Source organism: Pseudomonas sp. GL_103 (genome assembly GCF_057835175.1).
This window is the reverse complement of sequence record NZ_CM174420.1, coordinates 5,931,746-6,043,920: the sequence shown is the minus strand read 5'-3', so window position 1 is coordinate 6,043,920 and position 112,175 is coordinate 5,931,746. Positions and strand designations below refer to the sequence as shown.

At 60.4% G+C, this 112,175-nt stretch carries 103 protein-coding genes, 1 other RNA gene and 1 pseudogene (1 of these 105 cut by a window edge); 64 read left to right on the top strand and 41 right to left on the bottom strand.

Annotated elements, in window-relative coordinates; translation table 11 throughout:
- Positions 1-73: 73 nt before the first annotated feature.
- From ubiD to AC3IP0_RS27315, 3 genes are all read left to right on the top strand, one after another.
- Positions 74-1,540, top strand: a complete 1,467-nt coding sequence (ubiD, locus tag AC3IP0_RS27325; protein WP_489317636.1) for a 4-hydroxy-3-polyprenylbenzoate decarboxylase — start codon at positions 74-76, stop codon at positions 1,538-1,540.
- A complete protein-coding gene (locus AC3IP0_RS27320; protein ID WP_223443894.1) occupies positions 1,540-2,508 on the top strand; it encodes a CDP-6-deoxy-delta-3,4-glucoseen reductase in 969 nt (322 codons plus the stop codon). The genes ubiD and AC3IP0_RS27320 overlap by 1 nt, the downstream gene beginning before the upstream one ends.
- Before the next feature lie 206 nt (positions 2,509-2,714).
- Positions 2,715-3,383: a gamma-glutamylcyclotransferase gene (locus AC3IP0_RS27315; protein WP_489317635.1), complete on the top strand. Its 669-nt coding sequence runs from the start codon at positions 2,715-2,717 to the stop codon at positions 3,381-3,383.
- Here the strand turns inward: AC3IP0_RS27315 and glpT are convergent.
- A complete protein-coding gene (gene glpT, locus AC3IP0_RS27310; RefSeq protein WP_489317634.1) occupies positions 3,359-4,708 on the bottom strand; it encodes a glycerol-3-phosphate transporter in 1,350 nt (449 codons plus the stop codon). The genes AC3IP0_RS27315 and glpT overlap by 25 nt on opposite strands.
- Before the next feature lie 326 nt (positions 4,709-5,034).
- On the opposite strand from glpT, the gene AC3IP0_RS27305 reads away from it, so the two are divergent.
- Complete coding sequence (locus AC3IP0_RS27305; RefSeq protein WP_489317633.1) at positions 5,035-5,451, top strand: energy transducer TonB; 417 nt, start codon at positions 5,035-5,037, stop codon at positions 5,449-5,451.
- Positions 5,452-5,694: 243 nt separating this feature from the next.
- Here the strand turns inward: AC3IP0_RS27305 and AC3IP0_RS27300 are convergent, their stop codons facing one another.
- A complete protein-coding gene (locus tag AC3IP0_RS27300) occupies positions 5,695-6,672 on the bottom strand; it encodes an NADPH:quinone oxidoreductase family protein (RefSeq protein ID WP_489317632.1) in 978 nt (325 codons plus the stop codon).
- A gap of 150 nt (positions 6,673-6,822) precedes the next feature.
- Here AC3IP0_RS27300 and AC3IP0_RS27295 point away from each other — a divergent pair, with 150 nt between their 5' ends.
- A complete protein-coding gene (locus AC3IP0_RS27295; RefSeq protein ID WP_032829534.1) occupies positions 6,823-7,230 on the top strand; it encodes a flagellar basal body-associated protein FliL in 408 nt (135 codons plus the stop codon).
- A gap of 142 nt (positions 7,231-7,372) precedes the next feature.
- On the opposite strand, the gene AC3IP0_RS27290 is transcribed toward AC3IP0_RS27295, so the two are convergent.
- Positions 7,373-7,825: an EVE domain-containing protein gene (locus tag AC3IP0_RS27290; protein ID WP_489317631.1), complete on the bottom strand. Its 453-nt coding sequence runs from the start codon at positions 7,823-7,825 to the stop codon at positions 7,373-7,375.
- Positions 7,826-8,020: 195 nt separating this feature from the next.
- Between AC3IP0_RS27290 and AC3IP0_RS27285 the strand changes: the two genes are divergently transcribed.
- A complete protein-coding gene (locus AC3IP0_RS27285) occupies positions 8,021-8,176 on the top strand; it encodes a hypothetical protein (protein ID WP_007982896.1) in 156 nt (51 codons plus the stop codon).
- A 35-nt stretch (positions 8,177-8,211) separates the two neighbouring features.
- On the opposite strand, the gene AC3IP0_RS27280 is transcribed toward AC3IP0_RS27285, so the two are convergent.
- From AC3IP0_RS27280 to AC3IP0_RS27265, 4 genes are all read right to left on the bottom strand, one after another.
- Positions 8,212-8,817: a 5-formyltetrahydrofolate cyclo-ligase gene (locus AC3IP0_RS27280; protein ID WP_008048703.1), complete on the bottom strand. Its 606-nt coding sequence runs from the start codon at positions 8,815-8,817 to the stop codon at positions 8,212-8,214.
- Between the two features lie 86 nt (positions 8,818-8,903).
- A non-coding RNA gene (ssrS, locus tag AC3IP0_RS27275) (6S RNA) lies at positions 8,904-9,082 on the bottom strand.
- Between the two features lie 30 nt (positions 9,083-9,112).
- Positions 9,113-9,430: a cell division protein ZapA gene (locus AC3IP0_RS27270; protein WP_007982900.1), complete on the bottom strand. Its 318-nt coding sequence runs from the start codon at positions 9,428-9,430 to the stop codon at positions 9,113-9,115.
- The gene (locus AC3IP0_RS27265) at positions 9,427-9,636 is read right to left on the bottom strand and encodes a TIGR02449 family protein (protein WP_007982902.1); all 210 of its coding nucleotides are present in this window, start codon (positions 9,634-9,636) and stop codon (positions 9,427-9,429) included. Before AC3IP0_RS27265 ends, AC3IP0_RS27270 begins: the two co-directional genes overlap by 4 nt.
- A 120-nt stretch (positions 9,637-9,756) precedes the next feature.
- On the opposite strand from AC3IP0_RS27265, the gene AC3IP0_RS27260 reads away from it, so the two are divergent.
- The 10 genes and pseudogenes from AC3IP0_RS27260 (at position 9,757) to gcvP (ending at position 22,046) form a co-directional block, all read left to right on the top strand.
- Entirely contained in the window at positions 9,757-10,314 is a 558-nt protein-coding gene (locus AC3IP0_RS27260; RefSeq protein WP_489317630.1) for a YecA/YgfB family protein, read from the top strand.
- Between the two features lie 27 nt (positions 10,315-10,341).
- Positions 10,342-11,676 (top strand): Xaa-Pro aminopeptidase, encoded by a 1,335-nt coding sequence (gene pepP, locus AC3IP0_RS27255; RefSeq protein WP_489326323.1) that lies wholly within the window; start codon positions 10,342-10,344, stop codon positions 11,674-11,676.
- A complete protein-coding gene (ubiH, locus tag AC3IP0_RS27250) occupies positions 11,673-12,860 on the top strand; it encodes a 2-octaprenyl-6-methoxyphenyl hydroxylase (protein ID WP_489326321.1) in 1,188 nt (395 codons plus the stop codon). Before pepP ends, ubiH begins: the two co-directional genes overlap by 4 nt.
- A 38-nt stretch (positions 12,861-12,898) precedes the next feature.
- A pseudogene (locus tag AC3IP0_RS27245) lies at positions 12,899-13,010 on the top strand (tetrameric acyl-CoA thioesterase); the annotation flags it as partial.
- A gap of 9 nt (positions 13,011-13,019) precedes the next feature.
- On the top strand, positions 13,020-14,237 hold the full coding sequence (locus AC3IP0_RS27240) for a 2-octaprenyl-3-methyl-6-methoxy-1,4-benzoquinol hydroxylase (RefSeq protein ID WP_489327838.1): 1,218 nt from the start codon (positions 13,020-13,022) through the stop codon (positions 14,235-14,237).
- Positions 14,238-14,487: 250 nt separating this feature from the next.
- The gene (locus AC3IP0_RS27235) at positions 14,488-15,492 is read left to right on the top strand and encodes an extracellular solute-binding protein (RefSeq protein WP_489317627.1); all 1,005 of its coding nucleotides are present in this window, start codon (positions 14,488-14,490) and stop codon (positions 15,490-15,492) included.
- 138 nt (positions 15,493-15,630) lie between these two features.
- Positions 15,631-17,247, top strand: a complete 1,617-nt coding sequence (locus AC3IP0_RS27230; protein ID WP_489326320.1) for an ABC transporter permease — start codon at positions 15,631-15,633, stop codon at positions 17,245-17,247.
- Between the two features lie 156 nt (positions 17,248-17,403).
- Positions 17,404-18,486: a glycine cleavage system aminomethyltransferase GcvT gene (gene gcvT, locus AC3IP0_RS27225; RefSeq protein ID WP_489326317.1), complete on the top strand. Its 1,083-nt coding sequence runs from the start codon at positions 17,404-17,406 to the stop codon at positions 18,484-18,486.
- 48 nt (positions 18,487-18,534) lie between these two features.
- A complete protein-coding gene (gene gcvH / locus AC3IP0_RS27220) occupies positions 18,535-18,918 on the top strand; it encodes a glycine cleavage system protein GcvH (protein ID WP_008048715.1) in 384 nt (127 codons plus the stop codon).
- A 254-nt stretch (positions 18,919-19,172) separates the two neighbouring features.
- Positions 19,173-22,046 carry an aminomethyl-transferring glycine dehydrogenase gene (gene gcvP, locus AC3IP0_RS27215; protein WP_489326315.1) on the top strand — a complete coding sequence of 958 codons (2,874 nt, stop codon included), beginning with the start codon at positions 19,173-19,175 and terminating at the stop codon, positions 22,044-22,046.
- 194 nt (positions 22,047-22,240) lie between these two features.
- On the opposite strand, the gene AC3IP0_RS27210 is transcribed toward gcvP, so the two are convergent.
- From AC3IP0_RS27210 to AC3IP0_RS27190, 5 genes are all read right to left on the bottom strand, one after another.
- Complete coding sequence (locus AC3IP0_RS27210; protein ID WP_056726402.1) at positions 22,241-22,558, bottom strand: DUF2388 domain-containing protein; 318 nt, start codon at positions 22,556-22,558, stop codon at positions 22,241-22,243.
- A gap of 68 nt (positions 22,559-22,626) precedes the next feature.
- Positions 22,627-23,076, bottom strand: coding sequence for an NfeD family protein (locus AC3IP0_RS27205; protein ID WP_489317622.1), 450 nt, complete (start codon positions 23,074-23,076; stop codon positions 22,627-22,629).
- 8 nt (positions 23,077-23,084) lie between these two features.
- Positions 23,085-24,005: an SPFH domain-containing protein gene (locus AC3IP0_RS27200; RefSeq protein WP_056726404.1), complete on the bottom strand. Its 921-nt coding sequence runs from the start codon at positions 24,003-24,005 to the stop codon at positions 23,085-23,087.
- An 84-nt stretch (positions 24,006-24,089) separates the two neighbouring features.
- Entirely contained in the window at positions 24,090-25,874 is a 1,785-nt protein-coding gene (gene tfpB / locus AC3IP0_RS27195; RefSeq protein ID WP_489317621.1) for a type IV pilus assembly ATPase TfpB, read from the bottom strand.
- Between the two features lie 90 nt (positions 25,875-25,964).
- Positions 25,965-26,303 carry a hypothetical protein gene (locus AC3IP0_RS27190; protein WP_489317620.1) on the bottom strand — a complete coding sequence of 113 codons (339 nt, stop codon included), beginning with the start codon at positions 26,301-26,303 and terminating at the stop codon, positions 25,965-25,967.
- Positions 26,304-26,429: 126 nt separating this feature from the next.
- Between AC3IP0_RS27190 and AC3IP0_RS27185 the strand changes: the two genes are divergently transcribed.
- Complete coding sequence (locus AC3IP0_RS27185; protein WP_056726407.1) at positions 26,430-26,900, top strand: Lrp/AsnC family transcriptional regulator; 471 nt, start codon at positions 26,430-26,432, stop codon at positions 26,898-26,900.
- A gap of 87 nt (positions 26,901-26,987) precedes the next feature.
- On the opposite strand, the gene AC3IP0_RS27180 is transcribed toward AC3IP0_RS27185, so the two are convergent.
- Positions 26,988-28,355 (bottom strand): CYTH domain-containing protein, encoded by a 1,368-nt coding sequence (locus AC3IP0_RS27180; RefSeq protein WP_223455477.1) that lies wholly within the window; start codon positions 28,353-28,355, stop codon positions 26,988-26,990.
- Between the two features lie 157 nt (positions 28,356-28,512).
- Between AC3IP0_RS27180 and argE the strand changes: the two genes are divergently transcribed.
- Positions 28,513-29,661: an acetylornithine deacetylase gene (gene argE / locus AC3IP0_RS27175; RefSeq protein ID WP_056726409.1), complete on the top strand. Its 1,149-nt coding sequence runs from the start codon at positions 28,513-28,515 to the stop codon at positions 29,659-29,661.
- 144 nt (positions 29,662-29,805) lie between these two features.
- Positions 29,806-31,104: an amino-acid N-acetyltransferase gene (gene argA, locus AC3IP0_RS27170; RefSeq protein WP_489317619.1), complete on the top strand. Its 1,299-nt coding sequence runs from the start codon at positions 29,806-29,808 to the stop codon at positions 31,102-31,104.
- Between the two features lie 105 nt (positions 31,105-31,209).
- On the opposite strand, the gene tauA is transcribed toward argA, so the two are convergent.
- Positions 31,210-32,199: a taurine ABC transporter substrate-binding protein gene (tauA, locus tag AC3IP0_RS27165; RefSeq protein WP_489317618.1), complete on the bottom strand. Its 990-nt coding sequence runs from the start codon at positions 32,197-32,199 to the stop codon at positions 31,210-31,212.
- Positions 32,200-32,560: 361 nt separating this feature from the next.
- Between tauA and AC3IP0_RS27160 the strand changes: the two genes are divergently transcribed.
- From AC3IP0_RS27160 to AC3IP0_RS27120, 9 genes are all read left to right on the top strand, one after another.
- Positions 32,561-33,892, top strand: coding sequence for an OprD family porin (locus AC3IP0_RS27160; protein WP_489317617.1), 1,332 nt, complete (start codon positions 32,561-32,563; stop codon positions 33,890-33,892).
- Positions 33,893-34,304: 412 nt separating this feature from the next.
- Complete coding sequence (locus AC3IP0_RS27155; RefSeq protein WP_489317616.1) at positions 34,305-35,648, top strand: OprD family porin; 1,344 nt, start codon at positions 34,305-34,307, stop codon at positions 35,646-35,648.
- Positions 35,649-35,940: 292 nt separating this feature from the next.
- Positions 35,941-36,579, top strand: coding sequence for a peroxiredoxin (locus tag AC3IP0_RS27150; protein WP_489317615.1), 639 nt, complete (start codon positions 35,941-35,943; stop codon positions 36,577-36,579).
- 290 nt (positions 36,580-36,869) lie between these two features.
- Positions 36,870-37,463: an NADPH-dependent FMN reductase gene (gene ssuE / locus AC3IP0_RS27145; protein ID WP_489317614.1), complete on the top strand. Its 594-nt coding sequence runs from the start codon at positions 36,870-36,872 to the stop codon at positions 37,461-37,463.
- 90 nt (positions 37,464-37,553) lie between these two features.
- Entirely contained in the window at positions 37,554-38,534 is a 981-nt protein-coding gene (locus AC3IP0_RS27140; protein WP_489317613.1) for a sulfonate ABC transporter substrate-binding protein, read from the top strand.
- A gap of 25 nt (positions 38,535-38,559) precedes the next feature.
- Entirely contained in the window at positions 38,560-39,708 is a 1,149-nt protein-coding gene (ssuD, locus tag AC3IP0_RS27135) for an FMNH2-dependent alkanesulfonate monooxygenase (RefSeq protein ID WP_489326314.1), read from the top strand.
- 9 nt (positions 39,709-39,717) lie between these two features.
- The gene (gene ssuC / locus AC3IP0_RS27130; RefSeq protein ID WP_057712846.1) at positions 39,718-40,500 is read left to right on the top strand and encodes an aliphatic sulfonate ABC transporter permease SsuC; all 783 of its coding nucleotides are present in this window, start codon (positions 39,718-39,720) and stop codon (positions 40,498-40,500) included.
- On the top strand, positions 40,497-41,303 hold the full coding sequence (ssuB, locus tag AC3IP0_RS27125; RefSeq protein WP_090452038.1) for an aliphatic sulfonates ABC transporter ATP-binding protein: 807 nt from the start codon (positions 40,497-40,499) through the stop codon (positions 41,301-41,303). The genes ssuC and ssuB overlap by 4 nt, the downstream gene beginning before the upstream one ends.
- 33 nt (positions 41,304-41,336) lie before the next feature.
- On the top strand, positions 41,337-41,552 hold the full coding sequence (locus AC3IP0_RS27120) for a TOBE domain-containing protein (RefSeq protein ID WP_007967989.1): 216 nt from the start codon (positions 41,337-41,339) through the stop codon (positions 41,550-41,552).
- 193 nt (positions 41,553-41,745) lie between these two features.
- On the opposite strand, the gene AC3IP0_RS27115 is transcribed toward AC3IP0_RS27120, so the two are convergent.
- On the bottom strand, positions 41,746-42,378 hold the full coding sequence (locus tag AC3IP0_RS27115) for a TetR/AcrR family transcriptional regulator (RefSeq protein WP_489317612.1): 633 nt from the start codon (positions 42,376-42,378) through the stop codon (positions 41,746-41,748).
- 238 nt (positions 42,379-42,616) lie between these two features.
- Positions 42,617-43,993, bottom strand: a complete 1,377-nt coding sequence (locus AC3IP0_RS27110) for a glutamine synthetase family protein (RefSeq protein WP_095081821.1) — start codon at positions 43,991-43,993, stop codon at positions 42,617-42,619.
- Positions 43,994-44,660: 667 nt separating this feature from the next.
- Here AC3IP0_RS27110 and AC3IP0_RS27105 point away from each other — a divergent pair.
- From AC3IP0_RS27105 to AC3IP0_RS27075, 7 genes are all read left to right on the top strand, one after another.
- Positions 44,661-46,019, top strand: a complete 1,359-nt coding sequence (locus AC3IP0_RS27105) for a glutamine synthetase family protein (protein ID WP_489317611.1) — start codon at positions 44,661-44,663, stop codon at positions 46,017-46,019.
- Positions 46,020-46,078: 59 nt separating this feature from the next.
- Positions 46,079-47,443 carry an aspartate aminotransferase family protein gene (locus tag AC3IP0_RS27100; protein WP_489317610.1) on the top strand — a complete coding sequence of 455 codons (1,365 nt, stop codon included), beginning with the start codon at positions 46,079-46,081 and terminating at the stop codon, positions 47,441-47,443.
- A gap of 188 nt (positions 47,444-47,631) precedes the next feature.
- Positions 47,632-48,744 (top strand): polyamine ABC transporter substrate-binding protein, encoded by a 1,113-nt coding sequence (locus AC3IP0_RS27095; protein WP_489317609.1) that lies wholly within the window; start codon positions 47,632-47,634, stop codon positions 48,742-48,744.
- Between the two features lie 188 nt (positions 48,745-48,932).
- Positions 48,933-50,030 (top strand): polyamine ABC transporter substrate-binding protein, encoded by a 1,098-nt coding sequence (locus AC3IP0_RS27090; protein WP_489317608.1) that lies wholly within the window; start codon positions 48,933-48,935, stop codon positions 50,028-50,030.
- Positions 50,031-50,103: 73 nt separating this feature from the next.
- Positions 50,104-51,246: an ABC transporter ATP-binding protein gene (locus AC3IP0_RS27085; RefSeq protein ID WP_008048747.1), complete on the top strand. Its 1,143-nt coding sequence runs from the start codon at positions 50,104-50,106 to the stop codon at positions 51,244-51,246.
- Positions 51,243-52,163: an ABC transporter permease subunit gene (locus tag AC3IP0_RS27080; RefSeq protein WP_489317607.1), complete on the top strand. Its 921-nt coding sequence runs from the start codon at positions 51,243-51,245 to the stop codon at positions 52,161-52,163. The genes AC3IP0_RS27085 and AC3IP0_RS27080 overlap by 4 nt, the downstream gene beginning before the upstream one ends.
- The gene (locus AC3IP0_RS27075; RefSeq protein WP_489317606.1) at positions 52,160-53,050 is read left to right on the top strand and encodes an ABC transporter permease subunit; all 891 of its coding nucleotides are present in this window, start codon (positions 52,160-52,162) and stop codon (positions 53,048-53,050) included. Before AC3IP0_RS27080 ends, AC3IP0_RS27075 begins: the two co-directional genes overlap by 4 nt.
- A gap of 141 nt (positions 53,051-53,191) precedes the next feature.
- Here AC3IP0_RS27075 and AC3IP0_RS27070 read toward each other — a convergent pair whose 3' ends face one another.
- A complete protein-coding gene (locus AC3IP0_RS27070; protein ID WP_489326312.1) occupies positions 53,192-53,833 on the bottom strand; it encodes an HD domain-containing protein in 642 nt (213 codons plus the stop codon).
- Positions 53,834-54,089: 256 nt separating this feature from the next.
- On the opposite strand from AC3IP0_RS27070, the gene AC3IP0_RS27065 reads away from it, so the two are divergent.
- Complete coding sequence (locus AC3IP0_RS27065) at positions 54,090-55,055, top strand: GlxA family transcriptional regulator (RefSeq protein ID WP_489317604.1); 966 nt, start codon at positions 54,090-54,092, stop codon at positions 55,053-55,055.
- 119 nt (positions 55,056-55,174) lie between these two features.
- Here the strand turns inward: AC3IP0_RS27065 and AC3IP0_RS27060 are convergent, their stop codons facing one another.
- Together AC3IP0_RS27060 and AC3IP0_RS27055 are read right to left on the bottom strand one after the other, a co-directional pair.
- Positions 55,175-57,574, bottom strand: a complete 2,400-nt coding sequence (locus AC3IP0_RS27060) for a penicillin acylase family protein (RefSeq protein ID WP_489326311.1) — start codon at positions 57,572-57,574, stop codon at positions 55,175-55,177.
- A 102-nt stretch (positions 57,575-57,676) separates the two neighbouring features.
- Complete coding sequence (locus tag AC3IP0_RS27055) at positions 57,677-58,258, bottom strand: DUF6436 domain-containing protein (RefSeq protein WP_489317602.1); 582 nt, start codon at positions 58,256-58,258, stop codon at positions 57,677-57,679.
- A 96-nt stretch (positions 58,259-58,354) separates the two neighbouring features.
- Between AC3IP0_RS27055 and bipL the strand changes: the two genes are divergently transcribed.
- Entirely contained in the window at positions 58,355-59,302 is a 948-nt protein-coding gene (gene bipL, locus AC3IP0_RS27050) for a phospholipase BipL (protein ID WP_489317601.1), read from the top strand.
- Positions 59,303-59,406: 104 nt separating this feature from the next.
- Here bipL and AC3IP0_RS27045 read toward each other — a convergent pair whose 3' ends face one another.
- Positions 59,407-60,159, bottom strand: coding sequence for a DUF2059 domain-containing protein (locus AC3IP0_RS27045; RefSeq protein WP_489326309.1), 753 nt, complete (start codon positions 60,157-60,159; stop codon positions 59,407-59,409).
- Positions 60,160-60,267: 108 nt separating this feature from the next.
- On the opposite strand from AC3IP0_RS27045, the gene AC3IP0_RS27040 reads away from it, so the two are divergent.
- Both AC3IP0_RS27040 and AC3IP0_RS27035 read left to right on the top strand, forming a co-directional pair.
- Complete coding sequence (locus AC3IP0_RS27040; protein ID WP_489326308.1) at positions 60,268-60,900, top strand: 2OG-Fe(II) oxygenase; 633 nt, start codon at positions 60,268-60,270, stop codon at positions 60,898-60,900.
- Positions 60,901-60,902: 2 nt separating this feature from the next.
- Positions 60,903-61,388, top strand: coding sequence for a 2-thiouracil desulfurase family protein (locus tag AC3IP0_RS27035; RefSeq protein ID WP_489326306.1), 486 nt, complete (start codon positions 60,903-60,905; stop codon positions 61,386-61,388).
- Between the two features lie 141 nt (positions 61,389-61,529).
- Here AC3IP0_RS27035 and AC3IP0_RS27030 read toward each other — a convergent pair whose 3' ends face one another.
- Positions 61,530-62,114, bottom strand: coding sequence for a transporter substrate-binding domain-containing protein (locus AC3IP0_RS27030; protein WP_489326304.1), 585 nt, complete (start codon positions 62,112-62,114; stop codon positions 61,530-61,532).
- 135 nt (positions 62,115-62,249) lie between these two features.
- On the opposite strand from AC3IP0_RS27030, the gene AC3IP0_RS27025 reads away from it, so the two are divergent.
- The gene (locus AC3IP0_RS27025) at positions 62,250-62,672 is read left to right on the top strand and encodes a DUF4399 domain-containing protein (protein WP_489317596.1); all 423 of its coding nucleotides are present in this window, start codon (positions 62,250-62,252) and stop codon (positions 62,670-62,672) included.
- Positions 62,673-62,733: 61 nt separating this feature from the next.
- On the opposite strand, the gene serA is transcribed toward AC3IP0_RS27025, so the two are convergent.
- Complete coding sequence (gene serA / locus AC3IP0_RS27020) at positions 62,734-63,963, bottom strand: phosphoglycerate dehydrogenase (RefSeq protein ID WP_095945603.1); 1,230 nt, start codon at positions 63,961-63,963, stop codon at positions 62,734-62,736.
- Positions 63,964-64,167: 204 nt separating this feature from the next.
- Here serA and AC3IP0_RS27015 point away from each other — a divergent pair, with 204 nt between their 5' ends.
- The 4 genes from AC3IP0_RS27015 to AC3IP0_RS27000 all read left to right on the top strand — a co-directional run bounded on the left by AC3IP0_RS27015 (position 64,168) and on the right by AC3IP0_RS27000 (position 68,436).
- Entirely contained in the window at positions 64,168-65,562 is a 1,395-nt protein-coding gene (locus AC3IP0_RS27015; RefSeq protein ID WP_489317595.1) for an FAD-binding oxidoreductase, read from the top strand.
- Positions 65,563-65,600: 38 nt separating this feature from the next.
- Positions 65,601-66,266, top strand: a complete 666-nt coding sequence (locus AC3IP0_RS27010; RefSeq protein ID WP_046039147.1) for a fumarylacetoacetate hydrolase family protein — start codon at positions 65,601-65,603, stop codon at positions 66,264-66,266.
- Between the two features lie 145 nt (positions 66,267-66,411).
- Positions 66,412-67,338, top strand: a complete 927-nt coding sequence (locus AC3IP0_RS27005) for an SdiA-regulated domain-containing protein (protein ID WP_489317594.1) — start codon at positions 66,412-66,414, stop codon at positions 67,336-67,338.
- 180 nt (positions 67,339-67,518) lie between these two features.
- The gene (locus AC3IP0_RS27000; protein WP_489317593.1) at positions 67,519-68,436 is read left to right on the top strand and encodes an SdiA-regulated domain-containing protein; all 918 of its coding nucleotides are present in this window, start codon (positions 67,519-67,521) and stop codon (positions 68,434-68,436) included.
- A 146-nt stretch (positions 68,437-68,582) separates the two neighbouring features.
- On the opposite strand, the gene rpiA is transcribed toward AC3IP0_RS27000, so the two are convergent.
- Positions 68,583-69,257, bottom strand: coding sequence for a ribose-5-phosphate isomerase RpiA (gene rpiA / locus AC3IP0_RS26995; RefSeq protein ID WP_046039153.1), 675 nt, complete (start codon positions 69,255-69,257; stop codon positions 68,583-68,585).
- 222 nt (positions 69,258-69,479) lie between these two features.
- On the opposite strand from rpiA, the gene ilvA reads away from it, so the two are divergent.
- The gene (ilvA, locus tag AC3IP0_RS26990; RefSeq protein WP_008015353.1) at positions 69,480-70,994 is read left to right on the top strand and encodes a threonine ammonia-lyase, biosynthetic; all 1,515 of its coding nucleotides are present in this window, start codon (positions 69,480-69,482) and stop codon (positions 70,992-70,994) included.
- A gap of 40 nt (positions 70,995-71,034) precedes the next feature.
- Complete coding sequence (locus tag AC3IP0_RS26985) at positions 71,035-71,460, top strand: DUF2269 domain-containing protein (protein WP_489317592.1); 426 nt, start codon at positions 71,035-71,037, stop codon at positions 71,458-71,460.
- A gap of 86 nt (positions 71,461-71,546) precedes the next feature.
- On the opposite strand, the gene AC3IP0_RS26980 is transcribed toward AC3IP0_RS26985, so the two are convergent.
- Entirely contained in the window at positions 71,547-72,203 is a 657-nt protein-coding gene (locus AC3IP0_RS26980) for a histidinol-phosphatase (RefSeq protein WP_489317591.1), read from the bottom strand.
- Positions 72,204-72,346: 143 nt separating this feature from the next.
- On the opposite strand from AC3IP0_RS26980, the gene AC3IP0_RS26975 reads away from it, so the two are divergent.
- Positions 72,347-72,826: an RNA pyrophosphohydrolase gene (locus AC3IP0_RS26975; RefSeq protein ID WP_003229203.1), complete on the top strand. Its 480-nt coding sequence runs from the start codon at positions 72,347-72,349 to the stop codon at positions 72,824-72,826.
- A 22-nt stretch (positions 72,827-72,848) separates the two neighbouring features.
- On the top strand, positions 72,849-75,128 hold the full coding sequence (gene ptsP, locus AC3IP0_RS26970; protein WP_489317590.1) for a phosphoenolpyruvate--protein phosphotransferase: 2,280 nt from the start codon (positions 72,849-72,851) through the stop codon (positions 75,126-75,128).
- A gap of 131 nt (positions 75,129-75,259) precedes the next feature.
- On the opposite strand, the gene AC3IP0_RS26965 is transcribed toward ptsP, so the two are convergent.
- On the bottom strand, positions 75,260-76,006 hold the full coding sequence (locus tag AC3IP0_RS26965; protein ID WP_489326301.1) for an NRDE family protein: 747 nt from the start codon (positions 76,004-76,006) through the stop codon (positions 75,260-75,262).
- A gap of 134 nt (positions 76,007-76,140) precedes the next feature.
- Here AC3IP0_RS26965 and AC3IP0_RS26960 point away from each other — a divergent pair, with 134 nt between their 5' ends.
- The 3 genes from AC3IP0_RS26960 (at position 76,141) to AC3IP0_RS26950 (ending at position 78,834) form a co-directional block, all read left to right on the top strand.
- Complete coding sequence (locus AC3IP0_RS26960; RefSeq protein WP_489317588.1) at positions 76,141-76,923, top strand: sulfite exporter TauE/SafE family protein; 783 nt, start codon at positions 76,141-76,143, stop codon at positions 76,921-76,923.
- 83 nt (positions 76,924-77,006) lie between these two features.
- Complete coding sequence (lgt, locus tag AC3IP0_RS26955; protein ID WP_489317587.1) at positions 77,007-77,813, top strand: prolipoprotein diacylglyceryl transferase; 807 nt, start codon at positions 77,007-77,009, stop codon at positions 77,811-77,813.
- Between the two features lie 49 nt (positions 77,814-77,862).
- Positions 77,863-78,834, top strand: a complete 972-nt coding sequence (locus tag AC3IP0_RS26950; protein ID WP_489326299.1) for a thymidylate synthase — start codon at positions 77,863-77,865, stop codon at positions 78,832-78,834.
- A 114-nt stretch (positions 78,835-78,948) separates the two neighbouring features.
- On the opposite strand, the gene cadR is transcribed toward AC3IP0_RS26950, so the two are convergent.
- Positions 78,949-79,398, bottom strand: coding sequence for a Cd(II)/Pb(II)-responsive transcriptional regulator (cadR, locus tag AC3IP0_RS26945; protein WP_310056009.1), 450 nt, complete (start codon positions 79,396-79,398; stop codon positions 78,949-78,951).
- Positions 79,399-79,491: 93 nt separating this feature from the next.
- Between cadR and AC3IP0_RS26940 the strand changes: the two genes are divergently transcribed.
- The 7 genes from AC3IP0_RS26940 (at position 79,492) to AC3IP0_RS26910 (ending at position 88,568) form a co-directional block, all read left to right on the top strand.
- A complete protein-coding gene (locus tag AC3IP0_RS26940) occupies positions 79,492-81,753 on the top strand; it encodes a heavy metal translocating P-type ATPase (RefSeq protein WP_489326296.1) in 2,262 nt (753 codons plus the stop codon).
- 16 nt (positions 81,754-81,769) lie between these two features.
- Entirely contained in the window at positions 81,770-82,633 is an 864-nt protein-coding gene (locus tag AC3IP0_RS26935) for a LysR family transcriptional regulator (RefSeq protein ID WP_489326294.1), read from the top strand.
- A gap of 250 nt (positions 82,634-82,883) precedes the next feature.
- On the top strand, positions 82,884-83,960 hold the full coding sequence (locus tag AC3IP0_RS26930; protein WP_489326292.1) for a putative 2-aminoethylphosphonate ABC transporter ATP-binding protein: 1,077 nt from the start codon (positions 82,884-82,886) through the stop codon (positions 83,958-83,960).
- Entirely contained in the window at positions 83,960-85,684 is a 1,725-nt protein-coding gene (locus tag AC3IP0_RS26925; protein WP_489326290.1) for a putative 2-aminoethylphosphonate ABC transporter permease subunit, read from the top strand. Before AC3IP0_RS26930 ends, AC3IP0_RS26925 begins: the two co-directional genes overlap by 1 nt.
- 39 nt (positions 85,685-85,723) lie before the next feature.
- Positions 85,724-86,749 (top strand): putative 2-aminoethylphosphonate ABC transporter substrate-binding protein, encoded by a 1,026-nt coding sequence (locus AC3IP0_RS26920; protein WP_489326288.1) that lies wholly within the window; start codon positions 85,724-85,726, stop codon positions 86,747-86,749.
- Positions 86,750-86,877: 128 nt separating this feature from the next.
- A complete protein-coding gene (locus AC3IP0_RS26915) occupies positions 86,878-88,011 on the top strand; it encodes a TIGR03364 family FAD-dependent oxidoreductase (protein WP_489326287.1) in 1,134 nt (377 codons plus the stop codon).
- Entirely contained in the window at positions 88,011-88,568 is a 558-nt protein-coding gene (locus tag AC3IP0_RS26910) for a phosphonate degradation HD-domain oxygenase (protein ID WP_489317579.1), read from the top strand. The genes AC3IP0_RS26915 and AC3IP0_RS26910 overlap by 1 nt, the downstream gene beginning before the upstream one ends.
- Positions 88,569-88,721: 153 nt before the next feature.
- On the opposite strand, the gene AC3IP0_RS26905 is transcribed toward AC3IP0_RS26910, so the two are convergent.
- Entirely contained in the window at positions 88,722-90,098 is a 1,377-nt protein-coding gene (locus AC3IP0_RS26905) for a GTPase/DUF3482 domain-containing protein (RefSeq protein WP_489317578.1), read from the bottom strand.
- Positions 90,091-91,461 carry a DUF2868 domain-containing protein gene (locus tag AC3IP0_RS26900; protein ID WP_489317577.1) on the bottom strand — a complete coding sequence of 457 codons (1,371 nt, stop codon included), beginning with the start codon at positions 91,459-91,461 and terminating at the stop codon, positions 90,091-90,093. The genes AC3IP0_RS26905 and AC3IP0_RS26900 overlap by 8 nt, the downstream gene beginning before the upstream one ends.
- 85 nt (positions 91,462-91,546) lie before the next feature.
- On the opposite strand from AC3IP0_RS26900, the gene AC3IP0_RS26895 reads away from it, so the two are divergent.
- Positions 91,547-92,059, top strand: coding sequence for a dihydrofolate reductase (locus AC3IP0_RS26895; RefSeq protein ID WP_489326286.1), 513 nt, complete (start codon positions 91,547-91,549; stop codon positions 92,057-92,059).
- A 22-nt stretch (positions 92,060-92,081) separates the two neighbouring features.
- On the opposite strand, the gene AC3IP0_RS26890 is transcribed toward AC3IP0_RS26895, so the two are convergent.
- Positions 92,082-93,473, bottom strand: a complete 1,392-nt coding sequence (locus AC3IP0_RS26890) for an L-cystine transporter (protein WP_489326285.1) — start codon at positions 93,471-93,473, stop codon at positions 92,082-92,084.
- Positions 93,474-93,715: 242 nt separating this feature from the next.
- Here AC3IP0_RS26890 and AC3IP0_RS26885 point away from each other — a divergent pair, with 242 nt between their 5' ends.
- Positions 93,716-94,771: an HAD family hydrolase gene (locus AC3IP0_RS26885; RefSeq protein WP_489326283.1), complete on the top strand. Its 1,056-nt coding sequence runs from the start codon at positions 93,716-93,718 to the stop codon at positions 94,769-94,771.
- 160 nt (positions 94,772-94,931) lie between these two features.
- On the opposite strand, the gene ilvD is transcribed toward AC3IP0_RS26885, so the two are convergent.
- From ilvD to AC3IP0_RS26860, 5 genes are all read right to left on the bottom strand, one after another.
- Positions 94,932-96,773 carry a dihydroxy-acid dehydratase gene (gene ilvD / locus AC3IP0_RS26880; protein WP_489326281.1) on the bottom strand — a complete coding sequence of 614 codons (1,842 nt, stop codon included), beginning with the start codon at positions 96,771-96,773 and terminating at the stop codon, positions 94,932-94,934.
- A 307-nt stretch (positions 96,774-97,080) separates the two neighbouring features.
- Positions 97,081-98,307: a multidrug effflux MFS transporter gene (locus AC3IP0_RS26875; RefSeq protein WP_489317572.1), complete on the bottom strand. Its 1,227-nt coding sequence runs from the start codon at positions 98,305-98,307 to the stop codon at positions 97,081-97,083.
- On the bottom strand, positions 98,300-99,265 hold the full coding sequence (locus tag AC3IP0_RS26870; protein ID WP_489317571.1) for a diiron oxygenase: 966 nt from the start codon (positions 99,263-99,265) through the stop codon (positions 98,300-98,302). The genes AC3IP0_RS26875 and AC3IP0_RS26870 overlap by 8 nt, the downstream gene beginning before the upstream one ends.
- Positions 99,262-100,341, bottom strand: a complete 1,080-nt coding sequence (locus AC3IP0_RS26865; RefSeq protein ID WP_489317570.1) for a SagB family peptide dehydrogenase — start codon at positions 100,339-100,341, stop codon at positions 99,262-99,264. The genes AC3IP0_RS26870 and AC3IP0_RS26865 overlap by 4 nt, the downstream gene beginning before the upstream one ends.
- Positions 100,342-100,732: 391 nt before the next feature.
- The gene (locus AC3IP0_RS26860) at positions 100,733-101,929 is read right to left on the bottom strand and encodes a class I SAM-dependent rRNA methyltransferase (protein WP_046039197.1); all 1,197 of its coding nucleotides are present in this window, start codon (positions 101,927-101,929) and stop codon (positions 100,733-100,735) included.
- A gap of 153 nt (positions 101,930-102,082) precedes the next feature.
- Here AC3IP0_RS26860 and AC3IP0_RS26855 point away from each other — a divergent pair, with 153 nt between their 5' ends.
- Together AC3IP0_RS26855 and mutM are read left to right on the top strand one after the other, a co-directional pair.
- Positions 102,083-102,952: an HDOD domain-containing protein gene (locus tag AC3IP0_RS26855; RefSeq protein ID WP_489317569.1), complete on the top strand. Its 870-nt coding sequence runs from the start codon at positions 102,083-102,085 to the stop codon at positions 102,950-102,952.
- A 42-nt stretch (positions 102,953-102,994) separates the two neighbouring features.
- Positions 102,995-103,807 carry a bifunctional DNA-formamidopyrimidine glycosylase/DNA-(apurinic or apyrimidinic site) lyase gene (gene mutM, locus AC3IP0_RS26850; protein WP_007995486.1) on the top strand — a complete coding sequence of 271 codons (813 nt, stop codon included), beginning with the start codon at positions 102,995-102,997 and terminating at the stop codon, positions 103,805-103,807.
- 100 nt (positions 103,808-103,907) lie between these two features.
- Here the strand turns inward: mutM and AC3IP0_RS26845 are convergent, their stop codons facing one another.
- The 5 genes from AC3IP0_RS26845 to AC3IP0_RS26825 all read right to left on the bottom strand — a co-directional run bounded on the left by AC3IP0_RS26845 (position 103,908) and on the right by AC3IP0_RS26825 (position 108,643).
- Positions 103,908-104,159 carry a YfhL family 4Fe-4S dicluster ferredoxin gene (locus tag AC3IP0_RS26845; RefSeq protein ID WP_095057374.1) on the bottom strand — a complete coding sequence of 84 codons (252 nt, stop codon included), beginning with the start codon at positions 104,157-104,159 and terminating at the stop codon, positions 103,908-103,910.
- A 148-nt stretch (positions 104,160-104,307) separates the two neighbouring features.
- The gene (gene coaD / locus AC3IP0_RS26840; protein WP_046039203.1) at positions 104,308-104,787 is read right to left on the bottom strand and encodes a pantetheine-phosphate adenylyltransferase; all 480 of its coding nucleotides are present in this window, start codon (positions 104,785-104,787) and stop codon (positions 104,308-104,310) included.
- Positions 104,788-104,902: 115 nt separating this feature from the next.
- Positions 104,903-106,498, bottom strand: a complete 1,596-nt coding sequence (locus tag AC3IP0_RS26835; protein ID WP_489317568.1) for a GMC family oxidoreductase — start codon at positions 106,496-106,498, stop codon at positions 104,903-104,905.
- A 140-nt stretch (positions 106,499-106,638) separates the two neighbouring features.
- Positions 106,639-107,184, bottom strand: a complete 546-nt coding sequence (locus AC3IP0_RS26830; protein WP_489317567.1) for a twin-arginine translocation pathway signal protein — start codon at positions 107,182-107,184, stop codon at positions 106,639-106,641.
- Between the two features lie 28 nt (positions 107,185-107,212).
- A complete protein-coding gene (locus tag AC3IP0_RS26825) occupies positions 107,213-108,643 on the bottom strand; it encodes a coniferyl aldehyde dehydrogenase (protein ID WP_489317566.1) in 1,431 nt (476 codons plus the stop codon).
- 145 nt (positions 108,644-108,788) lie between these two features.
- On the opposite strand from AC3IP0_RS26825, the gene AC3IP0_RS26820 reads away from it, so the two are divergent.
- Positions 108,789-109,460 carry a TetR/AcrR family transcriptional regulator gene (locus tag AC3IP0_RS26820; RefSeq protein ID WP_008048320.1) on the top strand — a complete coding sequence of 224 codons (672 nt, stop codon included), beginning with the start codon at positions 108,789-108,791 and terminating at the stop codon, positions 109,458-109,460.
- Positions 109,461-109,492: 32 nt separating this feature from the next.
- Complete coding sequence (locus tag AC3IP0_RS26815; RefSeq protein WP_489326279.1) at positions 109,493-110,347, top strand: sulfurtransferase; 855 nt, start codon at positions 109,493-109,495, stop codon at positions 110,345-110,347.
- Positions 110,348-110,442: 95 nt separating this feature from the next.
- Here AC3IP0_RS26815 and AC3IP0_RS26810 read toward each other — a convergent pair whose 3' ends face one another.
- A complete protein-coding gene (locus AC3IP0_RS26810) occupies positions 110,443-111,270 on the bottom strand; it encodes an AraC family transcriptional regulator (protein ID WP_489317564.1) in 828 nt (275 codons plus the stop codon).
- Positions 111,271-111,273: 3 nt separating this feature from the next.
- Positions 111,274-112,175 carry the 3' portion of a hydrolase gene (locus AC3IP0_RS26805; RefSeq protein WP_489326277.1) on the bottom strand. The gene runs 118 nt beyond the window's last position, so 902 of the gene's 1,020 nt are visible here — the last part of the coding sequence; its start codon lies beyond the right edge, outside the window; the stop codon is at positions 111,274-111,276.

Sequence of the window (112,175 nt, the reverse complement as noted above, 5' to 3'; positions counted from 1 at the left end):
TCGTGGTTCTGAACCGAAGGGTTCGGCGCTAAACTGCCTGCCCCGAACGCCACGGCCAACACGAGGCTCACGCATGCAGTATCGCGACTTGCGCGACTTTATCAGCGGGCTGGAACAGCGCGGCGAACTCAAGCGCATCCAGGTTCCGGTGTCCCCAGTGCTCGAAATGACCGAGGTCTGTGACCGCACCTTGCGCGCCAAGGGCCCGGCCCTGCTATTCGAAAAACCCACCGGTTATGACATTCCTGTGCTCGGCAACCTGTTCGGCACCCCCGAGCGCGTGGCCTTGGGCATGGGCGCCGAAGCAGTCAGCGAGCTGCGCGAGATCGGCAAGCTGCTGGCGTTCCTCAAGGAGCCCGAGCCGCCGAAAGGCTTGAAGGATGCCTGGTCCAAGCTGCCGATCTTCCGCAAGATCATTTCGATGGCGCCGAAAGTCGTCAAGGACGCGGTGTGCCAGGAAGTGGTCATCGAAGGCGACGACGTCGACCTGGCCATGCTGCCGGTGCAAACCTGCTGGCCGGGCGATGTCGCTCCGCTGATCACCTGGGGCCTGACCGTCACCAAAGGCCCGAACAAGGATCGCCAGAACCTTGGCATCTACCGTCAGCAAGTGATTGGTCGCAACAAGGTCATCATGCGCTGGCTGAGCCACCGTGGCGGCGCGCTGGATTACCGCGAGTGGTGCGAAAAGCACCCGGGCCAGCCGTTCCCGGTTTCCGTGGCCCTGGGTGCTGACCCGGCGACCATCCTCGGTGCCGTGACCCCGGTGCCCGACAGCCTTTCCGAATACGCCTTCGCAGGCCTCTTGCGCGGTAACCGTACCGAGTTGGTGAAGTGCAGGGGCAACGACCTGCAAGTGCCGGCCACCGCCGAAATCATCCTCGAAGGCGTGATCCATCCAGGCGAGATGGCCGATGAAGGCCCGTACGGCGACCACACCGGTTACTACAACGAAGTCGACAGCTTCCCGGTGTTCACCGTCGAGCGCATCACCCACCGGATCAAGCCGATCTACCACAGCACCTACACCGGTCGTCCGCCGGATGAGCCGGCGATCCTCGGCGTGGCGTTGAACGAAGTGTTCGTGCCGATCCTGCAGAAGCAGTTCCCGGAGATCACCGATTTCTACCTGCCGCCCGAAGGCTGCTCGTACCGCATGGCCATCGTGACCATGAAAAAGTCGTATCCGGGCCATGCCAAGCGGGTAATGCTGGGTGTCTGGTCGTTTTTGCGACAGTTCATGTACACCAAGTTCGTTATCGTCACCGACGACGATATCAATGCCCGGGACTGGAACGACGTGATCTGGGCCATCACCACGCGCATGGACCCCAAGCGCGATACGGTGATGATCGACAACACGCCGATCGATTACCTGGACTTCGCCTCGCCGGTTTCCGGTCTGGGTTCGAAAATGGGCCTCGATGCCACGCATAAATGGCCGGGCGAAACCACCCGCGAGTGGGGGCGGGTCATCGTCAAGGACGATGCCGTCACCCAGCGGATCGATGCCATCTGGAATCAGTTAGGAATAGATTGATGCGTGTAACCTTGCAGCCCTCCGGAGCAGTGCTTGAGATATTGCCCGGCGAGCGGATTCTCGATGGCGCACGACGTCTGGGCTACGAATGCCCGCAAAGCTGCCGCAACGGCAATTGCCACGTGTGCGCGGCGCTGCTGGTGGAAGGCCGGGTCGAGCAGGCTGGCAATGTGCGTGACCATGGCGAGTTCTACACTTGCATAGCGGAGCCGCTGGAAGACTGCATCGTCCTGTGGGATGGCGTGCTCGCGCTGGGAGAACTGCCGGTGCGCAGCGTGTCGTGTCAGGTCATTGAGTGCAAGGAGGTGGGCGGCGACACCTGGCGCGTGCGTCTGCGGGCTCCGGCCGGCAAACCGCCGCGCTACCACGCCGGTCAGTACCTGATGATCGAGCGCGAGAACGGCGAAAAGTCCGCCTTCTCCCTCGCCTCGGCCCCGCATGCGGGGCGCGACCTGGAAATCCACGTACTGGCGCGCGAATCCAGTGCGCTGAGCCTGATCGAACAGCTCCAGCGCAACAGCATGGTGCGGGTCGAATTGCCGTTTGGCGATACCCACCTGGAGGAGTTGCCGGACGGTTCTCTCGTGCTGATCGCCGCTGGTACCGGCATGGGCCAGATCCACAGTCTGATCGAGCATTGCCGGGCCTCGGGTTTCAAGCACCCGGTGCATCTGTATTGGGGCGTGCGTCGTCCTGAAGATTTTTATCAAATCGAGCATTGGGACGAATGGCTGAAGCTGCCCAACCTGTTCCTGCACAAGGTCGTCAGCGATCAATGCGGTTGGGAAGGGCGGTGCGGCATGTTGCATGAAGCGGTCTGTGAAGACTTCCCTGACCTCAAGCCGCTGCACGTGTACGCCAGTGGCTCTCCGGCCATGGTCTACGGCACGCTGGATGCGCTGGTGGAAGCGGGGATGGACGCTCACCAGATGCGCGCCGATGTTTTTGCGTATGCGCCGCGCTCTTGAGCCGCGCTCTTTCGTTATGACTCTATATATAGCCAATCGGCATTTATAAACTTTCATAAATTTCGGTAGGTTATATGTCATTCAGGCATTTAAATAAGTACGGTGCCATGGCATTCAAATTGCCTTAAAACTTATGTGCCTTATTGTTACAGCCGTGCGTTCTATTAAGTAATTCTTCACCCGCGGGGAGCTGAACGCTATTCGCCATGAGCGCCATTGAATCTGCTTTTTTGAATCTGGCTTACCCTCCGCGGCTCGATCTGGGGCCGCAGCTCACTCACGAACAATTGCTCAGCTCGATGCAAACGACCATGGCGCGCCACAAGGGCGGTCCGGTGTGGCTGTTTGCGTATGGCTCGCTGATCTGGCGGCCCGAATGCACGGCGGTTGAGCGGGTTCGCGGCCGGGTGCATGGCTACCATCGCGGGTTGTACCTGTGGTCCCACGAACATCGCGGCACACCGGAAATGCCCGGCCTGGTGTTTGGCCTGGATCGCGGCGGTTCTTGCAGCGGTTTCGCCTATCGCTTGCCCGAAGAGCAACTCGAAGCCTCGCTCTACGCTCTTTGGCAGCGCGAGATGCCTTTCCCTTCCTACCGCCCGCACTGGCTCAGCTGCCGTCTCGAAGATGGCAGCCAGGTTCAGGCATTGGGATTCGTTCTGGAGCGACATCTACCCAGCTATGCCGGCAACTTGCCGGACCATGTGCTGAGCCATGTGTTCGAAAACGCCTGCGGGCGCTACGGCACCACTCGTGATTATGTCGAGCAGACCGCGCACGCCCTGCGCAGCCACGCCATGCCAGACCGGAATCTGGAGGCGCGGCTCAAGCGCTGTAAATCAAAGGCTGATCAAGCGAGTGCTTCGCGGCCCTGACTGGCGATTTGTTTGTGCCCTAGCGTCGGAGCCAGGAAGGCCATCGCCAGCAGGCAGGCGCCGACCAGCAGCACGAAGCCGCCGTCCCAGCCGAAATGGTCCACGGTGTAGCCCATCGCTGCACTGGCCGCGACCGAACCGCCCAAGTAGCCGAACAGACCGGTAAAGCCCGCCGCCGTACCGGCCGCTTTCTTCGGTGCCAGTTCCAGAGCCTGCAGGCCGATCAGCATCACCGGGCCGTAGATCAGGAAGCCAATGGAAAGCAGTGCGATCATGTCGACCATCGGATTGCCGGCCGGGTTGAGCCAGTAAACCAGCGTCGCGACCGTCACCAGCGCCATGAACACCATGCCGGTCAGGCCACGGTTGCCACGGAAGATCTTGTCCGACATCCAGCCGCACAGCAGCGTGCCCGGAATACCTGCCCACTCGTAGAAGAAGTACGCCCACGAGGTTTTATCCACAGTGAAGCCCTTGGCTTCCTTGAGGTAGGTCGGCGCCCAGTCCAGCACGCCGTAGCGCAGCAGATAGACAAAGACGTTGGCCAGGGCGATGTACCAGAGCATTTTGTTGCGCAGCACGTATTTGACGAAGATTTCCTTGGCGCTGAATTCCTCTTCGTGGCTGGCGTCGTAGCCTTCCGGGTAGTCGTTCTTGTATTGCTCGATCGGCGGCAGGCCAACCGATTGCGGGGTATCGCGCATGGTCACAAAGGCAAACACCGCTACCGCCAGCGCCACGGCTGCCGGCACGTAGAACGCGGCGTGCCAGTCATTGAACAGGCCCATGCCGATCAGGAACAACGGGCCGATCAGGCCACCGCCGACGTTGTGCGCCACGTTCCACACGGACACCACGCCGCCACGTTCCTTCTGTGACCACCAGTGCACCATGGTCCGGCCACTCGGTGGCCAACCCATGCCCTGCGCCCAGCCGTTGATGAACAGCAGAATGAACATCATGGTCACGCTGGACGTCGCCCAGGGCGCGAAACCGAAAATGAACATCACCCCAGCCGACACCAGAAGACCGAACGGCAGGAAGAAGCGCGGGTTGGAACGGTCGGACACCAGGCCCATGAGGAACTTCGACAGACCGTAGGCAATTGCGATGGCGGACATCGCCAGACCCAACTGACCACGGGAGTAGCCCTCGTCGATCAGGTACGGCATGGCCAGGGAGAAGTTCTTGCGCAGCAGGTAGTAACCGGCATAGCCAATGAAGATGCCGGCGAAAATCTGCCAGCGCAGGCGTCGATAGGTGCTGTCTATTTTTTCTTCAGGCAATGGAGCCTGATGTGCGGCAGGACGAAAGAAAGCAAACATTCAAGCGCTCCAGATTTCTTGTTTTGACTGCGGATACGAATGTTACAGTTTCGTTACCGAAAATAGCACCGGTTCTCATCGGCAAAACAGCGGAAATGTTGGATATCGCGCGTTCCTTTATGAACATGTCGCTCAGATGTAAGTGAGGGGCGTTGTAGGAAGCGTTACCTGTTGAGTTAGCAGGCGCTTGATGTGCCTGAAATAGGGCAGGTCTTTAGGAAAGATCCTTCGTTTAAAGCAGAAGTCATGGCGTTATGCCGAATGCCCCGGCGCTTTAACCTTTGTGCTGTTGCCAGGTCTGGCGTTGCAGGCGAAGGGAGAGGGACATGCGGTGGTGGGTATGCGTGCTTTTGTTGGTGGCGTCCTTGGATGCCAGGGCCGGGGAGGTGTTTCTGATCCCCGAGAATAATCCGAAGCCGGTTTATCCGATGGCGCTGCATAGGGCGGGTGTCACCGGCATGGTGCGTGTCAGCATGACTGTGAAGGCCGATGGATCAGTCAGTAATGCCGTGATTGCGCAAAGTGCACATCCCGAACTCGAAGAGGCGTCATTGGCCGCAGTCAACCAATGGCGATTCAAACCGTGGACAGTTTCCAAGGATCAGCCTGCGCAAATCATCGTGGTCGCACCCATGGAATACAGGCTGGACAGAGAACATCCCTTCCACGTTAACAAGGAATTGGAGCGGCTGAAATGCAGTGCTATCGCACGGGCATCGTTGAACATCGCCGATTCCTCGTAGGTGGACCTGCCGGTTTTCAGCTGGACCCGCAGTTACCTGACGCACTCCCTTTCACCGACGCAATTGCCGGAAGAGAGGCGTCTGGCGCTGATTGCCAAGCTCAACAAAAGCATCCCATCAATAGTCAGGCGCTGTAATACTTATCCTGCGGGCCGATACGTACGGTTTCTTCCGCAAGAGATAAGGGTGCTGTTATGACAAAAAAGCGCGGCAGCATGGCCGCGCTTTTTTGCAGAGAGAGATTCAGCGAACCTGCACCACCACCTTCCCGACCGCTTTACGCTGGCCAAGATCATTGATCGCCTGCGCCGCATTGCCCAGCGGATACACCTGCGACACCAGCGGTTTCAACTTGCCCTCGGCAAACCAGGCAAACAACTGCTGGAAGTTCGCCGCGTTGTCTTGCGGCTGGCGTTGGGCGAACGATCCCCAGAACACGCCGAGCACTGCCGCGCCTTTGAGCAGAGCCAGGTTGACCGGCAATTCGGGAATGCGCCCGCTGGCGAAGCCGACCACCAGCAGGCGGCCGTTCCAGGCGATGGCGCGGATGGCCTGGTCGAACAGGTCGCCGCCGACCGGGTCGTAGATCACGTCGGCACCCTGGCCGTCGGTCAGGCGCTTGATTTCGTCCTTCAGGCTGGTTTCGCTGTAGTTGATCAGTTCGTCGGCACCGGCGGCCTTGGCCACGGCGAGTTTTTCCGCGCTGCTGGCCGCGGCGATCACCCGGGCGCCCATGGCTTTGCCGATTTCCACCGCCGCCAGGCCGACTCCGCCGGAGGCACCAAGCACCAGCAGGGTTTCGCCCGGTTGCAGGTTGCCGCGCTGCTTGAGGGCGTGCATCGAGGTGCCGTAGGTCATGCTGAAGGCGGCGGCGGTGTTGAAGTCCATCGATGGCGGGATCGGCAGCGCGTTGTAGCCCGGCACGGCGACCTGTTCGGCAAAGCTGCCCCAGCCGGTCAGGGCCATGACCCGGTCACCGACTTTCAGGTGGCTGACCTTTTCGCCCACTGCGCTGACCACGCCGGCCGCTTCACCGCCCGGTGAAAACGGGAAGGGCGGCTTGAACTGGTATTTGCCCTCGATGATCAACGTGTCGGGGAAGTTCACCCCGGCGGCGTGCACGTCCAGCAGGATTTCGTTCTTCTTCGCGACAGGACTGGCGACGTCTTCCAGCACCAGCGATTCGGCAGGGCCGAAGGCTTTGCACAGCACGGCTTTCATCAGGGCTATTCCTTTGGGAGTGATGGCCGATAAGTGTAGGTGTGTGGGTCGATGGGTCAACGAGCATGCCTGGCCCTGATAGTCAGCCATAAGCTTGTGCTGGCGCGGCGGGTCGTTATGCTAGGCCGCAAACCGGATAAGGAGCGAATTTTGAAAGCGTGGATCATGTTGATGCTGGCCCTGTCTCTGCCTGTGGCAGCGGTGGCCGAAGAAGCCAAAGAAGATGCTGCTCCGAAGGTCAGCTACATCACCCTGAGCCCGCCGTTCGTGGGTAACTACGGGTTGGACGGCACGCCGAAACTGAAGGTCTACAAGGCTGATGTGGCGTTGCGGGTGACCGGTGATGAGGCCGCCAAGGCGGTGAAGGCCAACGAGCCGTTGATCCGCAACCAATTGGTCGCGCTGTTCGCCCAGCAGACCACCGAGACGATGAACAACGTCGAGGCCAAGGAAAAGCTGCGTCAGGAAGCCCTGAAGCAGACCCAGCAGGTGATGAACGATGAAACCGGCAAGCCGGTGGTTGAGGATCTGTTGTTCAACAACCTGATCATTCAGTAAGGTTTTCGCTGCTCCTGCCGGCCTCATCGCGAGCAAGCTCGCTCCCACAGGGTTCTGTGGTGGATATGTGATTGTGCTTCAACACAAATCCACTGTGGGAGCGAGCTTGCTCGCGATGAGGCCAGTCCAGGCGATAAATGGCTCAGGGCTTTAAGGCAATCACCGCCGCCCACTGCTCCGCCGTCACCGGCATCACCGACAGCCGCGAGCCTTTCTGCACCAGTGGCAACTCGGCCAGCGCTGTCTGCTGCTTCAGATAATCCAGTTTCAGCACCCGGGCAAAGGTCTCGACATGCGCGACATCAATCGCGCTCCAGGCGTTTTTGTCCGGGGTGGCCTTCGGGTCGAAATAATGGCTCTCTGGCTCCAGCGCCGTCGGGTCCGGGTACGCGGCTTCGACAATCTTGCCGATTCCGGCGATGCCCGGCTCAGGGCAGCTGGAATGATAGAAAAAGAACTCATCCCCCACCGCCATGGCCCGCAGGAAATTGCGTGCCTGATAGTTGCGAACCCCATCCCAGCGCGCTCTGCCGAGCTTTTCCAGCCCCGTGATCGAGAGTTCGTCGGGCTCGGATTTCATCAGCCAATAGGCCATGTCTGTTGCTCCTTGCGTGGTGATTGAGCAGCTTGTCGGCGATTTTATGACAAACCGACAGTCGGTTGACGTCAGCATTTGCGCAGCGGTTCACGTTGTCGCAAAATGCCGGCCTTTAAAGCTTGACGCTGCTGCACGGCCTACGAACGGAAACCGCTGCTGTCATCGTGTTGATGTGCCTTTGGGGGGCAATCGATGAAACGCAAACCGGATTTACTATGGATTTTGGTCATTTTGTTTGGCCTTGGCGTCGTGACCACTGGCTATGCCCAAAGCCTGTGGGCCAACAAGACCGATGCACCGGTCGAACTCGCCCAATTGCAGCAACAGTCGACCGCCTTCAAGCGCTGATCCTGTTGCCTTGGCGCCACTGATCAAAGTGGCGCCTAGCCTGCGTAATACCAGGCCTTGTCCGTCACCGTTCCTTGCAGCGGCACATCCCAGCTCGCCTGAGCCAATCGCGCCACTTTCTGACATTCATGGGCCAGCCCCAACAGCGTCGGCTTGCGCCAGTCATTGCGTCGGGCCAGGTAGGCCAGGCTGCGGTCGTAGAAGCCGCCGCCCATCCCCAGGCGTCCACCGACATCGTCAAAACCCACCAATGGCAACAGCACCAGATCCAGCGCCCAGATCTTGCGCTGCCGGGCGAGATTGGCCCGTGGTTCGAGAATGCGGAAGCGGTTGGGTTTGAGTTTTTCCCCGGGACGGATGCGCTGGAACACCATTTTGGTTCGCGGCCAGGCGCTCAGCACCGGTAGATAGGTGGCTTTGCCCCGGCGTTGCGCGGCGCGCAGCAACAGGCGCGGATCGATTTCACCGTCGGTGGGCAGGTAGAGCGAGATGTGTCTGGCGCGGCGGAACAGCGGTTGCTGGGCCAATTGCTTGTACAGCCCGCGAGCGGCCTGGCGCTGCTGACTGGGAGTCAATGCGCGGCGGGCCTTGCGCAGCATGCGTCGAAGTTGCGGGCGGGGGAGCAGCGCAGGTTCGGTCATGTATTCGGGCTTCAACAATGCGGATACGTGAAGCGTACCCGTAAAAACGCCAATGCCGGTATCAAAACCGGCATTGGACTGAAATCAGGCTCCCCGAATGTGCCGCTGTCGACTTAGCCCTTGAACCCGAAAGTTCAAGGTGGAAGATGCAGTAGGCTTTAAGGCTTTCCGTCTAGCGGACATGCACACCAGCCCAACGTGCAACCTCCAGGGTATAGCAAATCGGCTCAGGGACATCGCCAACTGGCAAGCACCCCAGGGAGTGAGGGGATTATACCGCAAGCGGCGACGCGAATCAGCCTTTGGTGACGTCCGGATCGGTGGCGAGTGCCAGATCGACGCGATCGAGCAGGTCACGCACCTGTTCGCGGGTCGATCCGCTGGCCTGGATATCCGGGCGTTCTTCCTTGTGCAGCAGGTCGTGGGTGATATTCAGCGCAGCCATCACGGCGATACGGTCGGCACCGATGACTTTGCCGCTGCTGCGGATCTCGCGCATCTTGCCGTCCAGATAACGGGCGGCGCTGACCAGATTACTGCGCTCTTCCTGAGGGCAGATGATCGAATACTCTTTGTCGAGGATCTGCACGGTGACGCTATTGCTTGAACTCATGAGTCTTGCTCCAGGGCCTTGAGGCGCGAAATCATCGATTCGACCTTACGCCGGGCGATTTCGTTTTTTTCAATGAGGTGCGCGCGTTCCTCGCGCCAGGTCTTTTCCTGAGCTAGTAAGAGTCCGTTTTGACTCTTAAGTTGCTCGACTCGGGTAATCAGCAGCTCGAGTCTGGCCATCAGCGCTTGCAGGTCGGTGTCTTCCATATTGTCCACTGTGTCTGACGGGGTAGCTGGCGGACAGCCTTTAATAGTCTTGGCGAGTCTGTCGATGTAGGATACAAGGCCTTCATTCTAGACATAGCGCCGTCTGGCGCCTAGCTGCCCATGACCATTCAGAATTCCCCGTACCAAGCCTTCGCCACCCTGCTGACTTCCAGCGGTCACAACGTCTCGCCCGCCGAACTGCACGGGCTGTTGCTCGGCCGCAGCTGCGCCGGCGCCGGTTTCGACGCCGAAGGCTGGTTGATCGACGCCGCCGAATTGCTCGAAAGCGAGCCGCAGGACAACGTTCGCAACGCCCTGATCGGCCTGCAAGAGATGGTAAAAGGCGAGCTCACCGGCGATGACGTGACCGTCGTTCTGCTGTTGCCGACTGACGACGCCCCGCTCACCGAGCGTGCCGTCGCCCTGGGCCAGTGGTGCCAGGGCTTCCTCAGCGGCTTTGGCCTGAACTGCCGTGACAGCAGCGCCCTGAGCACCGAGGCTACCGAGGTGCTGCAGGATCTGGCGGCCATTTCCCAGGTGCAAGACGCCCTGGAAGAGTCCGACGACGGCGAAAACGACTACATGGAAGTCATGGAGTACCTGCGCGTCGCACCGCTGCTGCTGTTCTCCGAGACCAAAAAAGACGTGCCGGCCGCCGCCAAACCGTCTTTGCATTAATCGTAATAAAGGGAAAACCATCTGCCCATGATCCATATCCCGAAATCGGAATACAGCCGTCGCCGCAAGGCCCTGATGGCGCAGATGGAACCCAACAGCATCGCCATCCTGCCCGCCGCCGCGGTGGCCATTCGTAACCGCGACGTCGAACACGTCTACCGCCAGGACAGCGACTTCCAGTACCTCAGCGGTTTTCCCGAACCCCAGGCCGTACTGGTGCTGATGCCGGGGCGCGTGCATGGCGAATACATTCTGTTCTGCCGTGAACGCAATGCCGAGCGCGAGCTGTGGGATGGCCTGCGTGCCGGGCAGGAAGGCGCGATTCGCGAATTCGGCGCCGCCGACGCCTTTCCGATCACTGATATCGACGACATCCTGCCGGGCCTGATCGAAGGCCGTGACCGGGTGTATTCGGCCATGGGCAGCAACCCTGAATTCGACCGCCATCTGATGGAGTGGATCAACGTGATCCGCTCCAAGGCCAACCTCGGTGCCCAGCCGCCGAACGAGTTCGTTGCCCTGGATCATCTGCTGCACGACATGCGCCTGTATAAATCGGCGGCAGAAGTGAAAGTGATGCGCGAGGCGGCGCGGATTTCCGCCCAGGCGCACGTACGGGCCATGCAGGCCTGTCGCGCCGGGTTGCACGAATTCAGCCTGGAAGCCGAGTTCGATTATGAATTCCGCAAGGGCGGGGCGAAGATGCCGGCCTACGGGTCGATCGTCGCGGCGGGGCGCAACAGCTGCATCCTGCATTACCAGCAGAATGACGCGCTGCTCAAGAACGGTGACCTGGTGCTGATCGACGCCGGTTGCGAGATCGACTGCTACGCCAGCGATATCACCCGGACCTTTCCGGTCAGCGGCAAGTATTCTGCGGAACAGAAAGCGATTTACGAATTGGTGCTGGCCTCCCAGGAAGCCGCCTTTGCCGAAATCGCCCCGAACAAGCACTGGAATCAGGCGCACGAGGCCACGGTCCGGGTCATCACGGCCGGGCTGGTCAAGCTGGGGTTGCTGCGGGGCGACGTTGACGAACTGATCGCCAGCGAAGCCTACAAGGCGTTTTACATGCACCGCGCCGGCCATTGGCTGGGCATGGATGTACATGACGTCGGCGAATACAAGGTCGGCGGCGAGTGGCGCGTGCTGGAAGTCGGCATGGCGTTGACCGTGGAGCCGGGGATCTATATCGCCCCGGACAACCAGAGTGTTGCGAAGAAATGGCGCGGCATTGGCGTGCGCATCGAGGACGACGTAGTGGTCACCAAAACCGGCTGTGAAATATTGACGAGCGGCGTGCCGAAAACCGTCGCCGAGATCGAGGCCCTGATGGCCACCGCGCGGACACAGGCAGCATGAGTCGAGTCAACCTGGCAATCATCGGTGGCGGGCTGGTCGGTGCAAGCCTGGCTCTGGCGCTTCAGGCCGGCGCCAAGGCCCGAGGCTGGAAGATCGTGTTGATCGAGCCGTTCGCCCCTGGCGACAGCTATCAACCGAGTTACGATGCCCGTTCCTCGGCGTTGTCCTTCGGCTCGCGGCAAATCTATCAACGGCTGGGCGTCTGGCAGGAAATCTCGCGCCGCGCCGAGCCGATCAAGCAGATTCATGTTTCCGACCGTGGCCGATTCTCGACGGCGCGGTTGTCGGCAATGGAAGAGGGTGTTCCAGCGCTGGGTTATGTCGTTGAAAACGCCTGGCTCGGCCAATGCCTGTGGCAAGGCCTGGACAAGGACGTGATCAGTTGGCGCTGCCCGGCGGAAGTCACCCGCATGGAACCGCTGACCGATGGCTATCGCCTGACCCTCAACGATGAAACCACCCTGGAATGTGACCTCGCGGTGCTCGCTGATGGCGGTCGCTCCGGCCTGCGCGAGCAACTGGGGATCGGCATCCGCAAGCGTCCGTACAACCAGAGCGCGCTGATTGCCAACATCACCCCGAGCGAAGCCCACAACGGCATGGCCTTCGAGCGTTTCACCGACGAAGGCCCGATGGCGTTGCTGCCGCTTCCGGATAATCGCTGCGCACTGGTCTGGACCCGCCTGGGCATGGACGCGCAACGCCTGGCGGCCCTCGATGAGCGCAGCTTCCTCAGTGAGTTGCAGGGTGTGTTCGGTTATCGCCTCGGCACATTGAAACAGGTCGGTGCACGGCATTTGTATCCGCTGACACTGGTTGAGGCCGAAGAGCAGGTGCGCCCGCATCTGGCGATTCTCGGCAACGCGGCGCACAGCCTGCATCCGATTGCCGGCCAAGGGTTCAACCTGTCCCTGCGCGATGCCCAGGCCCTGGCCGATGCCTTGCTCGCCAGTGAAAAACCTTTGGGCGACTTCGCCACGTTGCAGGCCTATCGCGAACGCCAGCGTCTCGATCAGGACCTCACCGTGGGCTTCTCCGATCAAGTCACGCGCCTGTTCGGCAGCACCCAGCCGCTGGTGTCCCTGGGGCGCAACATCGGCTTGCTCGGCCTGGATCTGCTGCCACCGGCCAAACGCTGGTTTGCCCGGCAGGCGATGGGGTTGGGTACGCGACCGGATGCGTGACTGGCTGATCCGCCGATTCGGCAAGGCGCGATTGATAAAAATACCTGCCGCAATTGCAGGATCGACATTCATGACGGCTCCTGCCACCTGGTGGCGCGAGTCGGCAAAACCCTTTATGTGCGGCTCAAGCCGCAAGAGAGACAGGCTTAAAGCATGGAAATGCGCGCAGATCTGCTGATTGTCGGGGCCGGAATGGTCGGCAGCGCCCTGGCGCTGGCGTTGCAGAACAGCGGGCTGGAAGTCCTGCTTCTGGACGGCAGCCCCATGAGCGTCAAACCGTTCAACGCGCAGGCTGCGTTTGAACCGCGGGTGAGCGCCTTGTCGACCGCCAGCCAGCGGATTCTCGAGCGCCTGGGCGTGTGGGACGGCATCGCCGGGCGGCGCAGCAGCCCCTACACCGACATGCAGGTCTGGGATGGCAGCGGCACCGGGCAAATCCACTTCTCGGCGGCCAGCGTGCATGCCGAGGTACTTGGGCATATCGTCGAGAACCGCGTGATCCAGGATGCCTTGCTCGAGCGCCTGCACGATTGCGACCTGGGGTTGCTGGCCAATGCTCGCCTGGAGCAGATGCGCCGCTCCGGCGATGACTGGCTGCTGACCCTGGCCGACGGCCGCACCCTGCGCGCGCCGCTGGTGATCGCGGCGGATGGCGCCAACTCGGCGGTGCGGCGCCTGGCCGGGGTCGCGACTCGCGAATGGGATTATCTGCACCATGCCATCGTCACCAGCGTGCGTTGCGCCAAGCCGCATCAGATGACGGCTTGGCAGCGTTTCACCGATAACGGTCCGTTGGCGTTTCTGCCCCTTGAGCGCGACGGCCAACAGGATTGGTGTTCGATCGTCTGGTCGACCACACCTGGCGAAGCCGAACGCCTGATGGCGATGGATGAGCAAGGTTTCTGCAAGGAGCTGGAACGGGCCTTTGAAGGCCAGCTCGGCGAAGTACTGAGCGCCGATCCGCGCCTGTGTGTGCCTCTGCGCCAGCGGCATGCCAAGCGTTATGTGGCTGAAGGCCTGGCATTGATCGGCGACGCGGCCCACACCATTCACCCATTGGCCGGGCAGGGGGTGAATCTCGGATTCCTCGACGCCGCCGTGCTGGCTGAAGTGTTGCTGCAAGCGGCAACACGTGGCGAACGCCTGGCGGATGTGAAAGTCCTCAGTCGTTACGAGCGTCGACGCATGCCCCACAACCTGGCGCTGATGGCGGCAATGGAAGGTTTCGAACGCTTGTTCCAGGCCGATCCGTTGCCGGTGCGCTGGTTGCGTAATACCGGGTTGAAAATGGTGGAGAAGATGCCGGAAGCCAAGGCGTTGTTCGTGCGTGAAGCGCTGGGGTTGACCGGGGATTTGCCGGCGTTGGCCAAGCCCTGAGATTTTCGCCGGGGCTTATGGCCCCATCGCGAGCAAGCTCGCTCCCACAGGAGTTCAGGTGTTAATGCAATTTGTGTGAACGCTGGAGAACCCTGTGGGAGCGAGCTTGAACTCGCGATGGCGGCAACCCAGTCACCTCATATTCCAGCTCAAGCAACATCTGGTAACTCCTCCACGGTCAGCTTCGATTGAGAAGCTAAATGTGAGTCCTTATCATTTGTCCTCATTTTTCAATCGAGAGACCGCTCCCATGTTGGCACCGAAGCGTCTACTGACTGCACTGGCCTTGACCCTCATCGGCAGCACCGCCGCCCAGGCCGCTGACGAGGTGGTGGTCTATTCCTCGCGGATCGACGAGCTGATCAAGCCAGTCTTCGATGCCTACACCGCCAAGACCGGCGTGAAGGTGAAGTTCATCACCGACAAGGAAGCGCCACTGATGCAGCGGCTCAAGGCCGAGGGCGCGAATACGCCGGCCGACCTGCTGCTCACCGTCGATGCCGGCAACCTCTGGCAAGCCGAGCAGATGGGCATCCTCCAGCCGTTCACCTCGAAAACCATCGACGCCAACATTCCGCTGCAGTACCGGGCAGCTTCCCATGCCTGGACCGGCCTGAGCCTGCGTGCGCGGACCATCGCCTACTCCACTGATCGGGTGAAGCCAGGTGAACTGACCACCTACGAAGCGTTGGCCGACAAGCAATGGGAAGGCCGCCTGTGCCTGCGCACGGCGAAGAAGGTCTACAACCAGTCCCTGACCGCGACCATGATCGAAGTGCACGGCGCCGGGAAGACCGAGGAAATCCTCAAGGGCTGGGTCAAGAACCTCTCCACTGACGTGTTCTCCGACGACACCGCCGTGCTGGAAGCGATCAACGCCGGCCAGTGCGACGTCGGTATCGTCAACACCTACTACTACGGCCGCCTGCACAAGCAGAAGCCAGACCTGCCGGTGAAACTGTTCTGGCCGAACCAGGCTGACCGTGGCGTACACATCAACCTGTCGGGTATCGGCCTGACACAACACGCGCCACACCCGGAAGCGGCCAAGGCCCTGGTGGAGTGGATGACCACCCCTGAAGCACAGAAAATCTTTGCCGACGTGAACCAGGAGTTCCCGGCGAATCCGGCCGTGCAGCCATCGGCTGAAGTCGCCGCATGGGGCAAGTTCATCGCTGATACCCTGCCTGTGGAAATCGCCGGCAAGCGTCAGGCCGAGGCGATTCGCCTGATGGACAAGGCTGGCTGGAACTGAGCCTGCTGTTTTAAAGGTCAAAAGATCGCAGCCTCCGGCAGCTCCTACAGGGTGATCACCAACCCAATGTAGGAGCTGCCGGAGGCTGCGATCTTTTTGCGTTTTCTCTACACTTCAAAATTTCGCGAGAGATTTTCCTTGGCCCATCCCGCCCAACGCCGCTGGTATCCCGTCGTCTTCGCCATCGCTGCGCTGGTCCTGTTGCCCCTGAGTGTCCTGCTGCTTTCCTGGCAAACCATCGACGCTCAAATCTGGTCCCATCTCTGGGACACACAGATGCCGCGTTTGCTGGGCAATACCCTGACCTTGGTGCTAGGCGTCGGTGTCGGCGTGACAGTCCTGGGTGTCAGCCTGGCCTGGCTCACCAGTCTTTGCGAATTCCCCGGCAGGCGCTGGCTGGACTGGGCGCTGATGCTGCCCTTCGCGATCCCTGCCTATGTGCTGGCCTTCGTCTTCGTCGGCCTGCTGGATTTCGCCGGGCCCGTGCAAACCCTGTTGCGGGAGTGGTTTGGCAGTGGTCTGCGGCTGCCGCGCGTGCGTTCCACGGGCGGCGTGATTGTGGTGCTGGTGCTGGTTTTCTATCCCTATGTCTATCTGCTGGCGCGCACGGCCTTCCTCGCCCAGGGCAAAGGCCTGATGGAAGCCGCGCGGGTTCTTGGCCAATCGCCCTGGCAAGCGTTCTGGCGGGTGGCATTGCCCATGGCGCGACCAGCCATCGGTGCGGGCGTGGCATTGGCGCTGATGGAAACCCTGGCGGACTTCGGCGCAGTGTCGGTGTTCAACTTCGATACCTTCACCACCGCCATCTACAAGACCTGGTACGGTTTTTTCAGCCTGTCTTCCGCCGCGCAACTGGCCAGCCTGTTGCTGCTGGTGGTGATGCTCGTGCTCTACGGCGAACGGCGTGCCCGCGGGGCCAACCGGGCGAGCAACGAGCGACCACGGGTCAAGGCGCTGTATCACCTGCGAGGCCTCAAGGCACTGGCGGCCACGACGTGGTGCGGTCTGGTGTTCGCCTGCGCCTTCGTTATCCCGATGCTGCAATTGGCGGTGTGGTTCTGGCTGCGCGGACGCTTCGATCTCGACGAGCGCTACACCGGGTTGATCGTCCATACCTTGTACCTGGGTGCCATGGCGGCGTTGATCACCGTCAGCGTTGCCTTGTTACTGGCGTTTGCCCGACGATTGGCGCCCACCCGGGTCATTCGCTCCGGGATCAGTCTGGCCAACCTGGGCTACGCCTTGCCCGGTTCGGTGCTGGCGGTGTCGATCATGCTGGCGTTCAGTTACCTGGATCGCGAACTGGTGATCCCGCTCTCGAGCTGGCTCGGTGGCGCGGGCAAGCCGCTGCTGCTGGGCAGTCTGTCGGCGTTGCTGCTGGCCTATCTGGTGCGCTTCATTGCGGTGGCCTACGGACCGCTGGAAAGCAGCCTGGCGCGTATACGGCCATCTTTGCCCGAAGCGGCACGTAGCCTTGGCGTCAGTGGGCCACGACTGTTTTTCAAAGTGTATCTGCCATTATTGCTACCCGGCACGTTGAGCGCCGCGCTGCTGGTGTTCGTCGACGTGCTCAAGGAAATGCCCGCGACCTTGCTGATGCGCCCGTTTGGCTGGGACACGCTGGCGGTGCGAATCTTCGAAATGACCAGCGAAGGCGAATGGGCGCGGGCGTCTTTGCCGGCGTTGACCCTGGTGCTGGTCGGGCTGTTACCGGTCATCGGATTGATCCGGCGCTCAGCACATCGAAACAGCTAGGTGTCAGTCCTACACCTTGCGGCTACAATGCGCGGCATTCGGTGCGGTCCGTCTGACAGACCAGGTAGCTGAAATCGGCTGAAGGCCCTTTGTTTCAAGGCGTTCAGTCCGTGCAGCACTTGCCCGCGCCTTCGCCACGCCCGGAAGGAGAAACCCATGGGACAGCGTACGCCTCTGTATGACCTTCATCTCGCACTCGGCGCGAAGATGGTCGATTTTGGCGGTTGGGACATGCCTCTGCATTATGGATCGCAGGTCGAGGAACACCATCAGGTGCGCCGCGATTGCGGTGTCTTCGATGTATCCCACATGACCGTAATCGATGTCGGCGGCTCCCAGGCCAAAGCCTGGCTCCGGCATTTGCTGGCCAATGATGTCGAACGTCTGCACAGCCCCGGCCGTGCGTTGTACAGCACCATGCTCAACGAGCAGGGCGGGATCGTCGACGACATGATCGTTTACCGTCTCGATGAGGGTTATCGCCTGGTGGTCAACGCCTCCACCCGCGATCAGGACATGGCCTGGATGCAAGCCCATCTCAACGGTTTCGACGTGCAACTTCGCGAGCGTTCCGAGTTGGCGATGCTGGCCATCCAGGGCCCCCACGCCCGGCAAAAAATTGCCGAACTGGTCAGCCAGTCCCGCGGCAACCTGATCCAGCTCCTCAAGCCCTTCGAAGGCCTGTCCGATGGTGACTGGTTCATTGCGCGCACCGGTTATACCGGCGAAGACGGCCTGGAAATCATTCTGCCGGCCGATCAGGCGCCAGGCTTTTTCAACGATCTGGTCGGAGCAGGGATTTCTCCCATCGGCCTCGGCGCGCGGGATACCTTGCGGGTCGAAGCCGGCATGAACCTTTACGGTCAGGACATCCAGCAGGATATTTCACCCTTGGCCTCCAATATGGCCTGGAGCATTGCCTGGGAACCCGCCACCCGGCAGTTCATCGGGCGCAAGGCGCTGGAAGCCGAGCAGGCCGCCGGCGTACAGCAAAAACTGGTCGGTCTGGTCCTTGAGGAGCGCGGTGTTTTGCGCGCTCATCAGGTGGTCCGCATCGCTGATGTTGGCGAAGGGGAGATCACCAGTGGTAGTTTCTCTCCTACGCTAAGCAAGTCGATTGCACTGGCGCGCGTGCCGATGGCAACCGCCGACCGCGCTGAAGTGGAAATCCGTGGCAAGTGGTACCCGGTCCGGGTGGTCAAACCGACCTTCGTACGCCACGGCAAAACCTTGATCTAACCTTTTCTGGCGGGCATGACCGCCGACCATTTCCTGAGGACACAGAACATGAGCGATATCCCTGCCGACCTGCGTTTTGCCGAAAGTCACGAATGGGCACGTCTGGAAGCCGATGGCACCGTCACCGTGGGCATCAGCGATCACGCGCAGGAAGCGCTGGGTGATGTGGTGTTTGTCGAGCTGACAGAAGTCGGCAACGTGTTTGCTGCCGGTGATCAGTCGGGTGTCGTTGAATCGGTTAAAGCCGCTTCCGACATTTATGCACCGATCAGCGGTGAAGTGATTGCCGTCAATGAAGCGCTGAGCGGTGAGCCTGAGCTGCTCAACTCCGATCCGTACGGCGCGTGGATCTTCAAGCTCAAGCCAAGCGACACCGCCGAGCTGGAAAAACTGCTGGATGCCGCCGGCTACAAGGCCGCCATCGGCGAATAAGCCTTCAGCGTCATCCAAAGCCCCGACTCGTCGGGGCTTTTTTGTATCCGCGGGATTCCTCTTTGTAGGAGCGAGCCTGCTCGCGATTGCAGACTGCCAGCCAGTGATGTTCTGCCTGACCTGGCGCCATCGCGAGCAGGCTCGCTCACACAGGGGAAACTGTACTGCTCCGCAAATTTGCCTCCGGTATGGGCTGCTATGCTGGTTTGACCGTGTTGCATCGACGCTGAGCGCCAGTCAAGAGAGAGCCCGTCATGTCCCAATTGCCGTCCCTGAGCCAGTTACGCGACCCCAATGCCTTTCTGCGCCGCCACCTCGGCCCCGATGCCGTTGAGCAAAAGGCGATGCTCGACAGCCTCGGCCTGGGCAGTCGGGTCGAATTGATCGAGCAGACGGTGCCGCCGGGCATCCGCCTCAACCGGGCGCTGGACCTGCCCCCGGCACTCGATGAAGAGGCCGCGCTGGCCAAACTGCGCGGTTATGCCGAGCAGAACCAGGTCTGGACCAGCCTGATCGGCATGGGCTACCACGGCACCCTTACACCGGCGGTCATTCTGCGTAATGTGCTGGAAAATCCCGGCTGGTACACCGCGTACACCCCCTATCAGCCAGAGATCGCCCAAGGGCGGCTCGAAGCGCTGCTGAACTTCCAGCAACTGACCATCGACCTGACCGGCCTGGAGCTGGCCAATGCCTCGCTGCTCGATGAAGCCACCGCCGCGGCGGAAGCCATGGCCCTGGCCAAGCGGGTCGCCAAATCCAAAAGCAACCTGTTCTTTGTCGACGAAAACTGCCACCCGCAAACCATCTCCGTGGTGCAGACCCGCGCTGAAGGTTTCGGCTTCGAGCTGATCGTCGACGCTGTGGATAACTTGAAGCAGCACCAGGTGTTCGGCGCGCTGCTGCAATATCCCGACACCCACGGTGAAATCCACGACTTGCGGCCGCTGATCGATCATCTGCACGCGCAACAGGCCCTGGCCTGTGTCGCCACGGATTTGTTGAGCCTGTTGTTGCTGACCCCGCCGGGTGAACTGGGTGCCGATGTGGTGTTTGGCTCGTCCCAGCGGTTCGGCGTGCCCATGGGCTACGGCGGGCCTCACGCGGCATTTTTTGCCAGCCGCGATGAATACAAGCGGGCAATTCCCGGGCGGATCATCGGTGTTTCGAAAGATGCGCGGGGCAACACCGCCCTGCGCATGGCCCTGCAAACCCGCGAGCAACACATCCGCCGGGAGAAGGCCAACTCCAACATCTGCACGGCCCAGGTGCTGCTGGCCAATATCGCCAGTTTCTATGCGGTCTACCACGGCCCCGAAGGGCTGAAGCGGATCGCCCAGCGGGTTCATCGGCTGACCTGCATCCTTGCCGCCGGGCTTGAACGCAACGGTATCACCCGGGTCAACCGGCACTTCTTCGACACCCTGACGCTGGAAGTCGGCGGAGCCCAGACCGCGATCATCGAAAGTGCCCGGGCCGCGCAGATCAACCTGCGCATTCTTGGGCGCGGCCAACTGGGCTTGAGCCTCGACGAGGCCTGCGACGAAGGCACCGTGGCGAAGCTGTTCGACGTGTTCCTGGGTGCCGATCACGGGCTCAGCATCGATGACCTGGATGCCGAGGTCTTGCCTGGCGGAATTCCCGAAAGGTTGGCGCGAACTTCGCCTTATCTGCGCCATCCCGTGTTCAGCGCCCATCACAGCGAAACCGAGATGCTGCGCTACCTCAAGCAACTGGAAAACAAGGACCTGGCGCTCAATCAATCGATGATCCCGCTGGGCTCCTGCACCATGAAGCTCAACGCCACCAGCGAGATGATCCCGATTACCTGGCCGCAGTTCGCCAACCTGCACCCGTTCGTGCCCAAGGAACAGGCCGCCGGTTATGGGCTGATGATCGAAGAACTGGAGCGCTGGCTGTGCGCGATCACTGGTTTCGACGCGATCTGCATGCAACCCAACTCCGGTGCCCAGGGCGAATACGCCGGGCTGCTGGCGATCCGCAAATACCATGAGAGCCGGCAACAGGGCGGCCGCGATATCTGCCTGATTCCTTCGTCGGCTCACGGCACCAACCCCGCATCTGCGCAAATGGCCGGGATGCGCGTGGTGATCGTCGAGTGTGACGAGGCGGGCAACGTCGACCTGGAGGACCTCAAGGAAAAAGCCGCGCAGGCCGCAGACAAACTCGCCTGCCTGATGGCGACCTACCCTTCGACCCATGGGGTGTATGAGGAAGGCATCAGCGAAATCTGTGAAGTGATCCACCAGCACGGGGGGCAGGTGTACATGGATGGCGCCAACCTCAACGCTCAGGTCGGATTGGCGCGGCCGGCCGATATTGGTGCCGACGTCTCGCACATGAACCTGCACAAGACCTTCTGCATTCCCCATGGTGGCGGTGGGCCGGGCATGGGGCCGATTGGTGTTCGGGCGCATCTGGCACCATTCGTGGCCAACCATCCGGTAGTGCCGATCGACGGGCCGCACCCGCAAAATGGCGCCGTCAGCGCAGCGCCCTGGGGCAGCGCAAGCATTCTGCCGATCAGCTGGATGTACATCGCCATGATGGGGCCGCAACTGGCGGACGCCAGCGAAGTGGCGATCCTCGCCGCGAATTACCTGGCGCGGCATTTGTCCGGTGCCTTCCCGGTGCTTTATACCGGGCGCAACGAGCGGGTGGCCCACGAATGCATCCTCGACCTGCGACCGCTCAAGGCGTTGACCGGCATTACCGAAGAGGACGTGGCCAAGCGCCTGATGGACTACGGCTTCCATGCCCCGACCATGTCGTTTCCGGTGCCGGGGACGCTGATGGTCGAACCGACCGAAAGCGAATCGAAGGCGGAACTGGACCGGTTCATCGGGGCGATGCTGAGCATCCGCGCGGAAATCAACGAGGTGCAGAACGGTAATTGGCCAGCTGAAGAAAACCCGTTGAAAGGTGCGCCGCATACGTTGGCCGATATCACCGGCGTGTGGGAGCGGCCGTACAGCATCGTGCAAGCGGTCACGCCGGACGCGCACACCAAGGCTCACAAATACTGGCCGGTGGTGAACCGGGTGGACAATGTGTATGGGGATCGGAACCTGTTTTGTGCTTGTGTGCCGGTGGATGATTACCGCTGACATTTCCGGCTGCACATAACCCCTGTGGGAGCGGGCTTGCTCGCGAATGCGGTGTGACAGTCAATGAAGTTTTTACTGATCCACCGCTATCGCGAGCAAGCTCGCTCCCACAGGGGTATCAGTGAACATGGGATTTGTGTTCGCCGGGCAAAAAAATGCCGCTCAAGTGAGCGGCATTCTTGTGTTCGCGACTGTTACTCAGAAGCTACGGCATTCTTCGCCAGGATCGCGTTCGCCAGTTCCATATCCGTGGCTTGCAGGCCCGGGTTGTCGGCGCGGACTTTCTGCATGGCCGCTTCCAGGTACGGACCGCGGATACTGCCATCACTGGCGACGAAGCTGCTGGCATCGTCCTGGGCCGCGACGACCAGCTTGTTATCCTTGGATGTCAGATAGCTCGAACCGGTGGTTGCACCGGACGTAAGAACGTTACGCCAAAAAGTATCGGCCATCGCCGAACCGACAGGCAAAGACAACAGCGCGACGGTAGCAACAGCAAGTTTGAAACGCATGACAGGGTGACTCCACTGGGTTGACTACGCGGTTGGATTGCCAACCCCCAATCGAGTTCCGTGGTTGCCTATTCCTCCGCTTCGACCAGCAGGATCGCGCCTTGCTGGCCGACCACCCGCACGCGGCTGCCAATGGCGGCGTCCGGCCCGCGGGCCATCCACACGCCGTCGGCCACCCTGATCTTGCCGCGACCGTCGACAATCGCTTCATGCACCACGAAGGTTTTGCCGATCAGTTCCTGGCCGCGCAGATTCAGGTGCGGCTGATCGCTCGGGCGCGCCGCCGTGCGCTGACGCCGCCACCAGTACAGCGCGGTGGTGATCGACAGCAGGCCGAACAACAGAAACTGCCATTCCCAGGACAGGTCCGGCATCAGGAAGGTCAAGACACCCACGGCTGCCGCGGCCATGCCGATCCACAGCAGGTAACCGCCGGCACCGAACACTTCGAGAATCAACAGCACCGTGCCCAGCGCCAACCAGTCCCAGAACGAAAGGTGCTGCAAAAATGCCCACATGGCGCGCCTCAGGCTTTCTTGTTATCGAAAGTGGCCTTGACGATTTCGCCAATGCCGCCCACCGCACCGATCATCGAACTGGCCTCCAGCGGCATCAGGATCACCTTGCTGTTGTTGGCTGAGGCCAACTTGCCCAGCGCATCGATGTACTTCTGCGCCACGAAGTAGTTGACCGCCTGCACGTTGCCGCTGGCGATGGCTTCGGACACCACTTTGGTCGCCTGTGCTTCTGCCGCGGCTTGCCGCTCGCGGGCTTCGGACTCCAGGAAGGCGGCCTGGCGACTGCCTTCGGCTTCGAGGATCTGCGCCTGCTTCTTGCCTTCGGCGGTCAGGATCGCTGCGGCGCGCAGGCCTTCGGCCTCCAGAATTTGCGCACGCTTGATCCGCTCGGCTTTCATCTGCCCCGACATCGCCGCCATCAGGTCGGCGGGTGGGCTGATGTCCTTGATCTCGATCCGGGTGATCTTGATGCCCCACGGCGCGGTCGCTTCGTCGACGGTGCGCAGCAGTTTTTCGTTGATCCCGTCGCGCTGGCTGAGCATGGCGTCGAGTTCCATCGAGCCGAGTACCGTACGGATGTTGGTCTGCAACAGGTTGCGGATGGCGTGTTCGAGGTTGTTGACCTCGTAGGCCGCCTGGGCCGTGTTGACCACCTGGAAGAAGCACACGGCGTCGATTTGCACCGTGGCGTTGTCGGCGGTGATGACTTCCTGCGGCGGAATATCCAGCACGCTTTCCATCACATTCATCTTGCGCCCGATGCGGTCCATGACCGGAATGATCACGTTCAGTCCCGGTTTGAGCGTGTTGGTGTAGCGACCGAAACGCTCGACGGTCCATTCAAAGCCCTGGGGCACCACCTTGAAACCCATGAACAGAATGGCGACCACCAGGCCGACAAAAAGCAAAAGCACACTACCGATCTGCATAACGATTCCTTGTTGATGTGTGGATCTGTGGAGTAGCAATCGCTGGAGTGTAGCTGTGCCGATGCCGGATAAGTACAGCCGGGCTCAGTTCTGCTCGCTCTGGGGGGTCACTCGCAGAACCTCCTCGATGGTCGTCAGCCCGGCGCCGACCTTTTGCGCTCCCGACAGCCGCAGGCTGCGCATGCCTTCCTTGAATGCCTGGCGCCGCACGGCCAGCAGATCAGTATCAGGACTGATCAGCGCTTTGATTCCATCGCTCAGTTGCATGATTTCGTAGACCCCGGCGCGACCGCGATAACCGGTGTCGCGGCACTCCACGCAACCGATGGCTCGCTGGGCATTGGTCGGCAAGGGTGCTTGCCAGGGGCGGGTCAGGGTTTGCCAGTCGTCTTCGCCCAGCGTCAGCGGCGCCTTGCAGTGCGGGCACAGGGTTCGCACCAGTCGCTGGGCCATGACGCCAAGCACCGTGGCCTTGATCAGGTAATGCGGCACGCCGAGCTCCAGCAGGCGGCTGATGGCGCTGGGCGCGTCGTTGGTGTGCAGGGTCGACAGCACCAGGTGCCCGGTGAGCGCCGCCTGGATTGCCATCTCCGCGGTTTCGAGGTCGCGGATCTCGCCGATCATGATGATGTCCGGGTCTTGCCGCATCAGCGCGCGCACGCCGGCGGCGAAGGTCAGGTCGATGTTGTGCTGGACCTGCATCTGGTTGAACGCCGGCTCGACCATTTCGATCGGGTCTTCGATGGTGCAGAGGTTGACCTCTGGCGTCGCCAGTTTTTTCAGGGTGGTGTAGAGGGTAGTGGTCTTGCCCGAACCCGTCGGCCCGGTGACGAGGATGATGCCGTGTGGCTGGCGGGTCATGTCTTGCCAGCGACGCAGGTCGTCGGCGGAGAAACCAAGCTGGTCGAAATCCTTGAGCAATACTTCCGGATCGAAGATCCGCATGACCATTTTTTCGCCGAAGGCCGTGGGCAGTGTCGACAAGCGCAGTTCGACTTCACCGCCGTCCGGGGTCTTGGTTTTCACCCGGCCGTCCTGGGGTTTGCGTTTCTCCGCGACGTTCATGCGCCCCAGGGTTTTCAGGCGACTGACGATGGCCATGGTGACCTGGGGCGGGAATTGATAGACGTTGTGCAGCACGCCGTCGATGCGAAAGCGCACCGTGCCTTGCTCGCGCCGGGGTTCGATGTGGATGTCGCTGGCGCGTTGCTGGAACGCGTACTGGAACAGCCAGTCGACGATGTTGACGATGTGTGCGTCATTGGCGTCTGGCTCCTGGTCGCTGGCACCGAGGTTGAGCAACTGCTCGAAATTGCCGAGGGTACTGGCTTGCGGGTCGGCGCTGCTCGCCCCGGTGACCGATTTTGCCAGACGGAAGAATTCGACGCTGAAGCGCTGGATGTCCACCGGGTTGGCCACCACACGCTTGATCGGCAATTTGAGCACGTGGGTCAGGTCAGCCTCCCAGCCGCTGACATAAGGCTGGGCGCTGGCCACGGTGACCGCCTCGCGGTCGATCGCTACCGCGAGGATCTTGTGGCGTTGGGCGAAGGCATAGGACATCAGCGGGGTCACGGCCGCGACGTTGATTTTCAGTGGGTCGATGCGCAGGTAAGGCTGGCCGGCCTGTCGGGATAGCCACAGGGTCAGGCTCTCGAGGTCCAGCGGTTTGCCGGGACGGCTGAGATCGTCCAGCTGTTGGCTGGCAATGAACTCCAGCGGATGCATCTGGCCAAGGGAGGCGTTGCGGCGGCGGGCATTGAGCGCGTGTTCGGCCGAATCCTGACTGATAAAGCCCTGGGCGACCAGTTCGCGCAGCAGGTCATTGAGATCCAGCCAGCGGTCCTGAAAGGCGAGTTGTACGGACATGCGGGCTCCTTTTGAACGACAGTGCGCAAAGGATAGCCGTGGCCCGGCTGACCGCTGGGCCACTACCCGACAAAGCCGTTTCGGAGTTTTTCAGCCCGCCGCTTGAACCGCTTCGGTCCATGGGGCATCAGCTTCTTGCAGCTCCACCGAGCAGACGCTGATCAGGTTACGAAGTTTTTCCGCAATCACTTGCGCGCGGTGCCAGCTCAAACCGTCGATGACGATCTCGATGTTCAGCCAGTCGTCCTGGCGCTGCGCGTTGACCTGTTCCGGCGTGAGCAATTGCAGGGCGAACAAATTGAGGGCGCGACACAGCAGGTCCGGTTCTGTCTCGGCCAGCATTTGATAGCGAACCCGGCAATGGGCGTTGCCGACGTTCCAGACATCGGCGCGGGCAGGTGGGGTGTTCACGGCTTCGAGATACGGCATGGTCTGGCTCCAAAATCATTGGAGAAATATTTACATCCTGTGCCGGGTATTTCTTCTCTATGATTGGCGGTATTGCAGAAATGAAGAATAAATCAATTCACTTGTTACTCAATTAAGGGTTTTTTTATGCAAAGCGAACTGGACAGCTACGACCGCAAGATCCTCGCCTTGCTGCAGGAGGATGCTTCGCTTTCCAGCGCACAGATCGCCGAGCAGGTGGGTCTCTCGCAATCGCCGTGCTGGCGGCGGATTCAGCGGATGAAAGAGGAGGGCATCATTCGCGCCCAGGTGACCTTGCTCGACCGCAAGAAAATCGGCCTGAACACGCAGATCTTCGCGGAGGTGAAACTCAATGCCCACGGGCGTTCGAACTTCACCGAATTCACCGAGGCGATTCGCGGCTTTCCGGAGGTGCTGGAGTGTTACGTGCTGATGGGGGCGGTGGATTTCTTGCTGCGGATTGTCACGGCGGACATCGAGGCCTACGAGCGCTTCTTCTTCGAGAAGTTGTCGATGGTGCCGGGGATTCAGGAGGTCAATTCGATCGTGGCGTTGTCGGAGATCAAGTCGACTACCAGTTTGCCGGTGGTGCGATAAAGCAAAAAAGATCGCAGCCTGCGGCAGCTCCTACATTCGGATGGAGTACACCCGTAGGAGCTGGCGAAGCCTGCGATCTTTTCGGTATTACAGGCGCAGCAACATCTTCCAGGCACGGTTCTGATACACCGCAATCGCCTGCTGCTTGCGCGCATCCAGGACTTCGTCGGTGATCGACTCGTTGGCCAATTGCGCCAGTTTGTTCAGCTCACCGTACAGGCGATCCATTTCCGGGATCTCCAGCACGTTACGCGCATGGTGCAGCCAGACCTGGATGCGTTCGATGCGCGGCAGTTGCTCGGCCAGGTCTTCCGGCTGTTGCTGGTAACGTTGCAGTTGCAACGAAGTGGCTTCTTCGCCCAGCAGACGCGGCAACCAGCTGCCCAGTTGCGCAGCGCCCTGGCGATTGCCACGGGTGTTGCGGTCGGCGGCCCAGGTGCGGGCCAGCAGCCAGCGCGAGGTGGTCAGGGAGAACAGGCCCCAGCGCGGGTCTTCGAGTTCTTCAAGGAACTGCTCGGGCGCGGCTTTGCGCACGTCTTCATCTTCCAGGCCGGCCTGGACCAGCGGGCGCCAGTCTTCCAGCAAGGCATCGAGGGCGATACGCAGATCGTGGGTCGACTGACGTGGTGCGGCCTGGCCCAGGCTGCTGATCAGCGCACGCATTTCCGCGAGGCATTCGACCCAGTCCTGCAACAGGCGCCAGTGACCGTTGAAGCGATACTGCTCGGCCAGACGCTGGCTGCTGCCCAGCAAATGCCAGCTCAGCGCGGCGAACGCGTCGTCCAGCGGCGTTTCGGCGGTGATCTGCGGCGCTGGCAGGCTCAACGAATAGCTGTGGGCGTCGTACAGGCGATAACCGCGCTCGGCCTTGCTGATGTCGCAAGGCATCAGAGCCAGTTTCTCGGCCAGCTCGGCAGCCAGTTCCAGCAACGCGGCCGGTTCGCCTTCGCGTAGCTCCAGTTCCAGCTCGCAGATTTCTTCTTTCTGCTTGCCGACCACGACGTGCCCCAGGTCCAGCGCGGCCTCGATGACCACTTTGGTCTTGCCGCGACCCCAGGCGATTTCCGCGCGTTCGCGGACGAAGTCGGTGGTGAAGATCGGCTTCAGGGTCTTCTTGTCGAGCTCGGCCAGTTCCTCGGGCCAGCATTCGCCGTCGAGTTTCTTCAGGTCGAGCTTGGCCTTGGGCAGGTTCCAGTCGTACTCGTTACGAACGGACAGACCGGCGACGCTCTGGCCGCGGGTCTTGAGGGTCTGAATCACTTCTTCGCCATCCTTGCGCAGGCGCAGGGCGACTTTGGCCTGGGCCAGGTCGCGCTCGGGCGTGTCGAAGTACTGATTCATCAACTCACGGCGTTCCCAGCCACTTTTGTTGCGTTTTTTCAGTAACGGGTGCTCGCGCAGGGCGGCGAGGGTTTCGCGGCTGACGCGGAGTTTGATTTCGGTTTCTTTCTGCATGGCCGGAAAATCCAGGATCGGGAGCGCAGCCGGGGGAATGTGTGGCTGCCAAGGTCGTGCAGTGTACAGGACTCAAGGTTAGTACGCGCCGAGACGGTTTATTCCTGTCATCGGTTGGTTCTATGATGGACCTCAATTCGGGTGCCGGGAGTCAGCGATGCCATTGCCGTCGATGAAAGAACAATTCGCTGCGTTGATCGCTGCACCGTCGGTCAGTTGCACTCAGCCCAGTCTCGATCAAACCAACCGCCCGGTCATCGATCTGCTGGCGACGTGGCTCGGTGAGCTGGGTTTCACCTGCGAGATCCAGCAGGTCAGCCCCGGCAAGTTCAACCTGCTGGCCAGTTTCGGCTCCGGCCCCGGCGGCCTGGTGCTGGCCGGGCACAGCGACACCGTGCCGTTCGACGGCGCGCTGTGGCAAACCGACCCGCTGAAGCTGACTGAAGTCGACGGTCGCTGGATCGGCCTGGGCAGTTGCGACATGAAGGGCTTTTTCGCCCTGGCCATCGAGGCGGTCAAACCGCTGCTCGATCAGCCGTTCAAACAGCCATTGCTGATTCTCGCCACTTGCGATGAAGAAAGTTCGATGTCCGGTGCCCGCGCGCTGGCCGAAGCGGGGCGACCGCTGGGGCGGGCGGCGGTGATCGGCGAGCCGACAGGGCTCAAGCCGATCCGCATGCACAAAGGCATCATGATGGAGCGCATCGACATCCTCGGGCAGAGCGGTCATTCCTCGGACCCGCGGCTGGGCCACAGTGCCCTGGAAGCCATGCACGATGCCATCGGTGAACTGCGGGGTCTGCGCCTGTTGTGGCAGCGCGAATTCCGCAATCCGCAGTTTGGCGTGCCGATGCCAACGATGAATTTCGGCTGCATCCATGGCGGCGACAACCCCAATCGCATCTGCGGCCAGTGTTCGCTGGAGTTCGACTTGCGGCCGCTGCCCGGCATGGACCCCAAGGTCCTGCGCGCCGAGATCCTGCAGAAGCTCAAGCCGGTTGCCGAGCGGCATCAGGTCAAGATCGATTACGCGCCGTTGTTCCCCGAAGTGCCGCCGTTCGAGCAGGCCGAGGACGCCGAGCTGGTGCGCCTTGCCGAAAAGCTCACCGGTCATAGCGCCGAAGCAGTAGCGTTCGGCACCGAAGCACCTTATCTTCAGCGCCTTGGTTGTGAAACGCTGGTGCTTGGCCCGGGTGATATCGCCTGCGCCCACCAACCGGGGGAATACCTCGAAATGTCACGTTTGCAGCCTACGGTGCATCTATTAAGGCAACTGATCGAACACTATTGCCTGACACCAGCCTGAGCCATTTAAATTGCCGGTACCCAAACCCGTATTCATGAGGAGAGCGCGCGTGTCGCCAAGCCTGTTCCGACGATAACCATCAGCCCGCTGTGCGTTTTCAGTTTCGCCCTTTTTTCGGCTGCTATTTATTACAGGCCCAGGTTCATGCCCGAATACGTCAATTGGCTTCGTCACGCTTCGCCTTACATCAACGCCCACCGCGATTGCACCTTTGTCGTCATGCTGCCCGGCGACGGCGTTGAACACCCGAACTTCGGCAATATCGTCCACGACCTGGTGCTGTTGCACAGCCTGGGTGTGCGTCTGGTACTGGTTCACGGTTCTCGCCCGCAAATCGAAGCGCGCCTCGCGGCCCGAGGCCTGACCCCGCATTACCACCACGGCATGCGCATCACCGATGCCGCGACCCTGGAGTGTGTGATCGACGCGGTTGGCCAGTTGCGCATTGCCATTGAGGCTCGCCTGTCGATGGACATGGCTTCGTCGCCGATGCAGGGCTCGCGCCTGCGGGTGGCCAGCGGCAACCTGGTGACGGCGCGGCCGATCGGCGTGCTTGAAGGCGTCGACTATCACCACACCGGCGAAGTGCGCCGGGTCGACCGCAAGGGCATCAACCGTCTGCTGGACGAGCGCTCCATCGTGCTGCTGTCGCCGCTGGGCTATTCGCCAACCGGGGAGATTTTCAATCTGGCCTGTGAAGACGTCGCCACGCGGGCGGCCATCGAGCTGGGGGCGGACAAGCTGCTGCTGTTTGGCGCCGAACTGGGCTTGATCGACGAAAACGGGCGTCTGGTGCGCGAATTGCGTCCGCAACAGGTGCCGGCGCATTTGCAGCGCCTGGGCAGTAACTATCAGGCGGAACTGTTGGATGCCGCTGCCGAAGCTTGTCGTGGCGGTGTGGCCCGTAGTCATATCGTCAGTTATGCCGAGAACGGTGCACTGCTGACCGAACTGTTCACCCGTGACGGCGGCGGTACGCTGGTGGCCCAGGAGCAGTTCGAAGTGGTGCGCGAAGCGGCCATCGAAGACGTCGGCGGACTGCTGGACTTAATCAGCCCGCTGGAAGAGCAGGGCATCCTGGTGCGCCGTTCCCGCGAGGTGCTGGAGCGCGAGATCGAACAGTTCAGCGTGGTCGAGCGTGAAGGCATGATCATCGCCTGTGCGGCGCTGTATCAGATTGCCGATTCGGATGCCGGTGAACTGGCGTGCCTGGCGGTGAATCCGGAGTATCGCCATGGCGGTCGCGGTGATGAATTGCTGGAACGCATCGAGACCCGCGCCCGGGCTCAGGGTTTGAAGACCTTGTTCGTCCTTACTACCCGCACCGCTCACTGGTTCCGCGAGCGCGGTTTTGTGCCGAGCAGTGTTGACCGTCTGCCGTCGGCGCGGGCGTCGCTGTACAACTATCAGCGTAATTCGAAGATCTTCGAAAAAGCCCTTTGAGGTTTGAACGACTTTTGTAGGAGCTGCCGCAGGCTGCGATCTTTTGATTTTGCTTTTCAATATCAAAAGATCGCAGCCTGCGGCAGCTCCTACAGGAACCTTGTGTTACTCCTGGACAAACCTCGCGCTGACATATGGCGAATAATCCGGCAGCACCGTCTCCACCTTCCCTTGCTCCTTCAAGAATTTCGCCGTCTCGCCAATGGCCTTGGCCGTGCCGCCGTCCAGCAGCGCGGCGCTCTGTTGCGCCTTGGCATCCGGGAATGCGGAACCGGCCAGTAACTCCGGCACGTCGGCAGCGTTGGCACCGGTCAGTTTGGCGATTTTCTGCACCGGCTCCGAGTCGACCGTCCAGTTGGCTTTATGCGCTGCGTAATCAGCAAAGGCGTCGAGGGTGACCTTGGCGAATTTGGCCACCACCTCCGGGTGCTTCTCGGCGTAATCCTTGCGCGCCACCCAGACCTCAAAGGTGGGTGCTCCCCATTGGCCTACCTGTGCAGCGTCGGTCAAGGTCTTGCCAGTCTTGCGGATTTCCCCCAGGGCGGGCGACCAGACAAACGCACCGTCAATATCACCACGCTTCCAGGCTGCCGCGATTTCCGCCGGCTGCAGGTTCACCACTTTGACTTTCGAACTGTCCAGGCCCCAGTGCTTCAGCGCACCTAGCAGGCTGTAGTGGGAGGTTGAAACGAAAGGCGTGGCGATGGTCTTTCCGATCAGATCTTGCGGTTTTTCGATGCCGCTGCCATTGCGCACCACCAGCGCTTCGGCGGCATTGATCTGGGCCGAGACGATGAACGCGACAATCGGCAGGTTGCGCGAGGCGGCAGCGGCCAGCGGACTGGAGCCGAGATTGCCGATTTGCACATCGCCGGAGGCTATCGCCGTGACCACTTCCGGCCCGCTGTTGAAGCGTCGCCAGTCGATGGGCTGGCCGATGGTTTTTTCATAAAGGCCATCGGCCTGGGGGACTTTGCTGGGGTCGATTCCGGTTTGATAGCCGACGGTGAGGTTCGCCGCCTGGGCGGTGAAAGAAAATGCGAGAGATACACAAACTGTAACAATTGGTCCGGATAGTGCGCGTTTGGTCGTCATGGGGCTGCCTTTCGGTAAGGATTTGTTTCCGAATTGCGTCAGAAACTAATCGATCTAAAAAAGCAAAAATAAATACCGTTTAGGAATTAGCTTATGAGCCGAACCCTCTGTTCTGGGGATCTGGAAATTGAGAGCTAAATTCCTAAACGGTATTAGAAAAGAATCGGGTAATTCTTTTCAGGGTCATGACAAATTCATGACCCGGCAGGGACCAAAAAATCGGGGGTTAGACAAAGGTCGTAGACACACATAGTTACGATTGACTTGTGGGTCACGGTCTGGCGCTAATCGCGCATCTTAGGATTTCGGGCGATGACTCGGGACCAGGAATACAAGAATTAGAATCGAGAGGAGCTACACAATGAACAAGTCCACCTTGGCTTTGGCCGTGGCCGTAGGGGTTTTGGCGCAGCAGGCAGGCGCCGCAGGTTTCCTGGAAGACAGTAAGGCGTCCATCAGTTCCCGAACCATGTATTACAACAACGATAACCGTGAAGGCGGTGCGGATCAGAAAGAGTCCGCAGAAGGCCTGAAATTCGATTATCTGTCCGGTTTCACCCAAGGCACTGTCGGTTTCGGTATCGACGCCCAGGCACTGCTGGGTATCCACCTGGACGGCGGCAAGGGTCACCACCCAGACAACAACACCTTCTTCCCAAGCGACAGCGATGGTTCGGCCGTGTCCGAATGGAGCCGTGCAGCCGCTAACGTCAAGGCGCGCTTCTCGAAGACCGAAGCCCACCTGGGTGGCGCCCTGGCACCCAACTTGCCGATCCTGGTCGCGAACGACAGCCGTCTGCTGCCGCAGACCTTTGACGGTGGCACCATCACCTCGAAAGAAATCGACAACGTGACCTTCAACGCAGGTCAGTTGGAGCATTCGGCAGGTCGCGCCTCTTCGAACTCCACCGGCCTGGCCGTGGCTGGCGGTACAGAGGACAGCAACAAGTTCTACTACGGTGGTGCTGACTGGAAGGTCACCAAGGACCTGACCCTGCAGTACTACCACTCGAATCTGAAGGATTACTACAAGCAGGACTTCCTGGGCTTGATCCACGTGTTTCCGATCGACGCCAAGCAGTCCTTCAAGACTGATATTCGCTACTTCGACAGCAGCTCCGACGGCAGGAACGGTGATCCGGGTTTCCGTTTCAACAACAACAACGGTTTCGCCAAGAACCCGGGCGAGGTCGATAACAAGACCTGGAGCGCCATGTTCACTTACACCCTGGGTGGCAACGCCTTCCTGGTCGGTCATCAGCGCGTCAGCGATGACGGTGGTTTTGTCTACCTGAACCAGGGCAACGTGGTCGATAGCAATGGCCGTCCGGAAGGGAACGGCGGCGCCAGCTTCTACCTGTTCACCGATTCCATGATCAACGGCTTTGTTCGTGCCGGTGAAAACACCACTTTCGGTCAGTACTCCTATGACTTCGCCGGACTGGGCGTGCCGGGCCTGAAAACTTCGATCGCCTACCTGCATGGCGATAACATCAAGGCCACCAACGGCAGCGGCCCTGATGGCTCCGAGTGGGAACGCGACATGCGGATCGACTACACCATCCAGCAGGGCGCGCTCAAAGGTTTCGGCGTAACGCTGCGTAATGGTGTCTACCGTGGCAGTGAAGTCTCCAACAACCCTGATGTTGACCAGACTCGTCTGATCTTCAACTACACCTACAGCTTCCTGTAACAAGCCTTGCGAAAAAGCCTCGCCTGCTGGCGAGGTTTTTTTTGTCTGTTTTTTCATATTCCATAAAGATCTTTACTGATTATTTATTATTCTTTTTAGTTTTTAAATATCCCGCTTAAAGTGCGCCTGTCCGACACTCATCCCTGAGCCCGGATTTGGCAGTTTCGTCCCTCGATATTTGATCAGGTTCAGGAATTGGCCTTGCCGCCGATACCTCGGACCTGTCGTGGGAAGTCATATTCCGAAGCGGTATTAAAACGTATCAAAAAATTCTTTTTGGCTTTAAGGCCATGTATCCTGCGGCCCGCCAAACGACCGGCTCAGACGGTTTGCCGCGAATTTATGCATTCAGGATCCCGGGCAATCGATTCGGGACCAGGAACATCAGAATTAGAAACGAGAGGAGCGAAACATGAACAAGTCCACCTTGGCCATCGCTGTGGCCGTCGGGGTTTTGACCCAGCAGGCAAGCGCCGCGGGTTTTATCGAAGACAGCAAGGCAACATTGGGGCTGCGTAACTTCTACATCAACACCGATTACCGTGACGGCACTGGCCCGAACAAAAACGAAGAATGGGGCCAAGGCTTCGACCTGCGTTTCATCTCCGGTTACACCCAAGGCACCGTCGGCTTCGGTATCGATGCGATCGGCCTGTTGGGCGTCAAACTGGATTCCGGTGGCGGCACCAACGGCGCGAGCAACAACTCGTACGGCGGCACCGTGTTCCCGAGCAAGTCCAACGGCGAAGCGGTTGATGACTTCTCCAGCCTGGGTTTGACTGCCAAAGCCAAGATCTCCCAGACCGAGCTGAAGCTGGGTACCTTGCAGCCAAAGCTGCCGGTGATCGTGACCAACGACGGTCGTCTGTTGCCGCAAACCTGGCAGGGTGGCCAGATCGCCTCGAACGACATCAAGGACCTGACCTTGATCGGCGGTCAGATCGAGCAGGTAAAAGGTCGTAACTCGAGCAACAACGAACAGTTGTCTATCTCCGGCGCCAACAGCCGTTCCGCTACAGGCCGCGACAGCAACAAATTCATTTATGCCGGCGGTGACTACAAGATCACCAAGGACCTGACGGCCCAGTACTACTACGGCAACCTGGAAGAGTTCTACAAGCAACACTTCCTGGGCCTAGTGCACAACTGGGCAATCGGCCCTGGCGTGTTGAAGTCTGACTTGCGTTACTTCAACAGCTCCGACGACGGTGCTAACGGTCACGATCCTCTGTACTACACCACTGGCAACTACAGCGGTGCCGCGAACGGTAAAGGCAAGGTCGACAACAACCTGTACAGCGGTCTGTTCCTGTACACCGTTGCCGGTCACACCTTCGGTGGCGGTTATCAGGTCAGCAACGGCAGCAGCGATTTCCCTTGGCTGAACCAGGGCGACGGTTCGTCGAACTACACCATCACCGACTCGCAAATCCAGAAGTTCGGCCGTGCCGGCGAGCGTACCTGGCTGGCACGCTACTCCTATGACTTCGCCAAGGTCGGCGTACCTGGCCTGACGGCGGGTCTGGTGTACCTGCACGGCGACAATATCGATACCGTTAACGCCAAGGGCCGCGAAGCGGCCAATGGTGCTTCCGAGTGGGAGCGCGATCTGAGCCTGGCTTACGTCGTTCAGGAAGGTCCGCTGAAAAACCTGGGCCTGGCGTGGAAAAACGCGACCTGGCGCACCGACCTGCCGAACACGCGTTCGCAGGACGAAAACCGCCTGATCCTCAGCTACTCGATCCCGCTGCTGTAATAGCGCTCGCGTAACCGAGACAAAAAAAGCCCCGCCCGGTATTGCACCGGGCGGGGCTTTTGCATTTTCAAGACGGGTTCACCCCCGTAATCCCGCCTTGAACTTCCCTCTTTGCAGCAACTCAAGGCCTTCTCGAACCTTGGGGGCGATGTTCGGCCGGTTGTGCGGGCACGTCCAGTGAACAGATATTTAATATTTCTTTATGATCTAAATAAATCGATATTTATTCTTTTTAATAGATAAAAAACACAGGCACAGTTGAACCCATCAAGCACTCACAAGGAGCAGCACCATGGGTCTCAGACTTGGCGATATCGCCCCCGATTTCGAACAGAACTCCAGCGCCGGCACCATCCGTTTCCATCAGTGGCTGGGCGATAGCTGGGGCGTGTTGTTTTCCCATCCGGCGGACTTCACACCGGTGTGCACCACTGAACTGGGCTTCACCGCCAGGCTCAAGGATGAGTTCGCAGCGCGCGGCGTCAAGGCCATCGCTTTGTCGGTGGACTCGGTGGAGTCGCACCACAAGTGGATCGAGGACATCAACGAAACCCAGGCCACCGTGGTCAACTTTCCGATCCTGGATGACGCCGACCGCAAGGTCTCGGACCTCTACGACCTGATCCACCCCAACGCCAGCGACACCCTGACCGTGCGCAGTCTGTTCGTGATCGACCCGAAGAAAAAGGTCCGGCTGACGATTACCTACCCGGCGAGCACCGGGCGCAACTTCAATGAAATCCTGCGGGTGATCGACTCGCTGCAACTCACCGACAACCACAAGGTGGCCACACCGGCCAACTGGCAGGACGGTGATGAGGTGGTGATCGTGCCGTCGCTCAAGGATGAGGATGAAATCAAACAGCGCTTTCCCAAGGGCTATCGGGCGGTCAAGCCTTACCTGCGCCTGACGCCGCAGCCCAACCGGTAAGTCTTCAGCATTTTTGGCGCAGCTGCGTACCCTCTGTGGGAGCGAGCTTGCTCGCGATAGCGGCGTATCAGGCGCAGCGGAATTCAAGATGTGTACCCACAAAGCAGGGGATTTCAGGCCGTTTCGACGGCCTGTTTTTTTGCCTGGAAGAAACCGGTATATATATTTCTTTTATGCATAACCAAATGAATAAATATGATTTATGGATATATAAATCAGCTGTTAAGGTCACTCCATCAAAGCGAGATCGCAAGCCGCGAATCGCCAACACCGTGCAAGGAATCGTCTGAATGTTGGTTGTCTCACTCGGTGGCAGTCCCAGTCAGCGCTCTCGTTCCGGGGTGCTGCTGGATCGCTCCCAGCGTTGGTTGCAAGGGCAGGGCGTGGAAGTGGTGAGTTATCAGGTGCGGGACTTCCCGGCCGAGGACTTGCTGCACGCACGCTTCGACAGTCCCAAGGTGAGAGACCTGTTGCAACAGATTGAAAACGCCGATGGCCTGCTGATCGCCACACCGGTTTACAAGGCATCGTTTTCCGGAGCACTGAAAGTCGTGCTGGATCTGCTGCCCGAACGCGCCTTGAGCCACAAGGTGGTTCTGCCAATGGCCACTGGCGGCAGCATCGCCCATATGCTGGCAGTGGATTACGCGCTCAAGCCAGTGCTGTCGGCATTGAAGGCCCAGGAAATGCTGCAAGGGATTTTCGCCGTCGACAGCCAGATCGCCTACGGCGAAGGTGGCGCACTGGCGCAGTTGGCGCCGGAGCTGGAACAACGACTGAATGAATCGCTGGAGTTGTTTTTCAGCGCCATGGCGCGACGGCCCAAGCCGCTCGATCCGAACCTGTTGAATGATCGTTTGTTGAGTGCTCGCTGGAGCATTTGAGCCTCACCGAAAAATTGAAGTACTGGCCTTACTCGCCCGCCAACGGGCAAGCAGGTGCAGCCAAAACCCAACTGCAAAAAGGAGAGCGCCATGCGCCCTGTCATTTTGCGTCGTGGTCTGGTCGCTCTGTTTGCTGCGGCTGTCACCTTCGGCGCCATTACTCAAGCTCAGGCCGAGACGTTAAGAATCGGCTATCAAAAGTACGGCACCCTGGTGCTGCTCAAAGCCAAAGGCACCCTGGAAAAACGCCTCGCCGCCCAAGGCGTGGACGTGCAATGGACGGAATTCCCCGGTGGCCCGCAACTGCTTGAAGGCCTGAACGTCGGCTCCATCGACTTCGGCGTCACCGGTGAGACGCCGCCCGTGTTCGCTCAAGCAGCCGGTGCCGATCTGCTCTACGTCGCCTATGAACCGCCAGCGCCGCACAGCGAAGCGATCCTGGTGCCGAAGGACTCGCCGGTCAAATCGGTGGCGGATCTCAAGGGCAAGAAAGTCGTCCTGAACAAAGGCTCCAACGTGCACTACCTGCTGGTGCGTGCGCTGGAAGACGCCGGCCTCAAATACACCGACATCCAGACCGTATTCCTGCCGCCGGCCGATGCCCGCGCCGCGTTCGAGCGTGGCAGCGTCGACGCCTGGGTGATCTGGGACCCGTACCAGGCCGCCGCCGAACAACAACTGCAAGCGCGCACTCTGCGCGATGGCCAGGGCATCGTCGACAACCATCAGTTCTACCTGGCGACCAAGCCTTATGCGCAGAAAAATCCCGAGGTGATCAAGACCCTGGTGGAAGAAGTGCGCGCGGTGGGCGAGTGGTCCAGGGCTAACCCGCAAGAGGTGACCCAACAGGTTTCACCGCTGCTCGGCCTGCCAGTGGACATAACCCTGACCTCGGTGAAACGCCAGGGCTATGGCGCGTTGTTCCTCACCCCGGAAGTGGTCGCCGCACAGCAGAAAATCGCCGACAGCTTCTACCAGCTCAAGCTGATTCCCAAGCAGTTGAGCATCAAAGACGTGATCTGGACGCCCCCGGCCGCCGTTGCCCAAAGCTCAGTAACCAAAGCCCAATAAATCGACTCCCCAAGGAGACCACTCCATGAGCCTCAATATTTTCTGGTTCCTGCCCACCCACGGCGACGGCCATTACCTTGGCACCGCTGAAGGCGCACGCGCCGTCGATCACGGTTACCTGCAACAAGTCGCGCAAGCCGCTGACCGCCTGGGTTTTGGCGGGGTACTGATTCCGACCGGGCGTTCCTGCGAAGACTCGTGGCTGGTGGCGGCATCGCTGATTCCGGTGACCCAACGCTTGAAGTTCCTGGTTGCCCTGCGCCCCGGGATCATTTCCCCGACGGTGGCGGCGCGTCAGGCCGCGACCCTGGATCGACTGTCTGGTGGTCGTGCGTTGTTCAACCTGGTGACGGGTGGTGATCCGGAGGAGTTGGCGGGCGACGGACTGTTCCTCAGCCACGAAGAACGCTATCAGGCCTCGGTGGAATTCACCCGCATCTGGCGTCGGGTGCTGGAAGGCGAAACCGTCGATTACGACGGCCAACACATCAGCGTGAAGGGCGCGAAGTTGCTCTATCCACCGATCCAGCAACCGCGTCCGCCGCTGTACTTCGGCGGTTCCTCGGAAGCCGCACAGGATCTGGCCGCCGAACAGGTGGAAATGGTCCTGACCTGGGGCGAGCCACCGGCCGCCGTTGCGGAAAAAATCGAACAGGTCCGTGCCAAGGCCGCCAAGCTCGGACGCACCGTGCGCTTCGGCATTCGCCTGCATGTGATCGTGCGCGAAACCAACGATGAAGCCTGGAAAGCCGCGGATCGGCTGATCTCCCATCTCGACGACGAGACTATCGCTCGTGCCCAGGCTTCGCTGGCGCGTTTCGATTCGATCGGTCAGCAACGCATGGCCGCATTGCACGGCGGCAACCGCGACAATCTGGAGGTCAGTCCTAACCTGTGGGCCGGTGTCGGTCTGGTGCGCGGCGGTGCCGGTACGGCGCTGGTAGGCGATGGTCCGACCGTGGCCGCCCGCGTGAAGGAGTACGCGGACCTGGGCATCGATACCTTCATCTTCTCTGGTTATCCACACCTGGAAGAGTCGTACCGGGTGGCCGAGTTGCTGTTCCCGCACCTCGATGTCGAGCGTCCAGAACTGCCGAAGAGCGCCGGTTACGTCAGCCCGTTCGGCGAGATGGTCGCCAACGACATTCTGCCCAAAGCCGCGTCCCAGAGCTGAGGCGCGGTCATGAAAAAAATCATCCACAGCCTGGCGCCCTGGGCGTTGCCGGTGTTGCTGCTGGCGGTGTGGCAGTTGAGTGTGTCGGCGGGTTGGTTGTCGACACGGATCCTGCCGGCACCCATCGCCGTCATCGAGGCCGGCGTGAGCCTGGTGCGCAGCGGCGAAATCTGGACGCACCTGGCGATCAGTGGCTGGCGAGCTGCGCTGGGCTTCACCATCGGTGGTGGCATCGGCCTGACGCTCGGCTTCATCACCGGCCTGTCGAAGTGGGGCGAACGCCTGCTCGACAGTTCGGTGCAGATGATCCGCAACGTGCCGCACCTGGCGCTGATTCCACTGGTGATCCTGTGGTTCGGCATCGACGAGTCGGCGAAGATTTTCCTGGTGGCGCTGGGCACATTGTTCCCGATCTACCTCAACACCTATCACGGCATCCGCAACGTCGACCCGGCGCTGGTGGAGATGGCGCGTAGCTATGGCCTGAGCGGTTTCAGCCTGTTCTGGCAGGTGATTCTGCCGGGGGCGCTGCCTTCGATTCTGGTCGGCGTGCGCTTCGCCCTGGGCTTCATGTGGTTGACGTTGATCGTGGCGGAAACCATTTCCGCGAGTTCCGGCATCGGCTACCTGGCAATGAATGCCCGGGAATTCTTGCAGACCGACGTGGTGGTGCTGGCGATTCTGTTGTATGCGGTGCTCGGCAAACTGGCCGACCTCGCGGCCCGTGGACTTGAACGAGTGTGGCTGCGCTGGCACCCGGCCTATCAGGTTGCCAAGGGAGGTGCGGCATGATCGCAGAGCAACCTCCGCGACTGCTGCGCGGGATTCCGCTGGCGGTGCGCAAGCTGCAAAAAACCTTTGGCTCGCGGCAGGTGCTGCGCGAGATCGACCTGCACATTCCGGCGGGCCAGTTTGTCGCCGTGGTCGGTCGCAGCGGCTGCGGCAAAAGTACCTTGCTGCGCTTGCTCGCCGGTCTCGATCAGCCAACCGGCGGCGAGTTGCTCGCCGGTGCCGCGCCATTGAGTGATGCGCGGGAGGATACGCGGCTGATGTTCCAGGAAGCGCGTTTGCTGCCCTGGAAAAAGATCATCGACAACGTCGGCCTGGGCCTCAAGGGAAACTGGCGGCCGCAAGCGCTTGCAGCTTTGGAAGCGGTGGGCCTGGCCGATCGCGCCCACGAGTGGCCTGCTGCGCTGTCCGGTGGACAGAAGCAACGCGTGGCCTTGGCCCGTGCGTTGATTCATCAGCCGCGCCTGCTGTTGCTCGACGAACCCTTGGGGGCGCTGGATGCCCTGACCCGAATTGAAATGCAGCAACTGATCGAACGGCTCTGGCAGCAGCACGGTTTCACGGTGTTGCTGGTGACCCATGACGTCAGTGAAGCGGTGGCGATTGCCGATCGGGTGATCCTGATCGAAGACGGCGAAGTCGGCCTCGACCTGCACGTGGAACTGCCGCGCCCTCGGGTGCGCGGTTCCCATCGGCTGGCGGCGCTGGAAACCGAAGTCCTCAATCGTGTGCTGGCGCTGCCCGGCCAACCACCGGAGCCGGAACCTGTTTCACCCTTGCCTACGCAATTGCGCTGGGCTCAATAACTCAAGTCTTACCCAACGACAGGAATCAACATCATGACTATCAAGGCCATCAACGTTCGCAACCAGTTCAAAGGCTCCATCAAGGAAATCGTCCTCGGCGACGTACTCTCGGAAATCGACGTACAGACCGCGTCCGGCATCGTCACTTCGGTGATCACCACGCGCTCGGTGAAAGAGCTGGAACTGGCGGTCGGCAGTGAAGTGATCGCGTTTGTGAAATCCACCGAGGTGTCGATCGCCAAGTTGTAAGGGGCATGCGTAAACAACAACCCCGAAGGGTTTGAGCCCTTCGGGGTTTTTTCATGTGTGCTTGTCTTGGGGTAAGTGGCGCGGCCTTCGCGAGCAGGCTCGCTCCCACAGGTTTATTTGTCGCTCACAAAATCTGTAATCACTGGAGATCCTTGTGGGAGCGGGCTTGCCCGCGATGAGGCCAGTGAGCGCGCTAGAGGTTCCGCCTGGGCAGATACGGCGGCAAATACAACCCCACATAAGCATCAAACACCCGCATCCCTTCCTCGGCCATGCGCGGCGTAATCTGCCCGTGCTGTTGCACCGAGCGCGCATACACCCGGTCGCCCAGCTCCATGGCCAGGGCGAACACATCGACATCACTCGGCAACGTCGGCAGCTCGAAGTGATGGTCGAACAGCTTGTGCATCAGGTCGCCGAGTTCGATGTCGTGCTGGCGGTCGGCCTGGGTGACTTCGGTCAGGCCGTGCTGGGCCAGAATGAGTTGGCGGGCGGCGGCGTCCTCTGCATAGATGTCGAGCATGCGTTGTTCCACCAGTCGCGACAGATCGCGCCAGCCATTCAAGGCGAGGTGGTCGATGGGGGCTTGCAGGCAGGCGCGGAAGGCCGCATGGACGTCGGCGGTCAGGGCTTCCAGCAGCGCCGGCACGCTGGCGAAAAAGTGGTAGACCGAGGAGGGCGGAATCTCCGCGCGCTCGGCGACGCTGTAGATCGACAGGCTGGCCACGCCCTCGGCGGCCAACAGCGTGCGGGCCGCATCGAGTATTGAATCGATCCGGGCCTGGCTGCGTGCGCGGGGTTTGCGGGGGGTGGCTACGCGTGTCATTGGAGTCTCCTGCGGGGCAGCGGGCATTGTACGAGTCGGGTTGTGTGTTGTCTCGTCGGCCGCCATCGCGAGCAAGCTCGCTCCCACAGGGATCTGCTGCGGACGCAATATCCGGGTGCTACACAAGACATTGTGGGAGCGAGCTTGCTCCGGGCGGCGTTCCGACGATCCGCCGCAGGCGGCCATAAAAAAACGCCGCAGGCTTTTACGGCCGGCGGCGTTTTTTTACTGCAACCGATTAAACGGTATGCAGGTACCAGTTGTACTCGAGGTCGGAGATGGAGTGTTCGAACTCCTCCAGCTCGCTCTCTTTACAGGCCACGAAAATATCGATGTATTTCGGATCGATGTACTTGGCCATGACTTCGCTGTCGTCCAGCTCGCGCAGTGCATCACGCAGGTTGTTCGGCAGGCTCTGCTCGTTCTGCTCGTAGCTGTTGCCTTCCACCGGGGCGCCAGGCTCGATCTTGTTGACCAGACCGTGGTGCACACCAGCCAGGACCGAAGCCATCAGCAGGTACGGGTTGGCATCGGCGCCGGCTACACGATGCTCGATGCGCACGGCGTCGGAGGAACCGGTCGGTACGCGAATCGCAACGGTACGGTTATCCAGGCCCCAGCATGGCGAGTTCGGCACGTAGAACTGCGCGCCGAAACGACGGTAGGAGTTGACGTTCGGGCAGAGGAAAGCCATCTGCGCCGGTAGGGTCTCGAGCACACCGCCGATCGCGTGACGCAGTGCGGCGTTCTGCTCGGGATCCTCACTGGCAAAAATATTCTTGCCGTCTTTGTCGAGAATCGAGATGTGGACGTGCAGACCATTACCCGCCTGGCCTGGGTAAGGCTTGGCCATGAAGGTGGTGTCCATTTCATGGTCGTAGGCGATGTTCTTGATCAGGCGCTTGAGCAGGACCGCGTAGTCGCAGGCCTTGATCGGGTCGGCCACGTGGTGCAGGTTCACTTCGAACTGCGCCGGGGCACTTTCCTTGACGATGGCGTCGGCCGGAATGCCTTGCTCTTTGGCACCTTCCAGAATGTCCTGGAGGCAGTCGACGTATTCGTCGAGGTCGTCGATCAGGTAGACCTGAGTCGAGTGCGGACGTTTGCCGGAAACCGGCGAGCGAGGTGGTTGCGGACGACCGTTAACGTTCTCCTGGTCGATCAGGTAGAACTCCAGTTCGAACGCGGCGCAGATGGTCAGGCCCATTTCGTCGAACTTGCGCACCACATTGGCCAGCACTTCACGCGGGTCGGCGAAGAATGGCTCGCCTTCGAGTTCGTGCATGGTCATCAACAGTTGCGCGGTCGGGCGCTTCTGCCATGGCTCGTTGCATAGGGTATCGGGGATTGGATAGCAGATTCGGTCAGCATCACCGATGTCCAGGCCCAGGCCGGTGCTTTCCACCGTCGAGCCATTGATATCCAGAGCAAATAGAGAGGCCGGCAGGTTGATGCCTTTCTCGTAAACCTTGTGGAGGCTGGTGCGTTCGATGCGCTTGCCGCGCACCACACCATTCATATCCGCAATCAGAAGGTCAACGTACAGAACCTCAGGATGTTCCTTAAGGAACGCGTTCGCTTCGTTAAGCTGAACGGCACGCGGGGGTACCGACATGATGCAACACCTTTGTTGTTAAAAATATCAATCATTGATCTTTTCAGATTCCAGTCAACCCGAATGGCATGCCGAAGTCAAGCGAGGCCTTTTTTGCCCTAAAAAAGCGCTCGTGTGGCTTTTTTGAGGCACTTTTGGGCGTTTTTATGCCCTTGGCCTCTATGGCGCCCGCAGGCTTGAGCGGGCCGTGTTGTATTTTTTACGGGGGTGTTGTGTAAAAAAATGAACAAGGCTAAGCTCGAATCAAACCCATAACAGCAATAATACCGGGGTGCTTCATGTCTCGCCTGCCGATAATCGGCGTCACCGACTGCTCAAGACAGGTCGGTCGGCATGTTTATCACAACAGTGATGACACGTCCGTCCGTTCCGTGGCCTCAGCGGTTCTGGTGATCCTCCCATCCGTGACGGTCCGACCGTCCCCGTCCGATATTCTGGACGGTCGCGATGGCACCCCCATTACGGTTACTCCATTCAATATAGAACCGATTCACAATAGCGGCCTGACCATCGTTCAGGGCACCGCTCGCGATTCTGCACGCCCGGCCTCTGCAGCCGTGTCGGCAAGCGCGATAATCTGCCGCGCAACCGCTCTACAACGCGACGCCGATGCGTCAAACAACGCCTGACCTTAAAAGGGCCAGACAACTCAAGCCTAGAGGCATTTATGAGTAACAACCTCGACCAGCTCACCGATTGGTTGAAAAACCACAAGATCACAGAAGTCGAATGCATGATCGCCGACTTGACCGGGATTACCCGGGGCAAGATTTCGCCGACCAACAAATTCATCGCCGAAAAGGGCATGCGCCTGCCAGAAAGTGTGCTGTTGCAGACAGTGACCGGCGATTACGTCGAAGACGACATCTATTACGAACTGCTCGACCCGGCCGACATCGACATGATCTGCCGTCCCGACCAGAGTGCGGTGTACCTGGTGCCGTGGGCCATCGAGCCGACCGCCATCGTCATCCACGATACCTACGACAAGCAAGGCAACCCGATCGAGTTGTCGCCGCGTAACGTGCTCAAGAAAGTCCTGAAACTCTATACCGACAAAGGCTGGCAGCCGATCGTGGCGCCGGAAATGGAGTTTTACCTGACCAAGCGCAGTGACGACCCGGACTACCCGTTGCAGCCGCCGATCGGCCGCTCCGGTCGCCCGGAAACCGGTCGTCAGTCGTTCTCCATTGAAGCGGCGAACGAATTCGATCCGCTGTTCGAAGACGTCTACGACTGGTGTGAACTGCAGGACCTTGACCTCGATACGCTGATCCACGAGGACGGCACGGCGCAGATGGAAATCAACTTCCGTCACGGTGATGCCCTGTCCCTGGCCGACCAGATCCTGGTGTTCAAGCGCACCATGCGCGAGGCCGCGCTCAAGCACAACGTCGCTGCGACCTTCATGGCCAAGCCGATGACCGGCGAGCCGGGCAGCGCCATGCACTTGCACCAGAGCATCATCAACATCGAGACCGGCAAGAACATCTTCTCTAATGAAGACGGGACCATGAGCCAGTTGTTCCTGCACCATATCGGTGGTTTGCAGAAACTCATTCCCGAGCTGTTGCCGCTGTTCGCACCCAACGTCAACTCGTTCCGCCGCTTCCTGCCGGATACTTCGGCGCCGGTGAACGTGGAGTGGGGCGAAGAGAACCGCACCGTGGGCCTGCGGGTGCCGGATGCGGGGCCGCAAAACCGTCGGGTGGAAAACCGCCTGCCGGGCGCCGATGCCAACCCGTACCTGGCGATTGCCGCGAGCCTGCTCTGCGGTTACATCGGCATGATCGAAGGCCTGAACCCGAGTGCGCCGGTGGTGGGTCGTGGCTATGAACGCCGCAACCTGCGCCTGCCGCTGACCATCGAAGACGCGCTGGAGCGTATGGAAAACAGCGCGACCGTCGAACGGTACCTGGGCAAAAATTTCATCACTGGCTACGTTGCGGTCAAGCGGGCCGAGCATGAAAACTTCAAGCGCGTGATCAGTTCGTGGGAAAGGGAATTCCTGCTCTTTGCCGTCTGATACGCCGGGCGCCGCCGCAGTCGAGCGGCGCCTTCACCTGATTTTTTTAGGAGATTCGTATGACCAGCAACAATCCGCAAACCCGTGAATGGCAAACCCTGAGCAATGATCACCACCTGGCTCCGTTCAGCGACTTCAAACAGCTGAAAGAGAAAGGCCCGCGGATCATCACCAACGCCAAGGGCGTTTACCTCTGGGACAGCGAAGGCAACAAGATCCTCGACGGCATGGCCGGCCTGTGGTGTGTCGCGATTGGTTATGGTCGCGATGAACTGGCCGATGCCGCCAGTAAACAGATGCGCGAGCTGCCTTACTACAACCTGTTCTTCCAGACTGCGCACCCGCCGGTACTGGAACTGGCCAAGGCTATCGCCGACATCGCGCCAGAAGGTATGAACCACGTGTTCTTCACCGGTTCCGGCTCCGAAGGCAACGACACCATGCTGCGTATGGTTCGTCACTACTGGGCGATCAAGGGCCAGCCGAAGAAGAAAGTCATCATCAGCCGCAAGAACGGCTATCACGGCTCCACCGTGGCCGGCGCGAGCCTGGGCGGCATGACCTACATGCACGAACAGGGCGATTTGCCGATCCCGGGCATCGTCCACATTGCCCAGCCGTACTGGTTCGCCGAAGGCGGCGACATGACCCCGGAAGAATTCGGTATCTGGGCGGCCAACCAGTTGGAAGAAAAGATTCTGGAAGTCGGCGTCGACAACGTCGGTGCCTTTATTGCCGAGCCGATCCAGGGCGCCGGTGGCGTGATCATTCCGCCAGAGACCTACTGGCCGCGCATCAAGGAAATCCTCGCCAAGTACGACATTCTGTTTGTGGCTGACGAAGTGATTTGCGGTTTCGGTCGTACCGGCGAGTGGTTCGGTGCCGATTTCTACGACCTCAAGCCAGACATGATGACCATCGCCAAGGGCCTGACCTCGGGCTACATCCCGATGGGCGGCCTGATCGTGCGTGATGAAGTGGTGGACGTGCTCAACGAGGGCGGCGACTTCAACCACGGCTTCACTTACTCCGGTCACCCGGTAGCTGCCGCGGTGGCGCTGGAAAACATCCGCATCATGCGCGACGAGAAGATTATCGAGCGCGTACATGCAGAAACGGCACCGTATTTGCAAAAGCGTCTGCGGGAACTGAACGATCACCCGCTGGTGGGTGAAGTTCGTGGGGTGGGTCTGCTGGGGGCCATCGAACTGGTCCAGGACAAGGCCACTCGCAAGCGTTACGAGGGCAAGGGCGTCGGCATGATCTGCCGTCAGTTCTGCTTCGATAACGGCCTGATCATGCGCGCCGTCGGCGACACCATGATCATCGCTCCGCCACTGGTGATTACACCGGCGGAAATCGATGAACTGGTGACCAAGGCTCGCAAGTGTCTTGACCTGACCCTGAGTGCATTGCAGGGCTAAGTGCTAGGCTCTGAGCGGAAGTCCAAAGTTCTGCATATGAAGTTGGAACTTTCGCTCGGAACTGTCAGAAAGCGTGGCCGTTTCCTTGAAAGACCGATGTGGATCTTGCCAGACTAGCCGCGGTTCCAGTTGCCCGGGTTCGGCCGCTGAACAAGTGGTTCAAAAAAGAAAAATTTGGAGCATTACGCATGAAGGCACTAGGTAAAAAGCTCGCTGGCAAGACTCTGCTTGCCATGTCCGTGATGGGTTTGATGGCGGGCGCGGTTCAGGCCGATGACAAAGTACTGCACGTGTACAACTGGTCCGACTACATCGCACCGGACACCGTCAAGAAGTTTGAAGACGAGTCGGGCATCAAGGTTGTCTATGACGTCTTCGACAGCAACGAAACCCTGGAAGCCAAGTTGCTGGCAGGCAAGTCCGGTTACGACATCGTTGTACCGTCGAACAACTTCCTGGCCAAGCAGATCAAGGCTGGCGTCTACCAGAAGCTGGACAAGTCCAAGCTGCCTAACTGGAAGAACCTGAACACCGACCTGCTCAAGGCCGTTTCCGTGAGCGACCCGGGCAACGAGCACGCCTTCCCGTACATGTGGGGTTCGATCGGTATCGGCTTCAACCCCGATAAGGTCAAGGCTGCGCTGGGTGCCGACGCACCGACCAACTCCTGGGACCTGCTGTTCAAACCTGAAAACGCCGCGAAGTTGAAGTCGTGCGGTATCAGTTTCCTCGATTCGCCAACCGAGATGATTCCGGTGGCGTTGCACTACCTGGGCTATCCAACCGACAGCCAGGACAAGAAACAACTAGCCGAAGCCGAAGCGCTGTTCCTGAAAATCCGTCCTTCGGTAGGTTACTTCCACTCGTCCAAGTACATCTCCGACCTGGCCAACGGCAACATCTGCGTGGCCGTGGGTTACTCGGGTGACATTTACCAGGCCAAGTCCCGCGCGGAAGAAGCCGGTGGCAAGGTGAAAGTCAGCTACAACATTCCCAAAGAAGGTGCCGGCAGCTTCTACGACATGGTCGCCATCCCTAAAGATGCCGAAAACGTCGAAGGCGCCTACAAGTTCATGACCTTCCTGCAGAAGCCGGAAATCATGGCTGAAATCACCAACGCCGTGCGTTTCCCGAACGGTAACGCGGCTGCAACTGCGTTGGTCGATAAAGACATCACCAGCGACCCGGGCGTTTACCCACCGGCGGACGTGCTGGCCAAGCTGTACGCGATTGCCGACTTGCCGGCCGCGACCCAGCGGATCATGACTCGCAGCTGGACCAAGATCAAATCCGGCAAATAAGCCGGTTTGATGCAACAACCTGTTGTCGCCACCCGCGCGGTGGCGACAACAGGTGTAATTAAATGACAGAAAGTTTTGCTGGAACGGTTTTTCGAGGGTAAGTTGCGCGCCGGTTTTGTTGCCGGGCAACCACGGTTGTCATGTAGCGCGGGGCAACTTGGGCCCAACTAATTTCAGAGGACCTCCACTTGCCTATTTTTTCTTTGTTGCGCAATGCCATGCTGGTGGGCGCCGGGTTGACGCTGGCTGTCAGTGTCCAGGCCGCCGGTACCGTGCATATTTATAACTGGTCGGACTACATCGGCGAGACCACCCTGGCCGATTTCCAGAAAGAGACCGGTATCAAGCCGGTTTATGACGTCTTCGATTCCAACGAAACCCTGGAAGGTAAATTGCTGGCCGGGCGTACCGGCTACGACGTGGTCGTGCCGTCGAACCACTTCCTCGGCAAACAGATCAAGGCCGGGGCATTCCAGAAACTCGACAAGTCGCAGCTGCCGAACTATTCGAACCTCGACCCGGTGCTGCTCAAGCGCCTGGAGCAGAACGATCCGGGCAACCTGTACGCCGTGCCGTACCTGTGGGGCACCAACGGCATCGGTTACAACGTCGACAAGGTCAAGGCTGTGCTGGGCGTCGACAAGATCGATTCCTGGGGCGTTTTGTTCGAGCCGGAAAACATCAAGAAGCTGCAAAGCTGTGGCGTCGCGTTCCTCGACTCCGCCGATGAAATGATGCCGACAGTGCTCAACTACATGGGCCTGAACGCTAACAGCACCGATCCCAAGGACTACGAAAAGGCCACCGCCAAGTTGCTTGCAGTGCGCCCTTACGTGACCTACTTCCACTCCTCCAAGTACATCGCGGATCTGGCCAACGGCGATATCTGCGTGGCGATCGGTTTCTCCGGCGACATCTTTCAGGCCAAGAACCGCGCCGAAGAAGCCAAGAAAGGCGTGAACATCGCCTACTCGATTCCGAAAGAGGGCGGCGCACTCTGGTTCGACATGTTGGCGATTCCGAAGGACTCGGCCAACGTCAAGCAGGCCCACGCCTTCATCAACTATTTACTGAAGCCTGAGGTGATTGCCCAGGTCAGTGATTACGTCGGCTATGCCAACCCTAACCCGAGGTCGGACAAACTGATGGAACAGTCCATTCGCACCGACGAAGCGGTTTATCCACCGCAAGAGGTGCTCGACAAGACTTACGTGTCAGTCGAGTTACCGCCGAATATTCAACGGTTGATGACCCGCAGCTGGACCAAGGTCAAGTCGGGTAAATAGTTTCAAGGCTCAAACTATCCAAGGTTGGCTCACCTTGAGCGAACTGCACTCTTTTTTTCTGGGAGTTTCGTAAATGGCAGTTGCCTCCGGCGCCTATAAGAAAGCCCTCGAGGGCGACCAGCAACCTAAACAGGTGCTGGTCAAAATCGACCGGGTCACGAAGAAGTTCGACGAGACGATTGCCGTGGACGATGTGTCCCTGGAAATCAAGAAAGGCGAGATATTCGCCCTGCTCGGCGGTTCGGGATCGGGCAAATCCACTTTGCTGCGCATGCTCGCAGGTTTCGAACGGCCCACGGAGGGACGCATTTTCCTCGATGGCGTAGACATCACTGACATGCCGCCCTACGAGCGGCCGATCAACATGATGTTCCAGTCCTACGCCCTGTTCCCGCACATGACCGTGGCGCAGAACATTGCCTTCGGCCTCAAGCAGGACAAGATCCCGGCTGCTGAAGTCGACGCCCGCGTGGCCGAAATGCTCAAGCTGGTACAGATGAGCCAGTACGCCAAGCGCAAGCCGCATCAATTGTCCGGCGGTCAGCGTCAGCGTGTGGCCCTGGCTCGTTCCCTGGCCAAGCGTCCGAAGCTTTTGCTGCTCGACGAACCGATGGGCGCACTGGACAAGAAGCTGCGTTCGCAAATGCAGCTGGAGCTGGTGGAGATCATCGAGCGCGTCGGCGTAACCTGCGTCATGGTGACCCACGACCAGGAAGAGGCCATGACCATGGCCGAGCGCATCGCGATCATGCACCTGGGCTGGATCGCCCAGATCGGCAGCCCGATCGACATCTACGAAACCCCGACCAGTCGCCTGGTCTGTGAATTCATCGGTAACGTGAACATCTTCGAAGGCGAAGTGATCGACGACGCCGAAGGCCACGCGATCATTACCTGCAAAGACCTGGATCGTCAGATCTACGTCGGCCACGGCATCAGCACTTCGGTGCAGGACAAGTCGGTCACCTACGCGATCCGCCCGGAAAAACTGCTGGTCACCGCCGACATGCCGACCTGCCAGTACAACTGGTCCAGCGGCAAGGTGCACGACATCGCCTACCTGGGCGGACACTCGGTGTTCTACGTCGAACTGCCAAGCGGCAAGCTGGTGCAGTCGTTCGTGGCCAACGCCGAACGTCGCGGGCAGCGTCCGACCTGGGGTGATCAGGTCTACGTGTACTGGGAAGACGACAGCGGCGTGGTGCTGCGCTCATGAACATGCGCAAATTCAAGCGTCGACTCAATCGAATAATTCCCGGTGGCCGTCAGATGGTCATCGGGGTTCCCTTCATCTGGCTGTTCCTGTTCTTCATGCTGCCGTTCTTCATCGTTTTGAAGATCAGCTTCGCCGAAGCGGACGTGGCCATTCCGCCCTACACCGAAATCTACAGCTACGCCGAGCAGAAGCTGCAGTTGCTGCTTAACCTGGGCAACTACGCGATGCTGGCCGGTGACGAGCTGTACATCGCCGCTTACCTCGGCTCGTTGAAGATGGCGCTTTTCAGCACCATCCTCTGCCTGCTGATCGGCTACCCGATGGCCTACGGCATCTCCGTTGCCCGCAAGGAAATGCAAACGGTGCTGGTGCTGTTGATCATGATGCCGACCTGGACCGCGATCCTGATCCGCGTTTACGCGTGGATGGGCATCCTCAGCAACAACGGCCTGCTCAATGGATTCCTGATGAGCATGGGCTTGATCGACGAACCCCTGCAGATTCTCAATACCAACCTGGCGGTCTACATCGGCGTGGTTTATTCCTACCTGCCATTCATGATCCTGCCGCTGTACGCCAACCTGGTGAAGCACGACCAGAGCCTGCTGGAAGCTGCGTCGGACCTGGGTTCGAGCACCTTCAACAGCTTCTGGAAAATCACCGTGCCGCTGTCGAAAAACGGCATCATCGCCGGCTGTATGCTGGTGTTCATCCCGGTGGTGGGCGAGTTCGTGATCCCGGAACTGCTCGGCGGTCCGGAAACCCTGATGATCGGTAAAGTGCTCTGGCAAGAGTTCTTCAACAACCGTGACTGGCCGGTGGCGTCTGCCCTGGCGGTAGTGATGCTGGCGATCCTGATTGTGCCGATCATCCTGTTCAACCGCAGTCAGGCCAAGGAAATGGAGGGTAAAGAATGAAGCGCTTCCGTTTCTCCAGCCTGATGCTGGTCGTGGGTCTGTTGTTCATCTATCTGCCGATGCTGATTCTGGTCATCTACTCGTTCAACGCCTCCAAACTGGTAACGGTGTGGGGCGGCTGGTCGATCAAGTGGTACGTCGGCCTGCTCGACAACAGCCAACTGATGGGCTCGGTGGTGCGCTCGCTGGAAATCGCCTGCTACACCGCCATCGCGGCGGTGGCACTGGGTACATTGGCGGCGTTCGTCCTGACACGCATTACGCGCTTCAAGGGCCGCACCCTGTTCGGTGGCCTGGTCACCGCGCCGCTGGTCATGCCTGAGGTGATCACCGGTCTGTCGCTGTTGCTGCTGTTCGTGGCCATGGCGCAGATGATCGGCTGGCCGCAGGAGCGCGGCATCGTCACCATCTGGATCGCCCACACCACGTTCTGTGCGGCCTATGTGGCGGTGGTGGTCTCGGCACGCTTGCGCGAGCTGGACCTGTCCATTGAAGAGGCGGCCATGGACCTCGGTGCACGGCCGTGGAAGGTGTTCTTCCTGATCACCATCCCGATGATCGCGCCGTCGCTGGCGGCGGGCGGCATGATGTCCTTCGCGTTGTCCCTCGATGACCTGGTGCTGGCGAGCTTCGTGTCGGGCCCGGGTTCCACGACCCTGCCGATGGAAGTGTTCTCGGCGGTGCGTCTGGGGGTCAAACCCGAGATCAACGCCGTGGCCAGCCTGATCCTGCTGGCGGTGTCCATCGTGACCTTCCTGGTCTGGTTCTTCAGCCGTCGCGCCGAAGAAAGCCGTCGTCGTGCGATCCAGCAGGCGATCGAAGAAGCGGCAGCCGACTCGTGGAAGCAACCGGACGTGCGTCGCGCACAGGCGCCGGAAGCGGCATAAGCCTGAAATCGGGTTGGCCACAGTATTGTGGTCTACCCGATCCCCTGTGGGAGCGAGCTTGCTCGCGATAGCGGACTGACATTCAACATCGATGTTGACTGTGATGCCCTCATCGCGAGCAAGCTCGCTCCCACAGGTTTTTTAGGCAACCCAAGGGGATTTGCGGATGACCTCGACGAAGTTCATCGGCTTGAACCCCGGCTCCTGATCCACCAGCACATCAGTCTTCACATTACCGAACGTGGTCTGCGGACGATGGTGCAAGCCGTCGGCAAACGCGCAGATGATGCACTCCTTGAAGCCCTCGCCCCGTGGATGCGCATGCACCACCGCTTCGCGCTGCACGCTGGAAAATGCCGCGTAGTCCATGCCCAGCACGTCCATCTCGACGCCAGCCGTGACCAACGCCACGGTGGGTCGCAAGTGCTGAGGCACGCCCGGCGTGGTGTGCAGGGCAATCGATAGCCAGACCTGTTCGATATCGTCATCGCTCAATCCGTAAGGCCTGAGGAACGCTACTGCCGCGTTGGCACCATCGACTTCGAAGCGCTCATTGTCGCTGCGATGACCTTGAACCAGGCCCAGGTCATGGAACATCGCGCCGACGTACAGCAACTCCGGGTTGTAGGCCAGTTGCTTGCGCTCGCCGCTCAGTGCGCCGAACAGGAATACCCGGCGCGAGTGGTGGTAGAGCAGGTCGGACTCGATGTCGCGGATGTATTCGGTGGTGGCCTTGGCCAGTGCGCTGTCGGGGATCTTGATGCCGGCGATGGTGCTGCTCATGGAGTTTTCCTCGTCGTGATGAGGGTTTCAGTCTGTTCCGGCCCCCGAAACCGGACAATCGATCCATGGCTGCGATCCCGGCCAATGAGCGTGCATATCGCGCCAACCTCGCTTGTTGGACCTGGATTGGCTAGGGTTGCTGGTGAGCAGCTAGAAAAGATCGCAGCCTTCGGCAGCTCCTACATGGCATTGCGCTCACCTGTAGGAGCTGCCGAAGGCTGCGATCTTTTTTCAACGTTGAGGGTGAGCTTGAACTATGCAGAAAACCGTAGCCATCGTGGTGTTCGCCGGCGTCCAGTCGCTGGATGTCACCGGCCCCATGGATGTGTTTTCAGAGGCCAATCGCTTCCTTGCCCCGCAGGATCACTATCGGCTGGAGGTGATCGGCGTCGAGCGCGGGGTGATGGCGTGCTCCAACGGTTTGGCACTCAATGCCCATCGGCATTTCAGCGAAGCGCTAGAGTCGTATGACCTGTTGCTGGTGGCGGGCGGGCCGCAGTTGCCGTTCATGGATTTCGGCATGGCATTCGATGGCTGGTTGCGTGATGCCTGTGCGCGGGCCAAGCGCTTTGGCTCGATCTGCAACGGCGCGTTCATGCTCGCCAGGGCCGGATTGCTGGAGGGGCGCAGGGTCACCACGCATTGGCAGGACGCATCGGATCTGGCGGCGCTGTGTCCCTCGTCCCGGGTGGAAGCGGATCGGCTATATGTCGAGGACGGCGAGCTGTTCACCTCGGCCGGGGTCACGGCGGGGATCGATCTGTCGTTGTATCTATTGGGCCGGGATCACGGGCCGGAAGTGGCGCTGAATGTCGCCAAGCGGCTGGTGGTGTTCACCCAGCGTTCGGGCGGGCAGTCGCAATTCAGCCCGTTCCTCACGCCCCACGCCGAACCGGATTCGGCGGTGGCAATGGTGCAGCATTACGTGCTGGCCAACCTGACGGGCGACCTGACCATCGCCGACCTGGCCAATGCCGCCAACATGAGCGCGCGCAACTTCTCCCGGGTGTTCGCCAGGGAAGCGAAAATCACCCCGGCCGAGTTCGTCGAGCGTGCACGGGTGGATGCGGCGCGGACGCTGCTGGAAAGCACCCGCGCGCCGCTCAAGACCGTGGCCTATCAATGCGGATTTCGCGATGCCCAGCACATGCGCAGTGTGTTCAATCGCAGACTGGGGGTGACGCCGCAGCAGTTCAGGCTGAATTTTGCGGCGATGGTTTGAGCTGACATTTTTGTTGTTTGTGAGGGCCTCTTCGCGAGCAAGCCCGCTCCCACAGGGGAATGCATTTCAACTGTGGGAGCGGGCTTGCTCGCGAAGGGGCCGGTCCAGTCAGCAAAAATCTATGGCACAGCTCGCGCCGGCAGCAGCTTCAAGGTACTGCGGGTATTGGCCGTGACTTCTTCATCATTGAGATGTGCCTGGAAGTACATCCCCTCGATGTAGGCCTCGGCCTGATCATCATAATGACTGTCGAACAGGACTCCGCTCTGGCCGACCGGGTTGACGGTCAGGCTGTGGGTCGGGTCGGCGAAGTCGATCAGGCGTCGGGTCGAAGGCCCGTAGGTGACAGGCCACGGAGCCGGGCCGATCTTCGCCGAAAGGTTGTTCGGCACCTCATGGGTGCCGGGTGCGGCGAAGGGGCCGACATTGAAGAACAGGTCCAGCGGCTTTTGCTGCCCCAGCGGATGGCCATGGGTCAATGTGTGTGCGCTGCCCCACTGCCATTGCGAGGCGTCGGCGCCGAGTGTGCTCTTGAGGTGCACGAGGCTGGCTTGCCAGGCGGCCTTCACCGTATCAGCACGGGTTTCCTTGTCGAGGGTGCTGCGGTTGTCCCACCACGGTGAATCGGCAGTGGCGGCCAGGCGGGGGAGTGCGGCGTCGATCACACGGGTCGAGAGCAGCGTTTCAAAGAAGTCGTTACCCAGCTCATCGCGCATCGTCGCGTCAGCCAGGTTGAACAGGAGCTGGTTGAACAGCGTGGCGCTGGTCGAGTCGAGGGGGTAATCGCCTTGCCACTGTGCCAGTTGCTCCACCAGTTTGAGCTCGGCGGGATCGCTCACCACTTGGCGCAACACTGGCAACAGCGGTGCCAACAGACGCGGGCCGTAGGCGGTGGTGGTGCCCAGTTGCAGCTTCTGGCTGTTTTCCAGATCCCATTTGACCGCTTTGTCGCTGAGCTGGCGATTGAGCTGTTGGCCGCGATCGGCAAGGTTGTAGTAACCGGGAATCTCCATGCCGGTCGGCGAAACCGGCTGGAAGTTGGCCGAGACGATGTAGCCCCGCGCCGGGTTTTCTTCCTGAGGGTTGGCGCTGAACGGGTAGAAGCCGTCCTTGTCCGCCTCGGCGGTGCTGCCGTCGAGGATGAACCACGGGCGTACACCCGCTGGGCGTTTAGGCAATTGCGCCGCCGCCCACCAACCGATGTCTCCTTTGGCATTGGCCCAGACAACGTTCAGGCCCGGGGCCTGGATTTTTGCCGAGGCACTGCGGGCCTTGGCCAGGGTGTCGGCGCGATTGAGCTGGTAGAAACCCTCCAGGATCGGGTTCTGGCTTTCGAGAAACGCCCACCACATGGCAATCGGCGTTTTGCCGGCGCCGCTGCCCAAGGCATCGTTGACGATCGGGCCGTGGGGTGACTGACGCAACATCAGGGTGACTGGCGCCTGGCCCTTGACCGCAATCTGCTGCTCGCTGGTCGTCATGTCTACCCACTTGCCGCGATACCAGACCTGATTGGGGTTGTCCGGGTTGACCTTCTCGGCGATCAGGTCGAGGTCGTCGTTCTGGAACATGGTGATGCTCCAGCCGAAGTCGCGGTTCATGCCCAGCGACGCAAACGGCATCAGGGCCTGATAGTGGCCGTAGAGTTCGAAGCCCGGCGCCGAAAGCTGCGCTTCGTACCACACCGACGGCGCGGAAAAACGGATATGCGGATCACCCGCCAGCAGCGGCTTGCCGCTTTGGGTCCGGCTGCCCGCGACGACCCAGGCGTTGCTGCCCTCGAACTGTGGCAGGCCGTTGTCAGCCAGGGCTTGTTCGCTCAGGCGGGCGAGGGCATTGAGGTCTTTCCAGTCGGCGCTGGCCAAGGGGGTGCCGGTCCCGTTGAGCACGCCCTTGGGCTGCCAGTCGAGATCGAAGACGCTCAGGTATTGAGGCCCCAACTGATCACGGACGAACGTCAACAGGGGTTCGGTGCGAAACGCGGCGGCAAAGCTGTAGGCCATGTAACCGGCGATGCTGATGGTGTCCTGGGCCGTGAACGGGCGTTTTGGAATGCCCAGCACATCGAACTCCACGGGTTTGGCGTGGCTGTCCTGATACTGGTTGATGCCGTCCAGATAGGCTTGCATGGCGATGAAGGAGGGCGACTGCTTGTCGAGGTTCGCCAGGTAGGTTTCGGAGCGTTCGCGAATGCGCAGGCTGCGCATCAGCTTGTCGGTATCGAGCAGTTTCGGCCCCAGTACCTCGGCCAGTTCGCCACGGGCCAGGCGACGCAGGACTTCCATCTGGAACAGTCGGTCCTGGGCATGCACATAGCCGAGGGCGCGGTACAGGTCGGTTTCGTTGTCGGCGCGGATGTGCGGGACGCCGCGCTCGTCGTAGCGCACGGTGACGGAGCCTTGCAGGTGTTGCAGTTCCACCATGCCCTGGCGTGACGGCTGCTTGCTGTAGAGGTACCCGCCGGCCCCGGCGGCCAGCATGACGATCAACAGAGCGAGAGCGGTCAGGCTGCGTTTCATGGAGACTCCTTGTTGTTATTGTGATTCCTGGCGCCACTGTTTAACACGGCGCGCCGATTTGGCGCATCGCCCGTAGGAGGGATTCGTATTGCGGGTCTTTGTCTACTTCGCTGGATCGACTGGCCACGGGCAGTAACACCCCACGGCCAGTGTGTGCGTGGCACTCACCGCACGGCCTTCATCGAGCGCTTGCAGGATCGGTTCGATAAAACTGTTGCTGGAGTTGCAGGTCAGGCCTTCGCTGTAGGGGCCGAAGTACGCCAGCCTGCCGCTGCGATCCCAGATTGCCACGGCCGGGCTGGCGGGGATCTGTTCGGAACCGGGCAGGATGTCGATGGGTTTGAGGCTGCTCAAGGTGCCCGGCAACTGGCCGTGGCTACCGGGTTTTTGCACGGCATAGAATTCCACGCCATGGGGAACGTAGCGCTCGACCAGTTCGGTCAGGTGTTGTTGATTGCCGACATTGCACGGGCAGGCCGGGTCCCAGAAATGCACCAGGCGGATGGCGCCAGGGCCGGCGAGGGATTCGGGAAGACGCAGCGGATCGCCGGAAAACATCGCGGTGTGCTCGCTGAACGCCCGCAGGTAACGCCCCTGGAACCAGTCGTAGGCCGCCCACAGCATGCCGGCACACACCACGGCGAGCAGGCAGGCAAACAGGGTGGCGCGAAAGGGCGAGCGCATCGGTTCAATCCTCGAAGGGCGGCTAGCTTGCCATGCTTGCCGCGACAGATGAATATCGCAGGCCTATAAAGTCCGTTTCACGTTCTGGAATCGTCCATGCCGGCCACTTTCGACCCCGATCTTCTACGTGCAAGCCTGCTGCCACTGGCGGCCGGGCAGCCGTTGTCGGCGCAGGCGCAGGCTTACCAGCGATTCTACGGGCTGGATTTTGCCCCGCGTCAGGTGCGCAGCAGCCTTGGGCGATTCGAGGTCGACGGTTATGAACTGGTCAGTCAGTTCTGGTGGCCTGAGCGAGCAAAGGCCACGCTGTTTGTCATCCACGGTTTCTACGATCACACCGGGCTCTACCGGCATGTGATCGAATGGGCGCTGGACCAGGGTTTTGCGGTGATTGCCTGCGACTTGCCGGGGCACGGCCTGTCCAGCGGCGAACGGGCGAGCATCAAGGATTTCGCTGAGTATCAGGACGCTTTGCAAGGCTTGTTCAGTGAGGCGCAATCTCTCGACTTGCCGCAGCCGTGGCACTTGTGCGGGCAGAGTACCGGCGGGGCGATCGTGATCGATCATGTGTTGAATGCGGGGGCGGACAGCCCGGCCCAGGGTCAGGTGATTCTGCTGTCGCCGCTGGTGCGGCCGCGGGCGTGGGGTTGGTCGCAACTGAGTTACTACCTTCTCAAGCCTTTCGTCAAAGCCATCGCCCGGCGTTTCAGCGAGAACTCCAACGACCCGGCCTTTCTGCCGTTCCTGCAGGCCGATCCGCTGCAGCCGCTGCGCCTGCCGACAGCCTGGGTGGGCGCTTTGGCGCGCTGGATTAAACGCATCGAGGCCGCCCCCATGAGTACCCGCCGGCCGCTGATCGTGCAGGGGCAGGCCGATATGACGGTGGATTGGGAACACAACCTGGAAGTGTTGCGGGGCAAGTTTGATCGGCCGCAGGTGCTGATGCTGCCCGAGGCACGGCATCATCTGGCGAATGAGACGCTGGTGATGCGAGAGGAGTATTTCGGGTTTTTGACCAGGCGGATCAAGGGGCGCAATCCCTAGTGACAGTGAGGGCCTCTTCGCGAGCAGGCTCGCTCCCACATTTGGAATGCATTCCCCTGTGGGAGCGAGCCTGCTCGCGAAAGCTATCTAGAGGGCGCCGAAGATCACTGGGTCAGATTCGAATTGCTCTGCCCCACCGCCAACCCCGCCCGAATTGCCGCCAGCGCCGCCTGATAATAAGCCTGGCCTTCCGCCGATTCGGCAAAGGTCGCGAACTCTTCCAGTTCGTCGTCCGACAGATCGCGATAGACATACAGCAGCGTGTTGTTCAGGTCGCTGCCGATCTGGTCCATCAGGCGCTGGCGCTGGCCGTTGAGCATGCCTTGGGCCTGACCGGCACCGAGCAACCCCGGGATCATCGAACTCAAGCTATCGGCGGCGACACCAGCAATCGCCAGGCTGACTTCCGCGCCGGCCTCGCGTGCGGGCAGGGCTTGTGCCAAGTGGCCGATGATCAGCATGCGGCTATCGCTGGCCTGCATCTTCGGCAGGCCCTTGGCGTTTTTCGCCAGTTGGTCGCGTCGGGTCGCCAGCAGCTCGGCGGCAACGATTTTCTTGCCCAGGGGCGACTGGAAAAACGTCAGCGCGGGTTTGGGGTCGGCGAGGTTCTTGCGCAATTGCGCTTCGGCGCGCTGGTCCACCGCCTTGGCGGAAAAACGCTGATTGCTGTTACTGACCAGTGCCTGAAACACCGCCGGAGGCAGGCTGCCCTGGTAGCGTTGCTGAGCAGCCGAGAGAGCGTCGTTGAAATGCACGCGTTGTTCCGGCCAGCCGGCGACCTTGTACAACTGGTCGTGGCCGTCTGCCCAGGCGGGCAAAACGCAGAACATCAGCAGTGATAAAAGCAAACGGCGCATAGGGACTCCAGTCAGCAGGCGACTATTCTCCGTGCGGCACCCCTGCTTGTCGAGAATTCGTATCAACCCGCTGCGCGGCTCTGTCGGATTTCCGGGCACAGGAATACTATGCGCGCCATGCAAATATCCTCTGATCACCCGCTGCTGCTACGAATCGTCGACGACCTGGCCGAGCACGGCTGGTCGCAGCAGAATATTTTCCTGCCTCTGGATCTGACCCGAGCGCTGGCGGCCGAGTGTCGCAAGCGTGCTGCCGAGGGTGAGCTGGCTCCGGCCGCCGTGGGCCGTGGGCCGTCATCGGAGATCCGCGAGGGGATTCGTGGCGACCATATCCAGTGGATCGACCCCGGCCAAGCCGAGGCGTGCGACAGCTATCTGAGTTTGATGAACAGCCTGCGCGAGGCGATCAATCGCGGTCTGTTTCTCGGCCTGGAGGATTTCGAAAGCCATTTTGCAATGTACCCGCCCGGAGCCTTCTACCTGAAGCACGTCGACCGCTTTCGCGATGACGACCGGCGCATGGTTTCGGCGGTGGTTTACCTCAATGACGCCTGGCTTCCCGAACACGGCGGCCAGTTACGCATGTACCTCGACAATGATCGCGTCCACGACGTGCAACCTATCGGCGGCTGCCTGGTGGTGTTTCTCTCCGGAGAGGTTCCCCACGAAGTCCTGCCCGCGACCCGGGATCGCCTGTCGCTGACCGGCTGGTTCCGCCGGCGCGGCAACGAGCCGTTCTGATCATGCAGAAAATTCTCGTCAGCCGCTGCCTGTTGGGCCACCGCGTCCGTTACGACGGCGGGGCCAGCGGGCCGTTCGATCAGCTTCAGCAGTGGCTTGATGAGGGGCGGGTCGTGCCGTTGTGCCCGGAGGTGGCAGGTGGATTGCCAACACCTCGGGCGGCGGCGGAAATTCCAGGCGGGCAGGGCACGCAAGTCCTCGACGGCCAGGCGTTGGTGATCACTACCGAGGGCGAGGACGTCAGTGCGCAGTTTCTGTCGGGGGCGTATCAGGCACTGGAGCTGGTACAAAAGCACGGCATCCGCATCGCCGTCCTCAAGGCCAACAGCCCGTCCTGCGGCAATCTGCTGACCTATGACGGGACGTTCAGCGGTGTGAAGATCAGTGGCGAGGGCGTGACGGCAGCGCTACTCAAACGCCATGGGGTGCAGGTGTTCAGTGAGCTGGAGTTGCCGCAAGCGGCGCAGGCATTGGCAATGCTGAACTGACAACCGACACAAAACCAAATGTGGGAGCGGGCTTGCTCGCGAAGGGGGAATGTCAGTCGAAAGAGATGCTGACTGACACACCGCCTTCGCGAGCAAGCCCGCTCCCACAGGTTTTGCATTCACTTGGGCTCCAAAGTGGGCTCAAGGCTTCGGCACCACACCCGCATCCGCCCCCAACCACTTCTGCTCCAGCGCTTGCAGTCGCCCGTCATCCTTGATCCGCTGCAACGCGTTCTCCAGGCTGGCATGGAACGCCGGATTACCCTTCTGAAACGGAATCGCCAGGCTCACGACCGGGTTGGTTTTGGGCTTCTCTTCTGTCAGCGACTGCACCAGCAGAATGGAGCGCGGCTCTTCTTTCTGCGCGATCAGTTGCGCGTTGGTTTGAATGTAGGATTCGCTGAAGTCGAAACGATCCCGGAGATCCGGGGTCGCTGCTATGTGGTTGATGGCGATGTCGTATTTGCCGCTTTCGACGCCGGTCAGCAGATCGCTGCCGTCGGTGACGACAAAGTCGGCCCGGACATCGAGTTCACTTGCCAGCAGTTGGCCCAGCTCGACTTCGAAGCCGGTGAGCTTGTCGTCATCCTTGAAATTGAACGGGGGGGTGTTGGCTTCAACGGCAATGCGCAATTCGCCCCGGTCGTTGACGTCATCAATCAGTTCGGCATGAGCCAAAGGGCTCAGAAGGGGTAGCAGGCAGATCAGGCCAGGCAGAAAGCGCATGGTCACTCCTTTGAATTTATTATCGCGACCCTCTGATTCAGGCTCGCTTTGCTATGGTTGTCGAGTGCCTTCGACAACGAATGGCCATGAAGTTGTCATGGTCACGCGAATTTTACGGAAAAACTGGAGAAGAGAATGAAAACCTTTATGTCACGTGCTGCTTTGGCTGGCCTGTTGATGGGTGTTTCGGTGCTGGCCAGTGCAACGCCGGCTCCGAAAGGCGCCGAAGTGTCCATCGTGTCTCCCAAGGATGGCGCGACGGTTCCACAGACCGTCGTGGTCAAGTTCGCGGTCGAGAACGTTGCCTTGGCACCGGCGGGCAATACCACCAAGAACACCGGTCATCACCACTTGCTGATCGACGTCGACGAACTGCCAGCCGCCGGGTCGCCGATCCCCAAGGATGCCAACCACATGCATTTCGGCAACGCGCAGACCCAGGCTGAAGTAACGCTCACGCCGGGCGAGCACACCTTGCAGTTGGAACTGGGCGATAGCAACCACATGCCGTTCGATCCGCCGATCGTTTCCGAGAAGATCACCGTCAACGTCAAGTGACGTTGTTGCGTGAATGAAAAAGGGAGCCCGAAGGCTCCCTTTTTTGTCGCTCAGGTCGTGATCAGAACAACACACGGCTACGGATGGTGCCGTTGACGTGTTGCAGCTTCTCTTGCGCCAGGTCCGAGTACTCGGCGTCGACGTCGATTACCACGTAGCCGACTTTCTCGTTGGTCTGCAGGAACTGACCGGAGATGTTGATGCCGTTTTCGGCGAAGACCTTGTTGATCTCGCTGAGCACGCCCGGGATGTTTTCGTGGATGTGCAGCAGGCGGTGCTTGCCAGGGTGAGCCGGCAGGGCCACTTCCGGGAAGTTCACGGACGATACCGAAGTACCGTTGTCGCTGTACTTGACCAGTTTTTCCGCCACTTCCAGACCGATGTTGGCCTGGGCTTCAGCGGTGGAGCCACCGATGTGCGGGGTCAGGATCACGTTGTCCAGGCCACGCAGCGGGCTTTCGAACTCTTCGTCGTTGGAGCGTGGCTCCACCGGGAATACGTCGATGGCCGCGCCGATCAGGTGTTTGTCCTTGATCGCGTCCGCCAGGTGGTCCAGTTCGACCACGGTGCCGCGGGCGGCGTTGATCAGGATGCCGCCTTTCTTGATGGCGCGGATTTCCTTCTCGCCCATCATCCACTGGGTGGCGGCGGTTTCCGGTACGTGCAGCGAAACGATGTCGGACATCGCCAGCAGTTCGTGCAGGTTGCCTACCTGAGTGGCGTTACCCAATGGCAGCTTGGTGATGGTGTCGTAGAAGTACACCTGCATGCCCAGGCCTTCCGCCAGGACCGACAGTTGAGTACCGATCGAGCCGTAGCCGACGATGCCCAGCTTCTTGCCGCGGATCTCGAAGGAGTTGGCAGCGCTCTTGATCCAGCCGCCACGGTGGCAGGAAGCGTTCTTCTCAGGGATGCCGCGCAGCAGCAGGATCGCTTCGGCCAGCACCAGCTCCGCTACGGAACGGGTGTTGGAGTACGGTGCGTTGAACACGGCGATACCGCGCTCGCGAGCAGCGTCCAGGTCGACCTGGTTGGTGCCGATGCAGAAACAGCCGACAGCGACCAGCTTCTTCGCGTGATCGAAGATCTCTTCGGTCAGTTGAGTGCGGGAGCGAATGCCGATGAAGTGAGCATCAGCGATCTTTTCCTTGAGCTGGGCTTCCGGCAGAGAACCAGTGAGGTACTCGATGCTGGTGTAGCCCGCCGCCTTGAGGACGTCGACAGCCGATTGGTGGACGCCTTCGAGAAGAAGGAACTTGATCTTGCTCTTATCGAGAGAAGTCTTGCTCATCTGCGTAAACCTGTATCCCGGAGAAAAATGGCAGGAAATGGTCAACAGATGCTGACCCGGACGGCAACTAAACCGTCACCGCAGAACAGCCCTTGGGCACTATCCTGCGGGGTCGTTATGCTAGCATATGCACCCCGCTAAACACTCATTCCTGCGACGTGAAGCGTTCTCAGGATGACCATGAATTGTTCGAGAGTTCTGTCGATGACCAATCCTGCCCTGATTGAAGAGCTGAAGACCCTGGTTGAGCCTGGCAAGGTGCTGACCGATGCCGACTCCCTGAATGCTTACGGAAAGGATTGGACCAAGCATTTCGCCCCGGCCCCGACCGCCATCGTGTTCCCCAAGACCACCGAGCAGGTCCAGGCCATTGTCCTGTGGGCCAACAAATACAAGGTGGCGCTGGTGCCTTCCGGCGGTCGAACCGGTCTTTCCGCAGCAGCGGTCGCGGCCAATGGTGAAGTCGTGGTGTCCTTCGACTACATGAACCAGGTCCTCGACGTGAACCTCACTGACCGCACGGCCGTTTGCCAGCCGGGCGTGGTCACCGAGCACCTGCAGAACGTGGCCGAAGAAAACGGCCTGTACTACCCGGTGGACTTCGCTTCGGCAGGTTCGAGCCAGATTGGCGGCAATATCGGCACCAATGCCGGCGGGATCAAGGTGATTCGCTACGGCATGACCCGCAACTGGGTCGCTGGCATGAAAGTGGTCACCGGCAAGGGCGACGTGCTGGAACTGAACCGCGACCTGATCAAGAACGCCACCGGCTATGACATGCGTCAGCTGTTCATCGGCGCCGAAGGCACTTTGGGGTTCGTGGTCGAAGCGACCATGCGCCTGGACCGCGCACCGAAAAACCTCACCGCGATGGTTCTCGGCACCGCCGATTTCGACTCGATCATGCCGGTGCTGCACGCCTTCCAGAGCAAGCTTGACCTGACCGCCTTCGAATTTTTCTCCGACAAAGCCCTGGCCAAAGTCATGGCCCGTGGCGATGTGCCGGCGCCGTTCGAATCCGATTGCCCGTTCTACGCGCTGCTGGAATTCGAAGCGACCACCGAAGAAGTGGCCAATCACGCCCTGGAAACTTTCGAGCACTGCGTCGAGCAGGGCTGGGTGCTGGACGGCGTGATGAGCCAGAGCGAAACCCAGCTGCAGAACCTGTGGAAGCTGCGCGAATACATCTCCGAAACCATTTCCCACTGGACGCCGTACAAGAACGACATTTCGGTCACCGTATCGAAAGTCCCGGCATTCCTGAAGGAAATCGACGCGATCGTCGGTGAACACTACCCGGATTTCGAAATCGTCTGGTTCGGCCACATCGGCGACGGCAACCTGCACTTGAACATCCTCAAGCCGGATAACCTGAGCAAGGATGAGTTCTTCGCCAAGTGCGCCACCGTCAACAAGTGGGTGTTCGAAACCGTCGAGAAGTACAACGGTTCGATCTCCGCCGAGCATGGCGTGGGCATGACCAAGCGTGATTACCTGACCTACAGCCGTTCACCGGTCGAGATCGAGTACATGAAAGCGGTCAAGGCGGTGTTCGACCCGAACGGCATCATGAACCCGGGCAAGATTTTCGCTGTTTGATTTTCGAACTTTAAGAGCCAACGAAGCAGGAGTCGGTAATGAGCTATCAGCACCAGTATGTCGACGGTACGCGCATTCACTTCCCGCTGGGGAAAGTGGTGTGCATCGGCCGTAACTACGCCGAACACGCCAAGGAACTGGATAACCCGGTGCCGACCGAACCACTGCTGTTCATCAAGCCGGGCAGTTGCGTGGTGCCGCTGGAAGGCGGTTTCAGCATTCCGACCGAGCGCGGTTCGGTGCATTACGAAGCGGAAATCGCGGTCTTGATCGGCAAGCCGTTGTCGACCAAACCGAGCCGTGAAGAAGTGCTCGACGCCATTTCCGGTTTCGCCCCGGCCCTGGACCTGACCCTGCGTGACAAGCAGGCCGAGCTGAAATCCAAGGGTTTGCCCTGGGAAATCGCCAAGTCCTTCGACGGCGCGGCAGTGCTTGCTCCGTTCGTGTCCGGCAGCTCGTTTGCCGACCTGACCGACATCGGCATTCGCCTGACCATCAACGGTGAAGTGCGCCAGGACGGCAACAGCAGCGCAATGCTCAACCCGATCGTGCCGATGATCCAGCACATGGCCGGCTGCTTCTCGTTGCAGGCCGGGGACGTGATCCTCACCGGCACACCAGTGGGCGTCGGTCCGCTGAATGTCGGTGACGAGATCGTTCTGGAATTGCCGGGCGCCAGCAGTTTCACCAGCAGCGTTCGCTGATCTACCCCTGCCCGCTGTAGGAGCTGGCTTGCCAGAGAAGAGGCCGCAACATTCAACATCCATGTTGTCTGTTACACCGCTTTCGCTGGCAAGCCAGCTCCTACAGCTATTACCCCTAGCCTGAATTTCTGGAACGCATTCCCCGATGGCCACTCCTCCGCTTTCAACGCTTGAACCTGTCCGCCGTTCGCGCTTCGCCCTGCGTTGGCACACCTGGCTGCTGCTGGTGGTTGTTGTCGCCTATGGTGTTGCATTTGCCATGCACTGGGATTCTCGGGGCATGCTCTGGGTGAAAGAGCAATTCAAGAGCCCGGCCGAGCGCGAGGCGAGCATCTGGCTTCCGGACTATCGGGCGGTGATCGATGCCAAGCCGTTGCCGGGCATGGAGAAGGATGAAGCATCGGACGTGGCCTACGACCCTCAGACCAAGACCCTGTTTTCGGTCATGGGCAAGAACCCGTTCCTGGTCGAATTGAACTTGCAGGGCGATGTGCTGCGCAAAATGCCGTTGGTCGGCTGGAGCAACCCTGAGGGCATCACCGTGCTGGGCGACGGCCGGCTGGCCATTGTCGATGAGCGCGAGCATCTGATCGCTATCGTCAAGGTCGATGCCGATACCCGCGAATTGAATATGGCCGACTTCCCGAAATACGACCTCGGGCCTTCCAAAGACCAGAACAAGGCGTTCGAGGGTGTCACCTGGGACCCGAGCAATCAGCAACTGCTGCTGGGCGAAGAGCGCCCGCCGGCATTGTTTGCCTGGAAAGGTGACGGCAAGGTGCTGACCGGCGACAAGCTGAAGCTGGCCAGCCATGCGCTGGACATGCGCAACCTGTCTGCCCTGGCCGTCGATCCACGGACCGGCCACATGCTGGTGCTGTCCGCCGACTCGCACCTGTTGCTGGAACTGGACAAGAAGGGTGAGCAGGTCAGTTTCATCACCCTGCTGCGTGGCTTCAACGGCCTGAAAAATACCATTCCCCGTGCCGAAGGCGTAACCATGGATGAAGCGGGCACGCTGTACATGGTGAGTGAGCCGAACCTGTTTTATCGCTTCGAAAAACAGAGGTAGTGCCTCTGTGTAGGAGCTGCCGAAGGCTGCGATCTCTTGACTGATAGCTAAAGATCAAAAGATCGCAGCCTGCGGCAGCTCCTACGCTGATTGCGTATGCGTAAAAGGCTCACGGCCATTAAGCTTCAGTTCAGACGGGCGTGATATTTCATCCGCCTGTTTTGACCCGAGCCCACCCGAATGCGTCGATTTGCCCGCCCCAAATCCCTGATTCTGATCCTGTCGGTGGTCTTGCTGATCGCGTTGATAGCGATCGCCCAGTACATGCGTCTGTTCGAGCGCACCTGGTTCAATCTGCATACGCTGTGGCAGCCGGTGAGTTCCCGGTCCATGGGGCTGGACCAATATCAGGTCGTGACCGAAGCGCAGGTGATCGATGGCCTGGCCGACGACGTTTCAGCGCTGACCTACGACCCGGTGCGCAAAAGCCTGTTCACCGTCACCAATAAACGAAGCGAGCTGATCGAGTTGTCCCTCGACGGCAGGATCCTGCGTCGTGTGGCACTGGTCGGTTTCGGCGATCCGGAGGCGGTGGAGTTCATCAGCGAGGACATCTACGTGGTCACTGATGAAAGCCAACAGCGGCTGATCAAGATTCGTCTGGAGCAGGACACCACCTTCGTCGATGCAGCAGACGCCGAGCAGATGACCATTGGCGTTCACATGGGCGGCAACAAGGGCTTCGAAGGCCTGGCATACGATTCTGTGGGCAAGCGCCTGTTCGTCGCCAAGGAGCGCAACCCGATGCTGATCTACGAGGTGCACGGTTTTCCGCGCTTCAATCCTGAAGAATCCTACTCGGTGCACGTGATCAACGACCCCAAGCGTGATGCCGGGATGTTCGTGCGGGATCTGTCGAGCCTGCAATACGACGAGCGCAGCGGGCATTTGCTGGCGCTGTCGGATGAGTCGCGATTGATTCTGGAGCTGGATGTGGACGGGCGTCCGCTGAGCACAATGTCATTGAGCAAGGGGCGCCATGGCCTGCAAAAAACCGTGCCGCAAGCGGAGGGGATCGCCGTGGACGACGACGGTGCGCTGTACCTGGTGAGTGAGCCGAACCTGTTCTACGTGTTCAAGAAACCCACGCAACTTTAACCAACACCACAAAACACTGTGGGAGCGAGCTTGCTCGCGATAGCGGTCTGTCATTCAACATCTCAGTCGACTGACACGGCCTCATCGCGAGCAAGCTCGCTCCCACAGGTTTTTTCATCTGCCCACAAAAATGTGGGCGGTCTTGGTTACTCGGCGCGCAGTGTCTTCACGCCTTCGCTCGTACCCAGCAACAACAGATCCGCCGGACGTGCCGCGAACAAACCGTTGGTGACCACGCCGACGATCGCATTGATCTGCGTTTCCAGTTCCACCGGATTGGTGATCTGCATGTTGAACACGTCGAGGATGATGTTGCCGTTGTCGGTCAGCACGCCTTCGCGGTAAACCGGGTCGCCGCCGAGCTTCACCAGCTCGCGGGCCACATGGCTGCGGGCCATCGGGATCACTTCCACCGGCAGCGGGAAAGTACCGAGGACCGGCACCAGTTTGCTGGCATCGGCGATGCAGATGAAGGTCTTGGCCACGGCCGCGACAATCTTCTCGCGGGTCAGGGCCGCGCCGCCGCCCTTGATCAGGTTCAGGTGCTCGTCGCTTTCATCGGCGCCGTCGACATAGAACTCCAGGTCGCTGACGGTGTTCAGTTCGTACACCGGAATCCCGTGGCCCTTGAGGCGCGCGGCGGTGGCTTCGGAACTGGCGACGGCGCCGTCGAATGCGCCCTTGTGCTTGGCCAGGGCGTCGATGAAGCAGTTGGCGGTGGAGCCGGTGCCGACCCCGACGATGCTCTTGTCGTCGAGTTTCGGAAGGATGAAGTCGACGGCGGCCTGAGCCACTGCCTGTTTGAGTTGATCCTGATTCATGCGGGCTCCGGGGTGCCGAGGAGGGGACGAAAGGCCGGCATTATAGGCTTCGGGGCGGGGAAGGTCATTGCCCGATTGGCAGGTCAAAAGATCGCGCCTGTAGGAGCTGCCGAAGGCTGCGATCTTTTCGCTGGCTTAAAACCACCTGTTTAGTGTGGTCGCCCGCCCAAAATGCGGGTTAGACTCCTTGGTCCTGCCCAACCCGCTCAGTGATGCTTTCCGATGCTTGAACAGTACGTCAAAAAGATCCTCACCTCGCGCGTTTATGACGTTGCCGTAGAAACCCCGCTGCAGACTGCCCGCCAGCTCTCCGAGCGGCTGGGCAACAGCATTTGGCTCAAGCGCGAAGACTTGCAGCCGGTGTTCTCGTTCAAGATTCGTGGCGCCTATAACAAGTTGACCCAGTTGAGCGACGAAGAACGCGCTCGCGGTGTGGTCACCGCGTCGGCGGGCAACCATGCTCAGGGCCTGGCCCTGGCGGCGAAGGTGTTGGGCGTGAAAGCGACCATCGTCATGCCCAAGACCACCCCGGAGATCAAGGTCGAAGGCGTGCGCTCACGTGGTGGCAAAGTGGTGCTGCACGGCGATTCGTTCCCGGAAGCCTTGGCTTACTCGCTGAAACTGGTCGACGAAAAAGGCTACGTCTACATTCACCCGTATGACGATCCCCACACCATTGCGGGGCAGGGCACCGTGGCGATGGAGATTCTGCGCCAGCACCCGCAGCCACTGGATGCGATTTTCGTCCCGGTGGGCGGCGGCGGCCTGATCGCCGGCATCGCGGCTTACGTGAAGTACCTGCGCCCGGACATCAAGATCATCGGTGTCGAGCCGGATGATTCCAATTGTCTGCAAGCCGCCATGGCGGCCGGCGAGCGCGTGGTACTGCCGACCGTGGGCCTCTTCGCCGACGGCGTTGCGGTGGCCCAGATCGGTCAGCACACCTTCGATATCTGCAAAGACCATGTCGATGAAGTGATCACCGTGAGCACCGACGAAATCTGTGCCGCCATCAAGGATATCTACGACGATACCCGCTCGATCACCGAACCTGCCGGCGCCTTGGGCGTGGCCGGGATCAAGAAGTATGTCGAGCAGCGCGGCGTCAGCGGCCAGACCTTCGTGGCCATCGACTCCGGGGCCAACGTCAACTTCGACCGCCTGCGCCACGTCGCCGAGCGTGCGGAGCTGGGCGAGGGCCGCGAAGCGATCATCGCCGTGACCATTCCCGAGAAACCGGGCAGCTTCAAGGCGTTCTGCGAGGCCATCGGCAAGCGCCAGATCACCGAATTCAACTACCGCTACAACACCGGCAGCGAAGCGCACATCTTTGTCGGTGTGCAGACCCACCCGGAAAACGACCCGCGCAGCGCGCTGATCGCCAGCCTGAGCGAGCAGGGTTTCCCGGTGCTGGACCTGACCGACAACGAACTGGCCAAGCTGCACATCCGCCACATGGTGGGCGGGCGGGCGGCGCATGTGGTCGATGAAGTGATCCTGCGTTTCGAATTCCCGGAACGTCCGGGGGCGCTGTTCAACTTCCTCAACAAGCTCGGCGGGCGCTGGAACATCTCGATGTTCCACTACCGCAACCATGGCGCGGCGGATGGCCGTGTCGTCGCGGGCCTGCAAGTGCCCCACGACGAGCGCCACCTGGTGCCGGCGGCGCTGGAGGAAATCGGTTACCCGTACTGGGACGAAAGCGACAACCCGGCCTATCAGCTGTTTCTTGGCTGAACGGCTACGCTGACGGGCAAGGCAATAAGGAAATCTGACAATGGAAACGTTAACTGCCCTGAAAGCGGCGCACATGGTGGCAACGGTTGTACTGCTGGCTTGTGCGCTGGGGCTGGGAGTCTGGGTATTGCTTGCGCGGCGCAAGGGTGATGCGACGGCGGGTAGTAGAACCTTGCAGCGGCCAAGGGTGTTCGTCTGGCTGCTGATGGGCCTGGCGCTGCTGAGCATGCCGTTCACCGGCTGGTGGATGGTGCACCTGGTGGGCTGGCCGCTGGGGCAGACCTGGTTGCTGGCCTCCAGCGTGCTGTACACCGTGGCGGCACTGGCGTGGTTCTGGCTGCTGGTGCGGCTCAACAAACTGCGCAAGACGCCGGGTGGGGTGGGGAAATTCACCTTTGCCTTGGCGTTGTTCAGTTTTGTCTGTCTTGTGGCGATTGCCGGGTTGATGGGGGCCAAGCCTGTTTGACCCAAAAAGATCGCAGCCTTCGGCAGCTCCTACAGGGTATTGCGCACACCTGTAGGAGCTGCCGAAGGCTGCGATCTTTTGTTTTATCAATCGCGCAACGAAATCACCGGCCAACCCCGCTTCTCGGCCTCGGCCCGCAAGTTCGGATCAGGATCAACCGCTACCGCATGAGTCACCTGCTCCAGCAACGGAAAATCATTCATCGAGTCGCTATAGAAATAGCTGTCTTCCAGCGTAAACCCGGTTTCTTCCAGCCAGCGATTCAAGCGAGTCACCTTGCCCTCGCGGAAGCACGGCACGTCGGTGCTGCGTCCGGTGTAGCGGCCGTCGAGCATTTCGCATTCGGTGGCGATCAGGGTTTCGACGCCCAGGCGCTCGGCAATCGGCCCGGTGACGAAGCGGTTGGTGGCGGTGATGATGACCAGTTTGTCGCCGGCCGCGCGGTGCCTGGCCAGCAACTCGATGGCCTTGGGCAGCAGGATCGGTTCGATGCAGTCGCGCATGTAATCGTTGTGCCACTGATCCAGCGTGGCCATTTCGGTGCGGCCAAGCACTTCCAGGCAGAAGTTCAGATAAGCAGCGTTATCCAGTTTGCCGGCCAGGTAGTCCTGGTAGAACTCATCGTTGCGAGCCTTGTAGGCGACGGCGTCGAGAAAGCCGCGCTCGCACAGGTAATCGCCCCAAGCGTGATCGCTGTCACCGCCCAGAAGGGTGTTGTCCAAATCGAATAAAGCCAGGCGCATTACAGTTACCCGCTGAAAAGTCAGTAAAAAGGCGATAAGAATACGGTCTTTTCACAAGAGTGCACATAAGGTAGGAACCTTCGTTGCCGCCTTCACAACCTTTGTGGAACAATGCGGCGACATGCGTTTGCGAGGTTGTTGCCGTGATCGACCCCGATGGTTTTCGCCCCAATGTCGGGATCATTCTGACGAATGACGCCGGCCAGGTGCTATGGGCTCGCCGAATCAATCAAGATGCCTGGCAGTTTCCGCAGGGGGGAATCAACCCCGAAGAGACGCCGGAAGACGCCTTGTACCGCGAGCTGAACGAAGAAGTGGGCCTTGAGCGCGAAGATGTTGAAATTCTCGCCTGCACCCGGGGCTGGTTGCGCTATCGTTTGCCGCAACGTCTGGTACGTACCCACAGCCAACCGCTGTGCATCGGCCAGAAACAGAAATGGTTTCTCCTGCGCCTGATCTCCAACGAGCAGCGGGTGCGGATGGATTTGACCGGTAAACCGGAATTCGATGGCTGGCGCTGGGTCAGCTATTGGTATCCGTTGGGCCAGGTGGTGACATTCAAGCGCGAGGTGTATCGACGCGCTCTCAAAGAGCTTGCCCCGCGCCTTTTAGCGCGCGACTGACGACGGAGTTCGACCCCGAGCCATGCTCAATACGCTGCGCAAGATCGTCCAGGAAGTTAACTCCGCCAAGGATCTCAAGGCGGCGTTGGGGATTATTGTGTTGCGCGTCAAAGAGGCCATGGGCAGCCAGGTCTGCTCGGTCTACCTGCTTGATCCGGAGACCAACCGGTTCGTGCTGATGGCCACCGAGGGCTTGAACAAGCGCTCGATCGGCAAGGTCAGCATGGCCCCCAACGAAGGTCTGGTGGGTCTGGTCGGCACGCGTGAAGAACCCCTGAACCTCGAAAACGCCGCGGACCACCCGCGCTACCGCTACTTCGCCGAAACCGGTGAAGAACGCTTCGCCTCGTTCCTCGGGGCGCCGATCATCCACCACCGTCGCGTCGTCGGCGTGTTGGTCATCCAGCAAAAAGAGCGTCGCCAGTTCGATGAAGGGGAAGAAGCCTTCCTCGTGACCATGAGCGCGCAGCTCGCCGGTGTTATCGCCCATGCCGAGGCCACCGGTTCGATCCGTGGCCTCGGTCGTCAGGGCAAAGGCATCCAGGAAGCCAAGTTCATCGGCGTGCCGGGTTCGCCGGGTGCCGCGGTCGGTACGGCGGTGGTCATGCTGCCGCCGGCCGATCTGGACGTGGTGCCGGACAAGGCCATCGCTGATATCGACGCCGAACTCGGGCTGTTCAAGACCGCCATCGAGGGCGTACGCGCCGACATGCGCACCTTGTCCGCCAAGCTCGCCACACAGTTGCGCCCCGAAGAACGGGCCTTGTTCGACGTCTACCTGATGATGCTCGACGATGCCGCGCTGGGCAGCGAAGTCACCACCGTGATCAAGACCGGCCAGTGGGCCCAGGGCGCGTTGCGCCAGGTGGTCACCGATCACGTCAACCGCTTCGAATTGATGGACGACGCCTACCTGCGTGAGCGTGCCTCCGACGTCAAGGATCTCGGCCGTCGCTTGCTGGCTTACTTGCAGGAAGAGCGCCAGCAAACCCTGGTCTACCCCGACAACACCATTCTGGTCAGCGAAGAACTGACGCCGGCGATGCTCGGCGAGGTTCCGGAAGGCAAGCTGGTCGGCCTGGTGTCGGTACTCGGCTCCGGTAACTCCCACGTCGCCATCCTGGCGCGCGCCATGGGCATCCCGACGGTGATGGGCCTGGTCGACCTGCCGTACTCCAAGGTCGACGGCATCCAGATGATCGTCGACGGCTACCACGGCGAGGTCTACACCAACCCGAGTGAAGTGCTGCGCAAGCAGTTCGCCGAGGTGGTCGAGGAAGAGAAACAACTGGCCCTCGGGCTGGATGCGCTGCGCGATCTGCCGTGCGTGACGGTCGATGGCCACCGCATGCCGCTGTGGGTCAACACCGGCCTGCTGGCGGATGTGGCGCGTGCGCAGAAGCGTGGTGCCGAAGGCGTCGGCCTGTACCGCACCGAAGTGCCGTTCATGATCAACCAGCGCTTCCCGAGCGAAAAGGAACAACTGGCGATCTACCGCGAGCAGTTGGCCGCGTTCCACCCGCAACCGGTGACCATGCGAACCCTGGACATCGGCGGCGACAAATCGCTGTCGTACTTCCCGATCAAGGAAGACAACCCCTTCCTCGGCTGGCGCGGCATTCGCGTCACCCTTGATCACCCGGAAATTTTCCTGGTGCAGACCCGCGCCATGCTCAAGGCCAGTGAAGGCTTGAACAACCTGCGCATCCTGCTGCCGATGATTTCCGGCATCCACGAGCTGGAGGAAGCCCTGCACCTGATCCATCGTGCATGGGGCGAAGTGCGTGACGAGGGCTGCGACGTACCGATGCCGCCGATTGGCGTGATGATCGAGATTCCGGCGGCGGTGTACCAGACCAAGGAACTGGCGCGGCAAGTGGACTTCCTGTCGGTCGGCTCCAACGACCTGACCCAGTACCTGCTGGCCGTGGACCGCAACAACCCGCGGGTGGCCGACCTCTACGATTACCTGCACCCGGCGGTGCTTCAGGCGCTGCAGAACGTGGTGCGTGATGCCCACGCCGAAGGCAAGCCAGTGAGTATCTGCGGCGAAATGGCCGGTGATCCGGCGGCGGCCGTGCTGTTGATGGCAATGGGTTTCGACAGTTTGTCGATGAACGCCACCAACTTGCCGAAAGTGAAGTGGATGCTGCGCCAGATCAACCTGAGCAAGGCCAAGGAATTGCTGGCTGAGCTGATGACCATCGACAACCCGCAAGTGATTCACAGCTCGTTGCAGCTGGCGCTGAAGAACCTCGGGTTGGCGCGGATGATCAATCCAGCAGCAATCAAGCCCCTCTAAGACGCTGACGGCCCCATCGCGAGCAAGCTCGCTCCCACAGGGTTTTGTGTTGTTCACAAAGCAGTGAAACTACACAAGCCCACTGTGGGAGCGAGCTTGCTCGCGATGGGGCCAGTCCAGACAACACACAACTACAACCTGATCTCCACTTCCCCAAGATGCCCGCCATACGGCCCGAAACTCCTCTCGACCATATGCAGCGCCCCATCCGCCTGCACAATCAACGCCGTACTCGCCCGGGTTCCATAACTCTGGCTGGCAATGAACACGCTCGACAGCAATGTTTCGGTAGCCAACCCGACACCGGTATCCGGCAACTCGGCAAACGGCGCGGTCTGCACATCGCTCAATAACGCCAACAGCGCCTGAGGCTGCGGATCATCCAGCACCTCGCTCAATGCAGCCTTGGCCTTGAGCAACTTCGGCCACGGCGTATCCAGCCCGGCGTTCGACACGCCGTAGACTCCAGGTTGCAGCATCACGGCTTCCGTCTCCCGGGCATTGAAGTGCCAGAGCTCGTTCCTGTTGCCGACCAGTAGATTGAACCCGCCATATTCAGGCGAACGTCGGACAACGTCGGCCAAATAGTCATCAATCGAGCAATCGCCCTCGAGGAACCGTGCTACCAGTTCCCCTCGAGACTTGCGCCCCGGCGGTCGATGGGGATCGCGGATGTTGGTCAGCGCCGCAAATCGTCCGTTGGCGCCGACACCGAGCCAGGTGCCACCGGCCTCGAGGTCGCGCCCCGCATGCACATGCGGCGCTTCGGGCCATGGCGCCAGCGGCAGGCTGGGGCGGGCGTAGAATTCATCGCGGTTGGCCGCCACGACCAGCGGCTGGGCATGACCCGGTCGCCAGGCAAAAACAATCAGGCACATCAGGCTGTCCTTGTGTGTTTTTTGCTCACTCTACGCAGACATCGCTCATCGATCCATCGCCTTGCGCAGTGGAGCTTGAGGCCATGCATCCGTTACCATGCCGCTCCGGTTTTGGGGATGCGGGCGGGACGACCATGGAATTTCTGCTCTATCTGGCGCTCGGCGCCTGTGCAGGTGTACTCGCCGGGCTGTTTGGCGTGGGCGGGGGGATCATCATCGTCCCGGTGCTGGTGTTCAGCTTCAAGGCCCAAGGGTTCGATCCGTCGATCCTCACGCACCTGGCAGTGGGTACCTCCCTGGCGACGATCATCTTTACCTCGGTCAACGCGGTACGTGAGCATCACCGCCGTGGCGCCGTGCGCTGGCCGATCTTCATGTGGATGACCGTCGGCATTCTGGTCGGTGCCGGGTTCGGCGCGCTGACGGCGGAAGCGATTTCCGGCCCCAACCTGCAGAAGCTCATTGGTGTATTCGCCCTGGTGATCGCCGCTCAGCTGGCGCTGGAGGTCAAACCCAAGGCCAGCCGAACCGTGCCGGGCAAACTCGGTCTGACTGTGGCCGGCAGCGTGATTGGCTGGGCTTCGGCGATTTTCGGCATTGGCGGCGGTTCGTTGACCGTGCCATTCCTGACCTGGCGCAGTGTGCCGATGCAGCAAGCCGTGGCCACTTCATCGGCCTGCGGTCTGCCGATTGCCCTGGCCAGTGCATTAAGTTTCATGATTCTGGGCTGGCACGATCCGTTGCTCCCGGCCCATAGTCTCGGTTTCATTTATTTGCCGGCGTTGCTGGGCATTGCCCTGACCAGCATGGTGTTCGCCCGCTTGGGCGCGCGACTGGCCCACAGGTTGTCGCCGAAGTTGCTGAAACGGCTGTTTGCCGCTTTGCTGTTCTGCGTCGGCCTGAACTTCCTGCTCTGACGGGCAGCGCAATCCTGGCTTAATCCTGAGGTGGCAGCGTCGCCCGGGAATTTTTAAGATTTGAACTCTAACGAGGAGTCGCAATGCTGCCTTACCCGCAGATCGACCCGGTGGCCCTGGCCATCGGTCCGCTGAAAATCCACTGGTACGGTCTGATGTACCTGATCGGCATCGGCGGCGCCTGGCTGCTGGCGTCCCGCCGCTTGAACCGCTTCGACCCGACCTGGAGCAAGGAGAAGCTCTCCGACATGGTGTTCTGGATGTCGATGGGGGTGATCGTCGGCGGACGTCTGGGTTATGTGTTGTTTTACGATCTGAGCGCTTACCTGGCCAACCCGACGCTGATTTTCGAAGTGTGGAAGGGCGGCATGTCGTTCCACGGCGGTTTCATCGGCGTGATGCTGGCGGCGTTGTGGTTCGGCAAGAAGAACAACAAGTCGTTCTTCCAGCTGATGGATTTCGTTGCGCCGATGGTGCCGATTGGCCTGGGTGCCGGGCGTATCGGCAATTTCATCAACGCCGAGCTGTGGGGCAAGGCGACTGACGTGCCTTGGGCGATGATCTTCCCGACCGATCCGGCGCAACTGGCGCGTCACCCGTCGCAGCTGTACCAGTTCGCGCTGGAAGGCGTGGCACTGTTCGCCATCCTCTGGCTGTTTTCGCGCAAACCACGGCCGACCATGGCGGTATCGGGGATGTTCGCGCTGTTCTATGGCATCTTCCGTTTCATCGTCGAGTTCGTCCGCGTACCGGACGCCCAGCTGGGCTATCTGGCCTGGAACTGGCTGACCATGGGCCAGGTGCTGTGCGTGCCGATGATAGTCGGCGGTCTGTTCCTGATCTGGCTGGCGTATCACCGCGCCCCGGCGACTCCAGCGGCCGCCGTATAAAATTCGAACCCCGCAGCGATGGTTGCGGGTTCAAGGACACAGGTAATTCATGAAGCAATATCTCGAACTGGTCGCCCACGTCATCAAGAACGGCACCAAACAGGCCAACCGTACCGGCGTGAACACCATCAGCTTTCCCGGTGCGATGCTGCGTTATGACCTGCAGGAAGGTTTCCCGGCGATCACCACGCGCAAGATGGCGTTCAAATCGGCCGTCGGCGAAATGTGCGGATTCCTGCGTGGCGTGAACAACGCTGCCGAATTCCGCGCATTGGGCTGCAAGGTCTGGGACCAGAACGCCAACGAAAACGCCCAGTGGCTGGCCAACCCGTTCCGTCAGGGCGAAGACGACCTCGGCGAAATCTACGGTGTGCAATGGCGCAAATGGCCGGCGTACAAGCAGATCCCGGTCAGCAACCCGGCTGCCATCGAGCAGACCCTGAAACAAGGCTATCGCCAGATCGCCGAAGGCGAGGAGGGCGGCCAGGCCTACGTGGTGCTGTACAAGGCGATCGACCAGGTTCGCCAGTGCGTCGACACCATCATCAAGGATCCGGGCAGCCGCCGCATCCTGTTCCACGGCTGGAACTGCGCCCAGCTCGATGAAATGGCCCTGCCGCCGTGCCACTTGCTGTATCAGTTCCACCCGAATGTCGAGACCAAAGAGATCTCTCTGACCCTCTACATCCGCTCCAACGATCTGGGCCTGGGCACGCCGTTCAACCTCACCGAAGGTGCTGCGCTGCTGAGCCTGATCGGTCGTCTGACGGGCTACACGCCGCGCTGGTTCACCTATTTCATCGGTGATGCCCACGTCTACGAAAACCACCTGGACATGCTCAACGAACAGCTCAAGCGCGAGCCGTTCCCGATGCCGAAACTGGTGATTTCCGACCGTGTGCCGGAGTTTGCCAAAACGGGTGTTTATCAGCCGGAATGGCTGGAGCTGGTGGAGCCGGGCGATTTCTCGCTGGAAGGCTATGAACACCACGCGCCGATGACCGCGCCGATGGCGGTCTGAAGCCGTACCGCAATCCAAATGTAGGAGCTGCCGAAGGCTGCGATCTTTTGATTTTGAAAAGCAAGATCAAAAGATCGCAGCCTTCGGCAGCTCCTACAGGGTTTTGCGGTGTTCTTAGTGGCCGTGACTTCGGCCCACATGGGAATGCTCAACCTCTGTCGCCACAACCCCGCCGCTCACTTCCAGCCGCTGCAAAATCCCGCATTGATCGATACCCGGCCCCTCGCTGCAGCGTTGGCGCAGGTCGAGCAGTTGTGTCTGCAAGGCCAGCAAGCCGTCGATCCGTGCCTTCACGTGGTGGATGTGCTCGTCGATCAGTGCGTTGACGCTTTCGCACTGGTCCTGCGGACTGTCGCGAAACGCCAGTAGGCTGCGGATTTCTTCGAGCGTCATGTCGAGGGTGCGACAGTTGCGGATGAAGGTCAGGCGCTCGGCGTGGGCCTGGGTATAGACGCGATAATTGCCGTCACTGCGGGCCGGTTCAGGCAGCAGGTTCTCGCGCTCGTAGTAGCGGATCGTTTCCACGGCGCAGTCCGTGAGTTTCGCCAACTCTCCAATTTTCATGACGCCAATCTCCAAAACTCCAGAATGGGTGCTTGACCCTATAGTGGCTACAGGGTCTTTACTTGGCAACAGGCACTCTTATGGACGAAACCAATGAGCGATTCACTGCATTCCCACAAACCCGGGGCCGAACACGAGCACAGCCACAAGCTCAAACCCGTGCAAAAACATGGCCACGGCGGTCATGGCGACGCCTGTTGCTCATCTAAAGCGGCAGCGCCTGCGCTGGTAAAACTGAGCGAATCGCCAACGATTGGTGCTCGGCTGAGTCGTTTCCGCATCGAGGCAATGGACTGCCCGACCGAGCAGGCACTTATCCAGAACAAGCTAAGCAAACTGACCAGCGTGCACCAGCTGGAGTTCAATCTGATTAATCGGGTGCTCGGCGTGACCCACGATTTTCCCGGAGTCGAGCCGATCGTCGAGGCCATCAAGTCCTTGGGCATGCAGGCCGAGCCGCTGGACCAGGGTGCTGAAACCCCGACGCCGGCGCCCCGGAAAAAGTCGTGGTGGCCCTTGGCGCTGTCCGGTGTTGGTGCATTGCTGGCAGAAGTTATCCACTTCACCGGTTTCGCGCCGAACTGGGTAGTGGCGGTTATCGCACTGGTCTCGATCCTCAGTGGTGGCCTTGGCACTTACAAAAAAGGCTGGATCGCCCTTAAAAACCGCAACCTGAACATCAACGCCCTGATGAGTATTGCCGTGACGGGCGCGGTGCTGATCGGCCAGTGGCCGGAAGCGGCAATGGTGATGTTCCTGTTCACCGTGGCCGAGTTGATCGAAGCCAAATCCCTAGACCGCGCGCGCAATGCCATCGGCGGCCTGATGCAGATGACCCCGGACACGGCAACGGTGTTGCAGGCTGACGGGAGCTGGCTTGAGCAGGATGTCAAAACCATTGGGCTCGGCGCGCGGGTACGGGTCCGTCCCGGTGAGCGTATCGGCCTGGACGGTGAAGTGCTGTCCGGTCGCTCGACCATCGACCAGGCGCCAATCACGGGTGAGAGCTTGCCGGTGGAAAAAGCCGTCGGCGACAAAGTTTTCGCCGGGACCATCAATCAGGCCGGGTCCCTGGAGTACGCGGTGACCGCTGCGGCGGATAACTCGACCCTGGCCCGCATCATCCACGCCGTCGAGCAGGCTCAGGGCGCGCGGGCGCCGACCCAGCGTTTCGTCGACAGCTTTTCGAAAATCTACACGCCGGCGGTGTTCGTCCTGGCCCTGGCCGTGGCGGTGATCCCGCCATTGTTCATGGGCGAGTTGTGGTTCGACTGGATCTACCGGGCGTTGGTGCTGCTGGTGGTGGCCTGCCCGTGTGCGCTGGTGATCTCCACACCGGTGACCATCGTCAGCGGCCTCGCGGCGGCGGCGCGCAAAGGCATCCTGGTCAAGGGCGGCGTCTATCTGGAGGGCGGTTACAAGCTCGACTACCTGGCCCTGGACAAGACCGGCACCATCACCCACGGCAAACCGGTGCAGACCGATTACCTGTCGCTGGACCCGACCGCCGACGAGTCGGCGCCCGCGATTGCCGCCGCGCTGGCCGGGCGCTCGGATCACCCGGTTTCCCTCGCCATCGCCAAGGCGGTTGTGGATAACCAGACCGCGACGCTGATTGTGGATAACTTCGAAGCGCTGGGCGGGCGCGGGGTGCGCGGCGAGATCAACGGCCAGCTCTACCATTTGGGCAACCATCGACTGGTAGAGGATCTGGGCCTGTGTTCGCCGGCGCTGGAAGAAAAGCTGTTTGCCCTGGAAAAACAGGGCAAGTCGGTGGTGCTGCTGCTTGATTCGTCCGGCCCGTTGGCGCTGTTTGCCGTGGCGGACACGGTAAAGGAATCGAGCCGCGAGGCTATCCGGCAGTTGCATGATCTGGGCATCAAGACCCTGATGCTCACCGGCGATAACGTCCACACCGCGCAGGCCATTGCCGTGCAAGTCGGCATCGACGAGGCCAGGGGCGACTTGTTGCCCGGTGACAAATTGCAATCGATCGAGGCTCTTTATGCCCAGGGGCATCGGGTCGGCATGGTCGGCGATGGCATCAACGACGCCCCGGCGCTGGCGCGTTCCGAAATCGGCTTCGCGATGGCGGCCGCGGGCACCGATACCGCTATCGAAACCGCCGATGTTGCCCTGATGGACGACGATCTGCGCAAAATACCGGCATTCATTCGCCTGTCTCGGCAGACTTCGAGCATCCTCAAACAGAACATCGCCCTGGCTTTGGTCATCAAGGCGATCTTTCTTGGGGTAACCTTCGCCGGGGTCGCTACCATGTGGATGGCGGTGTTCGCCGACATGGGCGTGAGTTTGCTGGTGGTTTTCAACGGTTTGCGCCTGCTGCGCAAGTAAAGGATGAGGGAAGGTTGTGCTGAGTGCGGAGCTGAAGGCGTTTTACATGGTGGCCCGCCTGGGCAGCATTACCCAGGCTGCCAAAAAGCTTGGCCTGAGCCAGCCGACGGTGACGACCCAGATCCGCAACCTCGAAAGTCAGTATTCGGTCGAACTGTTCTACCGCGGCGGCCGTCGTCTCAGCGTCAGCGAAGAGGGCGCGCGGCTGCTACCGATGGTCAAGGTGCTGATGCAACAGGAAGCCGACATCGAGTTTTTCCTGCGTAACTGCGGTCAGGTCCAGGGCACGTTGCGCATAGCCGCCACGGCGCCGTATTACATCCTTGATCTGGTGAAAACGTTCCGCGAGCGCCTGCCGCAGGTTGAGGTTTCGGTGGAAATCGGCAACTCCCAGCAAGTGCTCGAAGCGCTGGAGGATTACCGGGTCGATGTTGCGGCGTCGTCACAGTTGCTCGATGACGCGCGACTGGTTCGGCGGGTGCTCGGCAGCGATCCGCTGGTGCTGGCGGTGCATCGCAATCATCCGCTGGCGGTTCACGATCACGTGCCGCTCGGCGCCTTGGCCGGGCACACCCTGCTGATGCGCGAACCGGGCTCGACCACCCGTCGTTTGACCGAGGAGTTGCTGGCCAGCGCCGGCGTGTGCTTTGGCCCGCTGCTGGAGATCGGCAGCCGCGAATCGATCCGTGAAGCAGTGCTGCGCAACATCGGGATCAGCATCATTGCCCGCCAGGAAGTGCCCCATGATCCGCAGCTGCGGGTGCTGACTATCGAGAATGCGCCGCAGATTCCCGAGTACCTGTACTGCCTCAAGGAGCGTAAAAGCGCGCGACTGCCGGCGGCGTTTCTGGGGTTGGCGCAGGAAATGGCTCCGGCCTGAATTCTGTGGTGTCTGTACCGGCCTCATCGCGAGCAAGCTCGCTCCCACAGTGGGTTTGAGGTGAAACACAAATTGTGTGAACACCCAAAATCCCTGTGGGAGCGAGCTTGCTCGCGATGAGGCCAGTTCAGGCAACACAAAACTTGAACCAAAATCCTTGAATACCACTATCGGCAGTTTTTGCCTTACTGCCACATGACGGACTCATTACAACTCTAGGATGGCCCCATCTGCTAGATGAGGTCCGTCCATGAACAACTCGATCGCAACTGCCCTGACCAACCCCGGCGCACCGATGAAGGTGCGCGGCGTACAGAAACGTTTTGGTGCTTTCACGGCGCTGGATAACGTTTCCCTCGACGTAGCGGCCGGTGAGCTGGTGTGTTTGCTGGGCCCGTCGGGCTGTGGCAAAACCACCTTGCTGCGCTGCATCGCCGGTCTGGAAAAGCAGGACAGCGGCGAGTTGTACCTCGGCGATCGCGACGTTTCCCACCTGGCACCCCAGGCGCGGGACTACGGCATTCTGTTCCAGTCCTACGCGTTGTTTCCCAATCTCACCGTCGAAGCGAACATTGCCTACGGCCTCGCCGGCAGTGGTCGCGACGAGGTGCGCCGTCGTGTCGGCCAGATGCTGGAACTGGTCGGCCTGAGCGGCAGCGAGAAAAAGTATCCCGGTCAATTGTCCGGCGGACAGCAGCAGCGGGTTGCACTGGCTCGCGCCCTGGCACCGGCCCCTTCGCTGTTGCTGCTGGACGAACCGATGTCGGCCCTCGATGCCCGGGTGCGCGAGCATCTGTGCACCGAATTGCGCCAACTGCAACGCAACCTCGGCATCACCACCCTGATGGTCACCCACAATCAGGACGAGGCCATGCTGATGGCCGACCGCATCGCCGTAATGAACAACGGCAAGGTCGAGCAGTACGCCACGCCGCAGGAAATCTACAACCGCCCGGCCACGCCGTTCGTGGCGGAGTTCGTCGGCCAGGGTAACTGGTTGCCGTTCCAGCGCAGCAGCGACAGCCACGCCCTGGTCGGCGGGCTGAACATGCGCCTGGCCGAAGGCAGCGCCAAGACCGCGTCGGGCCGTTTGTTCTGCCGTCCGGAGGCGATCAACGTCAACCCGTTGGTGCACGAGGAAAACCTGTTCCCGGCCAAGGTTCGTGAAATCACCTTCCTCGGCAACCGCTGCCGCATGAGCTTTGAACTCGATCATTTGCCGGGCCACGCCTTGCTGGCGGAGCTGGCGCCGGAAGCCATGCCGCGCCTTGGCGCCCAGCAGATCATGGTCGCCTTGCCGCCGCGCAGCCTGCAGGTGTTTGCCTGATGAGCGCGAACATCGCGCTGCGGCTGCCGCAAAAGCAGGTTCGGCAGACCACCCGCGCTGAGGTCGGTGACCGGTTGTTCGTGGTCGGCGGCAAAGTCCTCATGCTGGTGTTGTTGGGCGTTGCCGTATTGATGCCATTGCTGGCGATCTTCTGGCGCGGTTTCAGCGCCGAGGCCGGGCAGGGCGGTGGCTGGGTCGCAGCGAAAGAACTGGTGACCAGCGAAAACTTCCACTGGTTGCTCGGTAACAGCCTGAAGGTTTCCCTCAGCGTCGCGGCCATTGTCGTACCGCTGGCCTACCTGTTTGCCTACGCGCTGCAACGCACCTTGATTCCGGCCAAAGGCATCTGGCGTGGCATCTCGCTGCTGCCATTGATGGCGCCGTCGATGCTGCCGGGGATTGCCCTGGTTTATCTGTTCGGCAACCAGGGCATGCTGCGTGGCCTGCTCTCCGACAACATCTACGGCTTCTGGGGCATTGTGCTTGGCGAAGTCATCTACACCTTCCCGCACGCCTTGATGATTCTTCTGTCGGCCCTGTCCCTGGCCGATGCGCGACTGTTCGATGCGGCCTCCAGCATGGGTGCGAGCCCGGCCAAAGCCTTCCGCAGCATCACCTGGCCGGCAACCCGTCAGGCCGTGTTCGCCGCGTTCTGCCTGGTGTTCACCCTGACCATCACCGATTTCGGTGTGCCAGTGGTGGTCGGTGGCGACTATCAAGTGTTGGCGCTGGAGGCCTACAAGGCGGTGGTCGGCCAGCAACAGTTCGGTCGCGGGGCGTTGATCGGCATGGTGCTGTTGCTGCCGGCGCTGTTCAGTTTCGGGGTCGATGCCTGGTTGCGTCGGCGCCACGGCGACTCCATGAGTGGTCGCGCCCAGGTGTTCAAACCCGCGCCGTCGAAGCTGCGCGACAGCTGCTACCTGGTCATCGTGTTGCTGATCTGCGCCGCGCTGCTGCTGGTGTTCGGCATGGCGGTGTTCTCGTCCCTGGTGAAGTTCTGGCCGTACAACCTGTCGCTGTCTCTCAACCATTATCAGTTCAACGAAACCGCCGGCGGTGGCTGGCTGGCCTACGGCAACAGCTTGAAGATGGCCTTGGGCACGGCGCTGATTGGCAGCTTGCTGATTTTCACCGGCGCCTACCTGATGGAAAAAACCAAGGGCCAGCGCGGCCTGAACCTGACATTGCGCATGCTCAGTTTCGTACCGATGGCGGTGCCGGGCCTGGTGCTGGGCTTGGGTTACGTCTTCTTCTTCAACCTCACCGGCAACCCGCTGCATGTGCTCTACGGGACCATGACCCTGCTGATCGTCTGCACCATTGCTCACTATTTGACCACTGCGCAAATGACCGCGACCACCGCGCTGCGTCAACTCGACGCCGAGTTCGAAGCCGCCGCGCTGTCGCTCAAGGCGCCGCTGTACCGCCACTACCTGCGCGTCACCGTGCCGATCTGCCTGCCGGCGCTGCTGGACATCGTGCGCTACCTGTTCGTCTCGGCCATGACCACCGTTTCGGCGGCGATCTTCCTCTACAGCCCCGACACCATCCTCGCGGCGGTGGCGGTGCTGAACATGGACGACGCCGGCAACGTCGGCGGTGCGGCAGCGATGTCGACCCTGATCCTGATTACCTCGGCGGGCGTGTCCCTGTTGCTGGCCTGGGCCTCGCGCGGTTTGCTGCGCCGCTCCCAGGCCTGGCGGCAGACCGCGCCCGGTCATTGAATCTGCACAACCCCTCAACTCAAAAAACAGGAAAAGATCATGTTCAAGCCTATGGCCCTGGCCGCTGCTGTCCTTACCGCTTTCAGCCTGAACGCCTTCGCGGCGAAAACCGAGTTGACGGTGTACACCGCCCTCGAAGCCGAACAACTGAAGACCTACAAAGAAGCTTTCGAAAAGGCCAACCCGGACGTCGAAATCAAATGGGTGCGTGATTCCACCGGCATCATCACCGCCAAACTGCTGGCCGAAAAAGCCCGTCCGCAGGCTGACGCCGTGTGGGGCCTGGCCGCTTCGAGCCTGGCGATCCTCGATCAGCAAGGCATGCTGCAAAGCTACGCACCGAAAGACCTGGGCAAGATCGGCGCCAACTACCGCGACGCGACCAACCCACCAGCCTGGGTCGGCATGGACGTCTGGGCCGCGACCATTTGCTTCAACACCGTCGAAGCCGAGAAGCAGGGTCTGACCAAGCCGGTGAGCTGGCAGGACCTGACCAAGCCTGAGTACAAAGGCAAGATCGTCATGCCAAACCCGGCCTCGTCCGGCACCGGTTTCCTCGATGTCAGCGCCTGGCTGCAAACCTTCGGCGAGAAGCAGGGCTGGGCGTACATGGACGGCCTGCACCAGAACATCGGCCAGTACGTTCACTCCGGTTCCAAGCCTTGCAAACTGGCGGCGGCTGGCGAATTCCCGATCGGTATCTCCTTCGAATACCCGGCTGTTCAGTTGAAACGCCAAGGCGCGCCGCTTGACATCATCCTGCCGAAGGAAGGTTTGGGCTGGGAGATCGAAGCGACTGCCGTAATCAAGGGTACGGCCCACGAAGAAGCGGCGAAGAAACTGGCTGACTTCTCCGCCAGCCCCGAGGCGATGGAGCTCTACAAGGAAAACTTCGCCGTGCTCGCTCAGCCTGGCATCGCCAAGCCGCAGACCGAACTGCCGGCTGACTACGAGCAGCGTCTGATCAAGAACGACTTCGCCTGGGCTTCGAAGAACCGCGACGAGATCCTGACCGAATGGCGCAAGCGCTATGACGGCAAGTCCGAGAAAATGGCGGCCAAGTAAGGTCTTTATCGGCTGACAGGGCCTCATCGCGAGCAAGCTCGCTCCCACAGGGGATGTGCGTCGATCACAAAACCATTGTGGGAGCGAGCTTGCTCGCGATGGCGGCTTCGAATTCAGGACAGGACTCCATGACACAACACAACGACATGCTGATCGTCGGCGCCGGCATCCTGGGATTATCCCACGCGTATGCCGCTGCCAAGCGCGGTCTCAAGGTCACGGTTTTCGAGCGCAGCGAAACGCCCCTCGGCGCTTCGGTGCGTAACTTCGGCCAGGCACTGGTCACCGGCCAGCCACCCGGCCCGATGCTGGAACTGGCCCGCGCCAGTCGCGGAATCTGGGGCGATTGGGCGCAGCTCGCCGGTCTGCAACTCAAGCGCAATGGCTCGTACCTGTTCGCCCGCACCGAAGCTGAAGAGCAACTGCTGGAAGCCTTCTGCGAGGGCCGCGCCGTCGAGCACGGTTACCGCGTCGACCTGTTGCGCGGCGCTGCGCTGCGCGATTTGTACGGCGGCCAGTTCCGCCATCACCGCGCTGCGTTGCATGGCATGGACGACCAGCAGTTGTATTCCCGCGAAGCGATTCCGGCGTTGATCGATTTCCTGCGCCGCGACCTGGGCGTCAAGTTTCACTTCTCTACCCTGGTGCGCGATATCGAGCCGGGTCGCCTGCACAGCACCGCCGGCAGCTTCAGTGCCGAGCAGATCATCGTCTGCTCCGGCCATGATTATCAGACGTTGCTGGCCGAGCAGATCGCAGAACTCGAGCCGCAAATCTGCCGCCTGCAAATGCTCCGTGCCCGCCCGCAAATCAATCTCAACCTGCAACACGCGTTGCTCACCGGTTTGAGCTGCGTGCACTACGGCGCCTTCGCCGACTTGCCGGAAGCCGCGGCGGTGCAGGCAGAAATCCTGCAGTACGCGCCGCACCTGCACGAAAACGGCATCCACCTGCTGATCAGCCCGACGCCCTATGGTGAGTTGATCATTGGTGATTCGCACCATTACGGCAGCGATCCGTCACCCTTCAATGCCGAGCAGGTCGACGACTGGATGATCGAACTGGCCGAGCAGACCCTGGGCTGCAAGGTACAAGTGGTCGAACGCTGGCAGGGGGTCTATGGTTCACGGGGGCCGGGACCGTTCTCGTTCCTGCGCCCGGCAAAAGGCCTGGGCGTGGCGTTGATGCACACCGGTGTCGGCATGAGCGTCGGACCGGCGATGGCTGAACGAAACATTGCAGCTGTGTTGGGGGAAATCTGATGGAGCGCAATGAACAAGTCGTCGCCGAAGTATTCGGTTTGTACGAGCGTTTTGGCGACAGTGATTACATCGGTGAACCGGTGTCGCAGATCGAGCACATGTCCCAGGCGGCGGAGCTGGCCATGGCCGAAGGCTTCGACGATGAAGTGGTGCTGGCGGCGTTCTTTCACGACATCGGGCATATCTGCGCCGAAAGCGCGGAGAACATGGGCGGTTTTGGTGTGGTCAGCCATGAGCGTCTGGGCGCGGACTATCTGCGCCGCGCCGGATTCAGCGAGCGCATGGCGCGGTTGGTCGAATACCACGTTCAAGCCAAGCGTTATCTGACGCTGAAAGAGCCGGGGTACTACGAGCGCTTGAGTGAAGCCAGTCGCCGAACCCTGGAGTATCAGGGCGGGGTGATGACGGCTGAAGAGGCCGAGGCGTTCGAGTTGGACCCACTGTGTGCCGTGAGTTTGCGCATGCGCCAGTGGGATGAAATGGCGAAAGAGATGCACGTGCCGGTGATTGATCTGGCGGTGTTGAGGGACAAAGCGGTGCGTTTGCTGGCGGCGTAAGTCTCGGTACCGAGTGGCTACCTTCGCGAGCAAGCCCGCTCCCACATTGGATTTGTGTCTGGTCACAGATTGTTGTTCCAGCACAAAACCCTGTGGGAGCGGGCTTGCTCGCGAAGAGGCCAGCGCTGACACCATAAATCATCGGTCAGGCCACTAAAGCTGCTGCGCCAACCCCTCAACCTGCTCCTGCCGCTCCGCCTGATTCAACTTCGGATGCGGATTCAACGACGACCACTGCGGATGCGCCCGCGCCTTGTGCAGCGCCTCGGGCAGTTTGCCTTCGCGCCAGGTTTTATCCTGTGGCGTGGCCACTTGAATACTGTCCATCGCCGCATGCCCACGGGCATTCAGCGCTTGTAGCAATTGTCGTTGACGCAAGGCCAACAGGCGCAACACGTTGTCATCGACTGTCAGTTCACGCTGGCCCTTGAGCTTGCCGAGCAAGCGGCTGCCATAACTGCGCGCGGTCTGCAGGGCGCCGCCGGCGATAGCCCCGGCCAGCGCGGCCGCGCCGAGGGTGATGCCACCGACCAACAGATCGACGCCGGCTCCGGCGGCGGCCCCTGCGGCAATGCCGCCACCGACCCGCACACCCAGCTGCTTGAGGGTTTCGGGATTGAACAAGTCATCGCCCCAACGGCCGTCGAGCAGCGGCAAATCACTGGCGGCGGCATCCTGTGGGCGGAAGGCGTACAGCTTGAGCAGGGCCTCGACGCAACGCTGCTCACGCTGGCGCACGGCTTTGCGCAGTTCGCTGATCGCCTGTTGTTCCTGCTCGGCTTCACTGACCACGCTGCGCCGACAAGCCGCGCAATCGATCAGCAATTCGGCAATCAATCGCTCTGCGCTTTGTTGGCGAGCTAGTCGCTGGGCTTGCTGATCGGCGATCAGGCGTTCGAGTTGCGGCCGGGCAGATTCCAGCAGCAGAGCGAGACTTTCATAGAGTCGACGCTCGCCATCCTCCGGCGGCGCGACGCTGTCGAAGCGCACCAAGGCATGCAAGCCCAGCCGCGCCAGCGCTTCCCGCCAAGCCGGCTCGCGGTGATTGGCGCTGCTGACGAAATTCAGCACTGGCAGCAAGGGTTTGCCGCAACCGGCCAGCACTTCCAGTTCATCGCGATACTTGGCCAGCACCGGCTCCCGGGCGTCGATCACGTAGAGCCCGGCGTCCGACGCCAGCAACTGGCGCAGCACCTTGGCTTCCTGTTCGAACCGTTGCCGGGCTTCGCTGCCCTCCAGGAAACGCGCCAGGCGTGCCGGACCGTCGAGGCGTTCGCCGGGACGCTCCAGGCGTTCGAGGTAGTCGAGCAGGGCGATGGCGTCTTCCAGGCCCGGGGTGTCGTAGAGGTCGAGCAAGGGCTCGCCGTCCACCGACAACCGTGCGCCCTCGACATGTCGCGTGGTGCTGGGGCGATGGGACACTTCACCAAAGCCGACGTCGCGGGTCAGGGTGCGCAGCAACGAGGTTTTGCCGACGTTGGTGTGGCCGACCACGGCGAGTTTCAGAGGCTGCTTCCAGGTGTCAGTCATGACCCGTCTCCAGCCAGTTCATCGGTGCACAATCGGCAGTCTGAAGCTCAAGCTGTTGCAGCGCCACGTGCCAGTCGCCCAGGCGCTCGGCGTCCAGCGCTTCACCGGGGGGCGCCTGCAACAACCACACGCGGGTGGCGCTGGCGCTGCGGGCCAGTTCGGCAATCAGGGCCAGGCTGCCGCGATCCGGCGAACGCCGTGGATCGCACGCAATGGCCAGGCGCGCGGGGGGAAAGCGGCTCAGTTGTTCGAGGAGTTTGTGTCGCGATTCGCGGCTGTCGAGGATGCCGGCGTTGCTGACGTTTTTCGGCAATTGCGGTGGCCACGGACGGTCGTCGTCCAGCTCGATGGCGACCAATAGAGCACCATCACTTTGTTGTTCGCTGACGCCGCTTTCCACCCGATGCAGTTGCTCAGGCGCCGCATCGCTGACGCCGAGGCGCTCGCTGGTGGGCATCAATCGTTCGCGCAGTTGTGCATAACCGGGCAGGTTCAAATCCAGACGCAGCGCCGTTTGACCCGACTTCCAGCGCCACAGGCAAAACAGCGCGAGCAGCAGGCGCGGCAAAACGCCGTAGACCAGCAATACGCCCACCAGCCAGGCGGCCCAGGCCTGGCGGGCACTTTCGATGTTCAGGGCTGCGTCGCCACTGGCGCGGATCATCTCCTCGGTGGGCACGCTGAAACCGAGCAGGGCCGGCAGCGCGCCGAGGGCCTGGGTCACGGCAATAAAGGTGTCGGCGCTGAGGATGGTGGTTTCCCAGACGAAGCCGTAGCGCCGGGTCGCCATCAACGTCAGCAGGATCACCAGCGCGCTGACCATCGCCAGCAACCACAAACCGTTGACCAATACGCCGATGGCCCAGCGATTGAGTTTCTGGCGTTGCAGCAACAGCAGCAGGGCCGGTGCCAGTTGTGCGGCTTTGGCATCCCGGGCGAATTTTTCACTTAGCCACAGCCACAGTCGCCCGAGGCTGGCGCCGTGTTCGCCGGCAAACACCAGGCCAAGGGCCCAGCTCAGCAGCAGGATCAGGTTGAGCCCGAGCAGGCTGCCCAAGGCCCAGAACACATTCACCGGGTGCAGGCCGTCGCCCATTGCCGCAAAGGCCAGGCCGGCGCCGCTGATCACCGCCAGCACCGCCATTACGATCAGCGCCAGTCGCGCGCCTTGCAGCCAGTGCTTGAGAGCATCGGTCAGGCCATCGCGCTCGGCCAGCCACAGGGCCCGGCGTTGAATGCGCGACGGCAAATCGCCGCCGACGCTGCGGGCCAGTCGGTTGGCTTCAAGGTCTTCCAGAGGGCCGGCGTACTCTTCGCGCAGGCGGATGGTTTCTGTCAGCCAGAGGTTATTCAGTTCAGTCACGCGGCATCCCGTCGCTTAATTGAGCTGTGAGCATAACCGCTGTGGCGCTTATCGGCGAAAGCAAGGCTCTGGTATCCTCGCCGGCATGACTAAATCACTCCCCCTCAGCCTGATCGCAGCCCTCGGTGAAAACCGTGTGATCGGCGTCGACAACAGCATGCCCTGGCACCTGCCGGGGGACTTCAAATACTTCAAGGCCACCACGCTCGGCAAGCCGATCATCATGGGTCGCAAGACCTGGGATTCCCTCGGTCGCCCGCTGCCGGGCCGCTTGAACATCGTGGTCAGCCGTCAGGTGGATCTGCAGCTCGAAGGCGCGGAGGTTTATCCATCGCTGGAAGCCGCTGTCGTTCGTGCCGAAGCATGGGGGAAGGAGCAGGGCGTCGATGAGCTGATGCTGATTGGTGGCGCGCAGTTGTATGCGCAAGGGCTGGCGCAGGCCGATCGCTTGTACCTGACCCGCGTCGCGCTGAGCCCGGAAGGGGATGCGTGGTTTCCGGAGTTTGATTTGAACCAGTGGAAGCTGGTGTCGGATGTGCCGAACCCGGCGGAGGGCGACAAGCCGGCGTACAACTTTGAAGTCTGGGAAAAAGTCTAAAGATCGCAGCCTGCGGCAGCTCCTACGCGTGAGCCAACGCCGAATATTCATCCGCATCCAGCAGCGCTTTATCAGTCTGCTGCATCACCTGACTGGTAATCGCCCCGGCCGTCATCGAACCACTGACATTCAACGCCGTACGCCCCATATCAATCAGCGGCTCGACCGAGATCAACAACGCCACCAGCGAAACCGGCAAGCCCATCGCCGGTAGCACGATCAACGCCGCAAACGTCGCGCCGCCACCGACCCCGGCCACACCGGCCGAACTCAGTGTGACAATCGCCACCAGCGTCGCGATCCACAGCGGGTCCAGCGGATTGATGCCCACGGTCGGCGCCACCATCACCGCCAACATCGCCGGGTACAGGCCGGCACAACCGTTCTGGCCAATGGTTGCGCCAAACGAAGCGGCGAAACTGGCGATGGACTGCGGAATGCCCAGGCGACTGGTCTGCGCTTCGATGCTCAACGGAATCGTCGCCGCGCTGGAGCGGCTGGTGAAAGCAAACGTCAGCACCGGCCAGATCTTGCGGAAGAAGCGTAGCGGATTGATCCCGGCGGCCGACACCAGCAAGCCATGCACCACAAACATCAGGCCGAGGCCGATGTAGGACACCACCACGAAACTGCCGAGCTTGATGATGTCTTGCAGGTTGGAGCCGGCGACCACTTTGGTCATCAGCGCCAGCACGCCGTACGGTGTCAGCTTCATCACCAGGCGCACCAGGCGCATCACCCAGGCTTGCAGGGTGTCGATGGCGTTGATCACTTTCTGACCTTTTTCGACATCATCCTTGAGCAATTGCAGCGCCGCGACACCCAGGAACGCCGCGAAAATCACCACGCTGATGATCGACGTCGGCTTGGCCCGCGCCAGATCGGCGAACGGGTTTTGCGGAATGAACGACAGCAACAGCTGCGGCACATTCAAGTCCGCAACCTTGCCGGCATAGTCAGTCTGAATGGTTTGCAGGCGTGCCATTTCCTGGGTGCCGGCCACCAGGCCTTCGGCGGTCAGGTCGAACAGGTTGGTCAGGCCGATGCCGATCAGTGCTGCAATGGCCGTGGTGAACAGCAGCGTGCCGATGGTCAGGAAGCTGATCTTGCCCAGCGATGAGGCGTTGTGCAGACGGGCCACGGCGCTGAGGATCGAGGCGAACACCAGCGGGATCACGATCATTTGCAGCAGTTGCACATAACCGTTACCCACCAGATCGAACCAGCCGATCGAGGCTTTGAGTACCGGGTTGCCGGCACCGTAAATGGCGTGCAAGGCCACGCCGAACGCCACGCCCAGCACCAGCGCGAGCAGGACTTTTTTCGCCAGGCTCCATGAGGTGTGGCGAGTTTGCGCCAGGCCCAGGAGCAGGGAGAGGAACACCAGCAGATTGAGAATCAGCGGCAGATTCATTGGAACTCCCATTAGACTTTTGCCAGCTGCCTTCCGGGGCAGCTGCGAACCGGCAAGCCTAACAGCTTGAAAACTAATGAATTAATATCAAAAACGCATGGTTTCCGTCGTTTTTGGAATAAGCGGATGTCGCTGTCAGAAATGCAACTGGCGCGAAAGGGACACAGGCGGTCGCTGACAGGCGAGGACTGTCACACTTATTTGTTAGCGTCGATCTCTTTCACATTCAGGGAGAAACGCCAATGAAGTTCGCACCGAAATTACTGGCAGCAGCACTTTGCCTGGGCCTCGCCGGCCAGGTGCTTGCAACGGATCTGAAACACTGGCCCGCCGATCAGGCCAAGGCGCTGGAGGCGATGATCGCCGCCAACGCCAACAAAGGTAACTACGCGGTGTTCGACATGGACAACACCAGTTACCGCTACGACCTCGAAGAGTCGTTGCTGCCGTTCATGGAGAACAAGGGCCTGATCACCCGCGACAAGCTCGATCCCTCCCTGAAACTGATGCCGTTCAAGGACACCGCCGACCACAAGGAAAGCCTGTTCAGCTACTACTACCGCCTCTGCGAAGTCGACGACATGGTCTGCTATCCATGGGTCGCCCAGGTGTTCTCCGGCTTTACGCTCAAGGAGCTCAAGGGCTACGTCGACGAGATGATGGCGTCGGGCAAACCGGTGCCAGCGACTTATTACGAAGGCGATGTGGTCAAGAAACTCGACGTCAACCCGCCGAAGATCTTCACCGGCCAGCAAGAGCTGTACAACAAGCTGATGGAGAACGGCATCGAGGTCTATGTGATGACCGCCGCCTCCGAAGAACTGGTGCGCATGGTCGCGGCCGATCCGAAGTACGGCTACAACGTCAAGCCGCAGAACGTGATCGGCGTGTCGCTGCTGCTGAAGGACCCGAAAACTGGCGAGCTGACCACCGCGCGCAAGCAGGTCACCGCCGGCAAGTATGACGAGAAGGCCAACCTCGGCCTCGAACTGACCCCGTACCTGTGGACCCCGGCAACCTGGATGGCCGGCAAGCAGGCGGCAATCCTGACCTACATCGACGAGTGGAAAAAACCGGTGCTGGTTGGCGGCGATACCCCGAGCAGCGATGGTTACATGCTGTTCCACAGTGTTGACGTGGCCAAGGGTGGCATCCACCTGTGGGTCAACCGCAAGGACAAGTACATGACCCAGATCCAGGGCATGATGGCCAAGAACGCTGCGGCCCAGGCCAAGGAAGGGATGACGGTGACTGCCGACAAGAACTGGGTGATCGTCAAGCCTGAAGACATCCAGTAAGAAGAGTTGGATTCACCTGTAGGAGCTGCCGAAGGCTGCGATCTTTTGATCTTGAAAAACAAAATCAAAAGATCGCAGCCTTCGGCAGCTCCTACGGGGGATCTGGATAAATAAAAATGCCCCGCACTTGGCGGGGCATTTTTTGTTCAACGGTTAAGCATCAAAGCCCGTCAAGCATCGCCTTGTTACGCACAGCACCCTTGTCGGCACTGGTGGCCAGCAGGGCGTAGGCTTTCAACGCGGTGGTCACTTTACGCGGACGCACTTCCACCGGTTTCCAGCCTTTCTTGTCCTGCTCGACCCGGCGTGCGGCCAGTTCTTCATCGCTGACCAACAGGTTGATCGAGCGGTTCGGAATGTCGATCAGCACCTTGTCGCCGTCCTGCACCAGACCAATCGCGCCACCGGCAGCGGCTTCAGGCGAAGCGTGGCCGATGGACAGGCCCGAGGTGCCGCCGGAGAAACGGCCGTCGGTGAGCAGGGCGCAGGCTTTGCCCAGGCCTTTGGATTTCAGGTACGAAGTCGGGTAGAGCATTTCCTGCATGCCCGGGCCGCCTTTCGGGCCTTCGTAGCGAATGATGACGATGTCGCCTTCCTTCACTTCGTCAGCGAGGATGCCGCGAACGGCGCTGTCCTGGCTTTCGAAGATCTTGGCGTTGCCTTCGAACACGTGGATCGACTCGTCGACACCCGCGGTTTTCACCACGCAGCCGTCCAGGGCGATGTTGCCGTAGAGAACGGCCAGGCCGCCTTCTTGCGAGTACGCGTGCTCGACACTGCGGATGCAGCCGTTTTCACGGTCGTCGTCCAGGGTTTCCCAACGGGTCGACTGGCTGAACGCGGTTTGCGTCGGGATGCCTGCCGGACCGGCCTTGAAGAAGTGATGCACGGCTTCGTCGGTGGTCTGGGTGATGTCCCACTTGGCGATGGCTTCTTCCATGCTGCGGCTGTGCACGGTCGGCAGCTGGGTGTGCAGCAAACCGCCACGGGCCAGCGATCCGAGGATGCTGAAGATGCCGCCAGCGCGGTGCACGTCTTCCATGTGGTACTTCTGGATGTTCGGCGCAACTTTGCACAGTTGCGGCACGTGACGGGACAGACGGTCGATGTCGCGCAGGTCGAACTCGATCTCGGCTTCCTGTGCAGCGGCCAGCAAGTGCAGGATGGTGTTGGTGGAACCGCCCATGGCGATGTCCAGGGTCATGGCGTTTTCGAACGCCTGGAAGTTGGCGATGTTGCGCGGCAATACCGACTCATCGTTCTCGCCGTAGTAGCGTTTGCACAGCTCGACGATGGTGCGGCCGGCCTGCAGGAACAGCTGTTCGCGGTCGCTGTGGGTGGCCAGGGTCGAACCGTTGCCCGGCAATGCCAGGCCCAGGGCTTCGACCAGGCAGTTCATCGAGTTGGCGGTGAACATGCCGGAGCACGAACCGCAGGTCGGGCAGGCGCTGCGCTCGTACTCAGCGACTTTCTCGTCAGAAGCGCTGGAGTCGGCGGCGATCACCATGGCATCGACCAGGTCGAGGCCGTGGGAGGCGAGTTTGGTCTTGCCGGCCTCCATCGGGCCACCGGACACGAAGATCACCGGGATGTTCAGGCGCAGGGCGGCCATCAGCATGCCAGGGGTGATCTTGTCGCAGTTGGAGATGCACACGATGGCGTCGGCGCAGTGGGCGTTGACCATGTACTCGACGGAGTCGGCGATGATCTCGCGGCTCGGCAGCGAATACAGCATGCCGTCGTGGCCCATGGCGATGCCGTCATCGACAGCGATGGTGTTGAATTCCTTGGCCACGCCGCCAGCGCGTTCGATCTCGCGGGCGACCAGTTGCCCCAGATCCTTGAGGTGCACGTGGCCCGGTACGAACTGGGTGAACGAGTTGGCAATGGCGATGATCGGCTTCTTGAAGTCGTCATCTTTCATCCCCGTGGCGCGCCACAGTGCGCGGGCGCCGGCCATGTTGCGGCCGTGGGTGGATGTTTTCGAGCGGTAATCAGGCATGAAGCACTCCGGGCGGCTAATCAGGTATCAAAAGGGAAGTGAGCTTCTATTGACGTCTGGAACACTCAGAAATGGCCGCGTGTCCGGAAGTTGCCGATAACTTTGCGGGATCGCCGCGCGCTTCAGCTTGAGCTCATAAACCCGCCGGGGATGACTGGCGATGAATGTTCGCGATTCTACACGGCTGGCGGCTGGAGGGAATGGCTGCAAGCGTGGAGGCAGCATTCACAAGACGTGCGGGCGCAATCCTTGTAGGAGCGAGCTCGCGATGAACCAGAGAACCCCGCGGGGTGTCAGGCTGCCAGCGTTATCGTTGACGACCATCGCGAGCGAGCTCGCTCCCACAGGAAGGGTGGCGATTGATCAGGGTATTGAGGCCGAGCGCCACCGCGCTGAGCAGTAGGAAAGCCAGTGCCAGGGTCGTTTGCAGATCTGTTCCACTCAGATTGATCAATGCGCTGGTCAAGCCGCCAAAGATGAATACCAGTGTGTTCCCGGCCGACGCCGAAGTTCCGGCGCTGTCCGCAAACACGTCCATCGCTTTGGAGGTGGCGATGGGGCGGGCGATGGTGGTGCCGGCGGTACAGATGATCATCGGCACCAATACCGTCAGGATCGAAAGCCCAAGCCAACTTGAGAGTAAAAGCATCACCACTCCTGAGAAGAAAATCAGGCTCAAGCCGACGATGATTTGAGTATTGGGTGTTATCCGGCTGGAAAGCACCCGGGCGGCGATCCCTCCGATGATATAAGCCGCACCATAGAGCAGAAGGGTCAGGGAGAACGCGTAGGGCGACATGTGTAGCTGATCCATGAAGATCAATGGCGAAACGACGATAAAGGAAAAATGGCAGGTAAAAGCGATGGCCGCGATCAACCAATAGCCCAGGAAGCTCGCATTGCCGCACACCCGGCGATAGGCCTGGAAAACGTTCTGGCGTGAGGCCACGGCAGGTCGCTGGTCTTCCAGCATGAAACACGCCTTCAGAAACACGACGACGGCCAAGGCAATAAACAGAAAAAAGCTGCCGGGCCAGTCCAGAGCTTGCTGCAACACACTACCCAACAACGGCGAGACGGAAATGAACACCCCGCTGGCCGTGACCATCAGAATCCGCAGTCGATCCCGCTCCTCGCCTTCGAACAGATCCTGAACCAGCGCCTGCGACAGCACGAAGCAACCGCAGCCGATGGCCTGCAGCATCCGGAAAAGCAGGAACCAGGCGTACTCGGTGGCCAGGATGCACCCGGCGGCTCCCACGATCGAAACCGCCATACCTGCCAAGAGCAGACGTTTGCGGCCGATAGTGTCCGAGAGCGGTCCGATCACCAGTTGGGAAAGAGAGAGGCCGATGGCAAAAAGGCTGATGGATAGTGCGATGTTGGTAGGCGTGGTCTGGAAGTGTTTCGCCAGCGCGGGGAAGGAGGGCAGCAAAACGTCCAGGGGGAAGACGCCGAGTAGCACCATCGTCATTAATAGAACAACCGCTGCCCGGCGCTTTTTTGCATTGACCGCATATTTTTCATCATTCATCGATAAGCCCTGCCTCGGAGAACAGTTGCCTATTGGTAGGCAGGTCAAAGAATCCAGCCTCTTTCAATGCTTGAAATGTGGCGCTGGCACTCGATCGGATGCGAAGAAGACGAGCGTGCTCGTCCGCCATATAAGCAATAATTTGTGCAACTAACTTTTCGCTAAGTCCGACGCTGCGTAGGCTCCCGCTGAGCCAGCATTCATCTGTCTCAAAGAAAATAAGCAAAATCTCTATGAGCAGCTTGGCGGCTACTGCGCGCTGAACGCCGCTAAAGTTCTGCCAAAAATAATGAAACACTTCGCAGAAGTAACGACTGTGTCGCGCCTCGTCGGCGAGATGATCTCTGAGCATTTCCTGAACGGTGCTCACCAAAGCATCGCGACAAGCCTCGAGCAGCTCCTTGGCGATAATCGTCTCCGAGACGAAGCCCACAAGAAACCACACCAATGCTTTGTGCTTGGTCGATGTGCGATCGATCAGTTCATTCAGTCGGGTTATTCGTTGGGGCATGACCGGCCGGTCAGTCATGCCATAAAGGTCTGCAATTTGTTCGGCAAGATTACTGGAGAACAGTGCGTGATAGCCTTCATCAGTGTATAGCTGCAGTGCAGCTGTTTTCATCCTTGTAGGAATAGCAATACCCAGTTCGTTGTGGGCAATGATTTCGACTGATCGGTTGACGATGCGGTGTTCAAGCAAGGTGGTGTAGTCGAGAAAGTGCACCAAATGGTTGGCGGAAAGACGTTGAGTTATTGCTTTGTTTTTTGTTTTGAACGCTGGGTGATTTAGATAAGAGAGAAAAGCCGGTGGAAACCAGTATCGAGTTTCCAGTTGTTCATTTAAGTCCGAGGGCAGTAGATAGCAGTGCTTGCTGCTTCGAACTGAGGAACGGGTGTTCCAATCACCAAGGGTGAAGCGTCGGGCCCACATAATGCGGTCGTTTGGGAAACTGTTCATTGCCCCTGCTCCTGCGTGGTCAGCAGCGATTTTAACTCTTTGCACATCACTTGCCCGTCACTCTTGCCGCAACCAACAAAGAACAACACTTGCTCTGGGCTATCTTCCAACCCTAACAACGCTTCCACCTGATCATCTGTCAATGCGCCGGTCAACCAAGTGTTCAATCCCAGTGCAGTGGCTGCTAGTTGGAACGTCTGAGAAATATGGCCAGCTTCGATGTAGGCCATTCGATAGGCTCGCGAGTGCTCATATTTCCACCAAAGTTTGTCGAATCTACAGGTTATGAACAATCCAACTGGCAGGTTATTGATGAAGTGTTGCCCGGATAGAAGATGTCCTAACGGTTGATAGGGCAAGGGGTTGACGAAACTCAGCGCGTGCATCGTGGGATGATAGGCGTAGAAACCGGTTTTCAGACCAACAACGTTTTGAACCAGAAGAAAGCCTTCACAGGCATTTAGCCCGCCACCAGATGGGCTGCTTCGCCGGGCTCCGAGGCCTTCGGCAATGCTTTCATCGATTTCGTTTTCGCGCTCATGCAAATAGCCGAGGGTCAGGTAAAGAAGTGTACTGATGATCTCTAGTGAAACGGCTTCACCTGTGAAAGAGCGGCAGGTTTTTCGGTCAATCAGAACGTTTGCCAGGGGGCGCTCCGGCAGGCAAGAAGGGAGTGGTAGGGCAATCAGATCGCGCGCCAAGGATTCCGCGAGTCTGGTTGGAGGGGGGGAGGTGTTGAGGACGTTTGTACAATGATTGAGATATAGGCTTGACCATTCATGGATATCTTGCGGGACGTGATCGCAAGGGATGTTCTTAGTGCCAATATGGAATATTTTTGATAGTTCATCCCAGCCCCATTTTGTGTGTGTGGGCTTGGTTTTTGTAAGGATTCCCGCACTAAAAAGTTGAGAATCAATTTCATTTGAGTCGTTGAAGTTGTTTGGATTTTCGATTAGTTCGGCAAGTCGAGTTGAATACTCAAGATTGAGTTCAAACTGTTTGTGATTTTTATAATCCCAGATTATTTGGTTGGGGGTGCGCGGAAGTATGAATACGTTAGGGTTTATTTTCATGTTAAATGATTCCCTGGGTAGTGCCCTATAAAGCGCTGAGTAGCCGGCACTCCCCAGCGCTTCATTTACTTATCAGGCTTTCTTGGAAACCAGAAAAGCCAAGTTTGCAATGTGGGAAGCTTCCAGAGTAATTGTTTTCATGGTTGGAACTCCTTTTGATTTAAGTGAATGTCACTTCGTAGTGACAGTTCAATCATAGGTGTTGGTCATGTATTTTCAAGAAAATGTTGAGTAAGAATATTCTAATAATGTTGTCGGAGTGGTCCTACATATTAATCGGTTTTGTGGTTTTTCGGATAAATAACAATAGCGTAGCGTTCCGCTAGGGGGGAGGCGTCAAGTATTTTAGTGTGTGTTGGGGGGCAAGTCGCCCCCCGATAAAATGGTGCAATCAGCTATTCGGCAACAACCGGCAAGTAATGCTCTTGATATACCGCGTTTCGGCAATCGCCGGATGCACCGGATGATCCGGACCCTGACCGCCACGTTCCAAGATCTGGATATTGCGGTCCAGGTGGCGGGCGCTGGTCAGCAGGATGTTCTGCAGGTCGTCTTCCGGCAGGTGCATCGAGCACGATGCGCTGACCAGGATGCCGTCCTTGGTGAGCAGGCGCATGGCTTGCTCGTTCAGGCGGCGGTAGGCGCCTTCGCCGTTCTTCATGTCTTTCTTGCGTTTGATGAACGCCGGCGGGTCGGCCACGATCACGTCGAAACGTTCTTCGCTGGCTTTCAGCTCTTTGAGGGCTTCGAAGACGTCGCCTTCGATGCAGGTCATTTTCTCGGCGAAGCCGTTCAGCGCGGCGTTGCGCTCAACGCCGTCGAGGGCGAAAGCTGACGCGTCGACGCAGAACACTTCACTGGCGCCGAACGCGGCAGCCTGCACGCCCCAGCCGCCGATGTAGCTGTACAGGTCGAGCACGCGTTTGCCTTTGGCGTACGGTGCCAGGCGTGCGCGGTTCATGCGGTGGTCGTAGAACCAGCCGGTTTTCTGACCCTGGATGACCGGTGCTTCGAACTTCACGCCGTTCTCTTCGAGAGCAACCCACTCCGGTACCAGGCCGAATACGGTTTCGACGTAGCGGGTGAGGCCTTCGGCGTCACGGGCCGCGGAGTCGTTCTTGAACAGGATGCCGCTTGGCTTGAGCACTTGGGTCAGCGCTGCAATCACGTCGTCCTTGTGGGCTTCCATGGTCGCCGAGGCAATCTGGACCACCAGGATGTCGCCGAAACGGTCAACCACCAGGCCTGGCAGCAGGTCGGAGTCGCCGTAGACCAGGCGATAGAACGGCTTGTCGAACAGGCGATCGCGCAGGGACAGGGCCACGTTCAGGCGGTGTACCAGCAGCGACTTGTCCAGCGGCAGCTTGATGTCGCGCGACAGCACACGGGCGCAGATCAGGTTGTTCGGGCTCATGGCAACGATGCCCAGCGGCTTGCCGCCGGCGGCTTCGAGGATCGCCTGGTCGCCGGCCTTGAAACCGTGCAAAGGTGTTGCGGCTACATCGATTTCGTTGCTGTAGACCCACAAGTGACCGTTGCGCAGACGACGGTCGGCGTTGGCTTTGAGGCGCAGGCTAGGCAGGGACATGTCGTCGCTCCGGAAAAAAGAGCGGGAGTATAGCGTGTTGAGACCCCGGATTGGCCTGCAAGTGGACATGTGGCGAGGGTTGTCTTGCGATTTGGTATGTCGGATCCAACTTCATAAAGGTTAGAATCATCGTCTGACCCAGAGTGTGCACAAATGTCCCAAGAGCTGACTTCCGAACAGATCCAACAAGCCCTGCAGGGCATCAGCGTACCGGCCCAGCCGCAAATCATGGTGGATTTGCAGATGGAGCAGTACATGCCCGACCCGGATCTGGAAGTCATCGCCAAGCTGATCTCCCAGGATCCGGGACTTTCCGGTTCCCTGCTGAAAATCGTCAATTCGCCGTATTACGGGCTGAGCAACAAGATTGCTTCGATCCAGCGCGCGGTGAATCTGCTGGGTAGCCGCTCGATCATCAACCTGATCAATGCGCAGTCGATCAGGGGCGAGATGAATGACGACACCATTGTCACCCTGAACCGTTTCTGGGACACCGCACAGGACGTGGCCATGACCTGCCTGACCCTGGCCAAGCGCATCGGCGTTGAAAATGGCGATGAAGCCTATGCCCTGGGCCTGTTCCACGACTGCGGCGTGCCCTTGATGCTCCAGCGTTTCCCCGACTACATGGGCGTTCTGGAGCAGGCCTATGCCAACGCCAGCGCCGAATGCCGGGTGGTGGACACGGAGAATCAGGTGTTCAATACCAATCACTCGGTGGTCGGGTATTACACGGCCAAGTCCTGGCGCCTGCCGGAACACGTGAGCGCTGCGATCGCCAATCACCACAATGCCCTGGCGATATTCAGCGATGAATCTTCGCGCAACAGTTCGTTGAAGAATCTGTTGGCGATCCTGAAGATGGCCGAGCACATTTGCGCATCGTACCGGGTGCTGGGCAATCAGGCCGAAGATCACGAGTGGAACAGCATCGCACCGCTGGTGCTCGATTATGTCGGCCTCTCGGACTACGACTTCGAGACCCTCAAGCAGACGATCCGTGACCTCGGCACTCATCGCTGAGTGTCGGAACCTTCCAGGCCATGCGCCTGATCCGAGAGCACCATGCCTGAATTGCCAGAAGTCGAAACCACCCGTCGCGGCATCGCGCCGTACCTGGAAGGCCAGCGGGTCAGCCGGGTGATCGTGCGTGAGCGTCGCTTGCGCTGGCCTATTCCCGAAGACCTCGATGTGCGGTTGTCCGGGCAGCGCATCGTACTGGTGGAGCGGCGCGCCAAGTACCTGCTGATCAATGCCGAAGTCGGCACCTTGATCAGCCATTTGGGCATGTCAGGCAATTTGCGGCTGGTGGAGGCCGGGCTGCCGGCGGCCAAGCATGAGCATGTGGACATCGAGCTGGAGTCGGGCCTGGCCCTGCGTTACACCGACCCGCGGCGTTTCGGCGCAATGCTCTGGAGTCTCGATCCGCTCAATCACGAGTTGCTGATCCGCCTGGGGCCTGAGCCGTTGACCGACCTGTTCGACGGCGAGCGTCTGTTCCAGCAGTCCCGTGGCCGGTCGATGGCAGTCAAGCCGTTCATCATGGATAACGCGGTGGTGGTGGGCGTCGGCAATATTTATGCGACCGAAGCGTTGTTCGCCGCCGGGATCGACCCGCGCCGCGAAGCCAAGAGCATTTCCCGGGCGCGTTACTTGAAGCTGGCCATCGAGATCAAGCGCATCCTGGCGGCCGCCATCGAGCGCGGCGGTACCACGCTGCGGGACTTTATCGGTGGTGACGGTCAGCCTGGTTATTTCCAGCAGGAACTGTTCGTGTACGGCCGTGGCGGTGAACACTGCAAGGTTTGTGGCACGGGGCTGCGGGAAGTGAAGCTCGGGCAGCGCGCCAGCGTTTTTTGCCCGCGTTGTCAGAGCTGATACGTCAAGCAAGATCAAAAGATCGCAGCCTTCGGCAGCTCCTACAGGGTTTTTGCGTACACCCGTAGGAGCTGCCGAAGGCTGCGATCTTTTAAGCTAATCAAACCTTGCCGGTAATCTTCCGGTACTTCTCCATCAACTGTTCTTCAGTCTCGGGATGAGCTTCGTCCAGTGGAATGCAATCCACCGGGCAGACCTGCTGGCACTGCGGTTCGTCGTAGTGGCCGACACACTGGGTGCACAGGTTCGGGTCGATCACGTAGATCTCTTCGCCTTGGGAAATGGCGGCGTTCGGGCACTCGGGTTCGCAGACGTCGCAGTTGATGCAATCGTCGGTGATGATCAGGGACATGCTAACTCCAGCCGGGGCGGCAAGCCCGGGCGCAATAAACCAATGCACACAATTGTGCCGCATTGGCGCCTGCAGTGCACGCGGGCGCGATCAAGTGCAGAGAGGTGCAGGCTGCGAAAGCTGAAAAGATCGCAGCCTGCGGCAGGTCCTACTTCTTGAAACGTTCGGTCAGTGCGTCCGCCACCACAGGGTGCACGAACTTGGTGATATCGCCGCCCAGGGCTGCGATTTCACGGACCAGCGTCGAGGAAATGAACGAATAACGCTCGGACGGGGTGAGGAACAGGCTTTCCACATCCGGCGCCAGCTGGCGGTTCATGTTGGCCAGCTGGAACTCGTATTCGAAGTCCGACACCGCGCGCAATCCACGCAGGAACACGTTAGCGTTCTTCTCTTTGGCGAAGTGCGCCAGCAGCGTCGAGAAGCCGACGACTTCAACGTTCGGCAGATGTTTAGTGACCTCGCGCGCCAGTTCTACCCGTTGTTCCAGAGGAAACAGCGGGTTTTTCTTGGGGCTCGCGGCAACGGCAATGATCACGTGGTCGAACAGGCGCGAGGCGCGTTCGACCAGATCGCCATGGCCCTTGGTAATAGGGTCGAAGGTACCTGGGTACAACACTCGGTTCATCGCGTCGTCCTGGCGGGAATCCGTTGGGGAGTCGGATGGTATCGCAGCCTTCCCGGTCGGCCAAGTCGCCTGTTGGGTAAGAAAGCACTATAGACGATGGGAATAATCGTCATTTTCATGAGTTTTTTAAACGTTCGGCCAGGGATGTCGCCAGTTGCGCCGTCAGTCCGTAGACCGACAGCTGCGGGTTGGCACCAATGCTGGTGGGGAACAGCGAGCCGTCGTGAATCGACAGATTGCCCAGTTGATGATGCCGGCCGAGGCTGTCGGTCACTGCGATTGTCGGGTCTTCACCCATGGCGCAACCGCCCATCACATGGGCACTGCCCAGGCGTGTGCGATACAACTCCAGGCTCAGGCCGTCGATCAACGTGCGCGCTTCGGCGAGGGTCTTCACGTAGCGGGCGTCGGCGTGCATCGGCATCACGGCCTTGGCGCCACCGGCAAACTGGATCTCGGCCATGGTATGGAACGCCCGGCGCAATCCATCCCAAGCGTACGGTGATAGCTGGTAGTCCAGCACCGGCGTGTCATCGCTGCGCAATTCGACGCTGCCACCAGGGCTGTCCGGGTGAAAACCGTCCCGCAGCAACGCCAGCATGGCGTGGGTATGGGCCAGATTGGCCATGTGCTGCGAGTTTTCCTGACCGAAACCACCGAGCAATGTGGTTGCCAGCGCCGGGTGCAGGGGCGGGACTTCCAGTTTGTAGGACATCTTGCCCGTGGTGCCGTCCTGCCATTGGAAATGGTCGGAATAGATCGACTGCGGCGCGCCGTAGAAGGGGTTGACCACTTCGTCGAACAACGCGGCGGACATGTTTACCGGGTGCAGGAACGTACGTTTCCCCAGACGCTTGTGCGGGTCAGGTGCCCCGGAGCGCATCAGCAAGGCCGGGCTGTTGATGCCGCCACCGGCCAGTACGAAATGCCGCGCCTTGACCGTGATGGTGCGCCCGGTCGGTGCGACGCAGCGTTCATCCATCGCCGAACATTGCAGGCCGGTGACCTTGTCGCCGCTGATGTTAAGTTTTTCGGCGCGGGCCAGGTAAAGCAGCTCGCCGCCTTTTTCCAGGGTCGCTGGAATTGTGGTGACCATCATCGATTGCTTGGCGTTGGTCGGGCAGCCCATGCCGCAGTATCCGAGGTTCCAGCAGCCTCGAACGTTGCGCGGGATGACGTGCCATGAGTAATTCAGTGCTTCGCAGCCCTTGCGGATCACATCGTTGTTGGCGTTGGGTGGCACCATCCACGGCGCGACGCCCAGGCGTTGCTCCATTTTCTCGAACCACGGCGCCATTTCCGCCGGGCTGTGGCCCTTGACGTTGTGCTCTTTGGCCCAGTGTTCCAGGGTCGGCTCCGGAGTGCGGAAACTGGAGGTCCAGTTGATCAGCGTGGTGCCGCCCACCGCCCGGCCCTGGAGGATGGTGATCGCGCCGTCCTTGCTCATGCGGCCGATGCCTTCCTGGTAAAGGTTAGCGTAGGCCTGGTCTTCGAGCATCTTGAAGTCGCTGCTGGTCTTGAGCGGGCCTTCTTCGATCAGCAGCACCTTGTAGCCGGCCGCGCTGAGGATTTCGGCGGTGGTGCCGCCGCCGGCACCGCTGCCGATGATCGCCACGTCCGCTTCGAGTGTCATGTCCTGGGTCAGTTGCGAGCCGTTGTAGGTTTTCCAGCCTCGGGCCATGCCTTCGCGGAACGGATCGGGTACGGGCATCTTCGGGTTCTCTTTTTATTGTTGGAGTAGGCGGTGAAGCGGCTGCCGCTATCGCGAGCAAGCTCGCTCCCACACGGGTTCTGCATCGTTCACAAATCCCCTGTGGGAGCGAGCTTGCTCGCGATGGGGTCGACTCGGTCTCAGACCGTAGGTGGCCCGGGATACCCGCAATGCGCCCACGATTCCTTGCGGCCGTACCAGGCCATCATCACCAGTTGCAGCAAGGAACTGTGGCCCATGCGCAACAGGCTCAACGAGCTGTTTTCCCAGCGATCGAGAAAGGCTCGGATGTCGTTTGCACTGGCGTTTTCCCAGCTGCCCCAGATCCCGGTCAGCGGTCCGCGGGTTACGGCCATGCCCAGCACATCGAACAGTCGTTGGGTCAGCTTGAGCATTTCCGGCGACAGGTGGGCGAGGTTGTAATCCAGGCTTTTCAATGTGCCCTCGACAGCCTCGGGCATCCGTTCGGCGGTCACGGCACCCTCGAGCATGACCGGGATCAACGCCCGCAAAAACAGCAAGTCGCCGCTGCGTAACGTGACGAAACCATTGGCCGGCACGCTCGACGAGCAACCGCTGAGGCTGGCGCCGAGCCCGGCGGTGGCGAGGAAAGCTGTGGCGCCGAGGCTGAATTTAAGCAGCCCGCGCCGTGACAGCGCGGGTGAATCGGACAGGCTGGGGTTCATTATTGTTATTACCCGACGGTGATGATCGTTAGCGGATGAACAGCTTCTGGATCAGCTTCTGAATCGATTTGCCGTAGGGCGGATAGATCAACTTCGCGGCGTTGAACCGTTGTTTGATCAACACGCCCTTGGCCTTGCTGAAGGTCAGGAAGCCTTCATGGCCATGGTAATGACCCATGCCCGAGGCGCCGATGCCGCCGAACGGCATGTCATCCTGGGCGACGTGCAGCAGGGTGTCGTTCAGGCATACGCCGCCGGAATGGGTTTCGTGCAGCACGCGCTGTTGTTCGCGCTTGTCATAGCCGAAGTAATACAGCGCCAGTGGGCGAGGGCGCTGGTTGATGTAGGCAAATGCCTGGTCCAGATCCTTGTACGGCACGATCGGCAGCAGCGGCCCGAAGATTTCATCCTGCATCACCGTCATCTCGTCCGTGACGTTGAGCAGCAGGCTATGGCCCATGCGGCGGCCCTGGCCTTGGTCGAACAGCGGCATCAGCAGCGCACCCTTGCTGGTGGCGTCGCTGACGTAACCGTTGAGACGCGCCAGTTGTCGCTCATTGATGATCGCGGTGTAGTCCGGGTTGTCGGCCAGCGTCGGATAAAACCCACGGACGGCTGTGCGATAGGCTTCGATGAACCCTCCGACGCGATCCTCCGGCACCAGCACGTAGTCCGGGGCCACGCAGGTCTGGCCGGCGTTCAGGGTTTTGCCGAAGGCGATGCGCTCGGCGGCGTCCTTGAGCGGCACGTCGTGAGAAACAATGGCCGGGGACTTGCCGCCCAGTTCCAGGGTCACCGGGGTCAGGTTTTCCGCGGCGGCGCGCATCACGTGTTTGCCGATGCTGGTGGCGCCGGTGAACAGCAGGTGATCGAACGGCAGGCGTGAAAATGCCACGCCCATATCCGCCTCGCCCAGGACCACGCAAACCAGGTCTTCGGGGAAGATTCGCGCCAGCAGCTGTTTCATCAGCAGGCCGGTCGCGGGGGTCGACTCACTGAGCTTGAGCATCACCCGATTGCCCGCCGACAGCGCGCCGACCAACGGACCGATGGCCAGGTACAGCGGATAGTTCCACGGCACGATGACCCCGACCACGCCCAGCGGTTGGTAAACGACTTTGGCCGAGGCGGGCCGAAAGGCTGCGCCCACCTTGCGTCGCGAGGCCCGCATCCAGCCCTTGAGGTGTTTGCTGGCGTAATGGATGCCGTGCAGGCTGGGCATCAGTTCGGCGAGCAGGGTTTCATCGGCGCTGCGATGGCTGAAGTCCTGGCTGATCGCATCGATCAGGGCCTGGCGTTCGTTGTTCAACAAATCCTTTAGCGCCTTGAGCCATTGCTGGCGCTGCGCGGCGGGTGGCATCGGGTTGGCGGCGTAGGCGGCACGCTGGGCGTCGAACAGGGCCTGAAGCTCTTCCAGCGGCTGCTGTAGGTTCTGCAGGTAGGAAATTTCAGCAGTCATGGTCGGCTCCGGATTTATTGTAATGAAGCACTTTTTAGAGCCTATACTCTAAAAAGTCAAATGACATCCTGGAACAGCTTTGTTTTATCCGCTCGCGGATAGATCTAAGATGCCCGTCAACGCACTCTGAATTAAAGCTCAAGCCATGGCCCCACGGATCAAAACCAGCGAGCGCATCGTGCAGAACAGCCTGGAGCTGTTCAACCAGCAGGGCGAGCGCAGCATCAGCACCAACCACATTGCTGCCCACATGGAAATTTCCCCGGGCAACCTGTACTACCACTTCCCGAACAAGCAGGCGATCATCGCCGTGCTGTTCAGCGAGTACGAAAGCCTGGTGGACAGCTTCCTGCGCCCGCCCCAGGGCCGTGCCGCCACGGTGGAAGACAAACGCTTCTACCTCAAGGAGCTGCTGTCGGCGATGTGGCGCTACCGCTTCCTGCATCGTGATCTCGAACATTTGCTCGACAGCGATCCGGACCTGGCCGACCGCTATCGACGCTTCTCCCAGCGCTGCCTGATCCAGGGTTCGGCGATCTACGAAGGTTTCGTCGCCGCCGGCATCCTGAAGATGGACAAGGTGCAGATCGAGTCCCTGACCCTCAATGCCTGGATCATCCTCACGTCCTGGGTGCGTTTCCTGTGCACCACGCGGGAGAACTCCAGCCACTTGAGCGAGCAGGCCATTAAACGCGGGGTGTATCAGGTGCTGGTGCTGGAGGCCGGGTTCGTCACGGATGAGGCTCGCGATGCGGTCAGTGCCTTGTTCGAAGAGTTTTACGTGCCCTTGGCCCAGGCACTGGAAGAAGTACAGTAGGATCAAGGCCGAGTTAATCACAGGAGCCCGCTATGCCCATTGCGCAACTGATCAGCCCGCAAGCACTGGACCTGAAAAAGGACCAGCCGGGGCTGGTGATTCTGGATTGTCGTTTTGCCCTCGAAGACCCGGATTACGGTCAACGCAGCTATGCCGAAGGGCACGTCGCCGGTTCGAGCTATGCCGATCTCGAGCGTGATTTGAGTGGCGCCGTGGTCAAGGGCGTGACCGGGCGTCATCCGTTACCCGAGCCGGCGCAACTGATCGAGCGCCTGCAAGCCTGGGGCATCAACGCCGATAGCGAAGTGGTTCTGTATGACGACGGCCCGGGTGCCTATGCGGCGCGGGCCTGGTGGTTGCTGGCGTGGTTGGGCAAGCGCGACGGTATATTCATTCTCGATGGCGGTCTCAAGGCCTGGCACGCGGCCGGTTTACCGCTGAGCCTGGATGCGCCGGTGATTACCCGTGGTTCCTTCACCGGCAGCCCTGACACGGCGTTGCTGATCAGTGCCGAGCAGCTGCAAAAGCGCCTTGCGCGGCCGGAACTGACCCTGCTCGATGCTCGCGCACTGCCGCGTTTCAAGGGTGAAGTGGAACCGATCGATCCGATTGCCGGGCACATTCCCGGCGCCCAATGTGCGGCGTTTACCGACAACCTGGGCAGCGACGGACGTTTTCTACCGGCCGATCAGCTCAAGCAGCGTTTCGCCGCGAAACTGGGCGATCGTTCGCCGGATGATCTGGTGGCGTATTGCGGTTCCGGCGTGACGGCGTGCCACAACCTGTTTGCGTTGTGTCTGGCCGGTTATCCACTGGGTTCGTTGTATGCCGGGTCGTGGAGCGAGTGGATCAACGAGCCTGCGCGGGGCATTGCCACCGGCGAATGAGACAAAAGAAAGATCAAAAGATCGCAGCCTTCGGCAGCTCCTACAGATGAACTCATGCCATGTAGGAGCTGCCGAAGGCTGCGATCTTTTTGTGTCTAAAGCCGCGCACTGCGATACGCCCCCGGTCCAACCCCATACACCTGCTTGAACTGCCGGCTCAGATGGCTCTGGTCGGCAAACCCCAGTTGCATCGCGACTTCCAGCGGCAGACAACCACTTTGCAGCAACGCCCGCGCCCGGGCGATGCGCTGTTGCATCAGCCAGGTATGCGGCGGCATGCCGGTGGCCCGGCGAAATACCCGGGCGAAATGGAATGGCGAGAGATTGACCGCCGCCGCCAGCGCCTCCAGTGAGGGCGGTGCAGCCAGTTGCGCCTGCAGCAATTCCTTGGCCAGGCTCACGGCCCGGTGTTCCTTGCCAGGTTGACCGGCATCGGGCACCGCCGCATGACGCTGCAACAGTGACAACACCAGTTCGCGCCAGACCGTTTGTTGCTGCAATGCGGTGGCGGGGCTTTCCAGCAAACGGTGAAGTTGGCAGAAGCCGTTTACCAGATCCTGATCGCGATACAGCGTGGCCCCGAAGGCCGGCAAGTGGTGGGTCGGCAGTTCGAGTTCGGCCAGCAGCGAGGTTATCTGCCCGCTGTCCGGATAAAACGCCCGGTACAGCCAGCCATCCTCGGTGCCTTTGTGGCCGGTGTGCAGTTCATCGGGGTTGATCAGCACCAGCGTGCCGCTGCCCGCCAGGTGTTCGGCACCGCGATAACGATAGCGCTGGGCGCCGGCCATGATCATGCCGATCACATAGCCGTCATGCACATGGGGGGCGAAACGATGATCGATGTAGCGGGCGGACAACAACTCGACCCCGGCCAGCGGCGGGGTTTGCCAGAAGTGGATTGACTCGCCTTGGTCTGCGTCCATGATTCAAGCGCACCCTATGGCGGCCAGCCACTCGGGGATGCGCCGCTCCAGGTAGTAACCCGGTTGCCTGAGCGTACCGTCGACGAAGCCGACATGCCCGCCCCTGGCTTGCAGTTCGAATTGCGTGCAAGCGGACAATTCATCGACGTGCGGCAGGCTGTGGGGAAACACGAAGGGGTCGTCGGCGGCCTGAATCATCAAGGTCGGCGTACGAATTTCGCCAAGAAAATAGCGGCTGGAGGCGCGGCGATAGTAATCCTCGGCATCGGCGAAACCGTGCAGTGGCGCGGTGACACGACCGTCGAAATCCCAGAACGTGCGCATGTTTTCCAGAGATCCGAGGGCCGCCAGGGCTGCCAGACCCTCCTCGCGTCCGTCATGCTGGAACTGTCGCTGTTTGTTCTTGATGTAGGCGACCATCTCTCGCATGAAATGCGCCTGGTAAACCTTGGAAAAGCCCTGGCCGATGCGGTCGGCGCACTGGTCCAGGCGGAACGGCACCGACACCGCCACGGCGCCCGTCAAGTCACTGTCGCTGCCGGTTTCGCCCAAATGCTTGAGCAGGACATTACCGCCCAGGGAGTAACCCACCGCATACAGTGGCGCGAGAGGCCGTTTGGCCCGCAAGTGCCTGATGGTTTCGGCCAGGTCTTCGCTGGCGCCGGAATGGTAGCTGCGCGGCAACAGGTTGGGCTCGCCCGAACAACCGCGCCAGTTCAGCGCGACGCTGGCCCAGCCTCGGTCGCCCAGGGCTTTTTGCATTCCGGCCACGTAAGGCGAATTCGACGAGCCGGTGAGCCCGTGCAACACCAGCACCAAGGGTGCGTCGACGCTGTGCGGGCCATGCCAGTCGAGGTCGAGAAAGTCGCCGTCTTCAAGCCAAAGACGTTCGCGTTCGCGGCCGA

Bases quoted from the DNA above. Each gene is read 5' to 3' on its own strand.
- ubiD (WP_489317636.1), top strand. From the start codon at position 74: ATGCAGTATCGCGACTTGCGCGACTTTATCAGCGGGCTGGAACAGCGC.
- AC3IP0_RS27320 (WP_223443894.1), top strand. From the start codon at position 1,540: ATGCGTGTAACCTTGCAGCCCTCCGGAGCAGTGCTTGAGATATTGCCC.
- AC3IP0_RS27315 (WP_489317635.1), top strand. From the start codon at position 2,715: ATGAGCGCCATTGAATCTGCTTTTTTGAATCTGGCTTACCCTCCGCGG.
- glpT (WP_489317634.1), bottom strand. From the start codon at position 4,708: ATGTTTGCTTTCTTTCGTCCTGCCGCACATCAGGCTCCATTGCCTGAA.
- AC3IP0_RS27305 (WP_489317633.1), top strand. From the start codon at position 5,035: ATGCGGTGGTGGGTATGCGTGCTTTTGTTGGTGGCGTCCTTGGATGCC.
- AC3IP0_RS27300 (WP_489317632.1), bottom strand. From the start codon at position 6,672: ATGAAAGCCGTGCTGTGCAAAGCCTTCGGCCCTGCCGAATCGCTGGTG.
- AC3IP0_RS27290 (WP_489317631.1), bottom strand. From the start codon at position 7,825: ATGGCCTATTGGCTGATGAAATCCGAGCCCGACGAACTCTCGATCACG.
- AC3IP0_RS27285 (WP_007982896.1), top strand. From the start codon at position 8,021: ATGAAACGCAAACCGGATTTACTATGGATTTTGGTCATTTTGTTTGGC.
- AC3IP0_RS27280 (WP_008048703.1), bottom strand. From the start codon at position 8,817: ATGACCGAACCTGCGCTGCTCCCCCGCCCGCAACTTCGACGCATGCTG.
- AC3IP0_RS27270 (WP_007982900.1), bottom strand. From the start codon at position 9,430: ATGAGTTCAAGCAATAGCGTCACCGTGCAGATCCTCGACAAAGAGTAT.
- AC3IP0_RS27265 (WP_007982902.1), bottom strand. From the start codon at position 9,636: ATGGAAGACACCGACCTGCAAGCGCTGATGGCCAGACTCGAGCTGCTG.
- AC3IP0_RS27260 (WP_489317630.1), top strand. From the start codon at position 9,757: ATGACCATTCAGAATTCCCCGTACCAAGCCTTCGCCACCCTGCTGACT.
- pepP (WP_489326323.1), top strand. From the start codon at position 10,342: ATGATCCATATCCCGAAATCGGAATACAGCCGTCGCCGCAAGGCCCTG.
- ubiH (WP_489326321.1), top strand. From the start codon at position 11,673: ATGAGTCGAGTCAACCTGGCAATCATCGGTGGCGGGCTGGTCGGTGCA.
- AC3IP0_RS27240 (WP_489327838.1), top strand. From the start codon at position 13,020: ATGCGCGCAGATCTGCTGATTGTCGGGGCCGGAATGGTCGGCAGCGCC.
- AC3IP0_RS27235 (WP_489317627.1), top strand. From the start codon at position 14,488: ATGTTGGCACCGAAGCGTCTACTGACTGCACTGGCCTTGACCCTCATC.
- gcvT (WP_489326317.1), top strand. From the start codon at position 17,404: ATGGGACAGCGTACGCCTCTGTATGACCTTCATCTCGCACTCGGCGCG.
- gcvH (WP_008048715.1), top strand. From the start codon at position 18,535: ATGAGCGATATCCCTGCCGACCTGCGTTTTGCCGAAAGTCACGAATGG.
- gcvP (WP_489326315.1), top strand. From the start codon at position 19,173: ATGTCCCAATTGCCGTCCCTGAGCCAGTTACGCGACCCCAATGCCTTT.
- AC3IP0_RS27210 (WP_056726402.1), bottom strand. From the start codon at position 22,558: ATGCGTTTCAAACTTGCTGTTGCTACCGTCGCGCTGTTGTCTTTGCCT.
- AC3IP0_RS27205 (WP_489317622.1), bottom strand. From the start codon at position 23,076: ATGTGGGCATTTTTGCAGCACCTTTCGTTCTGGGACTGGTTGGCGCTG.
- AC3IP0_RS27200 (WP_056726404.1), bottom strand. From the start codon at position 24,005: ATGCAGATCGGTAGTGTGCTTTTGCTTTTTGTCGGCCTGGTGGTCGCC.
- tfpB (WP_489317621.1), bottom strand. From the start codon at position 25,874: ATGTCCGTACAACTCGCCTTTCAGGACCGCTGGCTGGATCTCAATGAC.
- AC3IP0_RS27190 (WP_489317620.1), bottom strand. From the start codon at position 26,303: ATGCCGTATCTCGAAGCCGTGAACACCCCACCTGCCCGCGCCGATGTC.
- AC3IP0_RS27185 (WP_056726407.1), top strand. From the start codon at position 26,430: ATGCAAAGCGAACTGGACAGCTACGACCGCAAGATCCTCGCCTTGCTG.
- AC3IP0_RS27180 (WP_223455477.1), bottom strand. From the start codon at position 28,355: ATGCAGAAAGAAACCGAAATCAAACTCCGCGTCAGCCGCGAAACCCTC.
- argE (WP_056726409.1), top strand. From the start codon at position 28,513: ATGCCATTGCCGTCGATGAAAGAACAATTCGCTGCGTTGATCGCTGCA.
- argA (WP_489317619.1), top strand. From the start codon at position 29,806: ATGCCCGAATACGTCAATTGGCTTCGTCACGCTTCGCCTTACATCAAC.
- tauA (WP_489317618.1), bottom strand. From the start codon at position 32,199: ATGACGACCAAACGCGCACTATCCGGACCAATTGTTACAGTTTGTGTA.
- AC3IP0_RS27160 (WP_489317617.1), top strand. From the start codon at position 32,561: ATGAACAAGTCCACCTTGGCTTTGGCCGTGGCCGTAGGGGTTTTGGCG.
- AC3IP0_RS27155 (WP_489317616.1), top strand. From the start codon at position 34,305: ATGAACAAGTCCACCTTGGCCATCGCTGTGGCCGTCGGGGTTTTGACC.
- AC3IP0_RS27150 (WP_489317615.1), top strand. From the start codon at position 35,941: ATGGGTCTCAGACTTGGCGATATCGCCCCCGATTTCGAACAGAACTCC.
- ssuE (WP_489317614.1), top strand. From the start codon at position 36,870: ATGTTGGTTGTCTCACTCGGTGGCAGTCCCAGTCAGCGCTCTCGTTCC.
- AC3IP0_RS27140 (WP_489317613.1), top strand. From the start codon at position 37,554: ATGCGCCCTGTCATTTTGCGTCGTGGTCTGGTCGCTCTGTTTGCTGCG.
- ssuD (WP_489326314.1), top strand. From the start codon at position 38,560: ATGAGCCTCAATATTTTCTGGTTCCTGCCCACCCACGGCGACGGCCAT.
- ssuC (WP_057712846.1), top strand. From the start codon at position 39,718: ATGAAAAAAATCATCCACAGCCTGGCGCCCTGGGCGTTGCCGGTGTTG.
- ssuB (WP_090452038.1), top strand. From the start codon at position 40,497: ATGATCGCAGAGCAACCTCCGCGACTGCTGCGCGGGATTCCGCTGGCG.
- AC3IP0_RS27120 (WP_007967989.1), top strand. From the start codon at position 41,337: ATGACTATCAAGGCCATCAACGTTCGCAACCAGTTCAAAGGCTCCATC.
- AC3IP0_RS27115 (WP_489317612.1), bottom strand. From the start codon at position 42,378: ATGACACGCGTAGCCACCCCCCGCAAACCCCGCGCACGCAGCCAGGCC.
- AC3IP0_RS27110 (WP_095081821.1), bottom strand. From the start codon at position 43,993: ATGTCGGTACCCCCGCGTGCCGTTCAGCTTAACGAAGCGAACGCGTTC.
- AC3IP0_RS27105 (WP_489317611.1), top strand. From the start codon at position 44,661: ATGAGTAACAACCTCGACCAGCTCACCGATTGGTTGAAAAACCACAAG.
- AC3IP0_RS27100 (WP_489317610.1), top strand. From the start codon at position 46,079: ATGACCAGCAACAATCCGCAAACCCGTGAATGGCAAACCCTGAGCAAT.
- AC3IP0_RS27095 (WP_489317609.1), top strand. From the start codon at position 47,632: ATGAAGGCACTAGGTAAAAAGCTCGCTGGCAAGACTCTGCTTGCCATG.
- AC3IP0_RS27085 (WP_008048747.1), top strand. From the start codon at position 50,104: ATGGCAGTTGCCTCCGGCGCCTATAAGAAAGCCCTCGAGGGCGACCAG.
- AC3IP0_RS27080 (WP_489317607.1), top strand. From the start codon at position 51,243: ATGAACATGCGCAAATTCAAGCGTCGACTCAATCGAATAATTCCCGGT.
- AC3IP0_RS27075 (WP_489317606.1), top strand. From the start codon at position 52,160: ATGAAGCGCTTCCGTTTCTCCAGCCTGATGCTGGTCGTGGGTCTGTTG.
- AC3IP0_RS27070 (WP_489326312.1), bottom strand. From the start codon at position 53,833: ATGAGCAGCACCATCGCCGGCATCAAGATCCCCGACAGCGCACTGGCC.
- AC3IP0_RS27065 (WP_489317604.1), top strand. From the start codon at position 54,090: ATGCAGAAAACCGTAGCCATCGTGGTGTTCGCCGGCGTCCAGTCGCTG.
- AC3IP0_RS27060 (WP_489326311.1), bottom strand. From the start codon at position 57,574: ATGAAACGCAGCCTGACCGCTCTCGCTCTGTTGATCGTCATGCTGGCC.
- AC3IP0_RS27055 (WP_489317602.1), bottom strand. From the start codon at position 58,258: ATGCGCTCGCCCTTTCGCGCCACCCTGTTTGCCTGCCTGCTCGCCGTG.
- bipL (WP_489317601.1), top strand. From the start codon at position 58,355: ATGCCGGCCACTTTCGACCCCGATCTTCTACGTGCAAGCCTGCTGCCA.
- AC3IP0_RS27045 (WP_489326309.1), bottom strand. From the start codon at position 60,159: ATGCGCCGTTTGCTTTTATCACTGCTGATGTTCTGCGTTTTGCCCGCC.
- AC3IP0_RS27040 (WP_489326308.1), top strand. From the start codon at position 60,268: ATGCGCGCCATGCAAATATCCTCTGATCACCCGCTGCTGCTACGAATC.
- AC3IP0_RS27035 (WP_489326306.1), top strand. From the start codon at position 60,903: ATGCAGAAAATTCTCGTCAGCCGCTGCCTGTTGGGCCACCGCGTCCGT.
- AC3IP0_RS27030 (WP_489326304.1), bottom strand. From the start codon at position 62,114: ATGCGCTTTCTGCCTGGCCTGATCTGCCTGCTACCCCTTCTGAGCCCT.
- AC3IP0_RS27025 (WP_489317596.1), top strand. From the start codon at position 62,250: ATGAAAACCTTTATGTCACGTGCTGCTTTGGCTGGCCTGTTGATGGGT.
- serA (WP_095945603.1), bottom strand. From the start codon at position 63,963: ATGAGCAAGACTTCTCTCGATAAGAGCAAGATCAAGTTCCTTCTTCTC.
- AC3IP0_RS27015 (WP_489317595.1), top strand. From the start codon at position 64,168: ATGACCAATCCTGCCCTGATTGAAGAGCTGAAGACCCTGGTTGAGCCT.
- AC3IP0_RS27010 (WP_046039147.1), top strand. From the start codon at position 65,601: ATGAGCTATCAGCACCAGTATGTCGACGGTACGCGCATTCACTTCCCG.
- AC3IP0_RS27005 (WP_489317594.1), top strand. From the start codon at position 66,412: ATGGCCACTCCTCCGCTTTCAACGCTTGAACCTGTCCGCCGTTCGCGC.
- AC3IP0_RS27000 (WP_489317593.1), top strand. From the start codon at position 67,519: ATGCGTCGATTTGCCCGCCCCAAATCCCTGATTCTGATCCTGTCGGTG.
- rpiA (WP_046039153.1), bottom strand. From the start codon at position 69,257: ATGAATCAGGATCAACTCAAACAGGCAGTGGCTCAGGCCGCCGTCGAC.
- ilvA (WP_008015353.1), top strand. From the start codon at position 69,480: ATGCTTGAACAGTACGTCAAAAAGATCCTCACCTCGCGCGTTTATGAC.
- AC3IP0_RS26985 (WP_489317592.1), top strand. From the start codon at position 71,035: ATGGAAACGTTAACTGCCCTGAAAGCGGCGCACATGGTGGCAACGGTT.
- AC3IP0_RS26980 (WP_489317591.1), bottom strand. From the start codon at position 72,203: ATGCGCCTGGCTTTATTCGATTTGGACAACACCCTTCTGGGCGGTGAC.
- ptsP (WP_489317590.1), top strand. From the start codon at position 72,849: ATGCTCAATACGCTGCGCAAGATCGTCCAGGAAGTTAACTCCGCCAAG.
- AC3IP0_RS26965 (WP_489326301.1), bottom strand. From the start codon at position 76,006: ATGTGCCTGATTGTTTTTGCCTGGCGACCGGGTCATGCCCAGCCGCTG.
- AC3IP0_RS26960 (WP_489317588.1), top strand. From the start codon at position 76,141: ATGGAATTTCTGCTCTATCTGGCGCTCGGCGCCTGTGCAGGTGTACTC.
- lgt (WP_489317587.1), top strand. From the start codon at position 77,007: ATGCTGCCTTACCCGCAGATCGACCCGGTGGCCCTGGCCATCGGTCCG.
- AC3IP0_RS26950 (WP_489326299.1), top strand. From the start codon at position 77,863: ATGAAGCAATATCTCGAACTGGTCGCCCACGTCATCAAGAACGGCACC.
- cadR (WP_310056009.1), bottom strand. From the start codon at position 79,398: ATGAAAATTGGAGAGTTGGCGAAACTCACGGACTGCGCCGTGGAAACG.
- AC3IP0_RS26940 (WP_489326296.1), top strand. From the start codon at position 79,492: ATGAGCGATTCACTGCATTCCCACAAACCCGGGGCCGAACACGAGCAC.
- AC3IP0_RS26930 (WP_489326292.1), top strand. From the start codon at position 82,884: ATGAACAACTCGATCGCAACTGCCCTGACCAACCCCGGCGCACCGATG.
- AC3IP0_RS26925 (WP_489326290.1), top strand. From the start codon at position 83,960: ATGAGCGCGAACATCGCGCTGCGGCTGCCGCAAAAGCAGGTTCGGCAG.
- AC3IP0_RS26920 (WP_489326288.1), top strand. From the start codon at position 85,724: ATGTTCAAGCCTATGGCCCTGGCCGCTGCTGTCCTTACCGCTTTCAGC.
- AC3IP0_RS26915 (WP_489326287.1), top strand. From the start codon at position 86,878: ATGACACAACACAACGACATGCTGATCGTCGGCGCCGGCATCCTGGGA.
- AC3IP0_RS26910 (WP_489317579.1), top strand. From the start codon at position 88,011: ATGGAGCGCAATGAACAAGTCGTCGCCGAAGTATTCGGTTTGTACGAG.
- AC3IP0_RS26905 (WP_489317578.1), bottom strand. From the start codon at position 90,098: ATGACTGACACCTGGAAGCAGCCTCTGAAACTCGCCGTGGTCGGCCAC.
- AC3IP0_RS26895 (WP_489326286.1), top strand. From the start codon at position 91,547: ATGACTAAATCACTCCCCCTCAGCCTGATCGCAGCCCTCGGTGAAAAC.
- AC3IP0_RS26890 (WP_489326285.1), bottom strand. From the start codon at position 93,473: ATGAATCTGCCGCTGATTCTCAATCTGCTGGTGTTCCTCTCCCTGCTC.
- AC3IP0_RS26885 (WP_489326283.1), top strand. From the start codon at position 93,716: ATGAAGTTCGCACCGAAATTACTGGCAGCAGCACTTTGCCTGGGCCTC.
- ilvD (WP_489326281.1), bottom strand. From the start codon at position 96,773: ATGCCTGATTACCGCTCGAAAACATCCACCCACGGCCGCAACATGGCC.
- AC3IP0_RS26875 (WP_489317572.1), bottom strand. From the start codon at position 98,307: ATGAATGATGAAAAATATGCGGTCAATGCAAAAAAGCGCCGGGCAGCG.
- AC3IP0_RS26870 (WP_489317571.1), bottom strand. From the start codon at position 99,265: ATGAACAGTTTCCCAAACGACCGCATTATGTGGGCCCGACGCTTCACC.
- AC3IP0_RS26865 (WP_489317570.1), bottom strand. From the start codon at position 100,341: ATGAAAATAAACCCTAACGTATTCATACTTCCGCGCACCCCCAACCAA.
- AC3IP0_RS26860 (WP_046039197.1), bottom strand. From the start codon at position 101,929: ATGTCCCTGCCTAGCCTGCGCCTCAAAGCCAACGCCGACCGTCGTCTG.
- AC3IP0_RS26855 (WP_489317569.1), top strand. From the start codon at position 102,083: ATGTCCCAAGAGCTGACTTCCGAACAGATCCAACAAGCCCTGCAGGGC.
- mutM (WP_007995486.1), top strand. From the start codon at position 102,995: ATGCCTGAATTGCCAGAAGTCGAAACCACCCGTCGCGGCATCGCGCCG.
- AC3IP0_RS26845 (WP_095057374.1), bottom strand. From the start codon at position 104,159: ATGTCCCTGATCATCACCGACGATTGCATCAACTGCGACGTCTGCGAA.
- coaD (WP_046039203.1), bottom strand. From the start codon at position 104,787: ATGAACCGAGTGTTGTACCCAGGTACCTTCGACCCTATTACCAAGGGC.
- AC3IP0_RS26835 (WP_489317568.1), bottom strand. From the start codon at position 106,498: ATGCCCGTACCCGATCCGTTCCGCGAAGGCATGGCCCGAGGCTGGAAA.
- AC3IP0_RS26830 (WP_489317567.1), bottom strand. From the start codon at position 107,184: ATGAACCCCAGCCTGTCCGATTCACCCGCGCTGTCACGGCGCGGGCTG.
- AC3IP0_RS26825 (WP_489317566.1), bottom strand. From the start codon at position 108,643: ATGACTGCTGAAATTTCCTACCTGCAGAACCTACAGCAGCCGCTGGAA.
- AC3IP0_RS26820 (WP_008048320.1), top strand. From the start codon at position 108,789: ATGGCCCCACGGATCAAAACCAGCGAGCGCATCGTGCAGAACAGCCTG.
- AC3IP0_RS26815 (WP_489326279.1), top strand. From the start codon at position 109,493: ATGCCCATTGCGCAACTGATCAGCCCGCAAGCACTGGACCTGAAAAAG.
- AC3IP0_RS26810 (WP_489317564.1), bottom strand. From the start codon at position 111,270: ATGGACGCAGACCAAGGCGAGTCAATCCACTTCTGGCAAACCCCGCCG.